102 protein-coding genes, 1 pseudogene and 1 riboswitch (2 of these 104 cut by a window edge) are annotated in these 115,343 nt (G+C 62.7%); of the genes and pseudogenes, 43 read left to right on the top strand and 60 right to left on the bottom strand.

Annotated elements, in window-relative coordinates:
* From ACFWAD_RS01950 to ACFWAD_RS01970, 5 genes are all read right to left on the bottom strand, one after another.
* Positions 1–1,170, bottom strand: the 5' portion of a protein-coding gene (locus tag ACFWAD_RS01950) for a putative bifunctional diguanylate cyclase/phosphodiesterase (protein WP_378540933.1). The gene continues 1,158 nt to the left of window position 1, outside the view; 1,170 of the gene's 2,328 nt are visible here — the first part of the coding sequence; it begins with the start codon at positions 1,168–1,170; the stop codon falls past the left edge of the window.
* A 206-nt stretch (positions 1,171–1,376) separates the two neighbouring features.
* On the bottom strand, positions 1,377–2,189 hold the full coding sequence (locus tag ACFWAD_RS01955) for a hypothetical protein (protein WP_378540935.1): 813 nt from the start codon (positions 2,187–2,189) through the stop codon (positions 1,377–1,379).
* Positions 2,182–3,969 carry a hypothetical protein gene (locus ACFWAD_RS01960; RefSeq protein ID WP_378540938.1) on the bottom strand — a complete coding sequence of 596 codons (1,788 nt, stop codon included), beginning with the start codon at positions 3,967–3,969 and terminating at the stop codon, positions 2,182–2,184. The genes ACFWAD_RS01955 and ACFWAD_RS01960 overlap by 8 nt, the downstream gene beginning before the upstream one ends.
* A 488-nt stretch (positions 3,970–4,457) precedes the next feature.
* Positions 4,458–4,862, bottom strand: a complete 405-nt coding sequence (locus ACFWAD_RS01965) for a hypothetical protein (RefSeq protein WP_378540941.1) — start codon at positions 4,860–4,862, stop codon at positions 4,458–4,460.
* A gap of 75 nt (positions 4,863–4,937) precedes the next feature.
* Positions 4,938–6,494, bottom strand: a complete 1,557-nt coding sequence (locus ACFWAD_RS01970; protein ID WP_378542889.1) for a TM0106 family RecB-like putative nuclease — start codon at positions 6,492–6,494, stop codon at positions 4,938–4,940.
* 124 nt (positions 6,495–6,618) lie between these two features.
* Between ACFWAD_RS01970 and ACFWAD_RS01975 the strand changes: the two genes are divergently transcribed.
* From ACFWAD_RS01975 to cysC, 8 genes are all read left to right on the top strand, one after another.
* Entirely contained in the window at positions 6,619–7,272 is a 654-nt protein-coding gene (locus ACFWAD_RS01975; RefSeq protein WP_378445457.1) for a DUF6474 family protein, read from the top strand.
* 14 nt (positions 7,273–7,286) lie between these two features.
* Positions 7,287–7,802 (top strand): hypothetical protein, encoded by a 516-nt coding sequence (locus tag ACFWAD_RS01980; RefSeq protein ID WP_003944165.1) that lies wholly within the window; start codon positions 7,287–7,289, stop codon positions 7,800–7,802.
* Positions 7,803–7,854: 52 nt separating this feature from the next.
* Positions 7,855–8,523 carry a YcnI family protein gene (locus ACFWAD_RS01985; protein WP_378536415.1) on the top strand — a complete coding sequence of 223 codons (669 nt, stop codon included), beginning with the start codon at positions 7,855–7,857 and terminating at the stop codon, positions 8,521–8,523.
* Positions 8,523–9,041, top strand: a complete 519-nt coding sequence (locus ACFWAD_RS01990) for a copper resistance protein CopC (protein ID WP_378540943.1) — start codon at positions 8,523–8,525, stop codon at positions 9,039–9,041. Before ACFWAD_RS01985 ends, ACFWAD_RS01990 begins: the two co-directional genes overlap by 1 nt.
* 4 nt (positions 9,042–9,045) lie before the next feature.
* A complete protein-coding gene (locus ACFWAD_RS01995) occupies positions 9,046–9,987 on the top strand; it encodes a copper resistance D family protein (protein ID WP_378540946.1) in 942 nt (313 codons plus the stop codon).
* A 122-nt stretch (positions 9,988–10,109) separates the two neighbouring features.
* Positions 10,110–10,919: a Stf0 family sulfotransferase gene (locus tag ACFWAD_RS02000; protein WP_378540949.1), complete on the top strand. Its 810-nt coding sequence runs from the start codon at positions 10,110–10,112 to the stop codon at positions 10,917–10,919.
* Positions 10,916–11,830: a sulfate adenylyltransferase subunit CysD gene (cysD, locus tag ACFWAD_RS02005; RefSeq protein ID WP_378540952.1), complete on the top strand. Its 915-nt coding sequence runs from the start codon at positions 10,916–10,918 to the stop codon at positions 11,828–11,830. The genes ACFWAD_RS02000 and cysD overlap by 4 nt, the downstream gene beginning before the upstream one ends.
* Entirely contained in the window at positions 11,830–13,710 is a 1,881-nt protein-coding gene (cysC, locus tag ACFWAD_RS02010; protein ID WP_378540954.1) for an adenylyl-sulfate kinase, read from the top strand. Before cysD ends, cysC begins: the two co-directional genes overlap by 1 nt.
* On the opposite strand, the gene ACFWAD_RS02015 is transcribed toward cysC, so the two are convergent.
* From ACFWAD_RS02015 to ACFWAD_RS02030, 4 genes are read right to left on the bottom strand one after another with little or no spacing between them, the layout of a single operon-like run.
* Positions 13,707–15,077: a sulfatase gene (locus tag ACFWAD_RS02015; RefSeq protein ID WP_378540957.1), complete on the bottom strand. Its 1,371-nt coding sequence runs from the start codon at positions 15,075–15,077 to the stop codon at positions 13,707–13,709. The genes cysC and ACFWAD_RS02015 overlap by 4 nt on opposite strands.
* 56 nt (positions 15,078–15,133) lie before the next feature.
* Entirely contained in the window at positions 15,134–18,331 is a 3,198-nt protein-coding gene (locus ACFWAD_RS02020) for a carboxyl transferase domain-containing protein (protein WP_378540959.1), read from the bottom strand.
* Positions 18,328–20,055 carry an AMP-binding protein gene (locus ACFWAD_RS02025; protein WP_378540962.1) on the bottom strand — a complete coding sequence of 576 codons (1,728 nt, stop codon included), beginning with the start codon at positions 20,053–20,055 and terminating at the stop codon, positions 18,328–18,330. The genes ACFWAD_RS02020 and ACFWAD_RS02025 overlap by 4 nt, the downstream gene beginning before the upstream one ends.
* 25 nt (positions 20,056–20,080) lie before the next feature.
* Positions 20,081–20,716 (bottom strand): TetR/AcrR family transcriptional regulator, encoded by a 636-nt coding sequence (locus ACFWAD_RS02030; protein WP_214887201.1) that lies wholly within the window; start codon positions 20,714–20,716, stop codon positions 20,081–20,083.
* Positions 20,717–20,866: 150 nt separating this feature from the next.
* Between ACFWAD_RS02030 and ACFWAD_RS02035 the strand changes: the two genes are divergently transcribed.
* Both ACFWAD_RS02035 and ACFWAD_RS02040 read left to right on the top strand, forming a co-directional pair.
* Positions 20,867–22,243, top strand: a complete 1,377-nt coding sequence (locus ACFWAD_RS02035) for a M20/M25/M40 family metallo-hydrolase (protein ID WP_378540964.1) — start codon at positions 20,867–20,869, stop codon at positions 22,241–22,243.
* Positions 22,240–23,799 carry a YfcC family protein gene (locus tag ACFWAD_RS02040; RefSeq protein WP_378540966.1) on the top strand — a complete coding sequence of 520 codons (1,560 nt, stop codon included), beginning with the start codon at positions 22,240–22,242 and terminating at the stop codon, positions 23,797–23,799. The genes ACFWAD_RS02035 and ACFWAD_RS02040 overlap by 4 nt, the downstream gene beginning before the upstream one ends.
* A 1-nt stretch (position 23,800) precedes the next feature.
* Here ACFWAD_RS02040 and ACFWAD_RS02045 read toward each other — a convergent pair whose 3' ends face one another.
* Positions 23,801–24,388 carry a DinB family protein gene (locus ACFWAD_RS02045; protein WP_378540969.1) on the bottom strand — a complete coding sequence of 196 codons (588 nt, stop codon included), beginning with the start codon at positions 24,386–24,388 and terminating at the stop codon, positions 23,801–23,803.
* Between the two features lie 28 nt (positions 24,389–24,416).
* On the opposite strand from ACFWAD_RS02045, the gene ACFWAD_RS02050 reads away from it, so the two are divergent.
* The 4 genes from ACFWAD_RS02050 to ACFWAD_RS02065 all read left to right on the top strand — a co-directional run bounded on the left by ACFWAD_RS02050 (position 24,417) and on the right by ACFWAD_RS02065 (position 28,089).
* Positions 24,417–25,652 (top strand): hypothetical protein, encoded by a 1,236-nt coding sequence (locus ACFWAD_RS02050; protein ID WP_378540971.1) that lies wholly within the window; start codon positions 24,417–24,419, stop codon positions 25,650–25,652.
* 68 nt (positions 25,653–25,720) lie between these two features.
* Positions 25,721–27,367 carry an MFS transporter gene (locus ACFWAD_RS02055; protein ID WP_378540974.1) on the top strand — a complete coding sequence of 549 codons (1,647 nt, stop codon included), beginning with the start codon at positions 25,721–25,723 and terminating at the stop codon, positions 27,365–27,367.
* 3 nt (positions 27,368–27,370) lie between these two features.
* Complete coding sequence (locus tag ACFWAD_RS02060; protein WP_378540977.1) at positions 27,371–27,808, top strand: DUF6325 family protein; 438 nt, start codon at positions 27,371–27,373, stop codon at positions 27,806–27,808.
* On the top strand, positions 27,805–28,089 hold the full coding sequence (locus ACFWAD_RS02065; RefSeq protein WP_378540979.1) for an SHOCT domain-containing protein: 285 nt from the start codon (positions 27,805–27,807) through the stop codon (positions 28,087–28,089). Before ACFWAD_RS02060 ends, ACFWAD_RS02065 begins: the two co-directional genes overlap by 4 nt.
* A gap of 1 nt (position 28,090) precedes the next feature.
* On the opposite strand, the gene ACFWAD_RS02070 is transcribed toward ACFWAD_RS02065, so the two are convergent.
* The 5 genes from ACFWAD_RS02070 to ACFWAD_RS02090 all read right to left on the bottom strand — a co-directional run bounded on the left by ACFWAD_RS02070 (position 28,091) and on the right by ACFWAD_RS02090 (position 32,950).
* Positions 28,091–28,774, bottom strand: coding sequence for a SagB family peptide dehydrogenase (locus ACFWAD_RS02070; RefSeq protein ID WP_378540981.1), 684 nt, complete (start codon positions 28,772–28,774; stop codon positions 28,091–28,093).
* A complete protein-coding gene (locus ACFWAD_RS02075; RefSeq protein ID WP_378540984.1) occupies positions 28,771–29,751 on the bottom strand; it encodes an ABC transporter substrate-binding protein in 981 nt (326 codons plus the stop codon). The genes ACFWAD_RS02070 and ACFWAD_RS02075 overlap by 4 nt, the downstream gene beginning before the upstream one ends.
* Positions 29,748–30,542, bottom strand: a complete 795-nt coding sequence (locus ACFWAD_RS02080; protein ID WP_378540987.1) for an ABC transporter ATP-binding protein — start codon at positions 30,540–30,542, stop codon at positions 29,748–29,750. The genes ACFWAD_RS02075 and ACFWAD_RS02080 overlap by 4 nt, the downstream gene beginning before the upstream one ends.
* On the bottom strand, positions 30,539–31,606 hold the full coding sequence (locus ACFWAD_RS02085) for a FecCD family ABC transporter permease (protein WP_378540989.1): 1,068 nt from the start codon (positions 31,604–31,606) through the stop codon (positions 30,539–30,541). The genes ACFWAD_RS02080 and ACFWAD_RS02085 overlap by 4 nt, the downstream gene beginning before the upstream one ends.
* A gap of 84 nt (positions 31,607–31,690) precedes the next feature.
* On the bottom strand, positions 31,691–32,950 hold the full coding sequence (locus tag ACFWAD_RS02090) for an MFS transporter (protein WP_378540991.1): 1,260 nt from the start codon (positions 32,948–32,950) through the stop codon (positions 31,691–31,693).
* A gap of 92 nt (positions 32,951–33,042) precedes the next feature.
* Here ACFWAD_RS02090 and ACFWAD_RS02095 point away from each other — a divergent pair, with 92 nt between their 5' ends.
* The 5 genes from ACFWAD_RS02095 to ACFWAD_RS02115 all read left to right on the top strand — a co-directional run bounded on the left by ACFWAD_RS02095 (position 33,043) and on the right by ACFWAD_RS02115 (position 38,187).
* Positions 33,043–33,231 (top strand): streptamidine-related RiPP repeat protein, encoded by a 189-nt coding sequence (locus tag ACFWAD_RS02095; protein ID WP_003943543.1) that lies wholly within the window; start codon positions 33,043–33,045, stop codon positions 33,229–33,231.
* Between the two features lie 94 nt (positions 33,232–33,325).
* Positions 33,326–34,138 (top strand): hypothetical protein, encoded by an 813-nt coding sequence (locus tag ACFWAD_RS02100; protein WP_378540993.1) that lies wholly within the window; start codon positions 33,326–33,328, stop codon positions 34,136–34,138.
* Complete coding sequence (locus ACFWAD_RS02105) at positions 34,135–35,565, top strand: CocE/NonD family hydrolase (RefSeq protein ID WP_378540995.1); 1,431 nt, start codon at positions 34,135–34,137, stop codon at positions 35,563–35,565. Before ACFWAD_RS02100 ends, ACFWAD_RS02105 begins: the two co-directional genes overlap by 4 nt.
* Positions 35,558–36,898 (top strand): YcaO-like family protein, encoded by a 1,341-nt coding sequence (locus ACFWAD_RS02110; RefSeq protein WP_378540997.1) that lies wholly within the window; start codon positions 35,558–35,560, stop codon positions 36,896–36,898. Before ACFWAD_RS02105 ends, ACFWAD_RS02110 begins: the two co-directional genes overlap by 8 nt.
* A gap of 11 nt (positions 36,899–36,909) precedes the next feature.
* Entirely contained in the window at positions 36,910–38,187 is a 1,278-nt protein-coding gene (locus tag ACFWAD_RS02115; RefSeq protein ID WP_378540999.1) for a YcaO-like family protein, read from the top strand.
* Here ACFWAD_RS02115 and ACFWAD_RS02120 read toward each other — a convergent pair.
* The 7 genes from ACFWAD_RS02120 to ACFWAD_RS02150 all read right to left on the bottom strand — a co-directional run bounded on the left by ACFWAD_RS02120 (position 38,134) and on the right by ACFWAD_RS02150 (position 46,344).
* The gene (locus tag ACFWAD_RS02120) at positions 38,134–39,216 is read right to left on the bottom strand and encodes a dipeptidase (RefSeq protein WP_378541002.1); all 1,083 of its coding nucleotides are present in this window, start codon (positions 39,214–39,216) and stop codon (positions 38,134–38,136) included. The two genes, ACFWAD_RS02115 and ACFWAD_RS02120, sit on opposite strands and share 54 nt — an antisense overlap.
* Complete coding sequence (locus ACFWAD_RS02125) at positions 39,213–40,844, bottom strand: dipeptide ABC transporter ATP-binding protein (protein ID WP_378541005.1); 1,632 nt, start codon at positions 40,842–40,844, stop codon at positions 39,213–39,215. The genes ACFWAD_RS02120 and ACFWAD_RS02125 overlap by 4 nt, the downstream gene beginning before the upstream one ends.
* Positions 40,841–41,704: an ABC transporter permease gene (locus ACFWAD_RS02130; protein WP_378536359.1), complete on the bottom strand. Its 864-nt coding sequence runs from the start codon at positions 41,702–41,704 to the stop codon at positions 40,841–40,843. Before ACFWAD_RS02130 ends, ACFWAD_RS02125 begins: the two co-directional genes overlap by 4 nt.
* A gap of 4 nt (positions 41,705–41,708) precedes the next feature.
* Entirely contained in the window at positions 41,709–42,671 is a 963-nt protein-coding gene (locus ACFWAD_RS02135) for an ABC transporter permease (RefSeq protein ID WP_378541008.1), read from the bottom strand.
* Positions 42,652–44,295 (bottom strand): ABC transporter substrate-binding protein, encoded by a 1,644-nt coding sequence (locus ACFWAD_RS02140; RefSeq protein ID WP_378541010.1) that lies wholly within the window; start codon positions 44,293–44,295, stop codon positions 42,652–42,654. Before ACFWAD_RS02140 ends, ACFWAD_RS02135 begins: the two co-directional genes overlap by 20 nt.
* Before the next feature lie 31 nt (positions 44,296–44,326).
* Positions 44,327–44,440, bottom strand: a riboswitch (SAM riboswitch).
* Between the two features lie 183 nt (positions 44,441–44,623).
* Positions 44,624–45,403, bottom strand: a complete 780-nt coding sequence (locus ACFWAD_RS02145; protein ID WP_378536353.1) for an SDR family NAD(P)-dependent oxidoreductase — start codon at positions 45,401–45,403, stop codon at positions 44,624–44,626.
* On the bottom strand, positions 45,400–46,344 hold the full coding sequence (locus ACFWAD_RS02150; RefSeq protein WP_378541012.1) for a hypothetical protein: 945 nt from the start codon (positions 46,342–46,344) through the stop codon (positions 45,400–45,402). Before ACFWAD_RS02150 ends, ACFWAD_RS02145 begins: the two co-directional genes overlap by 4 nt.
* Before the next feature lie 52 nt (positions 46,345–46,396).
* Here ACFWAD_RS02150 and ACFWAD_RS02155 point away from each other — a divergent pair, with 52 nt between their 5' ends.
* A complete protein-coding gene (locus tag ACFWAD_RS02155; RefSeq protein WP_283305739.1) occupies positions 46,397–47,023 on the top strand; it encodes a TetR/AcrR family transcriptional regulator in 627 nt (208 codons plus the stop codon).
* A gap of 6 nt (positions 47,024–47,029) precedes the next feature.
* Here the strand turns inward: ACFWAD_RS02155 and ACFWAD_RS02160 are convergent, their stop codons facing one another.
* The 3 genes from ACFWAD_RS02160 to ACFWAD_RS02170 form a co-directional block, all read right to left on the bottom strand.
* Positions 47,030–47,470: a PAS domain S-box protein gene (locus ACFWAD_RS02160; RefSeq protein ID WP_003943598.1), complete on the bottom strand. Its 441-nt coding sequence runs from the start codon at positions 47,468–47,470 to the stop codon at positions 47,030–47,032.
* 111 nt (positions 47,471–47,581) lie between these two features.
* Complete coding sequence (locus ACFWAD_RS02165; protein WP_378541014.1) at positions 47,582–48,322, bottom strand: ABC transporter ATP-binding protein; 741 nt, start codon at positions 48,320–48,322, stop codon at positions 47,582–47,584.
* Positions 48,319–49,365 (bottom strand): ABC transporter permease, encoded by a 1,047-nt coding sequence (locus ACFWAD_RS02170; protein ID WP_378541017.1) that lies wholly within the window; start codon positions 49,363–49,365, stop codon positions 48,319–48,321. The genes ACFWAD_RS02165 and ACFWAD_RS02170 overlap by 4 nt, the downstream gene beginning before the upstream one ends.
* Positions 49,366–49,479: 114 nt before the next feature.
* On the opposite strand from ACFWAD_RS02170, the gene ACFWAD_RS02175 reads away from it, so the two are divergent.
* From ACFWAD_RS02175 to ACFWAD_RS02190, 4 genes are all read left to right on the top strand, one after another.
* Positions 49,480–50,682 (top strand): sensor histidine kinase, encoded by a 1,203-nt coding sequence (locus ACFWAD_RS02175; RefSeq protein ID WP_378541020.1) that lies wholly within the window; start codon positions 49,480–49,482, stop codon positions 50,680–50,682.
* The gene (locus ACFWAD_RS02180; protein WP_003943536.1) at positions 50,679–51,296 is read left to right on the top strand and encodes a response regulator transcription factor; all 618 of its coding nucleotides are present in this window, start codon (positions 50,679–50,681) and stop codon (positions 51,294–51,296) included. Before ACFWAD_RS02175 ends, ACFWAD_RS02180 begins: the two co-directional genes overlap by 4 nt.
* 313 nt (positions 51,297–51,609) lie before the next feature.
* Positions 51,610–52,848 (top strand): DUF222 domain-containing protein, encoded by a 1,239-nt coding sequence (locus tag ACFWAD_RS02185; protein ID WP_378541023.1) that lies wholly within the window; start codon positions 51,610–51,612, stop codon positions 52,846–52,848.
* Between the two features lie 144 nt (positions 52,849–52,992).
* Complete coding sequence (locus ACFWAD_RS02190) at positions 52,993–53,808, top strand: siderophore-interacting protein (protein WP_283305732.1); 816 nt, start codon at positions 52,993–52,995, stop codon at positions 53,806–53,808.
* 9 nt (positions 53,809–53,817) lie between these two features.
* On the opposite strand, the gene ACFWAD_RS02195 is transcribed toward ACFWAD_RS02190, so the two are convergent.
* Both ACFWAD_RS02195 and ACFWAD_RS02200 read right to left on the bottom strand, forming a co-directional pair.
* A complete protein-coding gene (locus ACFWAD_RS02195; protein WP_378541026.1) occupies positions 53,818–54,012 on the bottom strand; it encodes a hypothetical protein in 195 nt (64 codons plus the stop codon).
* Positions 53,979–54,239 carry a hypothetical protein gene (locus ACFWAD_RS02200; RefSeq protein ID WP_378541028.1) on the bottom strand — a complete coding sequence of 87 codons (261 nt, stop codon included), beginning with the start codon at positions 54,237–54,239 and terminating at the stop codon, positions 53,979–53,981. The genes ACFWAD_RS02195 and ACFWAD_RS02200 overlap by 34 nt, the downstream gene beginning before the upstream one ends.
* 161 nt (positions 54,240–54,400) lie before the next feature.
* On the opposite strand from ACFWAD_RS02200, the gene ACFWAD_RS02205 reads away from it, so the two are divergent.
* Complete coding sequence (locus ACFWAD_RS02205; protein ID WP_378541032.1) at positions 54,401–55,357, top strand: proline dehydrogenase family protein; 957 nt, start codon at positions 54,401–54,403, stop codon at positions 55,355–55,357.
* 61 nt (positions 55,358–55,418) lie between these two features.
* Here ACFWAD_RS02205 and ACFWAD_RS02210 read toward each other — a convergent pair whose 3' ends face one another.
* The 3 genes from ACFWAD_RS02210 to ACFWAD_RS02220 form a co-directional block, all read right to left on the bottom strand.
* Positions 55,419–55,862, bottom strand: coding sequence for an SRPBCC family protein (locus ACFWAD_RS02210; RefSeq protein WP_019746286.1), 444 nt, complete (start codon positions 55,860–55,862; stop codon positions 55,419–55,421).
* A gap of 3 nt (positions 55,863–55,865) precedes the next feature.
* Entirely contained in the window at positions 55,866–57,419 is a 1,554-nt protein-coding gene (locus ACFWAD_RS02215; protein WP_003943578.1) for a succinic semialdehyde dehydrogenase, read from the bottom strand.
* A 78-nt stretch (positions 57,420–57,497) separates the two neighbouring features.
* Positions 57,498–58,814 carry an MFS transporter gene (locus ACFWAD_RS02220; protein ID WP_378541035.1) on the bottom strand — a complete coding sequence of 439 codons (1,317 nt, stop codon included), beginning with the start codon at positions 58,812–58,814 and terminating at the stop codon, positions 57,498–57,500.
* A gap of 71 nt (positions 58,815–58,885) precedes the next feature.
* On the opposite strand from ACFWAD_RS02220, the gene ACFWAD_RS02225 reads away from it, so the two are divergent.
* Positions 58,886–59,857 carry a GlxA family transcriptional regulator gene (locus ACFWAD_RS02225; RefSeq protein WP_378541038.1) on the top strand — a complete coding sequence of 324 codons (972 nt, stop codon included), beginning with the start codon at positions 58,886–58,888 and terminating at the stop codon, positions 59,855–59,857.
* A 30-nt stretch (positions 59,858–59,887) separates the two neighbouring features.
* The gene (locus ACFWAD_RS02230) at positions 59,888–60,265 is read left to right on the top strand and encodes a DUF5313 family protein (protein WP_003943558.1); all 378 of its coding nucleotides are present in this window, start codon (positions 59,888–59,890) and stop codon (positions 60,263–60,265) included.
* 7 nt (positions 60,266–60,272) lie between these two features.
* On the opposite strand, the gene ACFWAD_RS02235 is transcribed toward ACFWAD_RS02230, so the two are convergent.
* Together ACFWAD_RS02235 and ACFWAD_RS02240 are read right to left on the bottom strand one after the other, a co-directional pair.
* Complete coding sequence (locus ACFWAD_RS02235) at positions 60,273–61,952, bottom strand: oleate hydratase (protein ID WP_378541040.1); 1,680 nt, start codon at positions 61,950–61,952, stop codon at positions 60,273–60,275.
* Between the two features lie 94 nt (positions 61,953–62,046).
* A complete protein-coding gene (locus ACFWAD_RS02240; RefSeq protein WP_378541042.1) occupies positions 62,047–62,973 on the bottom strand; it encodes a TetR family transcriptional regulator in 927 nt (308 codons plus the stop codon).
* A 115-nt stretch (positions 62,974–63,088) separates the two neighbouring features.
* Between ACFWAD_RS02240 and ACFWAD_RS02245 the strand changes: the two genes are divergently transcribed.
* The 3 genes from ACFWAD_RS02245 (at position 63,089) to ACFWAD_RS02255 (ending at position 67,515) form a co-directional block, all read left to right on the top strand.
* A complete protein-coding gene (locus ACFWAD_RS02245) occupies positions 63,089–64,042 on the top strand; it encodes a cyclase family protein (protein ID WP_378541044.1) in 954 nt (317 codons plus the stop codon).
* The gene (locus tag ACFWAD_RS02250) at positions 64,039–65,688 is read left to right on the top strand and encodes a class I adenylate-forming enzyme family protein (protein ID WP_378541046.1); all 1,650 of its coding nucleotides are present in this window, start codon (positions 64,039–64,041) and stop codon (positions 65,686–65,688) included. The genes ACFWAD_RS02245 and ACFWAD_RS02250 overlap by 4 nt, the downstream gene beginning before the upstream one ends.
* A gap of 378 nt (positions 65,689–66,066) precedes the next feature.
* Positions 66,067–67,515, top strand: coding sequence for a histidine-type phosphatase (locus ACFWAD_RS02255; protein ID WP_378541049.1), 1,449 nt, complete (start codon positions 66,067–66,069; stop codon positions 67,513–67,515).
* Here ACFWAD_RS02255 and ACFWAD_RS02260 read toward each other — a convergent pair.
* Positions 67,461–67,844 carry a helix-turn-helix domain-containing protein gene (locus ACFWAD_RS02260; protein WP_378541052.1) on the bottom strand — a complete coding sequence of 128 codons (384 nt, stop codon included), beginning with the start codon at positions 67,842–67,844 and terminating at the stop codon, positions 67,461–67,463. The two genes, ACFWAD_RS02255 and ACFWAD_RS02260, sit on opposite strands and share 55 nt — an antisense overlap.
* A 149-nt stretch (positions 67,845–67,993) precedes the next feature.
* Positions 67,994–68,452 carry a hypothetical protein gene (locus ACFWAD_RS02265; protein ID WP_378541054.1) on the bottom strand — a complete coding sequence of 153 codons (459 nt, stop codon included), beginning with the start codon at positions 68,450–68,452 and terminating at the stop codon, positions 67,994–67,996.
* A 171-nt stretch (positions 68,453–68,623) separates the two neighbouring features.
* Between ACFWAD_RS02265 and ACFWAD_RS02270 the strand changes: the two genes are divergently transcribed.
* Positions 68,624–69,520, top strand: coding sequence for an oxygenase MpaB family protein (locus tag ACFWAD_RS02270; protein ID WP_378536312.1), 897 nt, complete (start codon positions 68,624–68,626; stop codon positions 69,518–69,520).
* 24 nt (positions 69,521–69,544) lie between these two features.
* Here the strand turns inward: ACFWAD_RS02270 and ACFWAD_RS02275 are convergent, their stop codons facing one another.
* From ACFWAD_RS02275 to ACFWAD_RS02300, 6 genes are all read right to left on the bottom strand, one after another.
* Positions 69,545–70,009 carry a GNAT family N-acetyltransferase gene (locus ACFWAD_RS02275; protein WP_378541057.1) on the bottom strand — a complete coding sequence of 155 codons (465 nt, stop codon included), beginning with the start codon at positions 70,007–70,009 and terminating at the stop codon, positions 69,545–69,547.
* Between the two features lie 233 nt (positions 70,010–70,242).
* The gene (locus ACFWAD_RS02280) at positions 70,243–70,524 is read right to left on the bottom strand and encodes a type II toxin-antitoxin system RelE/ParE family toxin (protein WP_378536308.1); all 282 of its coding nucleotides are present in this window, start codon (positions 70,522–70,524) and stop codon (positions 70,243–70,245) included.
* Positions 70,521–70,796, bottom strand: coding sequence for a type II toxin-antitoxin system Phd/YefM family antitoxin (locus ACFWAD_RS02285; RefSeq protein ID WP_374105663.1), 276 nt, complete (start codon positions 70,794–70,796; stop codon positions 70,521–70,523). The genes ACFWAD_RS02280 and ACFWAD_RS02285 overlap by 4 nt, the downstream gene beginning before the upstream one ends.
* Before the next feature lie 129 nt (positions 70,797–70,925).
* Positions 70,926–71,870 (bottom strand): tyrosine-protein phosphatase, encoded by a 945-nt coding sequence (locus tag ACFWAD_RS02290; protein WP_378541059.1) that lies wholly within the window; start codon positions 71,868–71,870, stop codon positions 70,926–70,928.
* Positions 71,871–71,922: 52 nt separating this feature from the next.
* The gene (locus tag ACFWAD_RS02295) at positions 71,923–73,086 is read right to left on the bottom strand and encodes a hypothetical protein (RefSeq protein WP_378541061.1); all 1,164 of its coding nucleotides are present in this window, start codon (positions 73,084–73,086) and stop codon (positions 71,923–71,925) included.
* Positions 73,083–74,306, bottom strand: a complete 1,224-nt coding sequence (locus ACFWAD_RS02300; RefSeq protein ID WP_378541063.1) for a phosphotransferase family protein — start codon at positions 74,304–74,306, stop codon at positions 73,083–73,085. The genes ACFWAD_RS02295 and ACFWAD_RS02300 overlap by 4 nt, the downstream gene beginning before the upstream one ends.
* A gap of 124 nt (positions 74,307–74,430) precedes the next feature.
* Here ACFWAD_RS02300 and ACFWAD_RS02305 point away from each other — a divergent pair, with 124 nt between their 5' ends.
* Positions 74,431–75,054: a TetR/AcrR family transcriptional regulator gene (locus tag ACFWAD_RS02305; RefSeq protein WP_378541066.1), complete on the top strand. Its 624-nt coding sequence runs from the start codon at positions 74,431–74,433 to the stop codon at positions 75,052–75,054.
* A 97-nt stretch (positions 75,055–75,151) separates the two neighbouring features.
* Here ACFWAD_RS02305 and ACFWAD_RS02310 read toward each other — a convergent pair whose 3' ends face one another.
* From ACFWAD_RS02310 to ACFWAD_RS02325, 4 genes are all read right to left on the bottom strand, one after another.
* Positions 75,152–75,532, bottom strand: coding sequence for a MerR family transcriptional regulator (locus ACFWAD_RS02310; RefSeq protein WP_007735825.1), 381 nt, complete (start codon positions 75,530–75,532; stop codon positions 75,152–75,154).
* A complete protein-coding gene (locus tag ACFWAD_RS02315) occupies positions 75,529–76,758 on the bottom strand; it encodes an LLM class flavin-dependent oxidoreductase (RefSeq protein WP_378541069.1) in 1,230 nt (409 codons plus the stop codon). Before ACFWAD_RS02315 ends, ACFWAD_RS02310 begins: the two co-directional genes overlap by 4 nt.
* On the bottom strand, positions 76,755–78,011 hold the full coding sequence (locus ACFWAD_RS02320; protein ID WP_378541071.1) for an MFS transporter: 1,257 nt from the start codon (positions 78,009–78,011) through the stop codon (positions 76,755–76,757). The genes ACFWAD_RS02315 and ACFWAD_RS02320 overlap by 4 nt, the downstream gene beginning before the upstream one ends.
* Before the next feature lie 83 nt (positions 78,012–78,094).
* On the bottom strand, positions 78,095–79,063 hold the full coding sequence (locus ACFWAD_RS02325) for a DUF2332 domain-containing protein (protein WP_378541073.1): 969 nt from the start codon (positions 79,061–79,063) through the stop codon (positions 78,095–78,097).
* 148 nt (positions 79,064–79,211) lie between these two features.
* Here ACFWAD_RS02325 and rraA point away from each other — a divergent pair, with 148 nt between their 5' ends.
* A complete protein-coding gene (gene rraA / locus ACFWAD_RS02330; RefSeq protein ID WP_003943552.1) occupies positions 79,212–79,688 on the top strand; it encodes a ribonuclease E activity regulator RraA in 477 nt (158 codons plus the stop codon).
* 15 nt (positions 79,689–79,703) lie between these two features.
* Here the strand turns inward: rraA and ACFWAD_RS02335 are convergent, their stop codons facing one another.
* Positions 79,704–79,931, bottom strand: a complete 228-nt coding sequence (locus ACFWAD_RS02335; RefSeq protein ID WP_003943569.1) for an RNA-binding S4 domain-containing protein — start codon at positions 79,929–79,931, stop codon at positions 79,704–79,706.
* A gap of 88 nt (positions 79,932–80,019) precedes the next feature.
* Here ACFWAD_RS02335 and lysX point away from each other — a divergent pair, with 88 nt between their 5' ends.
* The 4 genes from lysX (at position 80,020) to ACFWAD_RS02355 (ending at position 86,373) form a co-directional block, all read left to right on the top strand.
* Positions 80,020–83,376 carry a bifunctional lysylphosphatidylglycerol synthetase/lysine--tRNA ligase LysX gene (gene lysX, locus ACFWAD_RS02340; protein ID WP_378541074.1) on the top strand — a complete coding sequence of 1,119 codons (3,357 nt, stop codon included), beginning with the start codon at positions 80,020–80,022 and terminating at the stop codon, positions 83,374–83,376.
* A 13-nt stretch (positions 83,377–83,389) separates the two neighbouring features.
* Entirely contained in the window at positions 83,390–84,280 is an 891-nt protein-coding gene (locus ACFWAD_RS02345; RefSeq protein WP_378541075.1) for an alpha/beta fold hydrolase, read from the top strand.
* A 120-nt stretch (positions 84,281–84,400) separates the two neighbouring features.
* Complete coding sequence (locus ACFWAD_RS02350; protein WP_378541076.1) at positions 84,401–85,768, top strand: diguanylate cyclase; 1,368 nt, start codon at positions 84,401–84,403, stop codon at positions 85,766–85,768.
* 5 nt (positions 85,769–85,773) lie between these two features.
* On the top strand, positions 85,774–86,373 hold the full coding sequence (locus ACFWAD_RS02355) for a histidine phosphatase family protein (protein WP_378536281.1): 600 nt from the start codon (positions 85,774–85,776) through the stop codon (positions 86,371–86,373).
* A gap of 6 nt (positions 86,374–86,379) precedes the next feature.
* Here ACFWAD_RS02355 and ACFWAD_RS02360 read toward each other — a convergent pair whose 3' ends face one another.
* The 7 genes and pseudogenes from ACFWAD_RS02360 to ACFWAD_RS02390 all read right to left on the bottom strand — a co-directional run bounded on the left by ACFWAD_RS02360 (position 86,380) and on the right by ACFWAD_RS02390 (position 94,868).
* On the bottom strand, positions 86,380–87,369 hold the full coding sequence (locus ACFWAD_RS02360) for an ABC transporter ATP-binding protein (protein WP_378541077.1): 990 nt from the start codon (positions 87,367–87,369) through the stop codon (positions 86,380–86,382).
* Entirely contained in the window at positions 87,369–88,466 is a 1,098-nt protein-coding gene (locus ACFWAD_RS02365) for an ABC transporter ATP-binding protein (RefSeq protein WP_378445346.1), read from the bottom strand. The genes ACFWAD_RS02360 and ACFWAD_RS02365 overlap by 1 nt, the downstream gene beginning before the upstream one ends.
* On the bottom strand, positions 88,463–89,557 hold the full coding sequence (locus ACFWAD_RS02370) for an ABC transporter permease (protein ID WP_378445764.1): 1,095 nt from the start codon (positions 89,555–89,557) through the stop codon (positions 88,463–88,465). The genes ACFWAD_RS02365 and ACFWAD_RS02370 overlap by 4 nt, the downstream gene beginning before the upstream one ends.
* Positions 89,550–90,506, bottom strand: coding sequence for an ABC transporter permease (locus ACFWAD_RS02375; protein ID WP_003943571.1), 957 nt, complete (start codon positions 90,504–90,506; stop codon positions 89,550–89,552). Before ACFWAD_RS02375 ends, ACFWAD_RS02370 begins: the two co-directional genes overlap by 8 nt.
* Before the next feature lie 145 nt (positions 90,507–90,651).
* Positions 90,652–92,271: an ABC transporter substrate-binding protein gene (locus tag ACFWAD_RS02380; RefSeq protein WP_378541078.1), complete on the bottom strand. Its 1,620-nt coding sequence runs from the start codon at positions 92,269–92,271 to the stop codon at positions 90,652–90,654.
* 193 nt (positions 92,272–92,464) lie between these two features.
* Positions 92,465–93,256, bottom strand: a pseudogene (locus ACFWAD_RS02385) (cation:proton antiporter); the annotation flags it as partial.
* Positions 93,257–93,272: 16 nt separating this feature from the next.
* Positions 93,273–94,868 carry a Na+/H+ antiporter gene (locus tag ACFWAD_RS02390; RefSeq protein WP_378541080.1) on the bottom strand — a complete coding sequence of 532 codons (1,596 nt, stop codon included), beginning with the start codon at positions 94,866–94,868 and terminating at the stop codon, positions 93,273–93,275.
* Positions 94,869–94,894: 26 nt separating this feature from the next.
* On the opposite strand from ACFWAD_RS02390, the gene ACFWAD_RS02395 reads away from it, so the two are divergent.
* Positions 94,895–95,215: a UBP-type zinc finger domain-containing protein gene (locus ACFWAD_RS02395; RefSeq protein ID WP_378541082.1), complete on the top strand. Its 321-nt coding sequence runs from the start codon at positions 94,895–94,897 to the stop codon at positions 95,213–95,215.
* Between the two features lie 292 nt (positions 95,216–95,507).
* A complete protein-coding gene (locus ACFWAD_RS02400) occupies positions 95,508–97,820 on the top strand; it encodes a pyruvate dehydrogenase (protein ID WP_378541084.1) in 2,313 nt (770 codons plus the stop codon).
* Between the two features lie 75 nt (positions 97,821–97,895).
* Here the strand turns inward: ACFWAD_RS02400 and ACFWAD_RS02405 are convergent, their stop codons facing one another.
* Together ACFWAD_RS02405 and ACFWAD_RS02410 are read right to left on the bottom strand one after the other, a co-directional pair.
* Positions 97,896–99,515, bottom strand: coding sequence for an ABC transporter substrate-binding protein (locus tag ACFWAD_RS02405; RefSeq protein ID WP_378541087.1), 1,620 nt, complete (start codon positions 99,513–99,515; stop codon positions 97,896–97,898).
* Positions 99,516–99,689: 174 nt separating this feature from the next.
* Positions 99,690–99,980 carry a putative quinol monooxygenase gene (locus ACFWAD_RS02410; RefSeq protein ID WP_003943546.1) on the bottom strand — a complete coding sequence of 97 codons (291 nt, stop codon included), beginning with the start codon at positions 99,978–99,980 and terminating at the stop codon, positions 99,690–99,692.
* Positions 99,981–100,051: 71 nt separating this feature from the next.
* Here ACFWAD_RS02410 and ACFWAD_RS02415 point away from each other — a divergent pair, with 71 nt between their 5' ends.
* A complete protein-coding gene (locus tag ACFWAD_RS02415) occupies positions 100,052–100,954 on the top strand; it encodes an SDR family NAD(P)-dependent oxidoreductase (protein ID WP_003943614.1) in 903 nt (300 codons plus the stop codon).
* A gap of 1 nt (position 100,955) precedes the next feature.
* Here the strand turns inward: ACFWAD_RS02415 and ACFWAD_RS02420 are convergent, their stop codons facing one another.
* On the bottom strand, positions 100,956–101,681 hold the full coding sequence (locus ACFWAD_RS02420; RefSeq protein WP_378541089.1) for a hypothetical protein: 726 nt from the start codon (positions 101,679–101,681) through the stop codon (positions 100,956–100,958).
* A gap of 149 nt (positions 101,682–101,830) precedes the next feature.
* Positions 101,831–102,703, bottom strand: coding sequence for a hypothetical protein (locus tag ACFWAD_RS02425; RefSeq protein WP_378541092.1), 873 nt, complete (start codon positions 102,701–102,703; stop codon positions 101,831–101,833).
* Positions 102,704–102,915: 212 nt separating this feature from the next.
* Between ACFWAD_RS02425 and ACFWAD_RS02430 the strand changes: the two genes are divergently transcribed.
* Positions 102,916–103,470: a DUF732 domain-containing protein gene (locus ACFWAD_RS02430; RefSeq protein WP_378541094.1), complete on the top strand. Its 555-nt coding sequence runs from the start codon at positions 102,916–102,918 to the stop codon at positions 103,468–103,470.
* Here the strand turns inward: ACFWAD_RS02430 and ACFWAD_RS02435 are convergent, their stop codons facing one another.
* The 3 genes from ACFWAD_RS02435 to gltB all read right to left on the bottom strand — a co-directional run bounded on the left by ACFWAD_RS02435 (position 103,471) and on the right by gltB (position 110,593).
* Positions 103,471–104,367 carry a cutinase family protein gene (locus ACFWAD_RS02435; protein ID WP_378541096.1) on the bottom strand — a complete coding sequence of 299 codons (897 nt, stop codon included), beginning with the start codon at positions 104,365–104,367 and terminating at the stop codon, positions 103,471–103,473. It lies immediately after the preceding gene.
* A gap of 183 nt (positions 104,368–104,550) precedes the next feature.
* Positions 104,551–106,002, bottom strand: coding sequence for a glutamate synthase subunit beta (locus ACFWAD_RS02440; RefSeq protein WP_378445324.1), 1,452 nt, complete (start codon positions 106,000–106,002; stop codon positions 104,551–104,553).
* A complete protein-coding gene (gene gltB, locus ACFWAD_RS02445) occupies positions 105,995–110,593 on the bottom strand; it encodes a glutamate synthase large subunit (protein ID WP_378541099.1) in 4,599 nt (1,532 codons plus the stop codon). Before gltB ends, ACFWAD_RS02440 begins: the two co-directional genes overlap by 8 nt.
* 556 nt (positions 110,594–111,149) lie before the next feature.
* Between gltB and ACFWAD_RS02450 the strand changes: the two genes are divergently transcribed.
* Together ACFWAD_RS02450 and ACFWAD_RS02455 are read left to right on the top strand one after the other, a co-directional pair.
* Positions 111,150–112,589, top strand: coding sequence for a phytoene desaturase family protein (locus tag ACFWAD_RS02450; protein WP_378541102.1), 1,440 nt, complete (start codon positions 111,150–111,152; stop codon positions 112,587–112,589).
* Between the two features lie 824 nt (positions 112,590–113,413).
* Complete coding sequence (locus ACFWAD_RS02455) at positions 113,414–114,244, top strand: HEPN domain-containing protein (RefSeq protein ID WP_143542653.1); 831 nt, start codon at positions 113,414–113,416, stop codon at positions 114,242–114,244.
* 199 nt (positions 114,245–114,443) lie between these two features.
* Here the strand turns inward: ACFWAD_RS02455 and ACFWAD_RS02460 are convergent, their stop codons facing one another.
* Positions 114,444–115,343: the final stretch of a Swt1 family HEPN domain-containing protein gene (locus tag ACFWAD_RS02460; RefSeq protein ID WP_378541106.1), read on the bottom strand. 2,505 nt of this gene lie beyond the right edge of the window; the window shows 900 of its 3,405 coding nt (coding positions 2,506–3,405); the start codon falls outside the window, past its right edge — the gene reads right to left on this strand; it ends in the stop codon at positions 114,444–114,446.

The raw sequence follows: 115,343 nt of genomic DNA on the forward strand, positions 1-115,343 counted from the left end.
GAGGTCGAGGATGCCGACAAGAACCTGCTCGCCTGTCCGGACGGATCCGAGCGCGTCGGACAGCTCCGTGCCGAACGTCCGGCGATTCGGAAGCCCGGTCAGTCCGTCGGTTGCAGCCAGCCACAGAATTCGCCGTTCGTAGCTGTACTTCTCGGTGACGTCCGAACCCACGCCGCGCCAACCCACGAACTCCATGACCTCGGAAAGCCTGGGATGACCCGACAGCGACCACCATCGGTCGACTCCCCCGACACGCACCGGAACAACTACCTCACGAAACGGCATCATGCGGGCCAGATGGTCTCCGATCACCTCGGACGCGGCTCGACCGCTCTTCGTCGAACCGACGTCGAGCCGATCCAACAATCCGCGCAGCGACAGGGTTCGCAGGTCGGAAACGGGCACGCCCGAAATCTCCGACAGCCGAGCGGAGGTGTGCGACAACGTCCCGGTGTTGTCGACTTCCCACAGCCAGTCCCGTGACCCGCCCTCGAAATCGTCGAGAAGCAAACTGACTGTCTGACGCTCGGCAGCAGCCTCGAACTCGGCAAGACAACGACTTCGGAACGACGCCCAGAGGTACACGACGCCGATAATCAGTGTCACCGAGTAAACGACCAACTGGAACGAGAGGACAGCGTATTCCGTGGTTCTCTTGGGCAGGATAACGACGAGCAATCCGATGCTGTGCACCAGAATCCACGCTACCGCTATCGAACGAACCGTCGACAATGCTACGGCGCCGGCGCCCATGACCCCGGCGAATGTCGCTATAAGCACAAGCTTTCGCGAGTTGTCCGTCACGGGAAGCATCGCGGCGGCGAGAACTACAAGCAGAAGCCCAAGCAGGATCACCTCGAGCATGAGCGCCCAGTAGTCGTACCTCGTCGTATGTTTGGGCGTGTACCGACCCTTCAGGACGACTCGCGGTATCCAGACACGCACCGAGTTGAGGACGACCAAGAAGGCCGCAGCACCCCATATCACCCGAAACTCGTTGTGACCGGGGGGTATGACATACGCAAGCAAAGCGCACACGCTGAGTACATTGACCATGTTGGCCAGTGGCGCGACCGTCGTCACCTGCAGTATCTGGCGTGCGAAGAGGTCGCGCCGCTCGACGTCAGACAGTTCGGCGTCGCTCGCACTCGAAGTCAGCCTGCTCAGCATTTAACACCCTCCATCGTGGAGCCGACCAGATGAAGGTAGCGCGTGCACGCAGGAGCGACACCCTATGGGAGATAATTGGGTAGCGAACCCCATTGCCAACTTGGGCATTTCATACTTTTAGGACATTGGAGGCGCTACGACGGACCGATCCACCCCGGAATTGCATAGCCATCGACAATGTTGACAGAACACGAACGGGCTGAAACTTATGACACATCAGCCGGACCGATCCACCCCGGATACTGCACACCCAACGGCATTACCGGAGCCACAAAGCCTTTTGGCTGGCGCCGCAACTGCGCAGTCGGAGTTTCATAGATCAGCTCCGGAAACTGCTGCAACCACCAATCCTGGCACCCTGGCGGAATACCGTTGCCGCCATTCGCAGGGGGATTCGACGACCCCGAGAGATAGACGTAGGGCTGAATCTTCCACGACCCGAACACATCCCAGGATGGCGTACGGTCCCCAGGCTCCCCTCGCTCGGGATCGGAATCGACAACGCCCGGCAAACCCGGACTCTCACCCCGATTCTTCAACACAATTCGATACGCGTGGTCCGGAAACTCTACCGACCAGTTTCGCCCCTCCGTCGTATTGATCATGTAGCTGCACACCGTGCCCGACACCTCGGCATCCGTTGCAGAGTAGTCGGTGATATGAGCAAATACGGTCTCCCCCAAAGGAGCCAGATACTCTGCCCGCTCAGCGAACCGTGTGCTCTGCCCCGGGCGCGGTTGTTCCACAAGAGCCGAGGTATAGCCAGGAAAGAAGTCGTCGACCTCACTGATCACAGGCCAGTAGCGTCTCGGCTCGAACGCTGCTCGCAGCAGTTCCGATCCACGCGAGAACAAATCGACGCCGGCATCTGCTGACCACACGTTCGGCACAAAGTTGTCGAAGGCCGGGACCACTTCGGTGGTCGCGCCACGACCCTCGGGATCCGATGTACCGCAGGCAGATACACCCAGAGCGACACATAGAGACAAACCCGCTAAGCTCCGAACGCGCTTATCCATCGGTCAGCACGACGATTTGATATGCATGCAAAATGCCATCCGCATCGGTACCACCCAAGACTTCGAACATTTCCGCGCAGTCCGCACCAAGCTTGATATCGTCGGGCTCAGTCTTCACCACCTCATTCCAGCTCATCAGTTGCCCCGATTCGTCGAAGTACTTCCCGTACTGATCCCGGATCTCCATGGGCATCTCGGGCACTGCCCTCAGAATGTTGTAGGTGTCACGCTGAAAATCAGGAGGGTTGAGGGCCGCCTGATCTGCTCCACCCGGAGGCTTCCCGATCATCGCACTCTGCAAAGAATTCCCCGAACTATCGATCATCAAGTTGACGAACTCGCCACCTGGAAGTTTATCGATGCCAAAGGAACCCATCGTCGACAGTGCGGTGAATGCAGCTTCTTTTCGATCGTAGATGACCTGAGCGTGCGCAGCCTTGTCATCGTATTGGTCTTGAACGGCCTCGAGCATCCCGCGATCGATCAAGCCGTGCAACCTACCGACCCTTTCCAACTCGGCCCTCGAGTCGCTACCGGTGGGATCTGCGGCATACCGGCCCTCCGATGCCAATTGTTCGGCAATGGCAGCCTGCGTGAGTATCCTTCCTGCCCCCTCATCAGTATTCATCAGCGCGAAAACATTGGCAGAGCCTTTGTACTGGTTGTTATCAGTGGGATCGGCCCATTCCCCGCGATCGAATCCAGCGACGTTCGGACCCGGACTGCCGGCAAGGTCCGAAACGTAGGGGCTCATGCTCCGTGAAACTGTTTGCAACAGATCTGGATTGAGCTGACCGGCCGATTGGCCGTCGGATTGAGGAACGTCGGACAGCAGTTTCCACGCTTCGTCGGTACTGACCGCCGCACCGACAGCCGACATGATGCTGCCGGTACGAGTTGCCGTAGCCACATCGGTGGGATCATTCGGGTTTTCGACTGTGGCATCACCACCCGAGAAATCGAAGAGCGTCGACGCAGCTTTACCGCCGTCAGTCCAGTTGTGCGACAGTACATCCTTCACAAATCCGCCGCCGGATTCCGGATTGTTCACGGCGGCATCCACGGCAATTTTGTCATCTCCTACAGCAGCGAAGATCTGCTCGGTGATCGCCATATCCTGGGTACCACGCCCATCGACCGTGAAGTACTCGAATTTATGTTCCGGGTTCTGTTCATGAGCTACCTGCGCATCCAGGTATTTCTGCCCCACATCGAGAAGCGCACTGTCGAGGGCACTGCCGCTCTTGTACTGATCGTCGCCCATCGAAACAATGTCGGCGATCGCCTGATTGTCGGCAACGCCGTTGAGTGCAATGCTGGGAAGGCCGGATCCGCCGACTACGTCAAAGCTGTTTACCACCAGGTCATCCCGAGTCAGAGACTCTCGCATCTTGTCGGGTAGAAGGTTCAGACCACCCTTGGTCGGAACGTCCGGATCACCCTCCACCGACGCGCTGACATTCTCGTTGGACAGTATCTGCAGCGAGTTTGCGACCGAAGCCTGCGCATCGGGCGGTAACTTCGAGAGCAGGTCTTCGATCTCCTGGGGCGATTTCCCGTCCAGTGATCTTCCCAGTTGATTGAGGTACTCCATCTGCGACGCCGAAATTGTCGCAGTTTCACCCCGCTCCAACGCCGTAGCCTGTTCCGATGTCAGGTGGCCGGTTTCCGTGATCCGCTGCAATTGCTCGAGTGTCAGCGACGTTGGGTCGGTCGCGAGAGCGTCAGAATCACTCTTACCCTGCTCCCCACCCGAGGTAACAGCGGATACGAATGTCACACGTAGCCCGTCACGAGCGCCGGCCAGGGAGCTTCGCACAGTGTTGTCCGCATTCTCGGTGGCATGTGCAGCGTCGGTCAGCTCACGTTGCCGTTCGACCATCAGGGCAACACGGGCGGTGTCCGGTTCGGCCGCGGTGTCCGTGAGCAGAAGCGCATCCGAGACCACAAATCGATCCGCTTCTGCTGCAAGAACTGCCATTCGGGCCCGCTGCAAGGGAGCGTCGATCTCGTGAAAGCCTTGCTGTGCGGTCTTTGCCAGAGATTCGAGAGCATCGACAACCTCGCCGGCAGTCTTCCTGTCTGCGGCGGCCCTGTCCTGAGCCGCTTCCGCGGTCTTCCCTTCCCAGTAAGCACCGTGCACGGTGGTAACACTGCTGAAATACCGTGAAAACAGATCTTCCACCTTGCTGCCCAGGGCAATCCAGGCGTCGGCAATGGCGGTGAGCGACGCTGGATCCCATGATTCGATCTGTGCACGCGTCGGGGTCATGCGGTGGGTTCCTGGGCGACCCAGGCGCCTGTGGCGTCGGTGTACGTGGTGGCAAGTTCGGCAGCAGACTGCTCGTCGCGACTGCGGAAATTTTCGGCGACGTTGGTCATGATGTCGCCGGTCTCGCCCAACCGTTCCTGCAGGGAGGGAACCAGCAAACCCTCGACAAGCTCGTGCGAGATCGCTGATGCTTCGAGAAAAGAGGTCAGCACCGTATTCGCTGGGGCAAAAGAAGAATTCCCGAGCAAGGGCCCAGGCGCCATGGGGACAAACGTGCCCCCAGCGGCCGGAGGAGCACCGGCCGACGGTCCCACGCTCAGCCGACCAGCTTCATCCGCGAGCCCGTGCAGCACCCCGCCCAAGCTTTTCAATTCAGCGATATCTGCCGCAAACGTACCCACGATTCCCCCTCGGACGCACGAGTCAGCCCCCCTGACTCGTGCAACGTCGGCCAAGTATACGTCGAGGCCGCCGACTTACAGGTCCGAGGCGAGCGGAATTTCCTTCTCCGCGCGGTCCGTCATCCACTCACGGAGGACCTTGGTGGCGATGACGTCGTCCTCGTTGTACTGCAGGATGCGTGTCCGCTGCGTCTCGTCCGGCTCACCGTCGTAGCCGACCGCCTCGCGGTACCACGCCATCGACGCTTCACCACCGGCTTCGGCGTCACGCCAGTTGAATCCGGCGACGGGGGCAATCTTCTTGAGTCCCTTGCCGTTCGGGCAGATGAACTGATCACTCACCGCTTGATAGATGTCGACCCACTGCGGACTGTCGATGAATTCGCGGATCTCGTCCTTGCTCGGAATCCCGGGTTCACCGGCAAACCTGCGCGCCGAGTCCAACAACCATTTGTCCTCGGCCGAACGCGAATAGCAGTACGCGGCAAAGGTTTTGCCCGAAGCAGCGGCTGCGGCACGTTCCGCCATCAGCCAGCCCCAGAACTCTGCGAACGACCGCGCCTCGTCACGCGTCGGCAACGGATCCCACGTCGCAAATCCTCGATACATCGAGAAGCCGCCGACATTGAGCAACGTCCCCCACAGGTAGGCGCCGTGCTCCTGATAGCTCTCCATGTCGACGTCGATCTCGATGTCCGCCCGAGTCACCGAGATCTTCTCGAACCGCCGCACCAACGGAGCATCCACCAACCACGCCTTGGCGATCACCACTGCGTCGTCGAAATTTCCGTGCGGCCAATCCTCTAGCGGCTCACCGTCCCAGGCGGCCAGCTGATCGATCGTGTTGCAGCCGACGTCGCGCAGAAGCTCCGCGCGCGATCCGACAGCCACCAGGCTGACATCACGGTTGCGAACCAACTCCTGCTTGCATTCGGTCCACCACGGGCACGACTTGCACTCGCTCACCTGTGACGGAGACGTCAGCACCTCACCGCGGGCAACAGCGATACGGTCGGCGAAACGCTCGTCGTAATCGTCGAGAATCGCGCTGAGGTCGTGGACGAGGATGCAGTCTCCGTTGTATCCGATCGCGCCTGCCGTCAGCGACGGGCTCGCCATCCCACGACGCTCGAGCATCCGGTAGACCTGCGCGACGCGCATCTGATCGCGGACCTGACTGCGGACCTTGCGCTTGGGATCGACTGCGGGCTCCCATTCGAAGAGCCCCGAGGTGATCGCGCCCTGACCCGGATCGGTCACCTTGTGATTGACGACAATGACGGGGATGTACCCGCCGCCCTCGTCGTCACGGATGAGCATTTCGCAGCGGCCCTTGCGGCCGGTATCGCGCTCGACCGGCAAGACCGCGCCCCAGATCCGGTCCGCGCCGGCCTCACAGGCAGCCAGAGTGTCGCGAGCCTGCGCCGACGCCGATTGATCGGGGTTGATCTTCACCCAACGCTCGGGAGCAGCGCCGATCACCAGGTCGGCGATCTCCGCGCGCTTCGCGATCGCGGCATCCTGGCGCTGCTTCACGCCGGTGTCGACGGGTTCCGAAGCCGATTTCCCGGGAAACAACCCGTCCAGACGCACCCGATGACGGCATCGGGTCAACGCCCCCGAATCGATGATCGGGAGCTGGGGCGCGGGGTTGTTAACGGAACACACGATGACGAAGATTATGTGCTCCCCTAGGCTGAAGCCGAAGCGCAGGTACCTGGCAACACACAAACACCTGGAAACGGGGTCCTTTTCGATGGGGTTGTTCAAGAAGCGAAAGTCTCGTGCCACCCGCAAGGCGGAGGCAAAGGCTCTCAAGCACAAGGCTGAGGTCGAGGCGAAGCTCAACGCCAAGAGCCAGCGTAAGCGCGACAAGGTCGAGACCAAGTCGCTCAAGAAGCTGGAGAAAGCCGAGATCGAGTCAGCGCACAAGATCGAGAAGGCGCAGATCGCGACCCTGAAGGCGCAGGAGAAGGCCGCTGCGAATCAGGGCCTGACCGTCGCCAAGGTGCGTAAGTACCTGGGTGTGGCACGTCTGCTTGCCCCCGTTCTCCTGCCGATCGCCTACCGTGCGGCCACGGCAGTGCGCGCCCAGCTCGACACCACGCGCGCACAGAAGATGGGCATCGCCGTCGACCAGCTCGGTGACTACACCGGTCACGGCGCGAAGTTGAGCGCTCGTATCGCCGGTGCCGAGAGCTCGGTCACCGAGATCCTCAGCCGCAAGCCCGACGACGCGGAGACGCAGCGTTTTGCCGCCGCCATCCGTGAGCGCCTCGGCGACCTCAGCACGGCAGTTCGCGCTGCGGAGCAGATGCCGCAGGCTCGCCGTAAGGCAGCTCATCAGGCAATTTCTTCCGAACTCGACGGCGTCGAAGCAGATCTGCTCGCACGTCTCGGCGTGCGCTAGACCTGAGTAAGCCAGTGAGAGCAGCCGAGCAGACCGCGACCCTCCGGGGGACAGCTGTCGGTTCCGCTTCGGCTGCTCTCGCTGTCGCTGCGCACGGAATCGGTGGAGGCGAGCTGCCACAGTCGTCGTCGCTGACCCTGCTGCTCGCGGTCTGCGCAACCGTCGGCGCGGTGACGGCCACCCTTCCCGCCCTCTCTCGGGGACCCGCGGCACTGATCGTGGCTCTCGGCCTGGGTCAGCTTGCCGCGCACACCACCATGACGCTCTCCGAGCACGCTCATTCGCCCGCTCCGGGATTGGTGATGCTCGGTGCTCACGCCGGTGCCACCGTCGCCTGTGCGGTGGCGGTCCTGGCCGCCGAGCGCCTCTACCGGGTTGTCACCCACGCTCTTCACGTCGTCCTGGCGTCCCTGGCGCCCGCCGCCGTCACTTCCCGCGGCCACACCGTCTCGACCGGAATCCATCACGGACCCGTCGACGCTCTACTGCGCGCCAGCATCTCGCGGCGCGGTCCTCCTGCCCTGGTCTGAAGATTCGTAGAACTCCCCACCCCTTCACCAGACCAAGAGGACACTTCCCGACATGAAGAACACCCTGATTTCGCGTGCGGTTGTCACGACCGTTGCTACCGGCAGCGCCGTGCTGCTGGCCGCCGGAATTGCTTCAGCACACGTCAGCGTCGTCGCACCAGGAGCTACGCAGGGCGGATACTCCGTTCTCACGTTCCGCGTGCCCACCGAATCCGACACCGCTTCGACCACCAAGCTGACGGTGGCGCTCCCCGACCTCAAGTCGGCACGTACCGAACCGTTGCCCGGCTGGACCGCCGTCGTGGAGAAGGACCCCACCACGTTGGTCGCCAAGTCCGTGACCTGGACCGCCGACCCCGGCGTCGGAATCGCGCCCGGCCAGTTCCAGCAGTTCGTTCTTTCGGCAGGCCCGCTGCCGGAGCAGGAAGAGGTCGAGTTCAAGGCCGTCCAGACGTACAGCGACGGGAACGTCGTCAACTGGGATCAGGAAGAGCTGGCCGACGGCAGTGAGCCGGACAAGCCCGCGCCGACGCTGACTCTCGCCGCATCCACCGGTGATGCCCACGGAGCCCCCTCTGCCGATAACACTGCCGAGACTTCCGCCGCATCCGAATCTTCTTCGTCGGACAACACCGCCCGTTGGCTCGGCGGCGTCGGCCTGGTGCTCGGCGCGTTGGGCGCTGCACTCGGTCTCGGCGCACTGGTCAGGAGCAAGCGCTGATGAGTACGCGGATCAAGGTCATCGCCGTCGGCATGCTCGCGATGCTGGCCACGATGCTCGGAATGGGCACTGCCAGTGCACACTCCGCGGTGGTCGGCTCCAACCCGGAAAACGGCGCGTCCGTTCAAGCTGCGCCTGACAAGGTTTCGGTCACGTTCAACGAGGCCCTGCAGGCGCAGTTCGCGGCACTGACCGTCACCGGCCCGGACGGCAACCTCTGGACCAAGAGCGATCCGTCCGTCGAAGGTCCCACTGTCAGTGCAGACCTCGGCGATCTCGGACCGACCGGCGTCTACACCATCGCGTACCGCGTCACCTCCGCTGACGGTCACCCCGTCAACGGAACCCTGACCTTCACCCTCACCGAGGCAGGGTCGGGAACTCCCGGCGCTGCAGCCGCGTCGAGCACGGGTGAGTCGGAGTCCGGCAGCATGCCGGTGTGGATCTTCATCGTCGCCGGCATCGTCGTATTCGGCGGTGCGCTGTTCTTCGTGCTCCGTAAGCCGAAGTCGAGCTGATCGCGTGACGGGTACGGCAAACAGGTGGTGGTTGCTGTTTGCCGTACCCACAGCTCTGCTGGGAGTCCTGATCGCCTGGGGCCTCGCCAGCCCGTCGGGACCCGAATCGTCCAGCACGGTCCGCGTTCTCGCGATCGGATGTGGTTCGTTGACGCTCGGCATCGCGACGCTCGCCTGGATGGGCCGCAGTGAACGCCGCCCGGCAACAACCCCCGCCGTCATGTGGACTCAGCTCACCGCGGTGGCAGCAGTGTGGCTCGTCGCCGAGATCACGCTCCTCGTGCTCAATGCCGCAGCGGCCGACGGCGCCCCGGTCACCTCGCTGACCATCGGGCACTTCGGCGCATTCGTCTCCGAGGTCAACGTCGGCCGCGTCGGCGTCGCGATCATCGCGTGCGCGTTTGCCGTCGTCTGCTACGGCGTCTACGGATTCACCAATCCCGAGACCGTTCCCGTCGCACCGGCATTGGTCGTCTCCGCGTTGGCCCTCGCTGCCCGCCCGATCACCGGGCACATGGCGCAGCAGAGCTTCGGATCGATCCTCGACGCCGTTCACGTCCTCGCTGCGGCCTTGTGGTTCGGCGTGCTCGCCGCACTCGCGCTTGCCGTACCGTCGCGCGGTGCCTGGGCGATCTGGTTGCCAAAGTACTCCGCCCTCGCCTGGCGATGCGTCCTCGCGTTGGTCGTCACCGGTATCGTCAACGCCGTCGTGCGACTCGACTCGCTCTCCGCCTTCTACGACACCGCTTACGGCCGGGTGATCCTCGCCAAGATCGTGGCGATCGCCCTGCTCGTCGCACTGGGTTGGTGGTGGCGCCGGACGTGGGTGGTCGCAAGTGCCGCACACCGCATCAGTGCGGACGGATCCCTTCGCCGCGCCGTCGGTGAAGTTGTCTTCATGGCCATCGCTTTCGGGCTTGCCGCGGCCCTTGCGACAACTGCGTAAGACGTGCCTCAGCGCGACATTTCGTGACCCGCACATTTAACGTTTCACGTCGAGATTTAACCTCTACGTGAGTTTATTTTCCCAGCTTGCGGCGGTTTCCGGCCCCCCTTAGCGTTGCTCGCATGACGGAGGCCCAACGCTCGTTTCTCGTCTGCGCTTCGCAGCGCAGCGGCAGTACTTTGCTGGTCGAATCCCTGCGAGCAACCGGGGTTGCGGGTGAGCCGGAAGAGTTCTTCCAGTACCTCCCCGAGACCTCGCGATCGCCGCAACCGAGGCAGTGGTTCGAAGACGTCACGGACGAGTCCGTCCTGGGTCTGCTCGCCCCGTTCCACCCGGGCACGCCGGACACTCGCACCTCCGAACAGTGGCGCACACAACTTCTCGAACTCGGCCGAACCCCCAACGGAGTCTGGGGTGGCAAGCTGATGTGGAACCAGACGCCGCTTCTACTCGATCGCGCGGCCGGATTGCCCTGGCGCAGTGGGACGGACCTACGTTCCGCACTCCACGACACCCTCGATCACGACCTGCAGTTCATCCACGTCTATCGAGAAGATGTCGTCGCTCAGGCCGTGTCGATGTGGCGCGCCGTGCAGACACAGGTCTGGCGCGACGACGCGACCCCACCGAATCTCTCGGACGGTGCGCAGTACAACGCGCTCGGAATCGCACACCTGGTGACGATTCTCGGTGAGCAGGAACGCCAGTGGAAGCGCTGGTTCGAAGAGGAGGACATCTCCCCCATCGAGATCGGGTTTCGCGATCTCACCGAAGACCCGCAGTCCGTGGTCGCAAAAACCCTCATCTCCCTCGGCCTCGACGGACAACTGGCCCCGCCACCGCCGCTGCGTCGTCAGAGCGACGGACGATCCCGCGAATGGGTGCAGCGTTATCGCATCGACGCCAAACAGAACGGATACCCCGTCACATGAGCACCGTCACCGATGTTGTCGACGAACTCCGAGTTCTCGAATCCGAAGCGGTTCACATCATTCGAGAGGTGGTGGCAGAACTCGAAAGACCGGTACTGCTCTTCTCGGCCGGCAAGGACTCGATAGTCCTGCTTCGACTCGCCGAGAAGGCGTTTCGACCCTCCCCACTCCCTTTCCCGGTCCTGCACGTCGACACCGGCCACAATTTCCAGGAAGTCATCGAATTTCGCGACCGCCGAATCAAGGAGGGCGGGCACACACTTCTGGTTGCTTCCGTTCAGGATTCGATCGACCAGGGTCGAGTGCAGGAGTCGACCGAGTCCAGCGGATCGCGAAACCGCCTGCAGACCAGAACTCTGCTCGACGCTCTCGAAGGCGGGCGATTCGACGCCGCATTCGGCGGCGCCCGCCGGGACGAGGAACGCGCGCGAGCCAAGGAACGTGTCCTCAGCTTCCGTGACGAGTTCGGCCAGTGGGATCCTCGGGCGCAACGGGCCGAACCGTGGTCGCTCTACAACGGTCGGATCAGACGCGGAGAGTCCGTTCGTGTCTTCCCGCTGAGCAACTGGACAGAACTCGACATCTGGCGCTACATAGCCCAGGAGGAACTGGAACTGCCGTCCATCTATTTCGCGCACGAACGGCGGGTATTCGAGCGCGACGGAATGCTCCTCGCTGCTTCGGAATTCAGCACCGAAACCGAGAACGCCGCGGCAACGACCGAGTGGGTGCGATACCGAACCGTCGGCGATCTGACCATTACCGGCGCCGTTCGATCGCACGCCACCACCATCGACGACGTCGTCACCGAGATCTCGGCCGCGACGGTTTCCGAACGAGGCGAGACTCGCGCAGACGACCGAACCTCGGTCGCCGCGATGGAAGACCGAAAGCGTGAGGGCTACTTCTGATGACCACCACCATCACTCGCCAACTCCTGCGACTGGCAACGGCGGGTAGCGTCGACGACGGCAAGAGCACCCTGATCGGCCGACTGTTGCACGACACCGGCAGCCTGCCCACCGATCACCTCGATTCCGTGACCGACGAGGATGGTGTCGCTGATCTGGCCGCACTCTCCGACGGGCTGCGCGCCGAGCGCGAACAGGGAATCACGATCGACGTTGCCTACCGATTCTTCTCCACTCCCACAAGAAGTTACGTCCTCGCCGATACTCCGGGGCACGAGCGCTACACGCGCAACATGTTCACCGGCGCATCCAACGCGCACGTTGCCGTCCTGTTGGTCGACGCGAGAACCGGAGTACTGCGTCAGACGCGTCGGCACGCCAGAATCGCTGCGCTGCTCGGTGTTCCGAACCTTGTCGCGGTAGTGAACAAGATCGATCTGGTGGACTTCGACGAAGCGCGATTCGCTCAGGTGCAGGAAGAATTGCGGGCCTTGGCACGGCAAGTCGGACGTGAGGACGTACTCGCCATCCCGGTTTCCGCGAAAGCCGGCGACAACGTCGTGACCCGTTCGGAGAACACCGCGTGGTACGACGGTCCGACGCTCCTCGAGTACCTCGAAGGCGTCGAACTCCATGCGCCTGCGACCCGCACCGAAGAGCTCCGGCTTCCCGTGCAGTGGGTTTCGCGCCCCGATCCGCAGAACCGTCGCCGATACACCGGCCGAATTTCGGCAGGCACGCTGAGCGTCGGAGACGAAGTGGTGGTTCTGCCGTCCGGATCGAAGAGCACCGTGATCGGATTGGATACTCTCGACGAAGGTCGCATCACTGCCGTTGCACCACTGTCGGTTTCAGTGGAGCTTGCGGACGACATCGACGTCGGACGTGGCGATGTTCTGGTCAGTGGCGGCGCGCAGGCTCATTTGCCCGTGCTGGCCCGAGAACTGGACGCCACGATCTGCTGGTTGTCCAACACCCCGTTGCGCGCCGGTGACCGCATAGCACTCAAACACACGTCCCGGACCGTGCGAGCGACGGTTCAAGAACTCCACACCCGTCTCGATCCTGAAACGCTCGACGAGCAGGACAGCCCAGTCGAACTGGGACTCAACGACATCGGAACGGTCACGCTCCGAACCAGTTCCGTGGTGGTCGCCGACACCTACGACCACAACCGGGACTCGGGCGCTTTCATCCTGATCGACGAGCAGAGTAACGACACCGTCGGCGCCGGCACCATTCTCGAACCACGCGTTGTCGTTCCCGGTGAGCAGACCCGCAACGACATCAAATGGCACCCGTCCTCACTCGAACGTCAACGACGGTGGGCGTCGACCACCCAGAAGGGCGCGACGATCTGGCTGACCGGCCTGCCTGCCTCCGGAAAGTCCACCGTCGCCGTGGCTGTCGAACGTGCGCTGGTCGAGGCCGGGCGCACGGCGTATCTTCTGGACGGCGACAACGTCCGCCACGGTATCTCCGACGATCTCGGGTTCTCGCCGGGAGACCGAGCCGAGAACATCCGACGCGTCGGGCATCTCACGCGACTGTTCGCCGACGCCGGCGTGGTGGCCATCGCGTCGATGGTCTCGCCGCTGCGTTCGGATCGAGCGATTGCGCGTGCTCTCAACGAAGCTGCCGGCCTCACCTTCCTGGAAGTTGCCGTCACGACTCCCGTCGAAGAATGCGAACGTCGAGATCCCAAAGGCTTGTATGCACGTGCGCGGGCCGGTGAACTGAAGGGACTCACCGGAATCGACGCACCGTACGAAACCCCGGAAGCTCCGGATCTGGCTTTCGACACGACCGGCGCTGACATCAGTGAACTGGTCGAGCGGGTCATCGCATTGTTGGAGGAGCGAGAGACCGCTCAAACCTAGGGGTTTTCGGTGTCCGACTCGAGATAGCCGCGGTCCGCGCTGTAGGCGGACCGCACGTTGGGCCGGACACCGATCTTCTCGAGGTACGCCGCCATGCGGTGCACGGCCATCGCGCTACCCAATGCCTCGTCGGGCAGACGGTCATCGGTTTCGGCGCGCCAGTTGTGAAGCTGCGAAGACAATTCCGCCTGTACAGCCGAGACTTCCGGTCGATCGATCAGATTGATCTTCTCGTCCGGATCGGTTCGTAGGTCGTACAGCTCCCGGGGTGCTCGTACCGCCAGATGCTCGGTGCCCAGGGCTTTTCCGGAAAGACTGTCCTCGATGTCGAGCGGTAGATCCAGAGCCGGGCGGACGGCGTAGTTCTCGATGTAGCTGTAGTCCTTGGTTCGCACGGCGCGAATGGGATCGAAGCTGTCGTGAAAGGTCTTCTCCGTGAACAGGGAGGTCCGGACGGGTTCGGACGGCTCGGTTCCACGATCGACGAGGGCATCGGCGTGCGAGCGTCCTTCCACCTCGGTGGGCACGTCGATACCGAGGAGATCGAGAATGGTCGGAACAAGGTCCACACCGCTGAACAGTGTCTCGTATTCCTTTCCGCCACTGCGATACCGCGCGGGAGGCCGAGCGATCAAGGCAATGCCGGTGCCGGGTGCATAGAGCGTCGATTTGGCGCGCGGGAACGCCGCGCCGTGATCGGTGAGGAAGAAGACCCACGTGTTCTCATCGAGCCCCTCTTCCTCGAGGGTCGCGAGCAGATCACCCACTGCGGCGTCCGCTACCTCTACGCTGCCGTGGAACTCGGCCAGATCCTCGCGCACCTGCGGCACGTCCGGAAGGTATCCGGGAACCTCGAGCGCTGCGGTGTCCGCCGGGGTGTAGCGATCCGCCGGGTACGGCCGATGCGTTTCGAAGAATCCCGTGGTGAGCAGGAACGGCTCGGGCGGGAAGCGTCGTAGCCAGTTCTGGGCACGCGGAACCACGTAGTCGCAGAACGAGTTCGTGACGTCGTACTCGTGATAGCCCAGTCGCTTCGGATACGCAGTCTCGTGCTGCATGCCGAAGAGCGAGGTGTACCAACCGTTGTCGGAGAGGATCTGCGGAAGCGTCTGCACCTCCGCGTGGTACTCCCAGCCGTGGTGCGCCAACCCGATCAGACCGTTGTTGTGCGGATACCTGCCCGAGAAGAGCGAACCGCGCGAAGGCGAGCACAGCGGCGCCGTCGCGTGTGCGTCGGTGAACCGGATGCCTTCTGCCGCCAGACGGTCGAGATGGGGGCTGTTGACCCCGGCGACACCGTAACTCGCGAGGTGTCGCCCCAGGTCGTGCCAATGAATGATCAGGACGTTATCTCGCGCAGCCGACACGTGGGCAAGGCTAGTTGCCCTGCCCACGTGCGGCAACAGCTCGAATCAGCAGGATCTCAACTGTTTCTGCCGAGCTGTCTGATCCATCCGCGGGTATCGGCCGGATCGATGACGTCGTCCAATTCGAACGTGGTCGCCGCCATCAGTGCCTTGCCCTGTGCGTAGGCCAGTTCCACGAACTGACCGAACAATGTTTCCCGAGCCACCGGATCTTCGACGGACTCGAGTTCCTTGCGGAAACCGAGACGCACGGCGCCTTCCAGACCCATCGGCCCGATCTCGCCGGTCGGCCACGCCACCGTGAACTCGGGGGCGTGGAAGGAACCACCGGCCATCGCCATGGCGCCCAACCCGTAACCCTTGCGCAGGATGACCGTTCCGAACGGCACGGTGAGTCGAGCACCGGCAACGAAGAACCTGCCGAACCTTCGGACCGTCGCCTCCTCCTCCGAATCCGGGCCCACCATGAAACCCGGTGTGTCGCAGAGGGTCACCAGCGGGATGCGGTGTGCTTCGAGGAGTTCCAGGAAATCCGAGGCCTTGTCCGACGCTTCCGCGTCGATCGCGCCGCCGAGATGCTCGCTGCTGTTGGCCAGCACACCGTACGGAACTCCTTCGACGCGAACGAGTGCGGTGACTACACCGCGTCCGTAGTCTCGACGCAGTTCCAGGACGCTGTCGACGTCCGCGATTGCATCGATTGCTCCACGAACGTCGTACGAGCGCAGGCGATTCTCCGGCACCACATGCCGCGAGAGCCGCGGATCCGGAGCCGTCCACTCTCCGCTCGCACCCTGGAAGTAGCCGAGGTACTGCTTGGCCAGGGCCACCGCATGAGCGTCGTCGTCAGCGACCAGGTGTACGACGCCGTTACGGCGCTGCACGTCGATGGGGCCGATGTCCTCGGGGCGGAAGTTTCCGAGCCCGCCGCCCTCGACCATGGCAGGACCACCCATCCCGATATTGGCGTCCGGTGTCGCGATCAGGACGTCGCACGCGCCGGCCAGGGCCGCGTTGCCCGCGAAACAGCGCCCGGACACGACGGCGACCATGGGCACCCGCCCGCTCAGCGCCGCCATGGCGCGGAAGGTTCCCAGCTCGAGGCCCGCCCCGGCGCCTGCATCGGTGTCACCGGGCCGACCGCCGCCACCTTCCGCGAACAGCACCACCGGAACTCGCTTGCGGTCGGCGATCTCGAGCAGGCGGTCGGTCTTGGCGTGATTGCGCATGCCCTGGGTACCGGCGAGCACCGAGTAGTCGTACGAGATCACGACGCTCTCGCCGCCGCTGATGGTCGCCACTCCGCCGATCAAACCGTCAGCCGGAGTGTTGGCGATCAGGTCTTCCTCGCTGCGTCGACTGCGCTGCGCCGCCAGCGCGAGAGCGCCGTACTCGACCAGACTGTCGTCGTCGACCAGGTCGTAGACGTTCTCGCGAGCAGTCCGGCGTCCCAGCTTGTGACGCTTCGCCACTGCCGCGGGCCGGGCCGCGTCCAGGGTCACCTCGTGGCGAGCGATGATCTCCGCGAGATCGGGACGCACGTCGTCGAGGTTCACCTCGTCGACCTCTGCGAGCTTCGATCCCGCGCTTGCACTACGGACGACGAGCAACGGTTCGCCCGCACCCACCGACCTCCCCGGTGACGACAGGACCCGGACCACTTCGAGATCACCGGGCGCCGAGAGAACATGCTGCATCTTCATCGCCTCGAGGACGGCAACCTGGCCACCCGCATGGACGCCGTCACCGACGGCGGCGAGTTCGACGACGATGCCCGCCATCTGCGCACGGACCACATCCTCGTCCGGTGCCACGTCCACAGACGAGGAGGGCGTTTGTGGGCCCACTTCGGGAACGAGGTCCGTCAACCGCGAACCCAACCAGTCGACGTCGACCAAACCGTCACGGAAGTCCTTGTCGGACAGAATTGCCTGCAGGAAATCGATGTTGGTCGCTACACCGTCGATGGCGAACTCACTCAAAGCAGCAATCGACTTACGCACCGCGGCAGGGAAATCCGATCGACGCGTATGGGTGATCACCTTCGCCAGCAGGGAATCGTAACGTGCACTCGGCGACATCCCGACCGCGCCGAAGGTGTCCACTCGCACACCGGGCCCGCTCGGAGGAGTGAAGTTGTCGAGCGTGCCCGACGACGGCAACGCATTGCCGTCCGGCGTCATGGTTTCCATGTTGACGCGGGCCTGGATCGCGATTCCCGATGCGACTGCCACGGATCCGACTGTCTCCGAGTCCTTCTCGAGAGCGGTGATTCCGGTTGGTAGGTCCAGGTTTTCGAACGGAACTCCGTCCGCGATCGCGAGCTGCACGGCGACGAGATCTACCCCGGTGACCTCCTCGGTTACCGTGTGCTCCACCTGAATTCGCGGGTTGACTTCGAGGAAGACGAAGCCGCGTTCCTCGACGAGGAACTCGACCGTCGCGATTCCGCGGTAGCCGACCTCGGCACACAGCCTCGCGGCCGCGGCGTGCAGACGCTCGCGCAGGGCCCCCGACAGCCCCTGCGCGGGCGCTACCTCGATCAACTTCTGATGCCGACGTTGGACGCTGCAATCACGGTCACCCAGAGCGAGCGCATGGGTTCCACCTTGCCCCGGTGCCGCCACGATCTGCACTTCGATGTGCCGAGCGTGCTCACTGAGTACCTCGGCGAACAGTGCCGAACTGCCGAATCCCGACTGGGCTTCGGCCGCACACACACGGTACGCGTCGTCGAGCGCTTTCGGGTCACGGACCGCGCGCATGCCGCGGCCACCGCCGCCACTGAGCGCCTTGATCATGATGCCGCGGGGGTTGCGCTCGAAGAATTCGCGCACCTCGTCGAGGGCGGCGTTCGCCGATGTCGACGGCAGGACCGGCACTCCTGAGTCGACAGCCGCGGTGCGGGCACTGGCCTTGTCGCCGAAAGTCCGGAGAACCTGGGCGTCCGGGCCGACGAAGACCATGCCCGCGTCGGCGCACGCCTGCGCGAATTCGGCGTTTTCACTGAGGAATCCGTAGCCGGGGTGCACGTGTGTGGCGCCCGTTTCGGCCGCGATCTTCAGCAAGCCGCCCTGATCGAGATAGGCGGAAGCGCCCGAAGCTCCGAGCGGCACCGACTCCGTGGCCGCCGCGACGTGCGGACTGGACGCGTCGTCCTCGGCGTAGACCGACACCGTCTCGATGCCGAGTTCACGGGCAGTTCGAATGATCCGCAGCGCAATTTCGCCGCGGTTCGCAATCAGCAGTCTCATTTGTCCCCCTGAGTGGCCGGGGCCGCACATGAAGACTTCGTAGTGCGCTCGAACAGATCGCCCTTGCGCACCTTTCCTGTCGCAGTCATCGGAAGCGCCTCGAGCACTTCCACTTCGGGCACCTTGTACGTGGCCATGTTCTCCTTCGCCCACGAGACGATCTCGTCGGCCGTGGCTACCGAACCCTCGACCAGTTGGACAAAGGCAAAAGCCACCTGCCCCTTGTCCTGGTCCGGTTTCGGCACCACCGCAGCCTTTTCGATCGCCGGGTGCAGCATGAGCAGCGCTTCCACCTCGGACGGGAAGACGCTCATGCCGTTGGTCTTGATCATTTCCTTGTTCCGCGCCAGGTAGTGCAAACCACCACGCTCACTGAACTTTCCGACGTCGCCGGTCTGCAACCAGCCGTCACGGATGGCGTCGGCCGTCGCAGCGTCGTTGCGGTAGTACGCGGAAAGGATCGACGGACTGCGCACGATGATCTGTCCGTGCTCGCCGACGGGAACCGGCCTGCCGTCGTGATCGACGATCAGAACGTCGGTGCCGGGCACCGGTATTCCGCAGAACACCGGCTCGCTTTTCAGGTCGTAGTCACCGTCCTGGAAGCCGAGGGTGATCGTGTCCGCGGTATGGGTTTCGGTCATGCCGTAGCTCGCTTCGCGCAGAACACCGCCGGTGGCCTCGCGCCACCGCTGGCGTGTGGCCGGATCGAGTTTGAGGACAAACGAGACTGCCATGGCGTTCTGGAGTGTCGAGAGATTTCGCTCCGCGAATCCTGGTGTGTCCATCAGTTCGACGTAATTGTCGACGGTTCCGACCAGTGAGGTCACGCCGTACGTCTCGACCGCGTCGAGCGTGGTTTCCGCATCCCAACGATTCAGCAAGACAACGGTTCCGCCGTTGACGAGCGGAACCAGGATGCCGAAGTCCTCACCCGCGATCCAGAAGATCGGCAGAAACACCAGGGACACCGGCGGATTGGCGCCCACCTGGTCACCGCCGGCAAGTGTCGCCGTGGCCGCGGTGTAGACCATGTGGCGCTGAGTGTGCTCACAGCCCTTGGGCATTCCCGTCGTTCCGCCCGTGTAGTTCAGAGCAGCAAGGGAATCGAGATCGGTGGCAACCGGAGTCGCCCGCTCACTGGTGATGATCGACTGCCAGTCGCTCAGGCGCGGATCGTCCACTTCGAAGGGCAGTTCGACGGTCGGGATCGCGGTCAGCATGTCCGACACTGCGGTCTTCGCGACGTGTTCGAGCGGAGTCTGTGAGCGAACCTTCTTCACCAACTTCGAAAAAGTGTTCTGCGTCAGAAGAACCGTGACGCCCGCATCGTTGAGCTCGTGAATCAATTCGTGTTCACGGAAGAGCGGATTGATCGGTACGTGAACCGCGCCGACCTTCAGAATGCCGAGCATCGCGATATGGAACTGCGGGCAATTGACCAGGTGAACGCCGACGCGATCGCCACGTTCGACGCCGAGCGAAAGCAGCCATCCGGCAAAACGATCCGAAAGCTCGTCGTATTCGGAATACGTGATGACCCGGCCGTAGAAGACGATTGCGGGAGTATCCGGCCGCTCTGCCGCCCAATGCCGCAAGTAGTCGACAAGCCCCCCGCCTTCGAGCGGATACTCGACGGCGCGGGGAATGCCGGCGGGCCAATGCGCTTGTTGCAGCGCGGAGATTTCCGCCAGAGCCGCTTCGAGCACGTCTTGTTCTGCCACCGATCACTCCATTCGTAAAAGAAATCTATTTCGACTCTTCGAACCCGATCAACCGCTCGGACATCGTCGTCATATCTGCGATGAACTGGTTCTGCTCGTCGGCACTCGCTTTGCTCAATCGTGCTCCACCGGCCATCTGCGCGTCCGAGATCATCTGCACGAGCACCGGAGGCGAAACGCAGGGATCTACGTCGTGAACCTGTCGAATACGTTCGACGAAGCGCACGTAGCGGCTCACGAGCTTTTCGCGTACCGCCGACCAACTGCGCTCGACCTCGGAATCCACCCGCGCCCGGTGCTCGATGACCGCGAGCAGGTCCCCATAGGTGTACACGGCCGTGATGAACGCCGATGTGGTCGTTCGGAGAACTTCGCGTAGATCCTCGGCCGCCGGCCCCTCCATGTGCTGGGCGTCGAGAAACCGTCGGCACATCATTTCGGCGACGGCGCGGAAGACCTCGTCCTTGGACGAGAAGTACGCGTAGAAGGTCGCCCGGGACACATCGGCCCTGGTCGTGATCGTCTCGACCGTCACGGCGTCGTATCCGAGTTCGCCGAAACAGAGCGCCGCAGTGTCGAGCAAGCCGGCACGGCGTGGACCGTCCCCGAGCTTGCGGGCTGTCCGCGCTCGCTCCTGCGTTTCGCTGGTGGTCACCGTCACAGTGTGTGTTGACGTTGACGTCAATGTCAAGAATCGCAGCCCCGACGACCGACTTCGGCCTTTTGTTCGGGTTGCCCTTTCACAGCCCATATATCGGGTGTAAGACTCTGCCTCTAATGCTTTTCGCCTTTTCCAGAAGGAGTCAGTTCCGTGCCGGAAGAATCCGCGTCACCCTCCTATTCCACGATCAAGGAAACAGTTGCCGGTTTGATGCCGACTCTGGAGTCGGAACTAGTCGAACTTGTTCGCATCCCGTCGATAGCGACCGAGGGTTTCCCCAGCGAACCCCTCTTCGAGGCTCACGATCTGATCGTTTCTCTACTGGAAAAATCCGGAGTCACGAAGATTGAGAAACTCGACATAACAGGTAAAACCGCGCCCGTCATCATTGCGACAGTTCCCGGCCCCACCGGATCCCCGACGGTATTGATGTATTCGCATTACGACGTCGTTCCCGCCGACGACGTCGAACTCTGGGATTCTCCGCCTTTCGAACCGACCAAGCGTGACGGCGCGATCTACGGCCGCGGTACGGCAGATTCGAAGGCAAACGTCATCGGTATGATCGGCGCGCTTCGCGTCTTCGACGGAAAGCCGCCGGTGACGGTCAAGCTCGTCATCGAGGGCCAGGAAGAATTCGGCAGCCCCTTCGACAACTATCCGCCGGAAGCCCCCGAATTGTTCGCGGCCGACGCAATGGTCATCGCCGACGTCGGCAGCGTTCGCCCCGGATCACCGACCCTGACCGTCGCACTGCGCGGATCCGCCCAGGTGATCGTCGAACTCACCACTCTCGGCGCCGACAAGCACAACGGCCTCTACGGCGGCGCCGCACCGGACGCCCGCCTCGCGCTCATCCGCGCACTGGCGTCGCTGCACGACGACAACGGGGACGTGGCAGTCGACGGCCTCCTACGCGAACCGTGGACCGGTAGCTCGTACACCGAGGAAGAGTTCCGCACCCTCGCCGAGATCCGCGACGGACTCCCCCTGCTCGGAACCGGCGGCATCGGCGAACGCATCTGGTCGGGCCCGGCAATCACCGTGACCGGTATCGACGCGCCCCCGGTGGACGGTGCGGTCAACGCCGTCGCAAGCACCGCCCGCGCCGTGATCAATCTGCGCGTGCATCCGCGTCAGCCGGCAGTGGAGGCACAAGCTGCCCTGATACGGCACCTGGAAGCCCTGCGCCCCTTCGGTTTGCAACTGACGATCACCGCAGGAGAAACCGGCGACGGATTCGCGGCGGCCGAAGGTGGACCGGCCTTCGACGCGGCACTGTCTGCACTATCGCAGTCCTGGGGTGAGCCGGCCGGGCTGATGGCAGGCGGCGGCTCGATCCCCCTCGTGATGGCCTTGGATACAGCAGTGCCCACCGCCGAGAAGCTGTTGTTCGGCGCCACCGACGGTTACGCAAACATCCACGGCCCCAACGAACGTGTACTGCTCGACGAGCTCGAGAAGGCCGTCGTCGCCAAAGCACTGTTCTTCCAGGAGTACGCCGACACCTTCGAGGGGAAGAAATGAGCACCGAGACCGACACGGGATCCCCGCAAACGCCGGCCAAGAAGAAGTTCGAGTTTCCCGGTGCGGTCACGATGCTCGCGATCGTCACCATTTTGGTCTGGATTGCGGCACTGTTCATTCCGGCCGGACGCTTCGGCGTCGACGTGGACGGCTCACCCGTTCCCGGCAGCTTCGAAACAGTCACGTCTCCGCTCTCGTTCTGGGAACGAATCCAGCAACTGATCCTCTCTCCCGTCAACGGCCTGTACGGCGTACAGGATTCGATCACCGGGTTCGTCGACACCGACAACATCGGACGGCTCTTCGGTTCGGTCGGCGTAGTCCTCTTCATCATGGCGCTCGGTGCGTTCATCTCGGTCAGCTTTGCCACCCGCAGCCTGGAAACTGCTGTCTCCCAACTCGCTACCAAGCTCAGCGACAAGGGCTGGTTGCTCATCACCGTCATCATGGTGCTGTTCTCGCTGCTCGGTTCGACGATGGGCTTCTCGGTCGAGACGTTCGGCTTCTACGCCCTGCTCATACCGCTGATGACGGCACTGGGTTACGACCGCATGGTCGCGGCGACGATGATCATCCTCGGCGCTCTGGTCGGAAACATGGCGTCGACGGTCAACCCGTTCTCGATCGGCGTCGCCTCCGGTGAGGCAGGCGTCTCCATCGGTGACGGCATCGTGTTGCGCGTGATCTTGTGGATCGTATTGACCGCGGTGGCAGTGGCATTCGTTCTCCGCTACGCCGCGAAGGTGAAGAAGGACCCCACGAAATCGCTCGTCGGTTTCGAGATCGAGGACGACGACGAAGAACCGGCCGAGCCGGTGGACATCGACGGCAAGCTCACCGGAACTCAGAAGCTGGTGCTGCTCATCACCGGGCTCACGTTCGGATTGATGATCTTCTCCGTCATCCCGTGGTCGAGCATCTTCGGCGCCACGACCGGGCCGGCCGAGTACGACGCGTACCACGTCACGGCAACCGAGCCCTACTGGTTCGAGTTGAACTGGTGGTTCCCGCAATTGGCGATGCTGTTCGTCCTCGCCGCCGTTCTCGTCGGCGTGGTCGCGAAGATGGGTGAGAAGAAGATCGTCTCCCTGATCACGCGTGGAGCCGGCGACATGGTCGGCCCGGCGATCGTCATCCTGCTCGCTCGCGGTGTCTCGGTGATCATGACGAACACCGAAACCCTCGACACCATCCTCAACGCGATGGAGCAGTTGGTCAGCGGTGCTTCGGCAGGAGTCTTCGCGATTCTCGTGATGCTCGTCAACATCCCGTTGGCGTTCCTGATCCCGTCCAGTTCCGGTCACGCCACCCTGGCGATGCCGCTGCTCGCCCCGCTGGGCGACTTCGCCGGAGTCAGCCGAGCACTCGTCATCACCGCCTTCCAAATGGGCCACGGCCTGATGCTGATGGTCGCCCCGACCAACGTCGTCGTCGTCGGCGGGTTGGCCATGGCGAAGGTCGGCTACGACAAGTTCCTGCGCTTCGTCTGGCCACTGCTACTGATCAACTTCGTGATCGTTGTCGTGGTGATCGGCGCGGCAGCGGTATTCGAGTAGTTCAGGCGTGGTGGGCCTCGCGTGCCGCCGTCTCGAGACGGTCGTTGTACTCTGCCCACCACGCCTGATCACCGGGAGCCAGATTGTTGTCGCCCGCCTTCATCCCAGCGGCGCCGTCGATCAGCTCCCGCACGATGTCCGCGTGGCCGGCGTGCCGATGGATCTCGGTGACAACGTGAACGAGAATCCGGTGCAGCGTGACGTCGCGGCGGTCCTCCGGCCAGTGCTTCACGAAACCAGGTGCATCCAGATCGTGCTCCTCGATCGTGGCGTCGGCGAAAGCCCACGTCCGGCGGTAGGTTTCGACGATGTCGGCACTGGACTCGTCGGCGCGGGCCCACATGTCGACGTTGAGTTCCTCCGAACGCAACCACGCAGGCAGATCGGGAACCCGGCGGCCGAACGTCGGGCCGAAATACCCGAGCTCGACGCCGATCATATGTTTGACCAGACCCAGCAGGTTTGTCCCTGTCTGGGTCATCGGACGCCGAATGTCGTACTCCGACAGCCCGTCGAGCTTCCAGACGAGTGCGTCGCGCGCGGCCTGCAGGTAGCGCTGGAGATCTTCCTTTTCCGAGTTGGTGGCCATGAACCAACCTAAACCGAGTGGAGTAAAAGTGACAGCGGTGGAGGATCTGACCGAGCTTGCCTCCCTGGCCGTCGCCGCCGAGCGTGACGCCAGGTCGGTGCGCTGGCACAACCCGGCAGCCGTCCGCAAGGCTGCCGCGTCCGTCCGTGATTCGCTCGACGACGAACGGTCAGCGCTGAGCCGACCGTCGTACAGCGGGTTGTCGCCGTCACCGCACATGGCTCGCCAACTCGAACTGATCACGACATTGCAGCCGCCACTGCCCACCGACGCCGGCATCAGCACCGCCGCGCAGGCCGAGGCCGACGCCGTCGCCGCGGTGACCACCGCACGGATAGCCTTGCGCGCCGCCCACCTTGCGGTTCTCGAAGCGCGCGTCGCCGCTCTCGACGCCGGTGACACGGATACCGTCGCCGCTGCGATCCGTGGTTACGTCCCGCTGAATTCGGGCAACCCCGTCGTCCGGCATGTGCAGGATCTTGGCTCCCGGATCCGTGAGGAAACCCGGCACGTCGTGAGTGGTAAGCCTCGGTCGATCGCTTTTCGGCTGGGGCTGAGCCTCGGAATGGGCTTGGCGTACCTGGCATTCATTCGCCTCTTCCAGTGGGACGCCAAAGAAGATCGACTGCCTTACCTTGCGCTGTATGCACTCTCGGGGGTCGTCGGAAGCGTCGTGTGCACCAATGCGCTCAGCTTCGACGCCGGCCGCGTGCGCGCTGCGCTGTCCGGTGGAACGAGGCTCTGGCACGTGCTCGTCGCGAAGAACGCGGTGATGCTGCTCCTCGTCGGCAGCGCCGGGTTCCTGCTCAGCGTCATCCTCGCGTGGCGATCCGGAAGCAGTACAGATCTGGTCAAGGCCTGCGGCCAGGTGCTGACCATGATCCTGCTCTGGTTGGGAGTCGCCAACGTGATGTCGGTGAGCCTGCCGCTGCGGGCCGAACCGATGACGGCACGGCGCCACGACGGCACGTGGAAGCAGTTCCTGCTGTCCTTCGTCATCTCGTACGGTGTCGGACTGATCGTCAATCTGATGCTCTACTGGCGAGTCTGGGCAAAGACGACGCTGCTCGAGCAGATGGGTGGGCCGTGGATTCCGGTCCTGTTGCTCCTCGCGAGCGCGGCGGCGACCTGGCTGTTGCTGACCGTCCTGGCGGTACTGCTGGCCGACCAACCACGCTTCCGACGCGCCTTGCAACGGGAGATGGTGGTCTACCGCGAAGAAACCAACCGCCCGCAGGCGACCATTCAGCACAATTCCGGCTAATGTAACCGTGCGTGGCTGATCCGGGCACGTCGCGAGTACACGCAGTGTCGAGGAAGGCGTGACCCATCATGTCCGTAAAGCCTGGCGCGGCCGCTACATCGGCCGCCGTGAGCACCGCCTCCTGGCTACCACTCATCGTGGTAGTCCTCACCCAGATTCAAGCGTCGTTCGCCGTCAATGCTCTGACCGTCTCGATGGCCGGCATCACCACCGATCTCGACACGCCCGCAACAAGTGTCGGCACCGCGATCACCGCGGGCACCTTCGCCATGGCGGCCTTCATTCTGCTGGGAGCCAAGATCGGCGCCCGCTACGGAACGCGTTTGGTCTTCCAGATTGCCGTCGCGATTCACGGCCTCGCGATGGCCGCGGTCGCTTTGAGCCAGAGCCCGGCCATGCTGTTCGTGGCGCAAGCTGCGTCCGGCGCTGTGATCGCCCTCATTGCTCCCGCGTTGACTGTCTTCATCGCCACGAACTTCAGCGGCGATCAGCAGGCAAAGGCCATTGGTTACCTGGCAGCAGCAATCCCCGCGGCCGGAGTGCTGGCGCTGCTGATCGCCGGTTCCTTCGCGACGACGATCGGGTGGCGCTACTCGTTCGCCCTCGTCGTGGCTCTCGCTGTGGTCAACCTAATCCTGAGCTTCCGGGTCAAACCTGTCCCCCCGCAGAAGGACATCACCATCGACTGGGCCGGCGCCGCCATTGCTGCCATTGCCGTCATCCTGCTCAGCTTCGGTTTCAGCGGCCTCAACTCGTGGGGCGTCATCCTCGCCACCGACGCTGCGCCGTTCTCGGTCATCGGTGTTTCACCCGCGGCCATCCTGATCGTCCTCGGCGCAATCTGCGCGCAGGGCTTCTTCCAGTGGACGCGAAACCGCAAGGCTCAGAATAAGCCTCAGCTCTTCAACCTCGACGTTCTCAAGACCGGCGCCGAGCGCGCCACCACGATCTGCATGGCCACGATGATGTTCGTCGGAACCGCGGCCAACTTCCTCATCCCGCTGTACATGCAGATCATCCAGGGCCGCAACAGCTTGCAGACGTCGTTCTCGATCATCCCGTACACACTCTCGATCTTCATCGCGAGCACCGTCGTCGCACGTCTCTACAAGACGTACTCCCCGCGTCTGATCGCACGAGCCGGGTTTGTCGTCGTGGCCGCCGGACTCATTCTGTTGGCCTTCACCATCCGCGGCGATTGGCATCAGATCTTTGTCGTCATCGGCCTGATCACACTCGGCCTCGGACAGGGCGCCATCGTCGCATTGGTGTTCAACACCCTCCTCACCGCAGCTCCCAAGGAACTCGCCGGTGACGTCGGCGCCTGGCGAGGACTGGTACACAACATGTCCGGCAGCGTCGGCATCGCGGTGGCCAGCGTGTTCGCCGTCGGAATACTCGGTTCCCTCGTCAGCTCGCAGCTGATCGACAACCCCACCATCCCGGCGTCACTCAAGGTCGAGTCCGGGATCAACCTCGATCAGGTCAACTTCGTCCCCAACGATCAACTCGTCGTGACGCTCGAAAACACGTCGGCAACACAGGCACAGATCGACGAAGCCATCCGGATCAACACCGAAGCACGCCTGCGTGCGCTGCGGACCTCGCTACTCGTCCTCGCCGGACTCTCCCTGCTCGCCATCATTCCCGCCGGCCGCATGCCCAACGAAGTACCTGCTCTGGAAGAACCGAAACTCACGAAGGGCAAGAAGTAACCGATGTCCAACCAAGACCAATTCGGCCCGATCGAATACGTAGCCGTCGAGTTTACCGGCGGTGCACCGACTTCGGCAGGATTCGAACAGCTGCTCACTCTCGTCGACACCGGCGTGATCCGCATCCTCGACCTCGAGTTCGTCACCAAAGCCGCCGATGGATCAGTGGCCGTCGTACCAGCGTCGACCTTCGAGCTTGCGGATTTCGACTTGGCGCAGTTCGACGGCGCTGCCTCCGGACTGCTCGATGCCGGAGACATCACCGCCGTTGGTGAAGAGTTGGCCGCCGGAAGTGTTGCCGCCGTGCTCGTTTACGAGGAACTGGCGATACTGCCGGTGATCGACGCCTGGACCCGCAGCGGCGCAAAGATTGTCACCGAAGGCCACCTGACCTTGGACGAACTTGCTGTTGCACTGGACAATACGGAGAAGGACGCATGAGTTTCTTGAGGCGAGCCGGCCGGGTAGCCGTCGCAAGCTCCATTCACGGAAATGTTCAGCGCCGTCAGCGCACGCGTTGGGCGGCCGAAGATCAGGCCCGCGCAGCACAGGCCCAGCCAGTGCCACCGATTCCCGATCTACCACCCCTGCCGCCGCAGGCAGCTCCGACAGCATCGATGGACGCAAAGCTCGAACAGCTCACCAAGCTCGGCGAACTCAAAAACGCCGGCGTGCTGACGGATGCCGAGTTCGAGATCCAGAAGGCGCGCATCCTCGCCTGAACTAGCTGGGCCGCCCCAATGCAAAAGCCATGACGGGAAGCTGCGTCGTCGCGAGATTCAACAGAGATGCCACGCGCCCATCCGTGAATCCCGCGATGGCGCAGCCCGCAAGTCCCATCGCCTCGGTCACGAGGTACAGATTCTGAACCAGCACACCGGCATCCACGTGCATCGTGCGGTAGTGCCGCGTCGCGTACTTCTCGAGCGGCCCCTCCACGTTCGCGACGACGAACAGGAGAACCGGGAACACGTCGGCGAACTCGGGCTGGAGAAGGCTCGCACGAAGGTGGTCTCGCACGCCGCCGAGTCGGACAACCTCGGCTCGGCCTCGGGCATACCGGTACACCCCGGCTCCGAGCTCGTCTCCGGGGCGGCTGAGAACAAACGACAGCGTCAGTTCGCGCATTCCGCCCGCCGTCGGGCTGCTGACAAGACTGTGGTGCAGCACATTTGACAGTTCGTCGGCTCCCAACGCATCTGCCGCCGGGTTGCAGCGGCTCCGTCGCGCCTGCAAGACCTCCGGGAACCCGCAGGCGGGCAGTGGCATCGGGGCCGGCAGTTCCACGGATTCACACGTCAGCGGCGGCAGTGCGTTCGCGTCGAACGGTAGCTCCGACGAACTCACCGTCCGGTCCAGCGCGGCATGCAGCGATACGACGGCCTCGATCCGCTCGAGTGCGGTCACGAACCCGGGTGCAGCAGGCGAGACACCTCGCCGGCTCCGTCGATCGAGACCAACTCGCCGGCGAACCACGCCTCCGGAACGGCAAAGATCGCATTCGACGCCGCGGCGGGGGTTCCGGCAAATGCCGTGCGCGCAGCCTCGAGCGTGGATTCCCGAGCCGACTCGGTGGAGTAGACGACGAGGATTGCCTTCGGCGACTTCGCGAGCACCGATTCGGTGGCTACCTGGCCGAAGTACTTTCCGTCGGGAAGGTCGTTCTCGAAAAGATTGCTTCCCCCGGCGGCCTCGAGCACACTGCTGTAGAGGCCCCTGGCCAGAGCATAGGACTGTCCCTCCGAAACCTGAACCATCACAGTGGGAACCGGCTCTTTCCCGGCGACAGATGCCTCGGTTGCGGCGAACGACTTCTTGCCGTCTGCCAGGAGAGTTGCTGCCTCCTCACGTGTTCCGGTCAGGGTACCGAGACCGTCGATGTCGGACCAGACGTCGTCGATCCGTCCCTCGGTGACTGCCTTGTGGCAATACCCGCTGTTCACGAAGATCGGGATGCCGAGGTCGCGCAATTCGTCCATGGTCTGCAATCGGTCACCGTCGAACCAGTATTCCCCGTCGGAGACGATCAGATCCGGTCGGGCGTCGAGCAAGGCTTCTTTCGCGGGAACTCCGGTGCTCAGTACCGGCACGGCCGCGAACTGATCAGCGAGTTCGGGACTGGGAGGAGAGAGGTCGGTGTTCGATTGTCCGACAATGCGGTCGGCAGCACCGAGCTGAATGAGAAGCTCCGTCATCGACGGATACAGCGAGACTATCCTTTCGGCAGTCTTGGGCAACGTGATGTCGCGATCACAATTGGTGACGGTGATTTTCTCGGACGAGGCTGCCGCCGAATCGGCAGTGGAGTTCCCGCACGCGGTCAGTACGGCGGTGGTGGCCACGGCCGAGCAGAACAGAGCGGCAGTACGTATCGAGGTTTTCAAGAGACTGCTTCTTTCGTAGGTAGGAGAGGAGGGGCGAACGAGAGCAGGGGGCGCCCGGTCAACGGATGAGTGCCGAGATGCACCTGAACCCCGAAAACTTCGGACAGCAGATCCTCGGCCAGGACCTCGGCGGTCGGTCCCGATGCGACAACTGCACCCTCTGAAAGCAGGCACACGTAGTCGCAATACGCTGCGGCCAAGGCGAGTTCATGGATCGCGACAATCGCCGTGGTACCGAGTTCGGCGACCAATTCCATCAATTCGAGCTGAGCACGGATGTCGAGGTGGTTGGTGGGCTCGTCCAGGACCAGCACCGACGGCTGCTGAGCGATCGCCCTGGCCAACATCACACGCTGCTTCTCACCGCCGGACAGTTCGGCGAAGAGTCGTGATCCAAAGCCCTGCATGCCGGTTCGCACCAGTGCTGCGCTGACGATGTCTCGGTCGATCTCACCGAGTCGAGAGAACGCGCTGTGATGCGGCGTCCGACCCGTTGCAACCACCTCGCGGACGCTGAACGAGAAATCGGATGAATGCTCCTGCCCCACAACACCGATGATGCGTGCCGCCGACCGAGGCGAGAGATCGTCCCAAACATTCACCTCGTCGACCTTCACGATTCCGCTTCTCGGCTTCATCGAGCGATACAACGCACGCAGGAGGGAGGACTTTCCACTGCCGTTCGGTCCGACGAGTCCGACCACGCTTCCCTCGGGCGCTTCGAGATCTACACCCGAAACCACCAGGCGCCCACCCCGAACGACGTGAATCCCGCTGGCCGACAATCTCATGACTGCGCACCGCCGTCCCGTCGAAGCAACCAGAGGAAGAACGGGGCACCCAATCCGGCGGTGATGATCCCGAGTGGTAATTCGTTGGGCGCATCCAACATCCGAGCCGCAAGATCGACGATCACCAGGAAGGTGGCACCAACCAACGCGGTCGCGGGGAGCAGCTTGCCGTGATCGGAACCGACCAGAAGTCGTACGGCGTGCGGCACGAGCAGCCCCACGAAACCGATTCCCCCGGCGACGGATACGACAACCGCGGTCAGCAACGACGCGATCACCAGTAGTAGCAACCTGGTACGGCGCACGTCCACGCCGACCGATTGCGCGCTCTCGTCTCCCATGGCCAACGCGTTGAGTTGGCGCGATTGTGTCAACAGAATTGCCGCACAGACGGTGATCACCGCGGCGGGCACACCGAGATCCGACCAACTGGCCCCGCTCACCGAGCCCAGCAACCAGAAGAGCACTCCCGAAAGCTGACTCGGATCGGCGCGCAACTGCACAAAACTTGTTGCAGCCGAGAGCAGATAGCCGATGGCAACTCCGGCCAGGACCATGCGCAGCGGGACGAGCATTCCCTCTCGCCTACCCAGGACGAGAACCGCGATCAGGGAGACCATGGCCCCCAGGAAGGCTGCCACCGGGACGCCGATCGACAGGCCGGTGCCGATGCCGGTCGTCATGATCAGTACTGCACCGAAGGATGCTCCGGAACCCACGCCCAGAATGTATGGATCGGCAATCGGGTTGCGCACCAACGCTTGCAGCACGGCGCCGGCCAGCGACAGCCCGGCGCCCGCCAATGCCGCAATCAGAATGCGCGGTACCCGCAATCCCCACACGATCCGATCGAGCAGCGGGTCGACCGGTGGACCGCCGACGTGCGCGTACAGCACCGCGAATACGTCGGCAAAGGAGACCGACGCGGCACCCGACCACACCGCGACTGTGGAGACCGCGACGAGTACAACCGTCGTGGCCAACAGAAACGGGACGTACCCGCGCTCGCCGACGGGGTGTGCACGCGACGGCACTCGTGGTGCTGCCTCGCTGGTCAGCGTCATCGCACTCCTGAGTAGGTGGGGTTCGCAGTCATGAACAGGTGGATCTAACCATAACGACAGTCGTTTTCATTAATAGTCACATGCTCATCTGTGCGGGTAAGGGTCGGTCCGCAGCGCACTCGCCCACGCGAAGAGCGCCCCGACCAGCGCAAAGATGCACGCAACGAGGTAGGCGGTGCCGATGTCCCAGCGTCCTGCGATTGCCCCGGCAATCAAGGCGCCGACCGGCGAACCACCCCAGGCGACCATCCTCGCCGTGGTGTTCACCCGGCCCTGAAGACGATCCGGAGTCAGCCGCTGACGTGCACCGATGCCGTTGAGGATGGTGACGGTCGTACAGCCGGAGTAGACAGCGAGCGCCGTGATCGCGGCGGCGGTGTTGCCGGTTGTCGCAACGACGAACAGCACCATCGGGGCGATCGTCAGCGCACCAATCGTGATCGCCCCGACCGGCCACTGCGCCGGTAGCCGTGGAAGCACGAGGGCGCCGACCACTCCACCCACGGAGACGGCCGTCCACACGGCGCCGATCATCGGACTCGACGTCGAAATCCCCAGCCTCTCGGACGCGTACACCACGAGGAGAGCCGTAACTGCACCCTGCGTCAGCGAATTCACGAAGCCGACGCCGGTCAAGGCTCGCAGAAGGGGTGAGCGCCAAAGGAAGCTGAGGCCCTCGCGTATGTCCCGCGCAATTCCAGGTTCCGACCTCTGCGCCGCAGCAGGGGCAACCGAGAACGAGGCTCCGATCGACGCCATGGCCAGTCCGGCCAAGACGTAGGCCAGCGCATCAGCGCCTAATGCGTAGGCCGGGCCGATCGAGGCCACAAGCACTCCCGCGATCGCCGGAAACGCAACATCGATCAACGTGCTGGAGGTCCACAGCGCACTGTTGGCGGCCGGTATCGCGCGCCTTCCGACAAGCGCGGGCAGCGCTCCGAAAGCGGCGGCGTCAAACCACACGAAACACGTTCCGATGCACATCGATACGCCGACGGCATGCCAAGCAGTCAATACGCCTAGTGCCTGCGCCGCCGGAATACTCGCCAAGGCAAGAGCAGCGACGGCCTGCGCACACAGGATGACCGTCCGCCGGTTGACTCGGTCTGCCACGGCGCCGGCGAACAAGCCGAACACGAGGTACGGCAGAACCGTACCCGCAGCCGCGAGCGAGGTGAGAAACGGAGACCGACTGATGTCGAACACCAGAATCGGCATGGCCACGCCGGTGACCGCCGCACCGGCCACGGCAATGGTACGAGCCGTGAAGAACAATCGAAACGATCTGTCCCGAAACACATGTGGTTGCGTTTCGGCGGATCCCGTCGTCGGGGTCTCGCTCATGTATGCACTCTCTTGTACCTGTTGCTCTCCGTCGCGATCTTTCGTACGGTGGCATCGTAATGGAAATGGTTTCCATTACGGAAGGGATGACAATGAGCAACATTTCGTTCGACAGCGTCTCCAACTCGGCTCCGGCCAATGCACTCCAGGGCGTCGGCACCAACGCTCTCGTCGACAACCCGTTCACCTTCGAGCCGGTTGCCGAGGCAACGTCCGCACACGCTCTGCAGGGTGTGGGCACCAACGCCCTCGTCGACAACCCGTTCAGCTTCCAGAGCTGAAACCTTCCCTGATCCAGACTGTTTCGACAGTCTGATCTGCCGATGACCCCGCCCGCATCCGACTCGTCGGGTGCGGGCACCGACAAGGAGATCCGTGTACGCCCTCGCCGACGGACACCAGCTGTATCCGACACCGGACGGTACTTGGCATTACCTGACACCGGACGAGAACGCAGTCACGATCGGTGCTCCTGCCGAAGATCTCGCAGAACTCGACGACTTCCTCCGGCGGTCGAGTTCGCTGCTCGGTGCCGGCGCGAGCGAGATCGCCGACGCTCTCGTCGCTCACGGCGTGCTGGTTGTTCCAGGCGAAGTGCTGGAGATTCCGGGTCCACAGCGTGTGCTGATGGACGGGATCGGCCCCGTAGCCGATGCCTGCATCGCTCTGCTCTCCAGGGCTCTTCCGGATCTCGACGTCGTATCCACCACTGCGCCTGACGAAACCGACGTGGCATCGTCGGACCTCGTATTCTCGGTTGCTGACGCTCCTCCTCACGACGAGTGGTCGGAACTCGATACCTGGTGCCGCCGAAACCAAACACCTTGGCAACGCGTCCATACAGAGTTGGGTGAGATCTGCATCGGCCCGTTCTTCGACGGTATCGAAAGCGCAAGCTACCGGGACGTCTGCGGTCGACGGCTTGCCGCGTCGCGTGTCCCGGAACATCTGCAGGCGCTGTGGAATCACCTCGCCGGCAGCGAACTTCGCCCGCTTGAACTTTCACCCACCGCAGCCGCGATGGCCAGTGCGCTTGCATGTTCGGACGTCGTGGCTGGTGCCCAAGGCACACCGCCATCACACCTTCACCACCAGATCCGGATGAATCCGCGAACCCTCATGATGACTCGCCATCCCGTGCTACCACTGCCAGGCGGCGTTCTCGAACTCTCGCCGACGCTCCGGTGATCTCACTCGGCGTGAAGATCCCGGCAGCAGACGGTTCTTCGCTGGCTACGGATGTGCTTCTCCCACCAGAGTCTTCACCTCGCGGGCTGATCGTGATCCGCACCCCGTACGGGCGCGGGTGGCATCTGGCCGAAGGAATCGAATGGCGATCGCGAGGGATTGCCTTCATCTGTCAGGACGTGCGTGGACGGCACGATTCCGCCGGCTCTTGGGAACCGTACGTCCACGAGCGCGAGGACGGCGCCGCCCTCGCCGAGTGGCTGCAGGATCAGCCATGGACTCCGAAGTGCGTCATCGCAAGCGGGGCTTCATACGCGGCAGGAACTGCCTGGGCGTTTGCCGCCGAGACCAACAGCGCCGATCGGTCATTTCGCGTTGGCGGCGTCGTCTCCAAAGTGCCGACCATCGGAAGTGATCGCGTCAAACGTGATCCCTCGGGGATACTTCTCCTCGCCGAGCATCTGGCGTGGTGGGGCGAGCACGGAGATTCGTCTTCCTCTCGTGAGGGTTTCATCCCTGCTCTGATGCGTTCGGATTCAGCTTTGCTGGAACATCTCCCGGTGCAGTCGATGATCGAAAAGGTTGGCCTCACTTCCGATTCACCAGGTTGGTGGACGCCGATCAGCCGGGCTCGTGAACGCGAACCGTACGGCAGCGACGATCTCGTCTCCGCAGGCGAATTGTCTGAGCTCGATGTTGCCGGTCTGCACATCGGCGGCTGGGACGATGCGATGATTCGGGAGACGCTGCGACACTTCGCATCCGTGGGGCGCGGGCCACAAAGTTTGATCGTGGGCCCCTGGGCGCATGATCTCCGCCCCGGCATGGTCGGCGAGACAAGTTTCGGGCGCCTTCAGGTCGAGTGGATGGAATCGGTATTCTCGGCGCGGCCCCTGACCGTCAATCGGGTGTTCGACCGAGGCGCCGGCAATTGGTCGATCGCGCCGTATGTCACGGGTGCGAATTGCGTTCGTCTCGAACCAGATCTGAGGACGGCGCCCTTCAGCTTCACGCACCACGTGGAAGAGGGCCGAAACGACTGTGTTGTCTGGACTTTCGACATGGAGATCGAGTGTGTGCTGTCCGGAGCACCTTCGGTGGAGCTGAAAGTGCACTCGCCCGAGGGCGAAGCCGATTGGATCGTCGAGCTGAGCGTCGTAGATGCCGCTGGAGTCACCAGGTCGATCGCACGCGGCGCGGGCGTCAGCCTTCGATCCGGCACGCTGACCATCGATCTCGATCCTGTGCTCCACACCGTGCACCCCGGTGACGTTCTGTCCTTGCGGATCGCCGGTTCGGACTTCCCACGACTAGCACGCAATCTCGGAGACGGTGATCGCTATCGAGGAACACACAGTACGGCACTGCACCAATCATTTTCCGGGTCGCTGACCCTGCCGATACTCGGAGGAACCGACCGTGGATGACTTGCTGGTCGACGCTCGGAGCGGCGTACTGACCTCACTGGAACCACACATTCGCTCGGACATGCCGACTGGCTGGGTCGGGTGGGCCGCGAAGGTGGCCGACACCCGCAACTTCGGCGGGAGCGGTTCGCGGTTTCGCGCCGACCCCTACGGATTCGGGGCTTCGATACGCGACGATGCAGCAGCTCGCGGGGCGGCAACCGGTGAGGCCGTCGAAAGATACTGCGGCAACGTGGTCCCCGAAGATCTGGTCCGCAGCAGTGCCTCGGCGCTGGCACTGGCCGGCTCACAGGTCGTCGGCCCGGCGAGATTCGCACTGTACAGCGAGGACCAGTACCGCCTTCCCGGATTCCCCTTTGTTCCCTTCACCTCTGATCTCGACATTCGCTGGGCGTTGGGTCACACCATGGACGAAAAGGTGCCCACCTACGTGCCTGCGGCCCTGACCTATCTCGGGTACTACACGGGCACCCGTCGCGGCGAATCACCAATCGCGTCATTGCAGTACGCCGGAATTGCCGCGGGACGCTCCCCCGCCGAAGCCGAGATGTCAGCTCTGCTGGAGCTTCTCGAACGCGATGCCACCGCGCTGTGGTGGTGCGGGGACCGGTCACAGCCGGCAATCGAACTTTCCGACTGGGAGCGGTTGCCCGCGCACCGCCAGCTCGGGGACCTGGAGAGCGAGACCCGGAGCGTTCGAGTGCTGTTGCTTCCCTCCCCCTTCGGCGTTCCCGTCGCCGCAGTCTGGATCCGGGATGATCGACGTGGACTGGTCGCGCTGGGCACGGCTTGTCGACCAACGGTGGAAGCTGCGGTGTCGAAGGCTCTTGTCGAGGCGTACGCCGTACTGGCCATCACGATCGACCTCGCCGACCCCGACGGACCGACCTGGCGCAGCGTGGCGGACGGAACCCTACCGGCGCACCTGTACAAACCCTTTCGAGCCGACCGTCGTTACCGAGACGAGTTCGATCCGCAATGGAAGGACGTCGTCGATCTGCCGACCGTCGCCCAGCTGTATCTTGATCCCACGATGGCGCTAGCCGCAGAGGAACATCTCTTCGACTACACCGAAACACGCTCGGTATCAGAGATTTCCGACGAGGCGCCGCTGAATCTGACTTCCCTGGTGGCGCTTCTGACATCTCGAGGGCACCGGCCGATTTCCGTCGATCTCACCACCCGCGACATCTCGATTGCCGGGTTGCACGTCGTCCGTGTCCTGACACCCGGCCTGTACAACAATGCCCCGGCCGCCTTTCCCCTTCTTGGAGGTAGCAGATTGACCAGCGCATCGACCACCCGTCTGCACCTGCCGGTCCCCCTCGCATGAGGTCTTCGCTCGTGGATCGCCGGACCGGGATCATTCGAGAGCTCGTCGACGCCGTTGTTCCCCAGCACTTTCCGCCCGAGTTCAAGCTGATTCACTCGTATGTCTGCGATTCGGCACGCTTTTCATCCTGGTCCAGTGACTCTGCCGGTGCCGGATACTGTTTCGACCTCGGCAACCGTGCTCGACCCACCGCTGCCGCAATAGGCGAAGCGGTGGAACGATATTGCGGCAACATCGTCGCCAAACCGATCGTCCGCGGGTCTGCTGCCGCGTTGATCGGAGCAAGCATCGACCTTTCTCAGCTCGCGCGTTTCGACGCTGCCCAGTACGCGCGGCCTGCGTTCCCGTTTGTAGAACCAACTGAGAATCTCGCGATGGACTGGACTCGCGGAATCGACCTGATCACGGATTCGGATATCTGGGTACCGGCCGAACTCGTCTGGGGTTCGTATCCGCACTACGTCGCCCGGACCGGACACGTGATCTCGCCAGTGGCACAGGCGGGTCTGGCCGCCGGGCCCTCGGTGAAGTTCGCAATCGACAATGCATTGCGCGAGATAGTCGAACGAGACGCGATGACGCTGTCCTGGACCGGAAAACGCGGCGTTCGGATTGTCACCGGCATGCCCGAGGCGCTGCTTCGACTGGGCAATCACGACAGCCTCTCGACCAGGTGGCTTTCATTCGAGAGTGATTTCGGGATCCCCGTCCTGGGCGCCCTGGTTTGCGACCGACTGACCGGATACTCGACGATGGGTACCGCTTGCCACGAAGACGCGCAGACCGCTGCGTTCAAATCACTCGGCGAAGCGCTTCAGCTGCAACTCCTTTCCGCCGACTACGACGACCCCGACAGCGGCATCGGCCGGGCCGCGGCCTCCCCTACCAGCCCGCTTGCGCCTTGGCGGTCGGACCGTAGCTATTCGGAGGACTACCGATCGGACTTCGCCGACGTCATGGATTACGGGTGTCACTTGCAGCTCCACCTGGACCCGGAGATCCAAGAACGATTCGAGAGTGAGCTGGCAGATGCCGTCGTCGGCGAGGTGGAACTCGACTCTCTGACTTCATCCACCGACACCGAAAGCGCACTGACTGCCGCCGGTTTCAGGCCGGCGTGGGTCGAGCTCACCACAACTGATGTTCTCCGCGCCGGCCTGCATGTCGTCCGCGTCGTAGTTCCCGGTTGTCTCACCAATGCGGCCGCCGGATTGCCGTTTCTCGGCTCGTCCCGACTAGTAAACAGCCTTGCCGGACGTCCGGCTCGCACCATCCCATTGCCGCACTGACGCGTCGGCCGCGTCGAGTACCCGAAGTATGTTTGCTCCGTTCAGTTTGACCAGTTCGTCTAGGGTCCACCCGCGGCGAACCAGTTCGTCGAGTAGGCGCGGGTATCCCGACACGTCTTCCAGGCCGTCCGCTAGGGCAGGGTAGCCGTCGTAGTCGCCGCCCAGCCCGATGTGGTCGATCCCGACGACCTTGCGGGCGTACTCGATGTGATCGGCAACCTCGGTGATCCCCGCGGGCGGCGACGTTCCCTCTCTTCCGCCGTCGAACCAGCGAGCGTACTCGGCGGAGACAAATGTCGGTACGAAGGTGAGCATGAGGACACCACCGTTGCCGGGCAGTCTGCGCAGTACGTCGTCGGGAACGTTACGAGGATGATCTGTGACTCCGCGAACCCCCGAGTGCGAGAAGATCACCGGTGCGGTCGAGACGTCCAGGGCGGCGTGCATGGTTTCAGGTGAGGTGTGCGAGAGGTCGACAAGCACGCCGGCGGCGTTGAGTTCGCGAATGAAATTGCGGCCCAGTTCGTTCAGACCATGATGGCGTGGGTTGTCGGTTCCCGAATCGGCCCACGCGGTGTTCGAGTTGTGAGTCAGGGTCACGTATCTGACGCCAAGTTCGGCGAAGATCCGAAGGATCGCCGGCGAACTTCCGAGTGAGTAGCCTCCCTCGATGCCGAGCAGCGAGGCAATCTTGCCGTCGGCGATCGCGCTGCGGACCTGTGCGGAGGTTCGGGCAAGCACGAACGCAGTCGGGTAGCGCGCGACGAGACGGTGGACGAAATCGATCTGCTCGAACGTCGCTTGGACCGCTTCGGCTTCACTGGTGTTCGACGGAACGAACAGCGACCAGAACTGCGCGCCGACGCCGCCCGCCCGCAGACGGGGAATGTCCGTGTGCAGATCGGGAACTCCGGTGTCCAACCCTTCCACCGAATAGTCCCGCTTGTACTTCGACGCGATCGGAAGATCGTTGTGCCCGTCCACGATCGGCTGAATGGAAAGTGCTTGTTCGGTGACGGTCTCTGTCATCGTGCTACCGCTTCCAGGCTGGGGATGGAATCGAGAAGTTCTCGGGTGTACGGGTGGGTGGGTCGGGCGAAGATGTCTTCCGCCGATCCGCTTTCGACTATTCGACCGTCCTTCATGACATGAACGTGGTCGCTGATATGGCTGATGACGCCGAGATCGTGGGAGATGAACAACAGCGCGAGCTTTCGGGTGGAGCGCAGTTCCAGGAGTAGGTCGAGAACTTGCGCCTGGATCGAGACATCGAGGGCAGAGACGGGTTCGTCGCAGATCAGGATCTCCGGATCGGTGGCGAGTGCTCGTGCGATTGCAACGCGTTGACGTTGACCGCCCGAGAGTTGGCGCGGATACCGGCTCAGATGTGCGGACTCCAAGCCGACCTGCTCGAGTAATTCGACCGTCCGATCCCGGTGATCGCCGTCGACACCGGACTCGGTCAACGCGCGAGAAATCAGGCGCGCCACGTCCAACCGTGGATCGAACGAGCCGAGGGGATCCTGCGAGATGGGTTGAATCCGGCGGCGGTGCGGACGACGATCCTTCTCTCGGACAGCACCGGACGAGGAGTTCCAGAGCGTTCCATCCAAGGTGACGTTTCCGGAATCCGGAACGAGAAGCCCTAGGGCGATTCGGGAGACGGTGGTCTTGCCCGACCCAGATTCGCCGACAATGCCGACGACCTCGCCGCGCCTCAACGTCAGCGACACGTCGTCGACCGCTGTCCTGGTCTCACCGCGGCGACCGTGAAAGATCTTGCTCACTCCCGAGACGCTCAGCACCGGTTCGGCAGAGAGATCTTCGCGTGTGAACGCCCCGTTGCCGGTGAGGCGTCGACCACGCGTGTGAGAGCTGGGACTGGCCGCGAGCAAGGTCCGGGTGTAGGGGTGCGCAGGTGCCGTCAAGATCTGTCGTGACGGCCCCTGCTCGACGATGCGCCCGTGTTGCATGACGGCAATCCGATCAGCCAGTGCCGCCACCACGGCGAGGTCGTGGCTGATGAGCAGTAGTGCCGTACCTTCTTGTCGCAGTCGGTCCAGAAGTGTGAGGATGCGCGCCTGAACTGTGACGTCGAGGGCTGTCGTCGGCTCGTCGGCGATCAGAACCTTCGGCCTCGCGGCCAGCGCCGATGCGATGAGTGCGCGCTGCCGGAGGCCACCGGACAGTTCGTGTGGGGACGACGACATGCGAGAAGCAGCATCGGGAATGCCGACCCCGGACAGCAGTTCCACTGCGGCATCGACACGTTCGTGCCGGGGGTGGGTGCGGTGGATCGACATGGGTTCGATCACCTCACGGCCGACGGTGCGAAGTGGATCCAACGAGACCAGCGCATCCTGTAGAACGAGGCCGATCTTCCTGCCACGCAACGCTTTGAACTGTTTGTCTCCGTACCGCGAGACGTCGTCGCCGTCGATCGTGAACTTGTCGGCACTGACCCGGGCGTCGCTGCCGACCAGGCCCAACAGAGAGCGTCCGGTGACGGATTTTCCGGAACCGGACTCGCCGACGAGAGCCAGGCATTCACCGGCCGCGAGATGGAAGTCGATGCCGGCAACTGCGGTCACTTCAGGGTTGTCGTGCCTCGCAGGAAAGGTCACCTGCAGATTCGTGACGGAGACTATGTCGTTCACGCGAGTCCTCGTTCGGCCAGGCGTCGCTGCGCGCGACGACCCAGAGTTGTTATGGAGACCACGGTCAGCACGACCGCGAGACCGGGAAACAGGGATGCCCACCAGGCCAGCCGTAAGAACTCTCGGCCCTGGGCGAGCATGACACCCCACTCGGCGTCGGGCGGTCTGACTCCCAGACCGAGGAAGCTGAGCGACGCGACCGAGATGATGGCCGTTCCGACGCTGATGGTGGCAACTGCGACGAGGGGAAGCAGTGCGTTGGGCAGAATGTGCAGGCCGACGATCCGGCGACGGGGGGTGCCCAGTGCTACGGCCGATTCCACGTATCCCGAAGCGGCGATCGGAAGTGTCTGAGCACGAATAACTCTCGCGAAACGCGGCACCATGCCCAGTGCAACGGCGATCAGTGTGTTGCGCGGGCCCGGCCCGAGGACGGCGATGACGAGCAGGGTCAGGAGCAGATCGGGAAATGCCATCGTGATGTCCACCATTCGTAGCAGACCGGCTCGCACCCAGCGTGGTCCGAGCACCGCCGATATTCCGACGAGAGTGCCGAGTAGCACCGCGACAGCGGTGGCACCCAGTCCGATGAGCAACGAGAACCGGGCGCCGTGCACGACTCTGGAGAAGATGTCGCGGCCCAGGTTGTCGGTACCGAACCAGTGCGCCGATCCCGGGCCGGCAAAGGGCGCGGCCGGGTTGGTGGCGTTCGGATCGACACCGGTGAGCAGTGACGGTGCCGCGACCGCCACGAGAGCGATCGCAGTGAAGAGCAGAGCGAGCGTCGTACCGAGGCTCGGGCCCTGCTTGTTTCGGAAGACGAACGACGGACGCCGCAGTACAGCGGTGAGAGTGGCCACGGAATCAGCCCTTTCGCAGGCGCGGATCGATTACCACGTACAACAGATCGAGAAGCGTGTTGACCACGATGAACACCAGTGCAGAGAGGACAACGATCCCCAACACGACCGGCATGTCCTTCGCTCCGATCGCCTGGAGTGTGACACGTCCCAGACCTGGTCGTGCGAAGACGGTTTCGGTCAGCACGGCACCACCCAGTGTCGCCCCGACGAAATAGGCGGCGAGGGTGGTGGCGGGCAGCAGAGCGTGCCGGAAGGCGTGTCTGAGCAGGACCGTGGCACGGGAGGCCCCGCGAGCGCGGGAAGTCACGACAAACGGCTGCGCAAGTGCATCCTCCACCCCGTCCCGGAGAACTTGCGACAACAAACCGGCGATGGGCAGAGCCAGAGTGATGATCGGCAGAACGAGAGAGATGTCGGTCTTGGCGCTCGAGGCCGGGAACCAGTCGAGGGCGAAAGCGAAGATCCAGAGCAGGAGAATACCGATCCAGAACGTGGGCACCGACACGGACAGCAACTCGAACCCCGACGCGACAGTCCGCAGACGCGGTCGGCCGGCGGTCAGCAGTGCGAGCGCCGAGGCGATCACGATTGCAAGCACGACGGCAGGTACGGCGAGCGCGACGGTAGGCCAGAGTTGTTCTCCCAGAACCTCCGTCACCGGCCTTTGCAGCTGGTACGAGTTTCCGAGGTCGCCGGTGAACACCCGCTTCAGATAGGTGAGGTACTGGACGACGATCGGCCGGTCCAGTCCATACGAGACGCGAATTGCTTCGCGGTCGCTCGGACGGACCACCGAATCGCCGCCGAGAATGATGTTCACCGGATCACCCTTGATGGTGTGCAGAGCGATGAAGGTGAGAGTGCCCGCGCCCCACACCACCAGAACCGCGGCACCGATCTTGGCGACGATCAGCCGCGACAGGGTTGCCGCGCGTCGACGCTGCTCAGTTGGTGAGGAAAGCATCGTAGAAGAGCGGTGAGGCGTTGGTGGCAAACGAGATTCCGTGAATATTGTTGTTCGTGCCGAGGCGGTACGCCTGGACGTAGACGGGAACGACGTACGCCGAGTCGATGACGTGATGCTGAATCGACGAGTAGATCGCCTCGCGCTCCGGGCCGTTGGGAACGGAAGCGGCCCGGGTGAGATTGGCGTCGAGTTCCGGGTCGACGGCGCGTGCATATGCACCACCGTTCGGCGGTACGTATGCGCTGGAGAATACGGTGCGGAGAATATCGGGTTCCGGTCGCACGAAGAACAATGCTGCCGCCTCGTAGTCACCCTTCGCCGCACGATCGGACAGCGTTCCGGTGTCCACGGGCTCGATGACCAAGTCGAATCCCACATCCTTCTTGACCTGATCCTGGAAAGCCTCGAGCAGGGGCGCGTTCTCGGCGAAGTAGCTGGACGAATCGTAGGGGAATCGGATGCTCAGACGTTTACCGTCCTTGGTCCGGTACCCGTCGGAATCGCGTGATGTCCAACCTGCTTCGTCGAGAAGCGAATTCGCCTTGTCGGCGTCGTATCCCCAGTTGCCGGCGACGGTAGCGTCGTAGTACGGCGTCTTCGGTCCGAGGATGTTGTCGGCAGGTCGCAACTGGTCGAAGTAGACGCTCTTGACCAGGTCGGTGGAGTTGAGCGAACTCTGGAAAGCCTGTCGCACACGAATATCCGTGAACGGTGCGGCTTGGGTGTTGAGGAAGATGCTGTAGTTGATACCTGGGTTCTCGTACTTGATCAGACGGAGGTTCGGATCCTTGTCCACTTGCGGCGCATTCGCCGACGGAACGGCCGCGATGGCATCGACCTCGCCGTTCTCCAGAGAGCCGAGACGCGTGGCGTTTTCGGGCAAGATGCGGAAATTCAGCTTCTCCAAATAGGCTGCACCTTGATGTTTGGCGTATCCGGGGCCCCAGTTGTAGTCGTCTCGGCGATTCAACTCGAATCCCACGCCCTTGGTGTAGTTGCCCAAGGTGAAGGCCCCCGACCCGACCAGAGTGGTGCAGTTCGCGTTGTCGGTCGAGCGCAGATGCGTCGGCGACTGAATGCCGAGGAACGGCAGTGAAGCACCCTGCAGGAACGACGGGTACGGCGCGGTGAACGCCACGCTGACTGTATTCGCGTCTACCACCGTAACCGTATCGAGCGGTCCGAGAAGCGATCTGGCGTACGCCGACTTGGTCGCCGGGTTGGAAACACGATCGAAGTTGAATTTCACGGCCTCCGCGTCGACCGGAGTTCCGTCGGAGAACGTGACGCCGTCACGCAGGGTGAAGGTGTACAGCTTCGCGTCCTCGGATTCGGTCCAGGAACTAGCCAACCACGGTGTGAACTCGTTGTTCTCGCCGTGTGCGACGAGGGAATCCACCACGTTTCGTGAGACCAGCGCCGCCACGGAGCTGCCGGTTTGTTGCGGATCGACGCAATCGACGTCGGAGTTGAGACCGAACGTGGACGTGCCGCCTGAAACCGGCGTCGCATTCTCGTCGAACGGCGTGCTGTCTGCCTTGGACGAGCAGGAGGTCAACAGTATCGCGAAGGTAACCGCCACAGCTCCGGTCGCACCAACGCGTCGAAGAACACGAGTCAAGGTATTCGCTCTCTACAAAGGGCTCTTTCAAAGCCAGCGCTGACCGAACGGGGGTGCCCGTCGGCCTGGTCGTCATCCGGGGCACCCCGTCGCATCGAAGGGTTGCCGACCAGCGAGCCGGAGCTTGTCACTGATTCTCATGACCGATTAAAAGTCTAAGGCGGCACATAAGAGTAAACACGAATTAAACTCAGCGTGAGTGAGAGAGCTGTTCCATGCTCGCGCCAAATCTCCGACATGTCAGCAATTTTGGCTTGCCCACCCCTGAACCCGTCAATTACCCGCGGCTGGTCGTCGATCTGGTCCGGTCGTCACGGAACGGCCAGGTTCAGAGCGATTGGCCCGGCAACGGAAGGATGCCGAGATTGGCATCGAGGCCCCCGTCGACGACGAGTGTCGTGCCGGTGATGTAACTCGCCGCGGGGGACGAGAGGAACCAGATCGCCTCTGCCTGTTCCACAGGTTCAGCGAAGCGGCCCAGAGGGATTCGTCGCTCGATAGCGGAAAGCACCGCCGGATCGGAGGTAACGTTCGCAGTGATACCGGTCCTGGTCAGACCGGGCGCGAGGGCGTTGATCCGAACGCCGACGCCGGCGTAGTCGATTGCGAAGGCGCGCACCAGATTCACGAGTGCGCCCTTGGTGGCGTTGTATGCCCAGTTGCCTGGATCGCCCCGCAGGCCGGCGACGGAGGCCGTGAAAACGGCAGAACCCTTGCTTGCGCGCAGGGCCGGAATCGCGGCCCGTAGTCCGTGGATGGGACCCCGAAGGTTGACGCCGATGATGCGGTCGGCATTCTCGACGGCATCGGGAGACTCCAGCGGAGGTGTGCCTCCGGTCCCGGCGTTGAAGACGGCAGCGTCGAGTCGGCCGAAACGTTCGAGTGCGGTATCGACGGCCGCCTTGTTGACCTGCTCCTCGGTGACGCTACCGACCACCGTGACGACGCCGTCGAGTCGATTCAGAGATTCCAGTCCGCGTTCGGAGACATCGACGGCCACAACTGCATGCCCGCGTGAGACGAACAGTTCGACGGTGGCCCTACCGATTCCCGAGGCGGCTCCGGTGACCAGAGCGACCCGACGTGTGTCGGCGGACGATGTATTCATGGTGCGCCCTTCTGCAGGTGGAATGGACCGGGAACAGCCGCTTGCAACGACTCTGCCGTCTCCACCGAGTGATACCACGTCGGCTTCGAGATTGTTCGGTCTCGAATCAATTGCACGGCGCGCGCGGCGACAGCTGCCGTCGCTGCCGACTGGCTCCGCCCCGAAACCCACAGCGCCGGACCGTTATCCGTTCGGGCCATCGCGACCCAACGATCCGAGCCCCACAGCTTCTTCGGTACTACCTTCCGGAGCGCGGGTACCCACGTCATGACGGCGAGCCCGAGCGTCGCAGCGGACGTATCCAATCGCAGGTACGTCCTGACCGGCACGCCGAGGTCGCGCGTCAACGCATGCTGGTCCGAAAAATCTGCCCGCACAGCAGGACCGGTGCGGTACCCGGTCGCGTCGGCCGGCATCCGAAACGTCTTCATCCCGGTGTAGTTCCGGATCGATCGACCGTCAGCGTCGGGAAAGCGGGTGCCCAACATCCCGTAGGTCCACGCCGTCGCGGCCGGCCCGTGTAGTTCTCCGCCGCCAAGTCCGATCACGATGTCCACTGGCCCGTCGCCGAGTCGGTGCGCCGCTGCTGCGAGGACACTCGTCAACCCCGGCGCCAAGCCGACGCCGATCAGAACGGGTCCGTCGACCGCTTCCAATTCTTCGCAGTAGCTCGAGGTCGCCGTGACGTCGACAAATGCTGCCCCACTACGCACCGCTTCTTCGGCCAGGCGAACGTCCTCGAAACCCGACGCGTTCACCACGACATCGAAGTCTCGAACCACTGCCGAAAACGCGCCTGGTTCTTTAAGATCAACGACGACGTCCGCGCGGACAGGATCACGGCCGGCAGAGAACGCGGAGATTTCGGGGACCTTCGCGAGTTGTTTCATCAGGGGAATCCCGACGGCACCGTAGCCACCGAGTACAAGAACCTTCGTCATTTTCTTCGCCTCCCGAGTCGCTAGAGTTCGACTCTAGAGTTAAACTCTAATCATGACTGAGGTTCTTCGGGAAGACACGTCGGCGCGGCGCAAGATCATCGAGGCAGCGCGCGAAGTTTTTGTCGATCCCGGCTACGCGGCCGCCACGATCAAACAACTTGCCGCAGCGGCGGGCGTGTCGGTGCAGAGTGTCTATTTCGTGTTCGGCAACAAGCCGAGCGTGCTGTCAGCACTGCTCGACGTGGCCGTAGCGGGCGATGAGGAAAAGACTGCAACTCTGGACCGACCGTGGGTGGCGGCGGCACTCGGCGCCCCACATCCCCTCGGGCAACTCCGGATTCAGGTTCACCACGGACGGCTGATTCTGGAGCGCACCGCGGACATCCTGTTGGCACTACGCGCCGCTGCTTCCGCGGACGACGATGCCGCCCGCTTGTGGCAAATCAACCGCACGCAGCGACGCACGGTGCAGGAACATCTGATGGTCGGCATCGTCGAAAAGGCGCCGACCGTCGACCTCGAAACAGCCGTGAACGTGGCACTCACACTGCTCAGCCCCGAGACGTACACAGACCTCGTGGTCGGCGCGGGTTGGACCGGCCAACAGTACGAAGAATGGGTGGTCAACACCCTTGCTGCAACCCTCGGCCTGGACCGAACCGTCAAATCCAGGAAGTAACTCGAACTACTTGGTGGGCTTGTCGTCGATGTGCCGTGGGTTGTTCCACAGGCGTTCTGTCAGATCGTGGAGGACGGCAAGGGTGATCGTGTCGTCGTCGCGGCGAAGCAGCGACTGGCTGACCGTCGCCCGCACCAAAGTGCTGTCCGAGTGCACGAACTCCTTGACCGAGCCCGGTTCGGAACTCAGTTCACGATGGGCCTGCTCGGCACTGACGTCGTCGGCATCCTTGTCGTAAAGAATGTCCTGCAAACGCAACGCCGAGACGGCCTTCTTGGGGTATCCCAGCATGTCAGCGAAGGACGGGTTGGCAAAAACGATGCTGCCGTCGCGGTGAACGGCCATGACCGGCACCGGAAGCCTGTCGAGGAGAATCAGGGCAGGCATCTGCTCCAGATCCGCAATCGGCGATTGTGGCGGCTGCGCAACGTTGCGGCGGCGTTCCATAACACGTCCTCTCAAGTTGCCCGAGTCGACAACAGTCTAACTGCCCAGCAAATCGCGGGTTGACTTCCCGCCCGGATGCAGTGACGAATGCCCGAATCGTGCCCGCCTGAGTTACGCCGCGAGCGCCTCCTGGTCCTCCGCCAAGGAACCGTCAACAACACGATAGACAGTATCCATCCGAGACAGGTGACTTCGGTCGTGTGTCACGAGAAGGGTTGCCGCCTCGTGTTCCCGCACCACCCCGATGATCAGATCCATGACGGCAGCACCGCGCTCCTGATCGAGCGCGCTGGTGGGCTCGTCGACCACCAGAAGCTGGGGATCGTTCATCAATGCCCGCGCGAGATTGACCCGCTGCCGCTGCCCGCCCGACAGCTGAGACGGCCGTTTTCCGCTCTGATCCGCCAGTCCGACAGCATCCAGCAAATCCATCGCTTTTGATCTCACGGCTTTGCGACGGGCCCGCGACGTGAACACGGACTGCCCCAGATGCGCCATCACCTCGAGCTGCTCCAGTGCCGTCAACGACGACACCAGGTTGGACTGCTGGAAGACGATCCCGATGGACGAGCGTCGCAGCTCCGACGCCGCCCGCCGACTCAGCGCCGCGATGTCGGTGCTGCCCTCCGGCGTCCGGAGGTAGACGTGCCCGGAATCCGGACGGATCAGGGTCGACGCCACCGCCAACAGGCTGGACTTACCCGAACCCGAGGGCCCGGTGATCGCGGCGATCTCGCCGCGGTGCAGCCGCAGGGACACGTCGTCCAACGCTGTCACCCGCGATTGCCCGTCGGGAAACGTCAGGTCGACATTCTGGATGTCGAGAACTGTGGTGCCGGTAGTCATGGTCATCGTGCGCTCCCCAATGCTGTGAGTGGATCGGTGGTCGAGAGGAATCGAAGTACAAAGGCCGCGCCGAGCAGACCGAGTCCGATCAAAGCCACGGCAGGTACGACGGTGGTGGATGCGTCCAGGACAAACGGCATGGCATCACCGATCAGCGAACCGGCAACCGCTGTCAGCCCGATCCCGACGGTGACTCCGGCGATCAGCACGATGAGTGCCTGACCCAAAGCGTCGCGCACCAGAGAACCGGTAGTCGCGCCGAGTGCTTTCAAGGTTGCGATGTCCGGGGTTCGCTGGATCGTCCACACCGTGAAGAACGCACCGATCACCAGGGCCGAGATCGCGAACAACATGAGCGTCATCAACGTCAACGATCCGTTCTCCGACTTGTACGAACCGATCGCGTCGAGCGAACCGGTGACCGTAGTCGACGTCGTCGCTGCCGACTTGTCAGTTGCGGAAGCGTCAGAGGCTCCGGTGACAGCCAGCACCGTCGCAACTCCGCCGCGCGGATTGGCCGCCTGCCAGTCGTCAAGCGTCATCCAGACGACGGGCGAATGGCTGTACCAGTCGTCACCGCGAACGGCGCTGACGGTGAACTGCTGCGTACCGACACCCACCTGATCGCCGGCGCCCGCCCCCAGATCGCGGGCGGCACCTTCGCTCAACACCACCGTGCCTGACGCCGACGGCGTTACGTCCCCGAAACCGCCGTCGGCACCGAACAGGGCGACCGACTTCTGATTTCCGTCGGCCAATCCTGCTTTCCCGCGACCGATTCCGATGGGATCGACGTCCTTCGACGTGGAGGTCCAGGCGTTGATCTGGTCCTGCGTGAGCGCCGATTCGTCGAACGACGCTCCTGCTCCGGTGTCGGCGAACACGACCGTGTCGGCATTCATGGCCTCGATCGCCGACACGTTCTGATGGCGAAGTCCCGCAGTCAATCCGCTGAGAAAACTGACCAGTAGTGCGACCAACAGAACCACCACGGAAATCAACGCGAATCGACCTCGCGCTGCCCGTAAGTCCCTCATTGCGACAAACACTGTGAATTCCTTTCCTGTGCTTGCCTCTACGCTCCCGCGGATGCAGACTCTTTCCATCGCACCTCGGATCGACATTCCAGCGCTCGAAAGAACCATCCCGGTTTACAACTTTTGATGGATGATCCGAGGCCGAACCTCGCTAAGCTGGGCGAGATGCACAGATCTCCGCTCACGCCTGTCTTCGCCGGCCTACAACTGGGCCTGCATGTCCTTGTCATGGCGTTGGCCGGTGTCGTGTTTCTCCGAGCGCTGATCGACGAATCCGACCTGACCGCAACCATCACCGCGCTGTCCGTGATCTTTGTTGCCGTCTATCTGTTCGGGGTCGCCAAGAGGCTGCGCGGCAACGCTGCCCGCTGGTGGCTGGGCGTGCTGACCCTCGTCTGGATCGCGACGATGGCGGTATCCGCCGACGCCGCCTACCTCGCGTTCGGACTCTTCTTCCTCTATCTCCATCTTCTGCGACGCCCCTGGAGTCTTCTCGCCGTCACCGCGGCTACGGCTGTCGCCGTGATCGGCACCGGCCTGCATCGTGGATGGACGATTGCCGGCGCCGTCGGTCCGATCATCGGCGCTGCCGTAGCCGTGGCAATCGGCCTCGGATATCAAGCGCTGTACCGCGAGGCAGCTGAGCGCGGACGTCTCATCGACGAATTGATGAATACCCGTGAAGAATTGGCGTCGACGTCCCGCGATGCGGGAAAGTTCGCAGAACGTGAAAGGCTCGCGGCCGAGATTCACGACACCGTGGCGCAGGGACTTTCGAGCATTCAGATGCTCCTTCACGCTGCCGAGCGCGCCGATCCGGACAGCCCGGCCATCCGGCAGATCAGCCTCGCGCGCGAAACTGCCGCAGACAGTCTTGCCGAAACACGCCAACTCATAGCCGAATTGACGCCGGCAGCCCTCGACGGTCAGTCGCTCGCCGACGCACTTCGTCGAATCTGCGAACGCGCGAGCAGCCCGGAACTGGAAGCGCGCTCCGTGGTCGAAGGCGAGGCCGTCCGGCTGCCGATGCCCCTCGAAGCAACATTGGTACGCATCGCTCAGGGCGCGGTGTCCAATGTTCTCCGCCATGCGGATGCAACCAGAATGGCTGTGACACTGACCTATTCCGACGATACCGTCAGCCTCGACGTGGTCGACAATGGTCGCGGCTTCGACGTGGCGGTTCTCGAACGTGGTCCGGCGGAATCTTTTGGTCTCAATGCAATTCGCCGACGCGTCGAACTGCAGGGCGGGACTTTCTCCATCGAGTCCGAGCCGGGACACACGGCCGTCGCAGTGACGTTTCCCCTCGAAGTCGGTGAACAGTGATCCGCCTGCTACTCGCCGACGATCACGCGATCGTGCGCGCCGGGCTACGAGCGCTGCTCGAAAGCGAAGCCGACATCGAGGTAGTCGGCGAAGCGGGCACCGCCGAGGAAGCCATAGCCTTCTGCGCCACGACGCCGGTCGACCTCGTGCTGATGGACCTGCGATTCGGCCCCGGGAAGACGGGCGTCGACGCCACCCGCGCGGTGTGCGCGTTGCCGAATCCGCCGCACGTACTCGTCGTGACCAACTACGACACGGACGCGGATATCTTGAGCGCCGTCGAGGCAGGGGCCAGCGGATACCTGCTCAAGGACACACCACCGGTCGAGTTGCTGTCGGCCGTCCGCGCCGCTGCGAGCGGGGACAGCGTTCTCTCCCCCGCTATCGCGTCAAAGCTCATGACTCGCGTACGTAAGCCCGAAACCAGCCTCAGCCCAAGGGAAATCGAAGTTCTGAAGCTAGTGGCGGCGGGTCGGTCCAACCGAGAGATCGGCAAAGAACTGTTCCTCAGCGAGACCACGGTCAAATCGCATCTGGTCCACATCTTCGGCAAGTTGGGAGTGAAGTCGAGGACGTCGGCCGTCGCCCGCGCGCGCGAGTTAGGTTCGATCTGACCTGGCTAACCGACCGATGGGCGGGACTTACCCGATATCGTCGGCCAACCTGATTGGCGCCAGGCAGACACAGGACAGGTCAACGTCTTCAACGGATCTACCTTCCGATCGAGTAGGTGAGGCCCCACGCACCTACCGGATCCGCCATTCGGTCAACCATGCCGAATCCCAACCTTTCAGAAGGGAACACGCACGCCCTGGCGAGAGGCACTCGAATAGCTATGCATTTCAACGACTCTCGAGAGCTGAGCGTTATTGAAGTTGTCCGTTATGTCTCTAGTATTCGAAACTTTGTTCGATTATGCTTTTGAGCATGGACAGTCGGGAAGCGTGGCAGCTGGATGGTGAGGGCCTCAAGAGTGAGGTTCTGGATCTGGTGCGTGTCCGGCATGAGTTGCAGTCGCGGATGGTGTTGTTGATCGTTGAGATGTTTTCCCGGGAGACTGTGGTCGGGAAGGGTTTTCGGGCGATCGCGCAGTGGTTGCATGGTTCGACGAATTTGGAGATCGGTGAGTGCAGTCTGCTGGTCAGTTTGGCGCGGTTGCTGTTGCTCGAACCTGTTGTGGCGGATGCATTCCATCGCGGGGATGTGGATGCGTTGAAGGCGCGTCAGGTGGCGTCGTTTTGTCAGCATCCGCCCAAGAACATGACCCCGGCGGATGTGGACAAGGCCCGCAGGATCCTGCTCGACCTGGCGTCGAAGAACATTGCCGATTGTGATGCGGTGCGGGCAGCGATCCGGCGGATCGAAAAGCAGTACGGCAAACGCGAAGGCGGCGTCCCTGTCGGGGAGGATTCGGAGCGCAACGAGTTCTACGCCTCGAAAGGCCTGTACGGGCGCGTGTCGGTGAAGGGCGATTTGGATGCGGTCAACGGGGCGCGTCTGATCACGTTGTTGTCGAGCCTGTCGGCGCCGACGCCGGAGAAGGACGGAGTCAAAGACGCCCGCACTCCGGCGCTACGGCGCGCGGATGGGTTTTGCGAGTTGTTGCGCCGGTACGAGCGGGCGGGGTTGGGTCCGATCGAGGGCGGGGTGAAACCGCACATCACGGTGACTGCGTCGGCGAAAGACATGACCGACCTCAAAGCCTTGAAGGATCTACTGCCGTCGACCGATGAACTCGGGTTCGCCTGGACGGATTGGGTGGGCCCGATCAGTATCGACACCGCACGAATGTTGGCGTGCGACTGCACCGTAACGCGGATTTTGTTGGATGAGAACGGTGTTCCGCTCGACTGCGGCAAGGAAGCAAGAACCGCGACGGTACCCCAGCGGCGGGCGTTGGCCGTCCGTGATGGTGGGTGCGCGTTTCCAGGGTGCGGAACTCCATCAGGGTGGTGCGATGCTCACCATATTGTTCACTGGAACGATGGTGGCCCAACGGATCTCGACAACCTGATTCTGTTGTGCGGTCATCATCATCGGACACTGCACCACACCGAATGGAGGGTCGAGATCGGCCCGGATCGGAAGGCGGTGTTCTATCCGCCGATGTCGATCGATCCGTTCCAGCATCCGATCGGCGGGAACAGTCCACCGACAGCGGCGTGAACCGACATAACTGAAAAGGCCAGCGTGTGCACCGGGGAAGAATCATGCCCCGGGGCATACGCTGGCCTTTTCGGCTGCGCTCGATGTCCGTCTTGCGACAGCATCTGTCTCCACTTCGACACGCCGGACCCATAGGGTCGAGGCATGTCTTTCTGTGAACCCGCCCGCGTTGTCACCGTCACGTCTCTGACCCCGCACATGCGGCGAATCAGCATCGAGGCAGAAGGCGACTGGCATTGGCCGACCGGCGGACAGGGCGACGAGCGCATCGACCTCGCATTCCCGAAACCCGGTGAAACAGAAGCAGAATACGACTACTTCAACAATCCCGACTACGGCAAAGCCGACCTCGGAACCGAGCCACCATGGCGGCATTACACCGTGCGCAAGGTGCACGACGGCGGCCGACGTCTGGACATCGACTTCGTCGTACACCCTGGCGGTATTGCAGCAGATTGGGCCCTGCGGGCCGAACCAGGTCACCTACTCGGCGTCTTCTGGTCGGACAGTTCGCGTTCCCATTACCAAGCTCCGGCGGGTCCTCGCTGGCAGCTGCTGGTCGCAGATGCCACGGGTCTCCCCGGACTGGGCAGGATTGTCGAAGAACTTCGTGAAGGCGATGTCGCACAGGCGATCATCGAGGTCGAAACCGAAGAGGATCGACAGGAACTTGTCACTCGCGGCGATGTCACGTACACGTGGCTCGTGGGGAGTGGCCTCGGAAAGGCGCCGAGCGCGCTCTTCGAAGCTGTGGAGAAGGTCGAGTTTCCCGAATCCGAAACGGCCGACGTCTACGCGTGGGTGGCGTGCGAAAGCGCAACCAGCCGTCGTATTCGTAAGCATCTGAGGGAAGTTCGAGGAATTGCTCGCGACAAGCACAATGTTGTCGGGTACTGGCGAGAGGGCGCCGACGGCCACGTTTCCGGCATGAACAGCGAGGAAGTCACCGTCGGCGCCTGAGCGCCGTGATCACTCTGCCGGCAGTGTGTCGGCAGATTCTGCGGCTGTAGCTTCGGCGTCAGCCGGTTCTCCATCGGCCGGCTTTTCCGCCAGCATCTCGAACAGTGCTCGGCGTGCCTCGGCAAGGATTGCCTCTGCCTTGGCTACCTGCTCAGCGGTCCCACCTGCGGCTACCGCGACAGCGGCACCTCGGAGTAGGCCCATCGCGGGGCGGAGAGTTGCGCCGGCTTCACCGAAGTGAGGGCGGCCGTGTCCGCGCTGGTCGGGTCGACCGAATCCGCGCTGGTCGGGCCGGCCGAATCCACGCTGACCGCCGCGGCTGCGTCGGCCTTCGGGGCGTCCTTCTTCTCGGTCTTCGAAGCGACCCTCGGGTCGCTCTCCCTCGAATCCTCGACGGAAACCGTGTCCACGATGCGGGCCTCGGCGGCCATGCTCGCGACGTTCTTGCATTTCTGGGTTGTTGTGTGGGGCGTACATGTTGTCCTCCTGGACTGTCTGTGTTTGTTTGACGTATCGACGATATATCGACAATAGATCGAACGCAAGGGTCCGGAGAATAATTCCCGCATCCTTGTCCGGATACGCTCAAGCCGTGAACACGGATCTACAAGCCCAGGCCGCAGACGTCCTACGCCGCCTCGCACTCGACGAATCCCTGAAAGAACGCACCATGGCGGACGCTGCGACGGCAGCACTCGCACGGAAAGTCGCCGCTCGCTACATCGGCGGCGAAACCATCGACGACGCTTTCGGCCGCCTCCCCTCGATCTTCGCGCGAGGACACAAGGCAAGCATCGAATACACGGGGGAAAGCGTCCGGGATCCCGAACTCGCGAACGCCGAAACCGATGTGTTCGTGGAATTGGCGGAACGGATCGGAACGTCAGGCGTCGACAGCACCGTGTCGTTCGACCTCTCGCACATCGGCTTGGTCATCGATCCGGAGCAGTGCTTTCGCAATGTCGTGCGCCTGGCCGAGACCACGGAACGCGCCGGTGCCGAACTGATCATCTCCGCCGAAGCGTCCGACCGCACCGACCTGGTCCTCGACATGCACGCGCGACTGGCCGAGCGGTTCACTCACGTGGGGATCACCGTTCAGGCCCGACTGCACCGCACCGCAAAGGATCTCGCCGCGCTGCTCGACCGGCCCGGTCGCATCCGGCTGGTGAAGGGCGCCTTCCTCGAAGCCGAGTCCGTCGCCTACCCGCGCGGTAGTGCCGAACTGCGCGACGCGTATCTCGACTACGCAGCCCGGATCGTCGACTCGGGACACCAAGTTTCCATCGCGACGCATGACCGCGACATCCTCGAAGCACTACGCGCCGAGCATGATTCGAAGCTCAGAGACGAGCACGTCGAGTTCGAGATGCTGCTCGGCCTCGGCACCGAGCAGCTGGACGCCCTCCGAGCAGCGGGCTTCACCACACGCGAATACGTCATCTTCGGAACACAGTGGTGGCTGTACGTACTCAATCGCATCGCCGAAGAACCGGAGCGTGTCTACACCGCGCTCATCGACGCTGCGCTCATCAGCACTGCAAACTAGATCTCCAACAACAGAAGTGGGGCCGCACTCGAATCGAGTGCAGCCCCACTTGTGTCAGTTTCTAGCTCTCCAGAAACGCCTTGATGCGCGCCAGAGTGGTTTCCATTCCGGTCTGCATCAGCTGATCTCGACCCCGACCGAGCAGGCCGCTACCCGACATCATGCGCACGTAAAGCGCAGGCGTCGCGTAGATCTCACGAGTCTCGGTGAGCACAGTGCCCGTTCCCGAAGGTTCGAGCACGTAGGTCCACCGCGCTTTCGGCTCGTCCGATTCGAAGGAGAACTTCCGGCAGTCGACCACGTCGACCACCGTGCAGTGAGTGCTCCAACGAATCAGACCATGTTTGTTGGTGCCCTTGAACTTTGCACCAACAGTGCCCGGAGTTCCGGAAGTCCACGTGCCGCCGGTGTTTTCAGGACTGAAGCGGCCCATACCCTCGATGTCGCTGACAACCTTCCACACCGATACCGGCGTCGCCTCGATGTAGGCACTGGCGGTCTCCACCCGTTACCGGCCCGGAACCCAGGACATGATCTTGATGGCGTGAGGCATGAGCTTTGCCCATACCTTGGCCGGAAGTCCGCGCGGTCCACCGAGATTCATAACGCGAGTGGTGGCAACGGTCTGCGGTTCGGTGTACTTGATCAGACCCTCGGCGCCGTGACGACGACCGACGCCCGAGACACCCATGCCGCCCATCGGTGCTGCGGTGCTGCCCCAGGTGGGAGCGTAACCCTCGTCGACGTTGACGGTGCCGGCGTGGATGCGCGCTGCGATAGCTTCACCGGCAGCCTTGCTTCCCGCCCACACACTGGCGTTGAGGCCGTATTCGGTGTCGTTGGCCGCAGCGATGGCCTCTTCGACGTCCTTGACCGGGTAGATCGAGACGAGCGGTCCGAAGGTTTCGTCGCGGTAGCACTCTGCGTCCTCGGGAACCCCGGTGAGCAGCGTGGGCTCGTAGAACAGCGGTCCGATGTCCGGGCGGGCCTTGCCGCCGGCAATGACGGTGGCGCCCTTGACGACTGCGTCGTCGACATGAGCGGAGATTGCCTTGACCTGCGCCTCGGAGACGAGGCTGCCCATCTCGATTCCGAATTCGTAACCGGCGGCGAGGTTCATCTTCTTGACGCGATCACCGAACATGCGGATGAACTCGGGTGCGATGGACTCTTCGACGTAGATGCGCTCGATGGAGATGCACAGCTGACCGGAGTTGGAGAAGCACGCACGTACAGCGGCGTCGGTGACCTCGCGCAGGTCTGCGCCGGCGGCGACGATCATGGGGTTCTTGCCACCGAGTTCGGCGGAGAAGCCGATCAGTCGACGGCCGGCCTGCTCGGCGAGGAGCTGACCGGTCGCGGTGGAACCGGTGAACATGAGGTAGTCGGTGTTCTCGACCAGCGCGGTGCCGACGACGGAGCCCGGTCCGGGAACCACGGCGAAGAGGTCGCGGGGCAGACCCGCCTTGTAGAGCAGTTCGACGCAGGCGAGCGCGCAGTACGGCGTCTGGCTGTCCGGCTTGAGGACAACGGCGTTACCGGCGAGCAGCGCGGCGATGGCGTCGGACACGGCCAGCGTCATCGGGTAGTTCCACGGCGAGATGACGCCGACGACACCCTTGGGCTGGTAGCGGACGACGGTCTTCGTCAGGCCCGGGAGCATGCCGGAGACGCGACGCGGACGCAGCAGCTTCGGCGCCACGCGTGCGTAGTGACGCGACGTCATCGAGATGTCGAGGACTTCTTCCTGAGCTGCGGTACGCGACTTTCCGGTCTCGGCCTGAGCCATGTCCATGAGTGCGTCGCGGTTTTCGAGGATGAGGTCGCGGTAGCGGTGGAAGACGGCAGCGCGATCGAGGACTGAGCGCTTGGCCCATTCCTTCTGGGCGACGCGCGCACGGGCGATGGCCGCAAGTGCGTCGTCGGCGGTGCCGACGGGGATGGTCGCCAGCTCCTTGCCGGTGAACACCTCGGTGATGGACTTCGTCGGGCGATCGGCAACATTGTCGATGGCGATCAGATCGGCGAGCCGCGAGAAGGTCGCAGCGGACGGAGCAGGCATTTCAGTACCCCTACTGGTGAGTAGTTCTTGGAGTTACACACAACTTACCCCGTCGGTGGTACCGATCACAGTGCCGAATCAGACAGAGTCAACCAATACTGCCTCTTTCGGACGTTTTGCGATCAACAACGACATGACTGCAGCGATCGCACACAGCGCGCCGGCCACGAAGAACGCGGCGTCGTACGAGCCGATCTGATCGCGAACGAGGCCGGCCAAGAAGGCCACCAGACCCGCACCGATCTGGTGCGATGCCAGCACCCAACCGAACACGATGGGAGCGTCGGCACCGAAGTGCTGACGGCACAGCGCGACGGTCGGCGGAACCGTCGCCACCCAATCGAGCCCGTAGAAGATGACAAACGCGATCATCGGTGGATTCACAGTGTTGGCGAGCAACAACGGCAGAAAGAGCAGCGAGATTCCGCGGAACAGGTAATAGATGCCGAGAAGTTTTCGCGAGTCCATCCGGTCGGTGAACCAACCCGAAGCAATGGTGCCGACCATGTCGAGGATTCCGATCAACGCCAAGAGGGACGCGGCCGTCGTGATCGGCATTCCGTGGTCGTGCGACGCCGGAACGAAGTGCGTTCCGATCAGGCCGTTGGTGCTTGCGCCGCAGATCGCGAAGGTGCCGGCGAGAAGCCAGAACACCTTGGTCTTCGACGCCATGACCAGCACCGAGATCGCGCGGGCTCCGGCACCCCCACGCTGGTAAACAGGCTTGGCCGGTGGGGTGTAGTCGGCGGGCGCACCGTAGGGCGTCGTACCCACGTCGGACGGGTAGTTGCGCAGGAACAGCAGAACGAACGGCACGACGGCCAGTGCGGCGAACGAGACAGTGAATGCGACGCTCTTCCAGTCGTAGGTTTCGGCGATCTTCGCCAGGACCGGCAGGAACACCAACTGACCGGCCGCACCACCGGCGGTGAGGATGCCGGTCACAAGACCGCGCTTCTCGACGAACCACCGATCGACGATGGTGGCAACAAACGCCAGCGCCATCGAACCCGTACCGAGGCCGACAAAGACACCCCACAGCAGGATGAGCTGCCAACTCGAGGTCATGAATATCGTGAGACCGCTGCCGAGTGAAATGAGCGCCAACGCCGAGGTGACGACCGCCCGGATACCGAACCTCTCCATCAAGGCAGCGGCGAACGGAGAGGTCAGCCCGTACAGAATCAGGTTGACCGAGACTGCGGCGGAGATGCTGGCGCGCGACCAACCGAAATCCTCGTGCAGCGGATCGATCAGCACCGAAGGCGCGGCGCGGAAGCTCGCCGCACCGACCAACGCCAGGAACGCCACGATCGCGACGGACCAGGCGCGGTGAAAGCGCGGCGGGCTCACCTGCTGTTGGCCTGATTCGGGGAGAGCGGTCTCAGAAGTCACAGAGAAGATTCTGCAGTTCGGATTCGATCGAGAACAGTGGCCAGATTGCCAATATATGAAAGAATCAAGCCATGTCTGGTCCGCATCGCGTCGTCGTACTGGCTCTGAATGGAGTCATACCCTTCGAACTCGGCATCCCGGCGCGCATCTTCGGGCGCGCCCTCGACGTCGAGGATCGACCGCTGTACGAGATCCTGACGTGCACCGTCGACGGCAATCCCGTGCAGACCGATGCGGACTTCAGCATCTCGGTCGACCATGGGAGCGAGTTGCTCGCCACCGCCGACACCGTCGTCATACCCGCGTCGTACGAGTTGGGTCCGGCCTACGAAGACGGTTACCTCTCCCCCGAGTTGGCCGCAGCTTTCCAACACATCCGGCCGGGCACTCGGCTGGTCTCGATCTGCACCGGGTCGTACATCCTCGCCGCGGCAGGTTTGCTCGACGGACTCCGCGCCACGACGCACTGGCGCAACACCGACCATTTCCAGCGTGTCTATCCCAAGGTGAACGTGGATCCGGACGTGCTGTTCGTCGACGAAGGCCACATCCTGACCTCGGCCGGGGTGGCGTCGGGAGTCGACCTCTGCCTGCACATCGTCAGGCGTGACCACGGCATGGAAGTGGCGAACACCGTCGCGAGGCGTTGCGTCGTACCGCCGTGGCGCGACGGCGGCCAAGCGCAGTACATCCGGCGCCCCCTGGCCGACAAGCCTTCGGAATCGACTGCCGACGCTCGGCACTGGGCCCTCGAACATCTAGGCGAGCCGATCACCCTGGCGGACCTGGCGACGCGCGCCAACATGAGCGTCCGCACGTTCAGTCGTCGATTCCGCGACGAAGTCGGAACCACACCGAACCGCTGGTTGACCAGCAGACGTGTCGATCGAGCACGGGAACTTTTGGAGGAATCCGATCTGTCGATCGATGCAATTGCCGCTCGAACCGGCTTCGGGACTGCGACATCGATGCGTCAACACATGAACGAGGCCCTCGGCGTTTCACCGAGCGCGTACCGCCGCACGTTCAAGGCACCGGTGTAAGCGGCAGTACCAGGCACTATCCTGGAGGCCATGGCCGAACAGACTCGCCCGAACTTTCCTCAGTACTGCGGATACCTCCTGGGGAAGACGCTCCCCGACCGGTATCAGGACTGGGTTCGGAACGATCTGGTGGGCCCGGGCGCCCAGGCGCGCTACATCATTCGTTTCACCGTGCCGGCGACGCTGATTCTCCTGCTGTTCCTCTTGATTCCCGGACCGATCTGGATCCCCCTGGCCATGATGGCCTTGCTGCTCATCCCGCTCGCGTACTTCGTTGTGGCGCTCGGCACCATCTACCGCCGTCACCGCCTACTGAGCCACGGCCTCGATCCTGAATTGCTCGACGAGAAGGCCCAGCGCCGCGCCGATCGCACTCGCGAGGACTACGAGAAGCGGCACGGTCGCTGAGCACTCCTCAGCGGAACATCGTCACTGCGGCCTTGGCGAGGACCTTCGGATCCTTCTCGTAGTGATGCATCTTGGTGAGCTTGTCTTCCGGAATCCCCAGGAACTTGTAGACGGCTACCTGAGCACAGCGCACCGAGTACTGCTCGGTGAACACCATGTCGAACGGCAACTCCGCGAACTGACTGATGAACGCCAGGTTCTTGGAGTGCTTCGGCACCACCAGCGGCCGGTCGCCGACGGCGCGCCGATTGAACAGCGCACTGGCGTAAGGCATATGGCTGGGAATCGAATTCACGACGCTGTCCATGATCTCTTGTCGACGCGCGGCGAGCGCACCGCTCTCGTCGAGCGCCTCGAGGTGTCCGAGCGTCTCTTCCAGCATTTCCCGGCCGGTCATCTCGATGAACGGCTTCTTCACGTAGTCACCGTTCTTGCGCGGGAACAGACAGTAACCCCAGAAAACCCCTTCGTTCTCCTTCTGCGCGTGATAGTGCGGCTGATGGTGAACCACGATCGATAGAAGCACGTTCGAATCCACGAACGTGTTGAGCGCATTTCCGGGGAGCTGCTTGGTGATACGGGAAATCTCGTTGATGAGTTCGTGTGACGACGTGGTGACGGTGAAGCTGGTCCACTCACTCTGCTCCCGATCCCCGAAGAACTTGTCGGGATTCCCGAGGTCGTAGAAATGCTCGGTAGCCTGCTTCCACAGCAGTGCACTCGGCGCGTACCTCGTGTCTTCCACGATCGGGGTATCCAGATCGCCGATCGACGAGCTGTCGGTGATGCTGCCGTTGGTGTCGAAGACGAAATCGCCCTCCGCTACGTCGATTCGGCCCTTCTCACCGGTGCGAACGTTCTCGTAATCGAGTCCCGTTACGACGATCTCGTCTCGAAGCGGGGTGTCCTTGAACACGAACTCCGTGATCTTCAGTTCGTTGACGAACTTCACGCCCTTGCCTTCGAGGAAGGTCCGCATCGGCAAGATGATGCTCTCGTACTGGTTGTACGGCGACCTGGTGACACCGGCGAGCGTCTGAATGCGACTGAACTCGAGAATCATTCGGTTCATGTACCGGCGAAGCTCCATCGCCGAACTCACCCGCTTGAAAGCAAATGTGGTCTCCCACATGTACCAGAAGTTGGTGGTGAAGAAGTGCGGAGTGTCCTCGAACCACTGCTCGATGCTGATATCGTCCAACTTTGCCTCGTCCGACTCCGGCAACGTCATCAGCTTCGTCAACAAGTAGCGATCCTTGTTGTCGAATTGCATGTGCTTGTAGTCGTTCTCACCCTTGTTGCGGATGCCGTCTCGGTCGATCAACCGTGCAACGTCGTGCGTCGGATGTGCGTGGTCGAAATCGAGGATGTCATCCGTTACCGATTTTCCCGGGTTGTCCAGCGACGGAACCGCACTCAGCACGTCCCAGAGGTTCTCGTAGGTCTCCTCGTTGAGCATGCGCCCGCCACGGTTGATGAAACCCGCGTCGTTTCCGAGCTCGCGATGACCGTACTGGTGCTGGAAGGTAGCGGCAGATTCGCCGTCGTTCGCTCCGTGCATGTCCAGACCCATGATGGTGATGTCCGCACCATCCCACTCACCGTCTCGAATCAAATAGATCGCCGCCGAAAGGTTTCCGATGCCGGCGCCGATCATGTAGGCCTTGTGAGACAGCTTGGAAGACATTAGGTTTCGTTCCTTACTCGAGTCGCGGTACGGATACCTTCCAAGCATGGACCCGTTTGCGCGCAGGCGCATCACCCGAACCGGATGACGTCCGTCACGGTCGTCGGTAGCGCACCAGATCGAGCGCAAAACGCGCATAGTCGCGTGCGATTTCCTCGGGCGTTTGTGGTCCGCTCGGCCGATACCATTGCGCGACAGAGACACACATCACGACGATTGCACGCGCAGCCTGTCGCGGTCGATCCGTCCCGAACACACCGGCGGCGATTCCGTCGTCGACTTGCTTCGTCGTCAACCATTGCTGGTAGTTGCGTGATTCCGTGATGCGCAACCTGTTCTCGTCTGTGAGACTGCGCATTTCGCTGGCACCCAGGAAACCTTGATCACGCCGATAGATATGGAACAAGGTCACACATTCGACGAGCAGAGCCAGCCTTTCAGAGGGACTTTCGCCCTCGTCGATTGCGGCCAACGATCTCGTGTTGAGTTCGACCATGGTGAGGTCGAGAATTTCGGCCAACATCTGTTGCTTGCTGGAATAGTGGTGGTACAGACCTGGAACACTCATCTGCGCGCGCTTAGCGATCTCACGCATCGCAGCGCCGTGATATCCGGTCTTCACCATCTCCGCGAGCGCGGCCGCCAACACCGGATCGAACGGACTCGGGCCGAACCTTCGCCACTCGTTCGGGCGAAAATGTGCGTCCTGGTCGGCGTCGTCGCCTCCCCATCGCGGCTGTTCCGGCGGACGCACTATCGCGGCCGGGAGCAGAGCGTCGAAACGCACTCCGAGGAGCCCCCCGATTGCCGCCAACCTGTCGACGCTGACTCTGGTCTTTCCGGTCTCGACGGCGCTGAGGGTAGCCGCGCTGACATCGAGACGCCTGGCCAATTCGCGCAGCGAGAGCCCGCTGTGACGCCGTGCCTGCCGGATCGACGCTCCGATCAGGACGGCATTCTCGGTTTCGGTCACGTTGTTCAGTATTGCCGAACATTGGATTTCCAACAATGCGATGACCACGGCAATCGTTGAACATGTTGACTACTGATTATCGGCCTGAACATGATGTGGATCACAGAGAACCAGGTCCGCCCGAGCGATCGTTCGGTGTCGGTAGCGAGAGGATCGAATCACCATGACCGAGGCGCCATATCTTGGAGAACTCCTGCGCGACGCACCCAGCAACTGGGGCAAGTGGGGAGAGTCCGACGAGGTCGGTTCACTGAACTACCTCGACGCCGGACAGGTGCTTCGTGGCGTCGGAACCATCAAGCAGGGTTCCGTGTTCACACTCCAACGTCTTATCGGCGATCCCAAGGGTGATCCCGTCTGGCCGGGACGGAGCCCCGCCGAGCGCACACAGATCTTCGACGAGAGCAGCTGGGACGGCGACGACGCCCCCAACTTCCCCGGCGGCCTGCATTACGCGGACGACAAGATCGACGCGTTCCTGCAGGGTTCGACGCAGTACGACGCGCTCGGCCACGTCTGGTACGACGGCGCCCTGTGGAACGGATACTCCGCTGACACGACTGTCGGCGGCCTGGAGAAGGCCAGCGTCGAACCGATTGCCGACCGTGGCGTCGTCGGACGCGCAGTACTTCTCGACATGGCAAAGTTCCGCGGCAAGGAAAACCTCGGCAAGGCCGAAACATTCACGCACCATGATCTTTTGGCCTGTGCCGAAGCGCAGGGCGTCACCATCGAGAAGCGTGACATCCTCGTCATCCGCACCAACTTCCTCAAGCTGTTCTTCGACCAGGGCGAAGCCTTCTACGAGGGCTTCTGCGAGCCCGGCCTGATCTACAGCCCCGAACTCGTCCAGTGGTTCCAGGACATGGAGATCCCCAACCTTGTCACCGACACCATCGCCAACGAGGTCACCACCGACCCCGAAAACGGTGTGGCACTGGTTCTCCACAACGCTCTCATGCGCAACCTCGGTGTCGTGTTCACCGAGATCTGCGATCTGGAGAAGCTGGCCGCAGACTGCGCGGCCGACGGCCAGTACACATTCTTGTACGTCGCCGCACCACTCAAGGTTGCCAAGGCCAGCGGCTCTCCCGTGAATCCGGTTGCCATCAAATGACATACGAAGAGCGCCCTTGGTTGGCGTTGTACCGCAACGACGTTCCCCCCGACATCGAGGTCGAGCACCCCACGATGCTCGAAATGTTGGCAGCGGCGGTCCGCTCTGATCCGGACGGCACGGCTGTGAAGTATTTCGACGGTCAACTCAGTTACGCCGAACTGGATCAGCAGAGTGACGCGCTGGCCCGAGCACTCCGAGCCGGTGGACTGGTGAAGGGTGACCGCGTCGCCCTGTTCCTCCAGAATGTTCCGCAGTTCGTGCTCGCCCTCGCCGGAATCTGGAAAGCCGGCGGTGTCGCCGTATCGATCAATCCCATGAGCCGCGAACGGGAACTCGGATACCAACTCGAAGACTCCGGAGCTGTGGTTCTCATCGCTCTCGAGGGGCTCTACGAGTCCGTCGGCCGCAATGTCGTCTCCGACTCGCCGGTCAGGCGAGTTATCACCACCTCGGAACTCGAGTACCAAAGTCGCAACGATCCAAGGATTTTCGACGGAATCGTCAAGAAGGATCTCGGTACCGACGATCTTTCGACCCTGATCGACGAACATCGGCTCGGCGATCCGGTCACCACTGACGTCGCACCGGAAGACATCGCGGTACTGACCTATACGTCGGGAACCACCGGTCCGCCGAAGGGGGCGATGACCTCTCACGCGAACATGACCTTCAACGCCCAGGTCTACCGTGACTGGATGGGGCTCACCCCGAAAGACACGGTTCTCGGCGTCGCACCGCTCTTCCACATCACGGGGTTGATCGGTCACATCGCGGTGTCCGTCCTGGCGAGAATGCCGCTGGTGCTGACCTATCGCTTCCAGCCCGAGGTGATGCTCGACGCGATTCGTGAGCACCAACCGACTTTCACAGTCGGCGCCATCACTGCTTTTACGGCACTGCTCAACACTCCGGGATGCGCGCCGGAAGACTTCTCCTCCATGCGGTTGCTCTACTCCGGCGGCGCACCCATCTCGCCGACTGCCGCCGAGGCCGTCCGCGCCATGACCGGTGCTGCGCTGCACAACATCTACGGGCTGACCGAGACCACGTCGCCCACTCACGCCGTTCCCGTCGGGGCGGATACGCCCGTCGACCCCACGTCCGGGGCACTGTCCGTCGGCGTTCCAGTACCCAACACCGTGGTCCGCATCGAAGACGAGGGCGGTGCGGTCCTGCCGATCGGAGAGATCGGCGAATTGGTCGTCCGTGGTCCACAGGTGGTGCGCGGTTACTGGAACAAGCCGGAGGAGAGTGCGTCGGCCATTCGCGACGGGTGGTTCCACACCGGCGACGTGGGGTTCATGGACGAAGCCGGCTGGTTCTACGTCGTAGACCGTAAAAAGGACATGATCATCGCTTCCGGCTACAAGGTGTGGCCACGCGAGGTCGAGGACGTTCTTGCCGAGCACCCCGCAGTCCGTGAGGCGGCAGTCGTCGGTATCGCCGACGAATACCGCGGTGAGACGGTGAAGGCGTTCGTCAGCCTCGTCGCGGGGGCGTCGGTGACGCCGGACGAACTGATCGATCACTGCAAGCAGCGGATGGCGGCGTACAAATACCCACGATCTGTGGTGCTCGTGGAGGAACTGCCGAAGACCGTCACCGGCAAGATACTGCGACGGGAACTGCGCACGATCTCTTGATCACAGGGCAGCGGGCGGACTTCGCGGTCCGCCTGCTGTCTGATCGCGCACAGTTTCCGGTCGACCGCGCCATTGGGGTAATGGAACAGTAATATGTGCTGAGTACCCACGGACAAACGGGAGACATCAGTGAGCAAGTTCGGACGCAAGAAGCAGCCCACACCCAAGAGCTACCAGTGGCTGGCCATGACCCTCATAGCGTTGTCGCTCTCCGTGTCGATCGGGATTGCCGCCAAACCCTCCTGAGCTCTCCGAATCCGAAACTTGTAACCCCGCGTCCATCTGCACATGGGCAAATAGGTGCAATTCGGACGCTTAGCTGTTCTAACTTTCCTTCCGTCGTGTCACCTCGGCACCGACGGAGAGGATCAACTCACCATGCGAAGCTCACGCTTCGGCGTGCTGGCCGCTGCCGGCGCTGTCGGACTAGTGCTTGTCACCAGCAGCGTCCAGTCCATCGCCACGGCGTCACCGTTCGGTTCGCTCGACGCTGGTTCGAGTTCCGGTTCGGCCGAGACCCCGGCGTCGACCGACGGCGGTTTCACCTCCAAGACGCCCTACACTCCCGGCCAGCGCATCGCCGACTATCAGGCGCCGCCGACGGGATACTCCCCGGTGTACACGGAAAGCGTTGCGCGCCATGGTTCCAGAGCGCTGTCGAGCCTGAAGTACGACGACCTGAGCCTGCAGCTGTGGGAAATCGCCGAAGCCGAGAACGCATTGACTCCCGTAGGCAAGGAATTCGGCCCGGCCCTTCGTGATCTCATGGCCGCCAACAAGAAGCTGGGGTACGGCAACCTCAGCGGACTCGGGATCACCGAACACAGGCAGCTCGGCGCGCGGGTCACCGAACGCCTTCCCCAACTGTTCGACGCCATCGCAGCGCAACAGGGAACCATCACGTTGACCTCGTCGGGTGTCGACCGTGCCGTGGACAGCGCTGACAACTTCGCTCAGGGCCTGACCGGTGCGTTTCCAGCCGTCGCCGGCGATGTTGCACCGGTGACGACGGATGCCGATCTCCTCTACTTCCACGACTCCGATGCAAATGCCGACTACAAGGACTACGAAGAGTCCGATCCTCGACTGAAAGCCGTCGACGACCAGATCGCCGATCTTCCCCGCACCCGCGAGGTCTCACGGCACATGATGCTCAAGCTCTACTCGGAGAATTTCGTCAACCGCCTGAGCGCGGGCGAGTACTCACTCGTCGACCGCGGCAAGGGTTCCAGCACGATCGACAACGAGGTCGACGCTGCATACATGCTGTACAACACGTACATCATCACTCCGGGCATGGCCGAAGAAGGCAAGTGGAATTTCGAGCGATTCATCGAACCTGCCGACGCACAATGGCTCGCGTACACGAACGATGCCGAGGACTTCTACGCCAAGGGTCCGGGCTTCACCGGTGAAGACGTCACCTACCGGATGGCTACCGTGCTCCGCGACGAGTTCCTGCGCGGCTTGCAGGAACACAACGGCGACGACGCCGTACCGGGAGCGGATTTCCGGTTCGCACACGCAGAAACGATCATCCCCTTCGCGGCGCTCCTGAAACTGCCGGGAAGCACCGTCTCGCAGGCGGAGGGCGACCTCTACACCTATGCGAACAACCCCTGGCGCGGAGCGCAGGTCAGCCCGATGGCTGCCAACGTGCAGTGGGACGTCTACGCCGGGCCGGACGGCAAGCGTCTGGTCCGAATGCTCTACAACGAGCGTGAGACAGCCTTTGCGGCCCCGTGCGCTCCGGTGAGCGCCGGAAGTTTCTACTACACGCCGGACGAACTGGCCCGCTGCCTACCGGAGATTTCATCGGCGGCCTGAGATCCGGCAACTCGGGATCCGGGCCGAGGTCGACGAGGGCGCGCCCATGCCTGATGCAATGCCAGCATGCGCGCCTTCTCGTCGTCCTCCATCAACAAGGCGTCGCAGATCCTCACGATGACCGGAGCCGAAACACCCACGGACGTACCCTGTTCCAACCGTTGGTAGTGATTGAAACTGATGTCGGCAATCTGTGCGACATCACGCCGACTGAGGCCGTGCATGCGGCGAGCACCCTCGCATCGCATGCCGACCTTTTCGGGTGCAAGGCTGTTTCGTTTCTCGACGAGCATCTGGCTCATCAACTGACGCGCGCTCGACCCGTTCACGTCGCCACCTTTTCCATCCCTGAAATATGCTTTCACCTAACATGTTTCAGAATATGGGATGGGACGGACCCGGCGGTATCTCCGAGATGACAGATAATCACGCGATACCGCCAACTCTGTGCCTGTTCAGGCTGTGAACCCTGTGATGATCAGGCTATGAACCTGCCGATCGTCGGATTCGACTGGCAGATGGGACTACTGCCCCAGTTGATCGAACCGAACGCCGTCGCAACGACATTGCCGACGCCGGTATTGACCGTCGCGGAGAGATACGGGTAAGTCCCTACCAGGTCGACGATTCCGGACTTGCCGGTGTCTGTATTGACCCACGCAACGGTGACCTGTCCGGCCGCCGGGAGTGGCGCAGCTGCCGGGAACGAATCGAAGCGAATATCACCCTTGGCGATGGGCGGATTGGCCTCTGGTCCGGACTGGCCGGTGAGACCGGTCAACGAAGCCAGCGACCCCTGATTCGGACACCCGATGGTGACGGCGGCGCCGCCGAAAGGGTGGGGCGGATCAGCCGAGGCGACTCCGGCGAACATGACGCTCGCGGCAATCGGTAGTCCGATGGCCGCAAAAACCCCGGCCGTGCGTGTGACGCTCATAGCTGCTCCTCGGGTCGACAACACTTTCCGGATACCCCTGGTACAACGCCCGAAACGAAGGAAAGTCGACTATTCACACCCCCTAGACAACGCGTGTTGTCAGAACTACAGTCGGTGGTGCAGCTCACACCTACCTCTGCCGCATGCAGACCAGCCCCATGGAGTGTTCAGATGAAGCGCTACGACCTCCGCAGTCGCACGGATCGACTCGATCCCGAAACCGATTACGAAGAGATGTCGCGCATTCTCGCGGCACAGGAGTTTCCCTGGGACATCAATCAAGCGCTCAGCTTCGCGCTGTTTCGCACGTACGCAGTCCCCTCCATCGGCAAGCTCCTCTTCTCCACGGGCGAGTTCACCGACAAGGTTCAGAAACGCTACGACGACACCAGCCTGATCCTCGACGCGATCCTCGAGCACGGCCTCAGCAGCACCGAAGGCCGCAAGAGCGTGCGTCGAATGAATCAGATGCACGGCTCGTACGACATCTCCAACGCCGACATGCTCTACGTCCTGGCCACCTTCGTCGTCACGCCGGTCAGATGGCTCGACGCGTACGGCTGGCGAAAGATGACCGAGAACGAGATCGTCGGGTCGACGAACTACTACCGCCACCTGGGTCGGTACATGAACATCAAGGACACGCCTGACACCTACGAGGGGTTCGTCAAACTTCTCGACGACTATGAGCGCGAACACTTTTCATTTGATCCGGGTGCGCGGGCCGTCGCCGATTCCACCCTCGAACTGATGTGCACCTTCCCGCCCAACAACCTGGCGCCGAAGGCTCTGGTCAAGGGATTCGCGTTCGCCCTCATGGACGATCACCTACTCGACGCCTTCCACTACAAGCACCCGAGCACCGCGATGCGCGTCGTCTCACGCGGAGCGCTGAAAGTCCGCGCGCGTCTGCTGCGGTTCTTCCCGGTGCGCACGAAGCGGAAATTCGCCCGCGAACTGCCCAACATCCGCAGCTACCCGAACGGTTACAAGGTCGAAGACCTCGGCACCTTCCCCGCCGGATGTCCGGTCAAGCACCTCCAGGCGGACCAGCAGGCCCAAGCGTAATAACGCTGTGCTGAATAGCCTCTGTCATGCCTGAATTATGGAGGCGTCGCGACCAGTACGACGCAGGGTGATCAATTCATGGTTTGTCTCGGCGTCGTGTCGACGCCCCTCTTCTTCGAAGTCCATCAACTCGTAGAATCTGCGGGCGCGTTCGTTGAGGGTGTAAACCTCGAGTGTCACCTCGCCGTGCATGGTGGCGGCATGTTCGACCAACGCCCGCCCGACGCCCAACCCTTGTGATGCCGGCGCGACGAACAGTCCCCCGATTTCGGAGCCGATCATTCCCAACAGGCCAACAACTTCGGAGCCGTGCTCAGCCACCCAATTGTCGGCCTGAATCAGATAAACCTCTCGCATCTTCTGCTCCCGTTCACCGGTCCCCTCACCCGCAAGAAACGGGTGGGCTTCGCGGGCTGCACGAGACCACAGGTCGACGACCACGTCCTCATCCGAGGGCTGGTAGCGGCGAATGATCAGATCCTGGTTCACAATCCGACAATACCCTCCGGCATCAGACCATTTGCTGGTGCCGAACTGACCAATCTCGGATTTACCCAGACCGCGGAAGTCAGCACACTTCAAAAGATTTCGCATCTTTGTACAGGAAACTGGATGTCACGCAAAACGATGTGGCCGGTTGGCACGAGCGCGGATCCTGCAGCAAGCCGTAATCGCAATCCCGGTGTCAAGTCTCCGGGCAGTTGTTCACTTTAAGACGCTTTTCAGGTGCGGTAAGCATCGGAGCGGTGCGCGATCGAGGTGACCGTCACCCGGCGGGCGTCATCGTCGATCAAGTACAGCACCCGATACGTACCGCGCCGCGCCGAATACGCCGGAGCCAGCGGCGGATCGAGCCGCTTTCCGACCCGGTGAGGGTTCTCGAGCAACGGACCGGTGATGAACGCGTAGACCGCGACCGCAACCTTCTCGGGCAAGCCCGCTTTCAGCGATCGAGCCGCAGAACGCGCCACCGCCAGGACATAGGGTTCGTCAAAGCCGCTCACTCCTCGCTCTTACCCAGGAACGCAGCCAAACCGGCAGCATCGAGGGTGTCCCCGGCCTGCGCCTCAGCCACTCCCGCCAGATGTCCGGCCAGTAGCGATTCATCGGCCAGCACGGCGATCGTCTCGCGCAACGCGTCATAGTCGTCGGCGCCGAGCAGCACGGCGGCACGATGCCCGTTGCGGGTGATCTCGAACCGTTCGTGTGTGCGCTCGGCCTCGTCGACGAGACGAGAGAGCTGCGCTCGGGCGTCGGCCACCGGGAGAGTTGTCATGTACATAATTCTAGCGCACATAGGCTAAGGTGCGCTCGCCGCGTCGCAGGGCAACCTCCGGGATCGAGGCCCACCAGGAGTTCGATGGAGACCGGTACACCTTCGTTCAAGCGTTTAAGCAGCGTGAAACTAGCCGACGAGCTTTGACTTCAGAAGCGCGATCGTGTCCGGAGCGAGTCCGAGACCTGCGGTGAGATAACCATCGACGGTTCCGTAGTCGCTGACGATCTGCGCGAGACCTGCCTCCAGATACGAAGCGTCGACACCGAGAGCGGGCTCGAGATTGGTCGCCACCTGCGGGCTCAGGGCCTGAGAGATCTGCGCGAGAATCTTCTGGTTGGTCGCCTGAAGGTAGGTGTTGCTCAACAAATAGTCGTCCATGATCGTCTGGGCGGGAACACCGGCGATGGACTGCAGCAACATCGCGGTCCAACCCGTGCGGTCCTTGCCTGAGGTGCAATGGAACAACTGCACCCCGTCACTCGCAGCGATGTTCGAGAGAACCTGCTTGAAGCCGGCGCGCCGCACGGGGTCGGTGACAAAACTGCGGTTGGTGTCGACCAAGAACTGCTTGGCCTCTTCCGGCGACTTGATGGTTGTGGCGAGCTGGGTGAGATCCTTGAACTCGATCGGGATGTTCGTGTACGTCACGCCGTCCGGAAGCTTGTCTGCGCCACCGATGAACGGGTTGGAGATCTCGGTTGCACCGCGCAGGTCATAGGCGTCGGCAAGTCCGAGACCGGTGAGCGTCGCCTTGTCGGCGTCGCTGGTCGCGGTCAACGCATTGGACCGGTAGATGACGCCGCGCTTAAGGTGCGAGCCATCTGCGGTGGCGTATCCCGTCCCGTCGTTTCCTGCGATGTCGCGAAAGTTGGCCACGGAGGCCAAGTTCGGTGTCGGCGCGAGCACCGGATCGAGTGAGCCGAGATCGACCGAACCGAGTGATCCCGTGCCCAGGGAACCCAGGTCAAGCGGGATTGCCGTAGCGGGAGCGGCAAACAACAGACCTCCGGTGACAACAAGTGCGGCGGCCTTCGCGGTGCGAGCGAACAACATTCGTGTGCGTGTGGACATGTGGCAGTGCCTTTCTCTGTGTGAGGTGATCTGGAGTTACGGTGATCTGTAGTTAAGGTGCGACGTCACCGATGCCGGTAAATCCGTATCGCTGATGGGGTCCGATGACTGCTACCTCGAACAGGCCTGTCCCGATGCGGGTTACGCCGTCCTCGACGAGGGTGAACCGGGCAAGGTTGTCGACCGGGCACAGCATCTTCTTCCACGGTTCGATGTCCGAAACCTTTTCTCGCAGGCCTTGAACCACCAGTTCGCCCTGCCACATCCCGTGGCGCCAATCCTGCTCGAGTCCGTAGCCCGTGCCGACACCGATGTAGTTGGGCAGTATCGGTTCGCAGGTGATCTCCATAATATGGTCGGGCTCGCCTGGTGCACCGGGGCGCCGGAAGTACAGAGTTCCGCTCTTCACCTCGCGTGTACCGGAGATGAAGGTGAGTTGGTGGTCCGGTCGACCCAACCACTCCGGCTCCCGCGAGCGGTCCGCCCAGACGCGAGTGGCATCCTCGAGGATTCGGCGGCCCTGCTGATCTTCTTGAACGATCGTGACGACGGTGAAGTCGCCGAATTGCATGATCGAGTAAATCCAGAAGAAGTTCTGACTGCCTGCTATCGCCGGATCCGCCTTGCGCCCAGGTGGTTCCGCTTCACCGACCGGTCGAACACCCCAAGACCGATCGCGATTACCCCGCCACGTCTCCGGCGTGACGGGAATGACGTCGCCGTCCACGGTCAGAGATCCGGACCACGTGCCTGTCTGGACGAATCGTTGGGTGTCGAAGGTGACTCGTTCCAGCTGACGGTGGAAATGCCTGGCCTCGAGATTGGCCGGACCGTCGGACTCGAAGGTGAGGTCGAAGCTCAGATCCGGCGCCTCGGGGCTCGGTTCCAACACCACACGCAGTCGGTGCAGACCCTCGATGATGTCGATTCGCAGCGGGCCTACTGACAGGTCCATTCGATCGTCACCCAAGGCTCGCGATGCCCGGAAGACTATATGGTCTTCGCCGCGCCGAAGAACCGCAAAGCCGTCGCATACACCAAGATTGGGGTACTGACCGAGACCGATGATGAGAAACAGCGGCTCGGTGTCGCCGTCGACGCCGGCATGAGCGTTGAAGTAGTAGCGATCGTAGAAGTTTCGATCCGAGGTGCCCACGTGGCGGATGGTCTCCGCGATCTGATGTACCGGGTAGTCGTCGAGCGGGGACAGTGTCATCGCGATTCTCCTGTCGTGACGGGGGCTGTTGCGAGCGGTGCTGTTGCAAGCGATGCCCAATACGTGCCGTCGAGCATGGCTTCGAGTGTCTTGTGGTGCAGGATCATCTCGTCCGGGTTGTCGGGGAACTCGGCCTGACCGAAAGCCACTGCGCGGCTTTGAACTCGGAACATGATCACCGCATGCCGCAACGCGGCGTACACGATGTAGAAATCGAGATCCGCTACCTGGTGGCCGGACAGCGAGCGGTAGGCATCGGCCACGTCCTCACGGCGCAGGAAGTCCGGCATTCCGGGGAGGCCGGCCATGGCCGCAAGATCCTCGAAGAACCTGTGCTGGAAGATCATCCAGCCGAGGTCCAGCTCACGTGGCCCCAGCGTAGCCATCTCCCAATCGAGGACCGCCGCCGGTTCGAAGTCGCGGTAGATGATGTTTCCGATCCGCGAGTCACCCCAACTGAGCACGGCTGCACCGGCATCGACGGGAAAGTTCGTCTCGATCCAGTCGAAACCGCGCTCGATCAAAGGAGATCCTGGTCCGTCGGCTGTTGCCCACTCGTAATAGCTTCGCTGCTCCTCGAGGTGGGCGCGAAGTGCCTCTGTGCCAGTCGGTTCGGCACCGCCGCGGCACAACTCGGGGAGAGCCAGGTGCGGATCGGCCATCGCGTGCAACTCCGCGAGTACACGGACCGATGACTGCTGGAGTCGAGAACAGTCGTCGGCCGAAGCTGCCGAGAGCCAGGATCCGAACGTGTACGGCATGACATCGGGCGGAATTTCGCCGTCGCGGCGCTCCATCACGAAGAACTCGCCGCCGAGTGCGTCCGGATTGCTCTCGGACCAGTACACCCGCGGGACCGGCACCGAGGTGTGTGCGGCGACGGCGCTCATCACCTGAAACTGCTGGTCCAGGTTGTACGACGGAAAGATCGGCACCGCGCTGTCTCGCGGTGCGATTCGGGCGACAAGGCGGTGCTCGGCACGGACACCGTCCTCGATCCACGTCGCGTCGAAAAGCACGGTTTCGTTGGACATGCCGTTCGCGGCCGGCACCTCGACCGAGGTCACGGAAGGTTTCGAGCCTCGCCACAGCACGGTAGCGAGCCAGCTTTCGAGGTTGCGCCGCATCTCGGTCGGGTCGTTTCGGGATTCGCCGGGTCTGGCGAATTCGGCGTAGTCGGGATTCTCGCCTGAGGTTTCTGTTTCGGTTCGAAGGTTCATCACCACTCCTCGTGGTTCGGTGGCGCCGATGCGCACGTGCCGATTGTCGATACAATATGTATCGACTAAAGCCGTGACAGAATGTAACGGCCATCACAGCGATACCGCAAGGGATTTGCCGAAAATGTCCAAAGATTCCGAAACTCAGCACCGCCTGGGCCCGCAGCGAAACCCTGCAATCGACGACGCAGTACTGGACGCGACCAGGCAACTGTTGGAAGAAAAGGGGTATGCGGGCACGTCCATCGACGCCATCGCCACCCGTGCGGGAGTGGGGCGCCCGGCGATCTACCGTCGGTGGCCGTCGAAGGCGCACATCGTCAACGACGCGATTTACCCGGTGCTCGACGTCGAACAGGGCGCCGACATCGACACCGAACTCGGCACCGAGGGCACGATCACGGATCAGATCCGCGCGCTGGTGCACGGCGCGGTTGCACTGTTCGCAGCTCCCGCCACGCGAGCCGCTGCACCCGGGCTGATGAGCGAAGTGCGAACAAACGCGGAATTGCGTGAGGTTCTGGTGGTGCGGCAACTGGCCGGAGTCCGCGTCGAGCTGAACCGTCGACTGGAAGCGGCGAGGGAACGAGGCGACATCCGAAGTGGCGTCGACGCCGACGCTCTTCTCGACATCATGGCAGGTGCGGCCATCTTCGCGATGTCGGTTCGGGACGTCCCAGACCCGGGACCGTTCGCCGACTCACTCGCCGACATAGTGCTGAACGGCATCCTTCCCGACGACCGCTGAACCCTGAACCGTTGGTTTGCGCTGCCACGCGCGAAACGATGGACATAGGCATGGTCCGGACCAACTGACAGCACGCTCAGTGTTCATCCATCGACGTTCACCCATCGAGTGGGACCGTCTGTCGCTGCCTAACTTCTGCGATGTATTCACGGATGGCGTCGCGATTTTTCACCAGAAAGCTGATCTTCTCGTCAAGTCCCGACGCCTCCGCCTCGAGCATCGACAGCATCTCCGGTGTCACATCGCTCATGTGAATGACGCGTTCTTGGTCCAGGCAAGGAAGGATCTGCCGGATCACTCGCGTCGGGAAACCCATGTCCAACAACCCGCGTATCTGAAAAACCCGGTCAACCATTCGTTCGTCGTAGTCGCGGTAACTGTTTTCGGATCGTCTCGGAGCAATCAGGCTTTGCTCCTCGTAATACCGCAAGAGACGGCGGGATACCCGTGTCGCTTCCGACAGCTCGCCGATCTTCATGTGGTCGCCGATGTTTCGAGCGACGCTGTCTGGAGACGCTCTCGCAACGTGCGCACCCGGGTGCTCGCCCCGAAGGCAGCGGGAAACTGTTCGAGGAGAAGTGGGATGTCCCGGCCGTTCACCGCTGGCCGCAGTCGCACGCCATGCGCGCCAGCCGATACGAGTTCGTCGATCCGGTGCATCAGTTCACCCACCGAACCGACAAAAATGTCGGTGTCGGATGAATACGGTGCGCCTGACAACTTGTCGAGGGCACGCTTCTGCTGCACCGCCTCAGAATGGGTCGCGCCGAGGAAGACCACGAGATCCACCAGGATCGCCAGCGGCTCATCGATCAAATTTCGCTGCACTGCAACACATTCAGCATTGACAGCGTCGAGAACATCACCGATGGTGACACCATTGACACTCGGAGTTGGCGTCACCAGGATGACATCAGCCGAGGCAGCGGCCAACCGATAAGGAACTTGGGCGTGATGCGCCAGCGCGACAACGACAGGTCTCAAGCCTTCTGCAACAGGGACGGCGAGTGGCCCGGAAACCTCGAAATTCGTTGTCACAATTGACTTGTCAGAGATCTTGTCGATATCGACGAATCGGCCATCGGCGCCTTCTTGGAGTGCGCCTTCGGTCCATGTCGACCACAATGCTCGGAGTATTTCGATCGACTCGGTCGCTCTCGAGAAGACCTGCTCCAGTCGGGTTCCAATCAATTCGGGGAAGTAGATGTCGGACTCTCTCAACTCCGGCACGGGTTGCGGACGAACGAAATGACGTCTGTCGATGCTTCGCGAAGTGATCTGGGCACGGAGGCCGACTCGGCCCCCGCTCAAGAGATTGAGCGATGCGATTTCGGTGGCGATACTGTATGGCTCACTGTGAGTCAGGTTTCTCGCGGCGATCACGCCGACTCTCTGCGTCCCGAAAACAGCCAGTGCCGTCAACGCTACCGGCGACAACCGACCACGAACCTGGTCTTCCTTGTCGTCGATTCTCCTGAAGTCCGACGACTGCAAACCGATCGATTCTTCGAAAGTGACAAAATCGAGGACCGATGCATCTATGTCGCGCAACAACTCCGACCAGTAGTGAGCAGTGAAGAGTTCGGCAGGGGCATGCCCCTGCAATCGCCATGCCGCCGGATGCCAGCCAGCTGGTTCCAGCGCGATACCGATGACCGGTGACCGATGGATCGGCGGCCTTTGAATCGACGGCGTTGCGTTCATGCGTGTGCCTGACCTTCCTGATGGATTTGTGCAGGTGACCGGAACCCGTCTCCGCGTGCGGCCCACATGATCACCACGCAGAGCAGGGCTAGTGCGACCGTCCACCACGGGAGGGATCGAGCACCGTTGAGAGACAACAGAACTCCACCCATCACCGCACCTGCTGCCATCGCACCGTTCCACAGCGTCGTGAGAACCGCTTGAGCCTCGTCTGCGTGTGAGCCCGCAGCAACCGCTGCCGAAGTTTGCAGCAGAGTCGGAATTCCACCCCACCCCAATCCCCATACGGCAGCTGCCAAGTAGACGAGCAGCGCATCCCCCGTGGTCATTGCCAGTATGGTTGCGGCGACCGCAATCAGGATGGCACCGACAAAGGCAAAGGTCCGTAGTCGCGTGTAGATTTGTTTGCCCACAACAACAATGCTGATCAGGCATGCCACTCCGAAGGTCAATAGAACGAGGTCATTGTCATCTCCCATTCCGATCGACTCGAGGAACGGAGCGATGTACGCATACAGGATGGTGTGGCCCAACACCACCGTGAACGTCACGATCAGAACTGCGTCGACACCGGGAATGCGTGCCGCCTCGAACATGCTTCGCCGTCTACGGTCGCGGGGCCGACCTGGACGATCGGGAACCGACACCGCGATTGCAACGAGTAGCGCAACAGCCAGTATCGACATGAGATAGAACGGTGCCCGCCACCCGGTAGCGTTGCCCAAGTATGTCCCGAACGGAACGCCGAGCGCGAGAGCGAGCGGAATTCCGGCCATCGCGAACGCGATGGCGCGACCCTCGAGATGTTTCGGGGCAAGACTTCTGGCGTATCCGGCGAGCAATGCCCAGGCGATACCTGCAGCAACTCCCGCAATGAACCGGGCGGTCATCGTCAGAAAATAGTCGGAAGAAAATGCAGTAACCGTGTTGGCGAACGCAAACCCGAGAATCGAGTTCAGCAGTAACACCTTTCGTGACCAAGACGCCGTCGCTGCAACCAGGGGAATTGTCGTCAGCGCCGTCCCCAGCGCGTAGATCATGATCGTCTGCCCGGCGGCCGATTCACTGACATCGAGACCTTCGCTCATTGCCGGCAACACTCCCGCTGGGAGCGTTTCCGTCAGGCTGGTGATGAAGACGGACGCGAACAACGCCAGCAGGGGAACGAGCGGAAGTGCTTCCCCGCGATCATGTTCCGCAAGAAACTGTTTCGCTCCTGATGTGTGGTGCTTTGAATCGATGTCGTCTGCCATGAAACGATTGTCAACCTTCACATCAATGTGAAGGTCAAGCTCTCCGCGAAGATCGGACCGCGAATCAATCAATCTGATGCCGTTCAAGTTTGGTCTATCCAGTCGAGGAACTGCCCGTGTCCACCGGCTAGCCCGTGAGGTGTGCCGTCAAGAGAAACAACAAACTTCCCACGGCGCGCCTCTGGTGATGCCGTCAACTTGGCATCGACTTCGGGCAGAACCCCGAGACCTTCGTTCGCTATCCAGCGACATGGCAAAGCGCGAACAGCTTCTGCGAATTCATCTCTGGCAGTTGGGGTCAGGTAGTTGAGTACCGCACTGTGAAAGACCACGATCGTTGTTTCCCGTGGCGCACACTCGACGAGATCGGCAACAGCCGACGTGAGATCTCCGCGAACCAGATGAGGCGGATCCGCACGAGCGAGTGCCGCTGCGTCGCGCAGTCGCCGCCGGCGGTGGTCCTGTTCCGGCCACACAAGACTCTCCAACCATCTCATGTCGTCGGTGTCGCCTACATCGAGTGGGTTCAGGTCGATGCCCGCCCGGTACAACACGTCTGGGACTCTCTCCGGAATCGGCGGACTGCCGGTCGTCGCACACTCCAGCAGAACGGTGGACGGACCATCTACTGGATGCAGATACCTTTCGCCGTCGTAGAGAAAGCTGTAGCGGTCCGGATAAAGGCACAGGCCTGCCGAAGCACCGACTTCGATGAGGGAGAGCGGGCCCTTCAACAACCCGAGAACGGGAAGCAACACAGCAACGCGGCCTGCTTCATTGGTCTGTGTAGTCCGGATCCGCGCAAGTTGTTCCACCTCTGACCAGTTCTCGCTCAACCACCGGCGGAACGACGCGTACGGCTCAACCGGGGCACCGAGGTGACGGCTCGCCCCGAACACCAGGTTGGGTTGCCTGCGGGGTTCTGGAAGCCGATCGACCAGAGCGAGGACTGCTGGATCCTCCGATACGCCGATGCCCCATTCCTCGTAGATCGCTGAGTTCCCTCGAGCCTCCACTTCCGCGAACGATCGGTACCAGCGCGATGTGTCCACCGTCGATGTCTACCGGATGGCGCGTGGTGCGGAAAGGTTTTCGATCACGCCGACGTAACTCGAAGACGTCCCCGACGTCAGGCGTACTGGCCTGAGAACCCTCCCCGACGACAACCAGGCGCGAACCCCGCCGACTATCCTGTGGGGCATGACCGAGCCTGTAGCGACCGCTGACCTTGCCGACGAGATCGGACCCGACATCCGCAGCTGCGACACGCAGTTCACCCAGTTCGGTGGACGTGAAGTTTTTGCCGGCCCCATCACCACCATCAAGTGCTTCCAGGACAACCTGCTCGTGAAGCAGACCCTCAGCGAACCGGGCAACGGTGGAGTCCTCGTCGTCGACGGTGACGCAAGCATCCACACCGCCCTGGTCGGCGACATCATCGCCGGCCGCGGCGTCGACAACGGCTGGGCCGGCGTCATCGTCAACGGAGCCGTCCGCGACTCGGCGATCCTGCGCACCCTCGACATCGGCGTCAAGGCTTTGGGTACCAACCCGCGCAAGAGCACTCAGACCGGTTCGGGTGAGAAGAACGTGCCGATCGAAATCGGCGGCGTCACCTTCAACCCCGGCGAGATCGTCTACAGCGACCAGGACGGCGTCGTAGTTCGCGAAAGCTAGTCAGAAGTCGCGGGGTCAGGCGGGGGCTTCCACTTTGGCGGCCATCCCGCCGATCTCGACGACATCGCCGTCACGAAGCTGACGGCCACGGCGATCTTCGACCTCACCGTTGACCGAAACCATGCCGTCGGCGATCACTTCCTTGGCCTCCGCGCCCGATTCGATGAGGTTCGCGAGCTTGAGAAACTGACCGAGCCGAATCATTTCGTCGCGGATGGGTACTGCTGGAATGTTGTCGGTCATGTCAATCATCTTCCTCCTCCCACAAAACTGGACACGACAGACCACACTTAGCGTGAGGATCTGATCGACCGGTAGGAGAGGAAGCTCGATGGCACCATTGACCGAGGTATCGGACACCACTGCAGAGTTGGTGGAATCGCCACCCGAAAATCCGCGCCAGGCGCGTCGATTCCGCAAAGGGCGGTTCAGCCAGGTTCCCCATATCTCGGGACTGATCCTCGGAGTCTTCTCCGTACTGGTGTTCCTGTGGAGCATCTCGCCGGTACTGCGGCACATCCTCCGCGTCCCACGCGAATACATCGACAGCTACTACTTCGACGCACCCGATACGAGCCTGTCGTGGGCGCTCGTCGTCGCCCTGCTCGCCGCTGCCCTCGCGAGCCGCAAGCGCATCGCCTGGTGGCTGCTGACGATCTACCTGGCGCTGATCACCCTCACGAACATCGCCTCCGCGATCGTCGACAAGAACCCGAACAACGCCGTGGCAGTTGTGGTTCTGCTGATCGTGATCGGAATCCTGATCGCTGCGAGGCCCGAGTTCTACACACGCGTACGACGCGGTGCCGGCTGGAAAGCTCTCGGCGTACTGGTCGGCGGTATGGCTGTCGCGACCGTGATCGGTTGGGGTCTGGTCGAACTCTTCCCGGGCGACCTGCCGCAGAACCAACGATTCCTGTGGGCTCTGAACCGCGTCACCGCTGCGGCTTCGGTCGACAACGAGGTGTTCGACGGTCACCCGCGCGTCTTCGTCAACACGGTCCTCGGTCTCCTCGGTGCCATCGCGCTACTCGCAGCCGTCATGACGCTCTTCCGCGCGCAACGCTCCAACAACGCCCTCACCGGAAACGACGAGTCCGCGATCCGCGGGTTGATCCAGAACTTCGGTGCCGACGACTCTCTCGCTTACTTCGCCACCCGCCGCGACAAGGCGGTCATCTTCGCGCCGAGCGGCAAGGCGGCCATCACGTACCGCGTCGAGATCGGCGTCTGCCTCGCCAGCGGTGATCCCATCGGCGATCCCGAAGCGTGGCCGCACGCCATCGAAGCGTGGCAGGGGCTCGCGTCGCAGTACGGCTGGGCGACGGCAGTCATGGGCGCCAGCGAAACCGGAGCGACGGCGTACAAGAAGGCGGGCCTGAGCGTCCTGCAACTCGGTGACGAAGCGATCCTGCGCACCCGCGAGTTCAATCTCAACGGACGCGACATGCGCCCCGTCCGTCAGGCCGTCACCCGCGTGAGGCGCCACGGCGTCACTGTCCGGATGCGACGCCATCGCGACGTCCCGCCGGAGGACATGTCGGCCGTCATCATCCGCGCCGACGACTGGCGCGACACCGACACCGAGCGCGGCTTCTCCATGGCGCTCGGCCGACTGGGCGATCACCTCGACGGCGACTGCCTCCTCGTCGAAGCCGTCATGGGTGAAGGCACCGAGGACGAAAGCGTCGTCGGCATGCTCTCGCTCGTGCCGTGGGGACCGAACGGCGTTTCGCTCGATCTGATGCGTCGCAAGCCGACTGCGCCCAACGGAGTCATCGAATTGATGGTCGCGGAGTTGGCCACACGCTCGGACGAGATCGGCGTCGTACGGGTCTCGCTCAACTTCGCCGTGTTCCGCTCGGTATTCGAGGAAGGTTCGCGCATCGGCGCCGGCCCGATCCTCCGCATTTGGCGCTCGGTGCTCGTCTTCTTCTCGCGCTGGTGGCAACTCGAAGCCCTGTACCGCTCGAATGTGAAGTACCAGCCTGATTGGGAGCCACGCTTCCTCTGCTTCGAGGACAACCGCGAACTGCCGCGCGTCGGATTCGCGTCGGCCATCGCCGAAGGCTTTGTGGTGCTGCCCAGTTTCGGGCGCAAGTCGAGCCAGGTCGTCAAGCACACCGGCACGCATGTGGCGGTGCCCGCCGCTCTGGTGACGTCCGAAGGACTGCACGCCGACGGCAGCCCGCCGGACTCGGCGCCGTCGTTCACGACCAACGGTCCGCGTCGACCCGAGCAGGTCCGCGTGCGCATGAACAAACTCGCGCAACTGGCCGACGAAGGAATCGCCGCCTACCCCGTCGCCTACCCGCCGACGCATACGATCGCGGCCGCAGCGAAGTCGCCGGAGGGCACCCGTGTACGAATCGCGGGACGCCTGCTGAGGGTTCGCGACTACGGCGGAGTCGTGTTCACGGACGTGCGCGACTGGTCCGGCGACATTCAGGTTCTGGTCGACCAGGACAACGTCGGCCGCGAGAAGTTGGCGGAGTTCGCCGCCGAGTTCGATCTCGGTGACCTGATCGAAGTCAGTGGAACCATCGGACGCAGCCGCAAGGGCGAGCTGTCGCTCATCGCCGTCGAGTGGCGCATGAACGGCAAGTGCCTGCACCCGCTGCCGGACAAGTGGAAGGGCCTCTCGGATCCAGAGACCCGCGTCCGCCAGCGGTACCTCGACATCGCCCTCAACCCGAAGGCCCGCGAACTGCTCGAGGCCCGAAGCGCCGTCGTGAAGTCGCTGCGCGATTCACTCGGTGGTCGCGGATACCTCGAAGTCGAGACCCCGATTCTGCAGCAGGTGCACGGCGGCGCGAATGCCGCTCCGTTCCTGACACACATCAACGCGTACAACCTCGACCTCTATCTCCGCATCGCACCCGAGCTGTACCTGAAGCGCCTGTGCGTCGCCGGTATGGAGAAGGTGTTCGAGATCGGCCGCGTGTTCCGCAACGAGGGCGTCGACTTCAAACACAATCCCGAGTTCACGATCCTCGAGGCGTACGAGGCGCACAGCGACTACGAGGGCATGATGCGGATGTGCCGCGAGTTGATCCAGGCGGCGGCCGTCGCAGCGTTCGGTCGCGAGATCATCATGCGACCCGGCCCGGACGGCGAACTGGTCGAGGTCGACATCTCCGGTGAGTGGCCGGTGAAGACGATGCACGGCGCCGTCGCCGAAAAACTTGGTGTCGACGTCTCCCCCGAGACGAGTCTCGAAGACCTGCAGAAGCTGTGCGACGCCAACGAGATCCCGTACCAGTCCAGCTGGGACACCGGCGCCATTGCGCAGGAAATGTACGAGCACCTGGTAGAGGACTACACGGAGTTCCCGACGTTCTACACCAACTTCCCCACCTCGATGTCGCCGCTCACCCGGCCTCATCGCAGCATCCCCGGCGTCGCCGAGAAGTGGGACCTGGTGGCGTGGGGTGTCGAACTCGGAACCGCGTACAGCGAGCTGACGGACCCCGTGGATCAGCGCAACAGGCTCACCGAGCAGTCGATGCTGGCGGCCGGCGGTGACCCCGAAGCAATGGAATTGGACGAGGATTTCCTCCAGGCTCTCGAACACGCGATGCCGCCGACGGGTGGTCTCGGGATGGGCGTCGACCGAATCGTCATGCTGATCACGGGTGGCAGCATCCGCGAGACGCTGGCCTTCCCCCTCGCGAAACCGCGTCAGTAGTCCGGATTCTCGCGTGCCGGAATTGTTCCACGTGAAACCACCGGGCGAGATCTTGCAGGTCGGCGAGAGCCGACTGCATGTTCTTGCCGAAGGCGACGGCCCCGTCGTCGTCCTGTGCGGCGGGCTGGCGGGCAACTGGTTCGACTGGGATGACTGCGCACGTCATCTCCAGTCGGACCACACCGTTGTCCGGTTCGATCGCCCGGGTTTCGGACTCAGTGAGCCGTCGTCCGAAGTGCCGACAGTGCACGGTGAAGCTCAGCGGATCCGCGATGTTTTCGACGCTCTGGGGTTGGCGCGGCCGGCCGTCGTGGTCGGCCACTCCATCGCCGGCTTCTACGTCGAAGGCTTCGCGCGCCTGTTCCCCGATCGCGCAGCGGGCATGCTCCTCCTCGATTCCAGTGCCGAGAAAGAGCCGAAACGTCTTTTCCCCCGCGACCTGCTGCTGATCGCCTCCCGAGCCGCCGCGGCTTCGTTCAGCACTACCGGGCTGCAACGCCTCCTCGGCACCACGACGCGCAAGATCCTCAACCAGTCCGTGCCGCCGAGCGGCTCCTCGGACGCGACGCTCGAATGGGTCCGGAAAATCTACCGCGAACCTCATTATCTGGAAGCGGCGATGGTCGAATACGTCGCATACACCGATATGGCGTTGGAGCTCACCGCTTTACGACGCTCGAGCAAGCATCCACTGCCCGACATCGACCTCAGCGTCGTTGCCGCACACACTGGCCACACCACTCCCTGGTCCATCGCCTGGATGGCAAAGCAGCAGAAACTCGCCACCTACCTCGGCGGGAGTTTTCACGTCCTGCGTCCGGCGCATCACCACGCCATGATCGATCAGCCCGAGGAGTTGGCGAACTTGATTCGGCGTCTCACGCAGCCGAACCGTCGAGGATGATGCTTCAACCTACAACTCGGACAGTAGCCGGATCATTGCTAGTCTCGGACAGCTTCTGCTTTCTACGACAGGCTGACCATGGACCGTTCGACACGTCGGGTGCGCTCCTGCCTTATTTTCGTGGCGATCCTCGTTGTCGCCCTGGCGGGCATCGCCGCCCGTCCACCCGGGTTTCTGTCGACCTTCTGGCCCGCCAACGCGATCCTTCTGGGCATTCTCCTCCGTAACTCTCGCTCGTTTGCGCCGATCGGACTCGCCGTCGGCGGCGCCGCGCTGCTGACGGCGGATCTTTCGACCGGAAGTTCGGTGCAGCGGGCATTCGAATTGAACGGCATCAATCTGGTCGGGGTGACGACGGGATTGATCGCCGCGAACTTGCTCGGCTGCTTTCCGAGGCGGATCCCCGAGACCAAGTACACAACCAGAATCTTCCTCGTCTCCGTTCTGGCGTCGTTCACGGCCGGGTCCGCGAGCGCGCTACGCACTCAACTTCACGAAGGAAGCGGTGCGGCAACGGAATTGGTGGGGTGGTTCTTCGCCGACCTGTGTACGTATCTGATCGTGCTGCCGATCGTCCTTTCTGCACCGACGCTCGAACACATTCGTAGGACTTTCGGGCCGTCCGTGCGGCAGAGTCTGCGCTTGCGGCGGCTCGCACAGATCCTGGCACCTCTGGCCGCTCTACTGGCCTGTCTGCCACTCGCCCTGGAGGTTCAGGGAGCCCTTGCGCTGCTGCTGCCGATGCCGGCGCTCCTGTGGTGCGCAATGCGTGTCTCACTGTTCAGCACTTCGCTCCTGGCAGCCGGATGGGGCGCGTGGGCACTGGTCATGGCAGGCCAGGGGCGACTGGCACTCGCAGATCCGGTTCATCTGCTCAGCGAGGGTGTGACCACCCGGATCTCCGTCATTCTGATGGCACTCTCCCCCATCGCCGTAGCCGTCGCCACGGGCGCACAGCGACGCGCTGAACGTGAACTCCAACGCATCGCCGAATGCGACGCCCTGACCGGAACACTGAGTCGCCACGCGTTCTTGACCCAATCGCAGGAACTCCTCGACGCCCAGCACGCGGCGCAACGACCCATCGCCGTCATGATGCTCGATCTCGACCACTTCAAATCGATCAACGACAACCTCGGCCACCTCGTCGGCGATTCCGTCCTCGAACAGTTCGGTAACACCCTCCTCGCCACTACCGAAGGCCTGGGACTTTCCGGCCGCCTGGGTGGTGAAGAATTTGCCGTCGCGATAGCCGACTGCACCTTCGAGGAAGCAATCCAGCTCGCGGAGAAGATTCGGCTGACTCAGGAGTCCCACGCGCGATCCATTCGCGGTTTCGCGGGGACGGTCAGTATCGGCGTCGCCTGGGTCGACCGGGCGATGCCGGGGATGGAGACTCTGCTCGACATCGCAGACAACGCGATGTACCAGGCAAAACGCGAAGGGCGAAACCTCGTGGTGGCGTTCGATCTCTACATGGCAAGGTGACGTAGGTGCAACTACTCCTGATCCGACACGCGCTCCCCGAACTGGCCGAGGTCACCGAAGGCCGCGCCGATCCCTCGCTGACCGACGAAGGCCGTGCCCAGGCACTTCGTCTTCCCGCAGCACTGGCGCCGTACCGGATCACCGGGCTCTTCAGCAGCCCGCAGAAGCGCGCACTCGAGACCGCGGCCCCGGTAGCGCAGGTAGTGGACCTTCCGGTCACTCAGCTCGAGGGTCTGGCGGAATACGACTACGAGCAGCCCCACTACATCCCGATGCACGAGGTCCTGGAGCGGGCACCGGAAACCTATGCGCGTATCAAAGCCGGCTGGCTCCCGGAGTCGGTGGACGGCGACGCATTTCGTGCGCGAGTCCTCGGTGCGATCGACGAGATAGTCGCGGCGACCGACAACGACGCCACCGTGGCGATCTTCTGCCACGGCGGCGTCGTCAACATCGTTTTGCAGGAACTGCTCGGGCTGGAGCGCCCGTTGACCTTCCCGATCGAGTACGTCTCCGTCACGCGAATTCTTGTTTCCCGCAGTGGAAGCCGAAGGGTCGGGTCCATCAACGAAACCGGTCACGTGCGCAACATGTTGCGCGTCTAGCTCAACTCACACGTGATGGCACGCCACCTGATGGCCGCCCTCGACGAGACGAAGTTCGGGAACTTCCTCGGCGCAGAGATCAGTGGCCAGCGGGCACCGCGTGCGGAAGCGGCATCCACTGGGCGGATTGAGCGGCGACGGCAGTTCGATGACCTTCTGCTCGACGTTCTGCGCCGCGGTGACGGTGGCGTCGGGATCGGGAATCGACGCCAGCAGTAGCTGCGTGTACGGATGCAGCGCGCGGTTCTGCATGTCTTCTGCGGGAACGATTTCGCACACGCGGCCCAGGTACATGATCATCACGCGGTCGCTGATGTTCTTCACGACGGCCATGTTGTGCGCGATGAACAGCAGAGACAGCCCGTGGCGCTTCTTCGCGTCCTCGAGCAGGTTCAGAATCTGCGCCTGCACGGACACGTCGAGGCTCGAGACCGGCTCGTCACAGATCAGGACCTTGGGGTCGAGCATCAACGCGCGGGCGATGCACACACGCTGGCACTGTCCACCCGAGAGCTCGCGCGGCGTCCGGTCCCACACCATGTCCGGGTCCAACCCGACCTCGGCAAGAACCTCGCGCGCCCGAGCTTCGATGGCGGCCTTGTCTTTTCCGCCCCAGATCGACGGACCCTCGGTGATGAGAGCCTTGACCTTGCGTCGCGGGTTCAGCGAGGAGATCGGATCCTGAAAGATCATCTGCAACTGAGTGCGGCTGCGACGCAACTCCTCCGCCCCGAGTGCCGTCATCTCCGTCTCTCCCAGGCGGATGGAGCCCGACGTCGGCGAAGGCAACTGCATGATCGCCCGGCCTGCCGTCGACTTGCCGCAGCCGGATTCACCGACCACACCCAAGGTTTCACCCGGAGCGACGGTGAAGCTGATCCCGGACACGGCGTGAACCGTCTGACCCTTGCCGACGTTGAATTCGACGACCAGGTCCTCGACCGTCAAGGCCGCGTCCACCGTCTCGGGCGTTCTGGTATCCACTGATGCAGTCATCAGACCATCTCCTTCACCGCGAGCGTCAGGCCCGCTGCGGTAGTGCCGGCCTTCTCGTTGGCGACCAATGCCGTTGTGCCTTCCGGGGTATCGACCGGGTAGTGGCACGCGAACGTATGACTTTCGGTTGTGTTGTCCCCAGGGCCGCCGGGGGCCAGAGCCGGGTCGCCGGTCAGGCAGTCGTCCTGGGCATAGCGGCAGCGAGCAGCGAAGCGGCAACCGGTGATCGGCTTCGTCATGTCCGGGAGCCCACCCGGAATTGTCTGCAGCACTGTGTGCGTCGGCGATTCGAGTCGCGGAATCGCGGCCATCAACGCTTCGGTGTACGGATGACGCGGACGAGTGAACAGCTCTTCGGTTGCCGACGTCTCCACGACGGAACCGGCGTACATGACAGCGACGCGATCCGATCGACCCGACACCACACCGAGGTCGTGGCTGATCAGGATGACGGCCATGTTGAGCTTGTCGTTGAGCGAGGCGAGCAGATCGAGGATCTGCTTTTGGACCGTCACGTCGAGAGCGGTGGTCGGCTCGTCGGCGATCAGCAGTTTCGGCTCGCAGGCCAGAGCCATGGCGATGACCACACGCTGTCGCATACCGCCCGAAAGTTCGTGGGGGTACTGATCGAGCCGACGCTTGGGCTCGGGGATACCCACCATCGACAGGAGTTCCGCAGCGCGATCACGGGCAGCGTCCTTCTTCAGACCAAGGTGAAACTTCAAGGATTCGGTGATGTGCGTACCGATGCGCTTGAACGGATTGAGCGAGGTCATCGGATCCTGGAAGACCATGGCAATCTCCGGTCCCCAGAAGTGCTTCATCTCCGACTTCTTCATCGTCGACATGTCGCGGCCGGCAAACGTCACCGTTCCGGTGATGTCGAGGGCGGGACCCTTCTGGAGCAGACCCATGATGGTGCGCCCGAGAACCGACTTGCCGGAACCGGATTCGCCCACGATGCCGAGAGTCTCACCAGCGGAGACGTGGATCGAGACACCGTCGACTGCTCGCAACTGGCCACGCGGAGTGGCGAATACGGTTCTGATGTTGTCCGCCTGCAGCAGCGGAACGCCGTTCTGAGATGAAGTGGTCACAGCTTACTCCGATACTTCTCACCGATGAGGTTGAAGGAGAACACCGTCAGGAAGAGGAAGACGCCTGGCACCAGGACGATGAACGGATGCTTCTCCACGATCCCGCCCTGGCCTTCGGCAATCATGTTGCCCCAGGTCGGATCGGGTTGTGCGATACCGAGTCCGAGGAAGCTCAGTGAGGCTTCCGCGACGATCAGACCGGAGACGGCCACCAAGCCGAGCGCGGCGACGGGAACGAGGACGTTGGGAACCAACTCGCGCCAGATGACACGCCATTTGGTGGCGCCCATGGCACGGGCGGCCAGCACGAACTCCCGTTGGGCGACAACGATGGTGTTGGCCCTCGCGATTCGAACCATGCTGGGAATGCAGAGAATCGAGAGTGCAAGCGTGATGTTGCGCAGGTTCGACGTCAGCACCGCAGCCAGTGCAATGAGCAGAACCAGGGAAGGAATGGCCAGCAGCGAGTTGGTCAGAATTCCGACGACGGCATCGACCTTGCCGCGGAAATAGCCGGCCATGACGCCGATGGTGCCACCGATGATCATGCCGATCAGTACGGCGCAGATGGCGACGGTCAAGGAGGCGCGAGCACCGAACAGGGCGCGGGCGAGGAGGTCGAGACCGAAGTTGTTGGTACCCAACGGGTGCTCGGACAACAGGCTCGGCGAGGCGAAGCCCGGCTCGGCCAAGGTCTTGACCGTGTCCTTGTACTCACCGAGCGGCAACAGCGGTGCGAAGATCGCGGCCAGGATCAGGGCGACCAGCCAGATGCATGCCAACCAGTACGAGAGATCGAACTGACTGCCCCACTTGGACGTACCGAGTTTGCCGAGACCCTTGAAGAGGAAAACCAGGGCAACGAGCGCGAGCACGATCCGGACGGTCATCATGATGGCCGAACCGAAGAGCGCGGTGCCGAGCAGCGCAAAGCCGACCACCGTGAGAATCGACCCGATCAGGACCAGGTTCTTCGGCTGTTCCAGCGTTTCGACGGGACCGGGAGCCAGCAGGACTGTCTGCTGCCGGTATGTCATCACCTCGGACGGGGCCGGCGACGGGGCCGCTCCGTCTGGCGTCACTTCAGACATGGACACGACGACTCCTCGGGTCAAGATAGGTGTACAGAACATCGATCGCGCTGTTGACGAGGACGTAGATGACGGCGATCACGACCACCGCGCCCAGCAGCATCGGCGAATCACCTTGCTGCGCTGCGCGGACGATGAGCGTGCCCATTCCGGGCAGTGAGAACAGCGTCTCGACGATCACGGTGCTGCCGATCATGCCGCCGAGAGCCAGACCCATCATCGTGATGAGCGAGAACGACGACGGGCGAAGCGCGTCACTGAAAAGCACTCGCAGCGTGGGCATTCCCTTGGCCTTCGACGCGAGGATGTAATCCTCACGGAGCGTCGTCACCAGGTCGGAGCGGAGAACGCGAGTGAACATTGCCATCTCGAGGAGGCTGATGGTGATCGCGGGAAGTATTGCGTGTGAAAGGTTTCCGGAGAGGCTGTCGCCGATGCGCACCCACTGTGATCGCGGGAACCAGCCGAGCCAGTTGACGGTGACCATGATCAGCAACAGACCGGCAAGGAAGCTCGGGACGGAAAGAACACCGAACGTCGCGGCGCTGATGACGCGGTCGATGACGCCGCCTTCGTGGTGTGCCGACCAGAGTGCCAGCGGAACGGCGACGACGAGGGCGATGACCAGACCCATCACTGCCAACTGAACGCTGACGGGGAGAGCGGAACTGATCGCCGTGAGGACGTCCTGCTGCGGGGGAACGAGCGAGTTACCGAGGTCGCCCTGCAGAGCACTGGTCAACCAGTCCCAATAACGAACCAGGAGTGGATCGTTGAGGCCGAGCTGCTGGCGAACTTCCTCGTACTCGGCGGGCGTGCGCCCCTCACCGAGGACGGAGACAGCGGGATCGCCGGGGATCAGTGATGCCAGCACGAAGGTTCCGAAGCTGACGATCAGGATCACAATGACGAGCTGGCCCAATTTCTTACCTATTGCGCCGATGTTCATCGATTTCGTCTCCTTCGGACAGCGAGCTCGCAATACACAGCAGTTCCTCTGATTTCACTTCTTCGTTCGCAACCGGCCCCGATCCGCTGCAATATGGGCGCGGGGCCGGCTGTGAACTTCAGGCTCTCCAGGACTTCCAGGCTCTCTAGGACTTCCAAGCTCCGTCGAAGAGCACGATTCCGTCGAGGCTCTGCTCGAGTCCGTGAACGTTCTGGTTCCACACGTCGAGTGCGGCGACGTTGCCCCACACCTGCCACGGCACCGTCTCGTTGGCGCGTTCCTGGATCTGCGCCAGGACTGCCTTCTTGTCCTCGTCGGTGGTTGCAACGCCCAACTTGTCCAGGAGAGCATCCATTTCGGCGTCGGAGTAACCGGTCGCGTTGTTGCGGCCACCGGACTTGATGCCCGTGTACAGACGCTCGTAGGGATCAGCCTCGGCGAGGCTCAGCGCTGCGGTGCTCATGTCGTAATCGTGATCGGCATACATCCGCTTGACCAGATCACCTGCACCGGTGACGTATTCGATCTGAGCGTCGAAGCCGACTGCGTTGAGCATCGCCTGGATGGCCAGAGCCGTTGCCTGCGCGGACGGTTCCTGGATGGACAGGAACGTGATCTTGCCGTCGTACCCGTCGGCCTTGGCCTGATCGAGCAGTTCCTTCGCCTTGGTGGGGTCGACGCCGATCGGTGCGACGTCGTTGTGCCAGCGCGAGGTGTCCTGGAAGATCTCCTGGCCGGGCAGTCCCTTGCCGTTGTTGACGCGCGTGTTGAGCGTCTCCGGATCGACGGCCAGCGCCATCGCCTGTCGGACACGGACATCCGATCCGGGGCGGCCCGGGGCCATGTTCACGTTCGCGATGTAGCCGAGCGAGGGGATGTCGACGAAGCCGGGGTAACCCGACTCGATCAGATCCAGGATCGGGGTGAGCGTACGCATGTAGGCGGCGTCGATGCCGCCGGTCTTGAGGGCTTCGGCAGTGGGCTGAGCGCCGACGATGCTGATCAGCTTGAGCTTGTCGATGTTCGGTGCGCCGCCGTAGTAGTCGGGGCGAGCAGCCAAGAGCAGTTCCTCGTTGGGAGCGAACTTCTCGAGGGTGAACGCGCCGGCACCGATCGGGGTGAACTGGTCACCCTGCTGGGCGCTCGGGGCGACGATCATGCCGGGTCCGGTGGCGAGCATCGACTGGATGCCCGTCCACGGATCAACGAGGTTGAAGACAACCGTCGTCGCGTCCGGGGTGTCGATCGAGGCAACCTTGGAAGCCCAGAGGCTCGATTGAGGTCCCTTGTTGGTGACGTAGCGGTTGATGCTGTCGGTGACGGCCTTGGAATCGAAAGCTGTTCCATCGCTGAACTTCACACCGTCACGCAACTTCAGCGTCCAGGTCTTGCTGTCCGCACTCGCCTCGAGCGACTGGGCGAGCTTGGGCTCGAACTTCTGCCCGATGGGGTCGTAGCGCATGAGCACGTCGTAGATGGCGCTGAGCTCGCTGCCACCGGTGGCACCGGCAACCTGAGCCTTCGCGGGATCGAGAGTCGTGACCGCGGAGTAGCCGCTGAAGGTCAGCGTGCCGCCCTTGGTGGGAGTGCCGGCGTCGGCCTGCTCGTTGACCATGCCGATCTTCAGCGAGGAACCGGAATCAGCGGATTCGCCGCCGCCGTTGCCCGTGCCGTTGTCGGCGCACGACGCCAGGAACATACTTGCGGTGATCGCCAGCGCAGCCGCAGCCAATCTGCGACTTCCGCGGCGGGAACTACGACTCATTCGAATGCCTCCAAGGCGGGGTAAGACCATGACGTGATGTTGAACACGAAACAGTCTGTGATGGGAGGCACAGAAAATTGGATCGAGTCTCGCTCAGTGGAATCGGTTAAGTTGCAGGCCTCAACGGTCGGGTAAACCGACCCTGGCCAGCGAATACCCTCACCGAGATCAGACCAGCCGGTCTAGTCCAGATCTAGTCGCGATCCAGCGTCGCTTCCTCGAGATCGAGCTCTCGAAGTACCTTTCGGAGCACTTCGTCGTCGATCCGGCCGGCATCGCGCTCGGCGATGAAGACACCTCGCTCGGCATCGATCATCTCGAGGCGCAGCGAGCGGAAGGCATTCGACGGGCTCTCCCCCAGATCCTCGTCGCTGCGTCCCAGTCGCTCCCAGGCCGAGTTCGCCCGGTGGGTGTTCCAGCTTCGCAAGATGTCTGCGGCCCGATTGCGGACCTGTGGAACGTCGTCGGCGTCGGCTCCGACCAACTCGTCCAGACGCGCCGCAGCAGCCCGCGCAGCCTTGTCCTGTGCTGCCGCCTCAGCGCGCGCGTCGGACTGCGCTTCGTTGCCCTGCACGCCGAGGACTCGGATGACCCACGGCAACGTCAGACCGTGCAGCAGTAGCGTGCCGACCACAACGACAAATGTCAGGAAGAGAATCAGCGAACGCCCGGGGAAGTCTTCGCCACTGTTGACCGTCAACGGAATCGCGAAGGCAGCCGCCAGTGACACGACCCCTCGCATACCGGCCCACGACACGACGAACACTGCCCGAGCCGAAATCTCCGGCTCCCTCGCTCGGATGCGAGGAGACAGCCAGCGCGGTAAATACGTGAACGGGAACACCCAGGCGATCCGCACCACCACCACGGTCACGAGCACGGCAACCGACGCCCAGACGACGATCGAGGTGCTGTACCCCTGCAATCCGTTGACGACGCTGGGCAATTGGAGACCGATCAACAGGAAGACGAACGACTCCAGAATCCGGTCTAGTCCAGATCTAGTCGCGATCCAGCGTCGCTTCCTCGAGATCGAGCTCTCGAAGTACCTTTCGGAGCACTTCGTCGTCGATCCGGCCGGCATCGCGCTCGGCGATGAAGACACCTCGCTCGGCATCGATCATCTCGAGGCGCAGCGAGCGGAAGGCATTCGACGGGCTCTCCCCCAGATCCTCGTCGCTGCGTCCCAGTCGCTCCCAGGCCGAGTTCGCCCGGTGGGTGTTCCAGCTTCGCAAGATGTCTGCGGCCCGATTGCGGACCTGTGGAACGTCGTCGGCGTCGGCTCCGACCAACTCGTCCAGACGCGCCGCAGCAGCCCGCGCAGCCTTGTCCTGTGCTGCCGCCTCAGCGCGCGCGTCGGACTGCGCTTCGTTGCCCTGCACGCCGAGGACTCGGATGACCCACGGCAACGTCAGACCGTGCAGCAGTAGCGTGCCGACCACAACGACAAATGTCAGGAAGAGAATCAGCGAACGCCCGGGGAAGTCTTCGCCACTGTTGACCGTCAACGGAATCGCGAAGGCAGCCGCCAGTGACACGACCCCTCGCATACCGGCCCACGACACGACGAACACTGCCCGAGCCGAAATCTCCGGCTCCCTCGCTCGGATGCGAGGAGACAGCCAGCGCGGTAAATACGTGAACGGGAACACCCAGGCGATCCGCACCACCACCACGGTCACGAGCACGGCAACCGACGCCCAGACGACGATCGAGGTGCTGTACCCCTGCAATCCGTTGACGACGCTGGGCAATTGGAGACCGATCAACAGGAAGACGAACGACTCCAGAATCAGGTCGACGGCCTTCCACACTGCCGTGTCCTGCAAACGCGTCGCATAGCTCGCACGGGTGGAGCGCTGGCCGAGGAACAATCCGGCCACGACGACGGCGATGACGCCCGACGCGTGGACCTCCTCCGCAGCCAGGTAGGTGAAGAAGGGCACCACCAGTCCGATTCCGCTCTCCATCACCGGATCCTGGAGCTTGCCGCGAACCTTCGAGATGACAAACCCCACCGCGAGGCCGATCACCGTTCCACCGACCGCCGCGACGAGGAAGGTCTCGAAACCGCCGATCAGCGTCGCACCCGTACCGACGGCGGCCGCGAGAGCGACCTTGTACGCCGTCAGAGCGGTGGCGTCGTTGAGCAGGCTCTCGCCGCCCAGCAGTGTCATGATTCGGCGCGGCAGGCCGAGCTTGCGTCCGATTGCGCTCGCGGACACCGCGTCCGGCGGCGCCACGATCGCGCCGAGAACCAGAGCAGCCGCTATCGAGAACTCCGGCACGATCAGGTAGGCGACAAAGCCCACCGCGGCCGTCGTCGCCAGGGGAAGCCCCACCGCGAGAAATCCGATCGGACGCAGATTCGAGCGCAAAGCCAGGTATGAACTGTCCAGTGCTGCCGAGTACAGAAGTGGAGGCAACACGACGAACAGGACGAGGTCGGGATCGAGTTCCAATTCCGGAACACCCGGTATCTGACAGGCGATCAAACCGACCAGGACAAGGATCAGCGGCGAAGACAGCCCGAACCTTCGCGCGACCGCCGCCACCAGCAACGCCGCTACTACAACCCCCAGTAATATGCCGTTCACCCTGGCAGCATGCAGTATGGAAGGCGATGAAGAAAATCCTGAAGCGAGCAGCAGCTCGCACACAGCAGCCCGCACCCGCTACGAGCGGTTGCGAGGAACTAACCAATGCGCCCGAAACGGACCCGGCGGCGCTGACGCCCGGCGTCTGCCAGGAGTGCGCCGAGTTGGGTGAGGATAACTGGTCTCACCTGCGCATGTGCCTGTCCTGCGGCCACGTCGGATGCTGCGATTCCAGCCCTCATCAGCACGCCACCAATCACTACCGCGAAACCGGGCACCCGGTCATGCGCTCGCACGAGCCCGGCGAATCCTGGCGCTGGTGCTACGTCCACGATCTGATGGATTGATCGCTCTCGACACGCAGTGCACTGCGCATTGTGCCCACCTGTTGCGGCACACAGCCCTCGGTGTTGCGCACATCGCTCAATCCAGTGGATAGCTATTGCCCAATCTGTATGCCGATGATGGACTTTGACGCAGAATCTGCACAACAGATCGACAGGTGCGGCTGGACTTTGCCGCACCGAACGGTTCGGCCTCAGGAAGTCCTGCCAAACATCACAACCACATCGTCGGCCCCACGATCTGGGGTACAGGCGGTGCGGTGATCGATGTCCACTACTGAAGGCAGGACCGGCCGTGAACAGCCCCAGCACCAACAAGAACGCTCCCGAGTCACTGGCGGAGATCGAGAAGCGCGTTCTGTGGTTGTCGACCGCGATGATCCATCACGCCAACCGTGTTCGGCCGAATCCCAGCGGGCTCAAGGTCGGCGGCCATCAGGCCTCGTGCGCGTCGATGGTCTCGATCATGACGTCGCTGTGGTTCGGCCAACTTCGTTCCGGCGACCGGGTTTCCGTCAAGCCGCACGCGGCTCCGGTGCTGCACGGCATCAATTATCTGCTCGGTGAACTCGACGAGTCCTACCTGACGACTCTGCGCGAGTTCGGGGGCCTGCAAAGCTACCCGAGTCGATCAAAAGATCCTGATCCGGTGGATTATTCGACCGGATCGGTGGGAATCGGTGCGACGGCTCCCATCTGGGGCGCCATTGCACGTCGGTACGTCGACGCCTCCCTCGGCGGCGCCGGAACCGGGCGCCAGTACTCCCTCGTCGGTGACGCCGAACTCGACGAGGGCGCTGTGTGGGAAGCAGTTCTCGATCATTCGGTTGCCGAACTGGGTGAGATCGTGTGGATAGTCGACCTCAACCGCCAATCACTCGACCGGGTGGTGCCGAACATCGCGGCAACTCGCCTGGAACGCATGTTCTCGGGTGCCGGCTGGCAGGTCATCACCGTGAAGTTCGGCGCTTTGCTGGAATCACTGTTCACCCGGCCCGGCGGCACCGCGCTGCGCGAACGAATCCTGGACATGCCGAATCCGGAGTACCAGCGTCTGCTGCGATGCACGGCCGACGAGGTACGTCTGAGACTGCCCGGCGACGCGGCGGACTCCGACGCGATCACGGCGCTGATCAACGACCTCGACGACGCCACGGTGCTCGAAGCCATCCGCAATCTCGGTGGCCACGACCTCGACGCTCTGCGAGAGGCCTACGCGCAGATCGACGACACCCGCCCCACCGTGATCATCGCGTACACGATCAAGGGCCGAGGCCTGCCGACGCAGGGCCACCCGCAGAACCATTCGTCGCTGCTCACCACCGAGCAGTACGAGCACCTGGCGGCGGAACTCGGCATGGATCCGTCGAAGCCGTGGGAACGGTTCGACGCCGACAGCCCATCGGGCCGTATCTGCGCCGAAACCGCTGGGCGCCTGGCCCGCCCGAAGGTGGAGCACCTGGTGCCGCCGGCAGTTCCGAAAGACATCGGCCGTACGCCCTCCGGCACGTCCACCACTCAGGCAGCACTCGGCCGGGTACTACTCGACCTCAGCCGCGAAGCGCCGGACGCCGCGAAACGTGTTGTCACACTGAGCCCGGACGTCAGTTCCACCACGAACCTGGCGGGGTGGCTGAACAAGGTCGGGGTGTGGTCCCCCAACGAGCGGCACAACTGGTTTGCCGACGACGCCGAAACGATCATGCACTGGCGTGAGAAGCCCACCGGTCAGCACATGGAACTCGGTATTGCCGAGACCAACCTGGTCGGACTGATGGGCGAACTCGGCGCGACGTGGAGTCGTTGGGGCCAGCCGCTCTTCCCCATCGGCGTGATGTACGACCCCTTCATCGAGCGGGCTCTCGAACCGTGGTCGTACGGCATCTACGCCGGCGGACAGTCGATCATGGTCGGCACTCCGTCGGGCGTCACCTTGGCTGCCGAAGGTGGTGCGCACCAGTCGATCAAGACCCCGTCCATCGGTCTCGAACAGCCGGGATGCGTCAGTTTCGAACCGGCGTTTGCCGTCGACGTCGAGTGGACGCTCCTCGACAGCATCGGACGCCTGGGCCGACCGGACGGCAGCTCGTCGTACCTGCGTCTGTCGACCCGTCCGGTCGATCAGGCCCTGGCCGCAGTACCGACCGATCCGGCTGCGCGAGAACGCCGTCGACGTCAGGTGGTCGCCGGGGCATACACACTGCGACACAATCCTGATCCTGCCGTCACTCTGGTCGGTATGGGTGCCACTGTCACCGAAACACTGGTTGCAGCCGAAAGACTCGGCGAGCAAGGCATTTCCGCCGACGTGGTGTGCGTGACCAGCCCGGGCTTGCTCTTCGAAGCACTCCAGTCTCGGCGTGGCCTCGCGGACGGCCCGTCGTGGATCCTGGATCAGGTCTTTCCGAGTAGCCGATCCGCGCCGATGGTGACCGTTCTCGACGGTCACCCGCACACCCTCGCGTTCCTGACGGGAATCAACAACGTCCCGGGCGCTGCGCTCGGGGTGAGCCGGTTCGGTCAGGTCGGTTCGCTCGAGGACGTCTACCGGTACCACGGCCTCGACTCCGACAGCATCGTCCGCGCCGCCCTCGATCTCACTTCTTGATCACTCTGTTGCCGAGAAGCGTCCCGGCGGGGACGCTTCTCGGGTCTGGTCAGTTCTTCAGTTCTTCAGAGGCCTTCAGTTCTTCCAGGCCTTGTCGAAGAACATGATTCCGTCGAGGCTCTGCTGAATGCCGTGGACGTTCTGTCCCCACACACCGAGCCAGGGGGTGTTGCCGTAAACCTGCCACGGCACAACCTCGTTGGCGCGCTCCTGAATCTTGGCGAGCACCTCGATCTTCGCGTCGTTCGACGTCGCGACACCCAACTGGTCGAGCAGCGTATCCATCTCGGGGTCGGAGAAGCTCGTGGCGTTGTTCCGTCCACCCGACTTGAGATTCGAGTACAGACGCTCGAACGGATCGGCTTCCGCGAGGCTGGCGGAACCTGTTGCCATGTCGAAGTCGCGGTCGGCGTACAAACGCTTGACGACGTCGGCAACCGAGTTGACGTACTCGATCTGGAAATCGAATCCGACGGCGTTGGCCATCGACTGCAGTGCGAGAGCCATCGCCTGCGCCGAATTCTCCTGCAGCGTCAGGTATGTGATCTTGCCGTCGTAACCGTCGGCCTTGGCCTCGTCGAGAAGCTGCTTCGCCTTGGCGGTGTCGACGCCGATCGGAGCGACGTCGTTGTGCCAGCGGGAGGTGTCCTGGAAGATGACCTGTCCGGGCAGACCCTTGCCCTCGTTGAGTCGGTTGTCGAGTGCGACGGGATCGGTTGCGAGTGCCAATGCCTGACGGATGCGCACGTCGGCACCGGGACGACCGGGTGCCGTGTTGACCAGCGACAGGTAGGACAGCGACGGAATGTCGACGAAGCCCGGGTAGCCGGAGTCGATCAGATCCAGCACGTTCGGTAGCGAACGCATGTACGCGACGTCCGTGCCGCCGCTCTTGAGCGATTCGGTGGTGGACTGCGAACCGACGATGCTGATCAACCGCAGCTTGTCCACGTTCGGGGCGCCGTCGAAGTAGTCCTCCCGAGCGTCGAGGATCAATTCCTCGTTGGGAGCGAACTTCTCGAGGGTGAACGCACCCGCGCCGATCGGGGTGAACTGATCACCTTGCTGGGCACTCGGCGCGACGATCATGCCGGGGCCCGTCGAGAGCAGTGACTCGATACCGGTCCACGGGTCGACGAGATTGAAGACGACCGTCGACGGATCCGGAGTGTCTACCGACGCGACCTTCGACGCGTACAGACTCGACTGCGGTCCCTTGTTGGTGACGTAGCGATTGAGGCTCGCCGAGACGGCCGCCGAATCCACCGGCGTCCCGTCGCTGAACTTCACACCGTCGCGCAGTTCGAGGGTCCACGTCTTGAAGTCCGAACTCGGCTCCATCGACGCTGCGAGCTTCGGAACGAATTCCTTGGATGCCGGGTCGTACCGCAGGAGCGTGTCGTAGATGGCGCCCAACTCCGAACCGGCGACCGAACCGGCGATCTGAGTCTTCGCCGGATCGAGATTGGTGACGGCTGAGTACCCGCTGAACGTGAGGGTGCCGCCCTTGACCGCGTCACCCTCGCCGGACTGCTCGTTGACCGGGCCGATGGACAACCCCGAACCGGAATCCGGTGCGTCGCCGCTCCCACCCCCGTTCCCGCTGTCAGCGCACGACGAGACGAACAGGCCGGCGGAGACTGCCAGCGCGACGGCGGCAACCTTGCGGTGACCGCGCCGAGAACTGCGACTCATTCAAAACCTCCAGGTCAGAAACTGTGATGTGAAGCATTGTTGAGACAGTTTGTGACTTAAGGCACAGGTATTAGTCGCAGGTCCCGCTCAGTGGAATGAAGCGCGACGATTGGTCAGTTTTCCAGCGACATTCGCAGGTCAGGCCCTTAGCGAAGGTCAGGAATTCATTCTGATTCAGGCGCCTTTCAACGGGTGGATCGCCGGAGCACCGTCGAGGAGCGGACCGGCAGCGGCCAGTGCAGCCTGCAGATGGGGGGACTGCATATGAGCGTCCAACTCCTCCTGCCCGCGCCAAGTTTCGATCGTGACGAAGGTACCGGGCGCAGCCGCTGACTCGAACAGTTCGTACGACACACAGCCGTCCTCGGACCGACTCGCCTCCGCGAGAGTGGTCAGAGCCGATCGGACGTCGTCCTCGGAACCGGACTTGGCCGGGATGGTTGCAACTACACGAAGCTCGCTCATCGGATACCTTTCGCAGAGGGGAAGTCAGCTAGAGACACACGCCACAAACGTACACACGAAAAGGGCAACCAATGGGGCTACTGAAGGACGTCACCGGCTGGCGACGCGGAACGAAGTTGCAGCGTCGACTGCGCGATCTCACCGGCACGCTGGTGGTGATCACCGGTGCGGGCAGCGGCATCGGGCGTGAAACGGCCCTCGCCTTCGCCGCCCAGGGAGCTATCGTCGTGGTCTCCGACATCAATCTCGAAAGCGCGCAGGACACTGCGGCACTTGTAAACATCCCTTCGCAAGCCGGCGGCGCCGAAGCAGTGTTCGGTGGCGGTGCCCACGCCTATCAGGTGGACGTGTCCGACGAACAGGCCGTGATTCGTTTCGCGGAGACGGTCGCAGCACATCACGGCGTACCGGACATCGTCGTCAACAACGCCGGAATCGGGTTCTCGGGAACTTTCGCCGACACCGAGCAGCGCCAGTTCGAACGCGTTATGGACATCAACTTCTGGGGAGTTGTCTACGGCTGCCGGGCATTCACCCCGATGATGATCGACCGGGGAACAGGTGGGCACGTCGTCAACCTGTCCTCGGCCGCCGCGTACACGCCGCAGAAGGCGCTCACTGCGTATTCGACCAGCAAGGCAGCGGTATTCATGCTCTCGGATTGCCTACGGGCAGAGCTGCTTCCACACGGCATCGGCGTCAGCACCATCTGCCCCGGCCTCGTTCACACGAACATCCTCAAGACCACCGAGTTCGCCGGGACCACCGCCGAGGAGCAGCTCGAGAACCAGACCAAGGTCGACAACTTCTACCGCAAACGAAACTTCACGCCTGATCGAGTCGCCAGCGCCATCGTGAAAGCAGTTCGTACGAACAAAGCCGTCGTACCCGTCACCGTCGAAGCCAAGCTCGGACGCACGATCAGCCGGTTGTCTCCCGGATCGATGCGCGTCGGAGCTCGGTTCGAGATCTAGCTCAGCTGCCGAAGCTCAGGCTGCCCGTGAAACCCTGCTGCACATCGGCTTCCGAACGGGGAAGAACCTCGTAGGTGCTGGCGTACTGACCACTGAAACCGGTGACGGTGATCGGGCGTCCCACCGCAATGGCGTCGACATCGATTCCGGTCTGGGTGTTGACGAAGATGACGGTGTTTCCCTCGATGCCCGAGACCAGGATCTTGTGGCCGTACGGCAGATCGTCGACGACGGGTCCGCTCACGATTCCGGACACCGTCACGAGGCGCCCTTCGCTGGCCTCACCGATTGCATTGAGTGGCAATCGCGCCGGGCTGATCTGGGTGGCTGTACCGATTACCTCGACGGCAGTGGGGCGGACGACGAGCAGGCCCTCCTGATCCGCGAGGACTCCGGTGACCCGAACCTGATCGCCGAGATCAATCCCGGAGTTGTTCGGATCACTGATGTAGATGCCGGAATTGCCGCTCTGGAGACCAAAGCCCTTGTCGTAGAAACTGGATTCGAACACTCCCGACGGTGTGGTTGCGGTTCCCACGACGGTGACCGTCGTTCCGATGGCCTGAGTGCGCGCCACCGCGATGGAGTCCGCGGACACCTCACCGACAACTGCCGCCGGCTCCGCTGTTGCTGCAGTGCCGACAAACATGGCGGCTGCGGCCGCCACTGCCAGTGCCGTCACACCCCGACGCAGGACCGGACTGGCAAGAACGCTGTCTCGAAACATGTTTGAGGACTCCCCTGTGATTTCGTGGCCGCGCAGGTCCTCCTGATGGAGTCCGCCTTCGCCCACCCTGAGGCACAGGTTATTACAGGTCGGACGCCGCAGCGGTGGTGACATTCCGTCACCACCGCTGCTTCAAGGCATCCAGGTTTTCAGGAACCGGAGCTTCCGGACGAACCGCTCGAGCCACTGGATCCGCTGGAACCTGTTCCGCCGCCGAGATCGTCGAGAGGATCGCTACCGGTGAGCCCACCCGGGTACAGGTAGGCGTCGGAGATCGTGCTGAGCGAGGTTCCGGACGTGGCCGGTACCTTTGCTCGCCAGTTGACGATCGGATTCAGCACTCCGAACGGTCCGCAGCCACTGGCGGCGGGGAGCGCGAAGCCGGTGGCCTCGTTCCCAACCGGGCTCACCTTCAGCGCAGTCGACGGCAGCACCGTGTAGGTCGGTACCACCGACGGGTCAGGCGCGAGACGGAGATTCACCGGCGCAGCCGCGGAGCCCAGGTAGCAGTTGTCACCGAGGAACGCGTTGTTGATCTTCATCCGCACCGGGATGCTCAGATCCATGTCGGTGATGATGCCGTTGAGGATCGGGGCAGCGGTCGCCTCCACCTCGGCGGTGACTGCGGCGAGGCCGAACAGATTGCCGAACGGCAGGTCGATTCCGAGAACTCCACCCGGAACGGTCAACGGCTTGGAGTAAACACCGTTATGTCCGTCGTCGCGAGGGAGTAGAACGGTGGACTCACCTTCACCGGAGCCGGCCTCGGCGGCGATAATCATGTCGCCTTTTCCGATCGGGAGGTTGAAGCCGTTGTTGTCGAAGGTTCCGCTCTGAACCACAACCGACACACAGGATTCGGCAGCAGCCGGACACACTGCGGCACCGGGTACCGAATTGTCGACCGGATCCTGAGCCGAGGCCATCGGCGCCGCGAACGCGAGGACCGCACCTGCGGTACCTGCAATAACGGCCACGCGCGTGCCGAGACGTCTGTTGCCGTTCTTGTGAGATTTCTGCACTGATTTCTCCCTGCCGTTTATGTGATGGGGGACGAAACTCGCAGTCATTGCTTGTGTTTCGACCGCCGCCGACAAGGTCTTGCGGTGTGCTCCTACTCACAAGTAACAACTGAACAGATGTATATCACAGGACTTCGACTTAAAAACAGGGCAAAAGGGAGTTTCCTTAAAACGGACAAACTAAGCGGTACGGTGTGTAACACTCACGGGTGATGAACACGAACAGACTGGTCCTCTGCGTCGCGGCAGCGGGCCTACTCCTCAGCGGCTGCAGCAGCCAATCCGACAGCGATGCAGCGGAATCCACATCTGCTGCTACCAGTACCACGGTGGCGGCGACGTCGAGTTCGACTGCTCCGAGTACGCTCTCCGAGCTGCCGACCAGCCCGCTCGCCGTTACTCCGGAAGCCGCGCCGAGCGTCGTCGAATCGACGCCGCCACCGGTAGCACCGCCGGCAAAAGTAGCGCCACCGGCAAACGCACCGATCGACGCCCGGTCACCGGAAGAGATCGTCGCGAACGCCGGTGAGAAGGGGCAGCGGTACATCGCCGCTCTGCGTCTGGCCGGGATCCCGCCCGCCGGAATGGATTCCGCAGAGATCCTTTACGCCGACGGCACCTGTAAGGCTCTTGCAGACGGCATGCCTCGGTCCGAGGTGCTGGCGGAGTTCAACTCCGTGGGCGAGGTGTACTCGCAGATCACGCCGATGTCCTCGCAGCGCATCGCCGAGATCTACGTCGACACCGCGCAGCAGACGTACTGCTGATCAGGCCTTGCCGGCCAACCAGCCGTGCAGCCAGGATGTAGCCGAATTGCCCGCGCCGTCAACGACGTAACGCGTGTAGTCGGTGTGGACTTGCGAGCCGTAGAAGTCGACCAACTGATCGACGCGTCGCGAATTCGCGCCCGGATCGAGCTGAGCGATCAGGGCGGGGAGACCGCCAGCGGTCACCAGATCATTGACGATCACGGCGGCCTCGTCGCGCAGCGCCAGCGCACTTGCGGGAGTGGGATCGGACGCCTGAGCCATGAATCCGGCCAGACGCATCACAAAATCGTCCTTGGGCGTCGAGCAGTACAGGTCACCGACGGCGCACAGCGTCACCGTTTTGCCTGATAGCCAACCGAATCCACCGATGCGCGGGCCACTGGCACCGTTACCGCCGACAGCGGGTCCGATCAGGACGTCGGACTCGGAACGGCGGGGATCGGACAGCAGGCCGACGCCCTCCACGCGAGTCGGGGGAACAACGCCGATGCCGGTTCCGATCTCGGCGGCGAGATCGCCTGCCGCGTCGGCACCCTGGCTGTATCCGACGATGGCGAAGCGAGTGTCACCGCACGAGGCGGCCATGGCGCCGATCATGCCGCGGGCATTGTCGACAGCCTGCTGCTTCGACCTGGCGTAGACGTTGGACTCCCAGGGGAACGCCGTCGCCGAGTAGGTGACGTAGTCGGTGCGCACCGAGTCCGGAAGCCCGTTGGTCACCGGGGCGAGCATGCCGGCGCCGGGCCTGGTGCCCGAGGGCTCCCACGTTCCTGGGATGGCCACGACGTAGAGGCTGGGGCAGGGATCAGCCGACGCCACGGGAGCACTGACAACCGGTACCACTACTGCCGCAGCAAGTGCCGACAACACCGCAACGAGACGCCTCGCACGCATGAAACTCCCCTGATTTACCTGAAACAACCCTTACACCACTGTCGATGCTCAGGAATCATACTGCCTGGGCGGTATGTCTGTCCGATGCACGATTGATGAAGGTTTGTTACAGATCGTACGAATTACGGGCAGAAACAAGTCCGCACCCCACCGTTGCGGTGGAGTGCGGACTTGTAAGAGCCTCTAGCGCTGCGGAGCCGCTGTCGGGTGGATCGGTGACGGAAGGGCCGTGACACCCTCGAGGTAGGTGTCCACAGCCGCTGCTGCGGAACGTCCCTCGGCGATGGCCCAGACGATCAGGGACTGACCGCGGCCCATGTCGCCGGCCACGAACACGCCGTCGACGTTGGTGTTCCACTTCGACGTGCGGGCGACGTTGCCACGCTCGTTCAAGTCGACACCGAGATCGGTGAGCAGACCCGGCTTCTCGGGACCGACGAAGCCCATGGCCAGGAGCACGAGATCGGCTTCGAGCTCGAAGTCCGAGCCCTCGACCTTCTCGAAGCGACCCGACTTCATCTCGACCTCGTGAGCCTTGAGTCCGGTGACCTTGCCGTTTTCACCGACGAAGTTCTCGGTGTTGACGGAGAACAGACGCTCGCCGCCCTCCTCGTGAGCCGAAGCCACGCGGAACATGAGCGGATACGTCGGCCACGGAGTCTGCTCGGCGCGAGTCTCCGGCGGACGCGGCATGATCTCGAACTGGTGGACGCTGGCTGCGCCCTGGCGGTGCGAGGTGCCGAGGCAGTCGGCTCCGGTGTCGCCGCCGCCGATGATGACAACCTTCTTGCCCTCAGCGGTGATGGTGGGAGCGTCGAGGTCACCCAACTGCACGCGGTTGGCGATCGGCAGGAACTCCATCGCCTGGTGGATGCCGTCCAGCTCGCGGCCCGGGATCGGCAGATCGCGAGCAGCGGTGGCGCCGCCGGCCAGAACCACTGCGTCGAACTGCTCGCGCAGCTCGTCCGCGGTGATGTCCACGCCGACATTGACGTTCGTCTTGAAGACGGTGCCTTCGGCTTCCATCTGCTCGAGACGGCGGTCGATGTGCCGCTTCTCCATCTTGAACTCGGGGATGCCGTAGCGCAGCAGGCCGCCGATGCGGTCTGCCCGCTCGAAGACCGTCACTGCGTGACCGGCGCGGGTCAGCTGCTGCGCTGCAGCCAGACCAGCCGGACCACTGCCGACAACTGCGACCCTCTTGTTGGTGGCGTGCGCGGCGCGAACCGGCTTGACCCACCCTTCGTCGAAGGCCTTGTCGATGATCTCGACCTCGACCTGCTTGATGGTGACCGGATCCTGGTTGATGCCCAGGACACAGGACGCCTCACAGGGTGCGGGGCACAGACGACCGGTGAACTCCGGGAAGTTGTTGGTCGCGTGCAGACGCTCGATGGCGTCGTGCCAGTGGTCCTTGTAGACCAGGTCGTTCCACTCGGGAATCAAGTTTCCGAGAGGGCAACCGTTGTGGCAGAAAGGAATTCCACAGTCCATGCAACGGCTGGCCTGGGTCTTGAGGGTTTCCTTCGGGAACTCCTCGTAGACCTCTTTCCAGTCGAGCAGGCGCAACGGCACCGGCCGGCGAACCGGAAGTTCGCGCGACGTGTGCTTCAGGAAGCCGCTTGGATCACCCACGAGCTGCCTCCATAACTGCCTCGTCCACGTTCTTGCCATCCTTCTCTGCGGCCGCGATGGCCAAAAGAACCTTCTTGTAGTCGCGGGGCATCACCTTTGCGAAGTGACCCACCTGCTGCGACCAGTCAGCGAGGATGCGTGTGGCAACCTCGGAGCCGGTTTCGTCGCGATGACGTTCGATAGCGCCCTTCAACCAGGTGAAGTCGTCGCCCGAAAGATCCTCGAGGTCCACCAGTTCGGTGTTGAGGTTCTTCTCGAATGCCTTGTCGGGGTTGTAGATGTACGCGACGCCACCGGACATGCCGGCGCCGAAGTTACGTCCGGTGGCTCCGAGGATGACCACCTTTCCACCCGTCATGTACTCGCAACCATGATCGCCCACACCCTCGACGACGGCAGTGGCGCCGGAGTTACGGACTGCGAAGCGTTCGCCGACGACACCGCGAAGCAGAGCCTCGCCACTGGTGGCGCCGAACAGGATGACGTTGCCACCGATGATGTTGTCCTCGGCGACAAAGCCTTCCGCTGCATCGAGCGGCGGGCGTACGACGATGCGTCCACCCGAGAGGCCCTTGCCGACGAAGTCGTTGGCGTCGCCGTGCAGGCGCAGGGTCATACCGCTGGGCACGAAAGCACCGAAGCTGTTACCGGCGGAACCGGTGAACGTGATGTCGATGGTGCCCTCGGGCAAGCCCTCTCCACCGAACGCCTTGGTGACCTCGTGGCCGAGCATGGTGCCGACGGTGCGGTTGACGTTGGTGATCGCGGACTCGAAGGAGACCGCCTCACCCTTGTCGAGTGCGTTGCGGGCCGAGACGATCAGCTGCTGATCGAGCGCCTTGTCGAGACCGTGATCCTGCGTGCCGGTGCAGTGGACGTCCTGGTCCATGAACGCGGACTCGACCTGGGTGAGGATCGGCGACAGATCGAGATTGCCTGCCTTGCTTCCCTTCCAGTGTTCGAGGGCGCGCTTGGTGTCCAGCATGTCGACCTGGCCGACCGCTTCGAGCAGCGTGCGGAAACCGAGTTCCGCGAGAAGCTCGCGAACCTCTTCGGCGATGAACATGAAGAAGTTCTCGACGAATTCCGGCTTGCCACTGAAACGCTGACGCAGCAACGGGTTCTGCGTCGCGACACCGACGGGGCAGGTGTCGAGATGGCAGACGCGCATCATGATGCAGCCCGAGACCACCAGCGGTGCGGTGGCGAAACCGAACTCCTCGCCGCCGAGCAGGGCAGCAACGACGACGTCGCGACCCGTCTTGAGCTGGCCGTCGACCTGCACGACGATGCGGTCACGAAGACCGTTGAGCAGCAACGTCTGCTGGGTCTCGGCGAGGCCGAGCTCCCACGGTGCGCCCGCGTGCTTGACGGAGGTCAGCGGGGTGGCACCGGTGCCACCGTCGTGACCGGAGATCAGAACGACGTCGGCATGTGCCTTGGAGACACCGGCAGCGACGGTTCCGACGCCGACCTCGGAGACCAGCTTCACGTGGATGCGGGCCTGCGGGTTGGCGTTCTTCAGGTCGTGGATCAGCTGAGCGAGATCCTCGATCGAGTAGATGTCGTGGTGCGGCGGCGGCGAAATCAGGCCGACGCCAGGTGTGGAGTGCCGAACCTCGGCCACCCACGGGTACACCTTGTGAGCCGGAAGCTGGCCGCCCTCACCGGGCTTGGCTCCCTGCGCCATCTTGATCTGAATGTCGGTGCAATTGCTCAGGTAGTGCGAGGTGACACCGAAGCGTCCCGACGCGACCTGCTTGATGGCACTGCGACGCAGATCGCCGTTCTCGTCCGGCGTGAAGCGCGACGGGTTCTCGCCGCCCTCACCGGAATTGGAGCGAGCGCCCAGACGGTTCATCGCGATCGCGAGAGTCTCGTGAGCCTCGGCCGAGATGGAGCCGTAGCTCATCGCACCCGTCGAGAAACGCTTGACGATCTCGCTCGCCGGCTCGACCTCGTCGATCGAGATCGACGGCCGCTTGCCGATGTTGAAGTCGAACAGACCACGCAGAGCGGCAAGGCGCTCCGACTGGTCGTTGACCAAGGTCGTGTACTCCTTGAACACCTCGTACTGGCCTGTGCGAGTTGCGTGCTGGAGCTTGAAGACCGTGTCCGGGTTGAACAGGTGGTACTCGCCTTCACGACGCCACTGGTACTCGCCGCCGACCTCGAGCTCGCGGTGAGCGCGCTCTTCGGGGCGATCGAGGTATGCAACGGCGTGACGTGCCTGGACGTCGGCTGCGATCTGGTCGAGGCCGATGCCACCGAGCTGCGACTGCAGACCGGTGAAGTACTCGTCCGTCAGCTCCTGTGAGAGACCGATGACCTGGAACAGCTGAGCACCGGTGTACGACGCGAGCGTCGAGATACCCATCTTGGACATCACCTTCAGGACACCCTTGCCGGCTGCCTTGATGTAGTTCGCGATGCCCTTCTCAAGGGTCAGACCCTCGAGCTCACCGTTCTGTAGGAACTCGTCAATGGTCTCGAAAGCCATGTACGGGTTGACCGCTGCGGCACCGAAGCCGATGAGGAGCGCCATGTGGTGCACCTCGCGGGCGTCGCCGGCCTCGACGATGAGGCCGACCTTGGTGCGCGACTTCTCACGAACCAGGTGGTGGTGCACAGCCGAGGTGAGGAGCAGCGACGGGATCGGCGCGTAGTCCTCGGTGGACTCACGGTCCGAGAGCACGATGATGCGTGCGCCACCCTCGATTGCCTGCGAGACCTGGTACTTGATGCCCTCGAGCGCACGACGGATACCGTCGCCGCCTTCCTTGACCGGGTACAGGCCGCGGATCACGACACTGCGGAAGCCAGGGAATTCGCCGTCGTCGTTGACGTGAACGAGCTTCGACAGATCGTCGTTGTGCAGGATCGGCTGCGGGAGCGCAATCTGCTTGCAGGAGTCCGCATTCGGGTGCAGCAGGTCGCCCTCGGGGCCGATGGTCGCGCCGAGGCTGGTGACAACCTCTTCACGAATCGCGTCGAGAGGCGGATTGGTGACCTGAGCGAAGAGCTGCGAGAAGTAGTCGAACAGCATCCGCGGACGTGACGAGAGCACGGCGATCGGAGTGTCGGTACCCATCGAGCCCAGTGCCTCGGCACCGGAGAGTGCCATCGGCTTGACCAGCAGGTTGACCTCTTCGCTGGTGAAACCGAAGAGCTGCTGACGCAGCACGACGCGCTCGTGCGACATGTACGTGTACGGGCGGTCCGGCAGGTCGTCCATGTGGATCAGACCTTCGTCGATCCACTGCTGGTACGGGTGCTCGGCAGCGAGTTCAGACTTCAGTTCGTCGTCGCTGATGACCCGGCCCTGCGCGGTGTCCACGAGGAACATGCGGCCCGGCTGGAGGCGGACCTTGCGGACCACGGTGGACGGATCGATCGGCAGGACGCCGACCTCCGACGCCATGACGACGAGGCCGTCTTCGGTGATCCACAGACGCGACGGACGCAGACCGTTGCGGTCCAGCACGGCGCCGATGACGGTGCCGTCGGTGAAGCACACCGACGCCGGTCCGTCCCAGGGCTCCATGAGAGCCGAGTGGTACTCGTAGAACGCCCGACGAGCGGGGTCCATGCTCTCGTGCTTCTCCCAGGCTTCCGGGATCATCATGAGAACTGCGTGGGGCAGGCTGCGGCCGGCGAGGTGCAGCATCTCGAGCACCTCGTCGAAACGAGCGGTGTCACTGGCGCCCTGGGTGCAGATCGGGAAGATCTTGTCCAGGTTCTCGCGGCCACCGAAGACGTCGCTGTCGATCAGGGACTCGCGAGCGCGCATCCAGTTCTCGTTGCCGGTGACGGTGTTGATCTCACCGTTGTGAGCGACCCGGCGGAACGGGTGCGCCAGCGGCCACGACGGGAACGTGTTGGTGGAGAAGCGCGAGTGGACCAGGCCCAGTGCGCTCTCGACACGATCGTCCTGCAGGTCGAGGTAGAAACCCTTGAGCTGCGGGGTGGTGAGCATGCCCTTGTAGACGAACGTCTGGCCGGACAGGCTGGGGAAGTACACGGTCTCGCTACCCGGGCCACCCTTGCCGGCGCCTTCGGAGCCGAGTTCGTGCTCGGTGCGCTTACGCACCACGTATGCACGACGCTCGAGATCCATGCCGGTGTACTTGTCACCCTCGGAGCCGATGAAGATCTGACGGAACGTCGGCATCGCGTCGCGCGCCAGTGCGCCCAGCGATGAGTCGTCGGTTCCGACCTCGCGCCAGCCGAGAACCTTCAGGCCCTCTTCGACGACGATCTTCTCGACTGCAGCAGCAGCCTCGTGTGCATCGGCGTCGCCCTGCGGGAGGAATGCGATACCGGTTGCGTACGCGCCTTCGGCGGGCAGCGCGAAGTCCACGACAGCTCGGAAGAACTTGTCGGGAACCTGCAGCAGAATGCCCGCACCGTCACCCGTGTTGGGTTCGGATCCGGCAGCGCCGCGATGCTCGAGGTTGACCAGAGCGGTGATCGCCTTTTCGACGATGTCCCTGCTGCGGCGACCATGCATGTCAACAACAAATGCGACTCCACAGGAGTCGTGCTCATTGGACGGGTGATAGAGGCCCTGGGGGCCTGGAAGTTGCTTCATACCCAGCCTTCGTATGCCATAAAGATGCACCGACGACCAGCAGCGCTGATGGCCATCAACTTGCAATGCAAGTCCTTCAAAGCACCGACACGACGATGTGTTCGGTACCACCGAAGTAGCCGCCCTGCGCAGACGCGATGGTGTGCGTTCTGGCACCCGGCGACGTGAGTCTTCGGTCGGTTGAAACTTTTGTGAGTCAACCGTGTAACGAAAACGATAATTCAGAACCCCGGCACGGGCGCAACTAAGGTAGCCCTATAATTGCTCTGAACTGCGGCGATGCAGGGAGCCAGAAGGCCCCTCGACAGATTTCGGAGCTGCGTCTGTGCAGAGAAGTTCCGATTCACAGGATACCGAATCCGCAGGAAACAGGCGCGACAGGCGATAAATGCAACAACTGGCCGCAGCGATAAGAATCAGCTGCGGCCAGTGCGCCTCGAACTGTAACAAAAGTTGATCGATCAACCAAGGTCTAGGCCTGAATTGTTTGCTCGCAGAATGCCATCGCTGTAATTTCCGTAGGCTCACCCTTGAGAAGACGGGCGGCGAAGAGCAAATGACAACAGCAGTAGTGGTGGGCAGTGGCCCCAACGGTCTCGCGGCGGCGATCGAACTCGCCCGCGCCGGAATCGACGTCCATGTCATCGAGGGTGCGGACAAGATCGGCGGCGGCACCCGCAGCAGCGAATACATAGTCGACGGACTCGTCCACGACGATTGCTCCGCCTTCCATCCCACAGCCTTGGCTTCTCCTTACTTCAAGGAACTCGACCGCGAATTCGGGCTCGCCGAGCATGGCCTGACGTGGCTGTGGCCCGAGATAGATCTGGTCCACCCACTCGACGGCGGCACCGCCGGGGTTCTGTGGCGCGATATCAACCGGACCGCTGAAGGATTGGGTGTCGACGGTAAGAGGTGGCTCGACGTCTTCGGATACCTGTCCGAGAACTTCGACGAGTTGGTGCAGGACGTTTTCAAGCCGATCGTGCACGTTCCGAAGCACCCGCTGATGCTCGCCCGTTTCGGGACGGGCGCTCTGCTTCCCGCGACGGGTTTCGCGCGGATGTTCAAGACCCCACAGGCGCGGGCGCTGTTCGGTGGCGTCGCGGCGCACATGTTCGGGCCGCTGAACCTCCCCCTGTCCAGTGCTGTCGCGTCGATGCTGACCGCGGCCGCCCACGCTAACGGTTGGCCTGTGGCGCAAGGTGGTTCAGGATCCATCGCCGCGGCGTTCGCGTCGATCCTGCGCAGCCTCGGTGGCACCATCGAAACCGGGAACTGGGTCACCAACTACTCCCAGATCGCCGACTACGACATCGTCATGCTCGACATCGCACCAGACGCGGCCGGTCGTCTGCTCGACGGTCGGCAGCCCGACCGCATTGCCCGGGCCTACCGCAAATTCCGCTACGGCACCGCCGCCTACAAGGTCGACTACGCCGTGCGTGGTGACTCCGACGGAAGCGTCGTGCCGTGGACGAATCCGCACGCCCGCAAGGCCGGCACCCTGCATCTGTCCGGCACGATTTCGGAAACTGCAGCTGTCGAACGCCAGACCGTGCAGGGTCAGATGCCGGACAAGCCCTTCATTCTGTTGGGCCAGCAGTTCTTGGCCGACCCTTCCCGTTCCGTCGGAGACATCCATCCCGTGTGGGCGTATGCGCATGTGCCGCATGGCTATCCGGGTGACGCCACCGATGCGGTCACGCGACAGATCGAGCGCTTTGCGCCGGGGTTCCGGGACCGGATCGTGGGCGTCCACGTGCGCAATGTGCCGCAGATGCAGGCGTACAACCCCAACTACGTGGGCGGCGATATCTCCGCGGGTGCGAACACTGCGCGGCAGATCATCGCGCGCCCCCGATTCGGACTCAACCCCTATGCCACCGGCGCCCCGGGCGTGTACCTCTGCTCGTCCGCGACTCCCCCGGGCGGCGGGGTCCACGGGATGGGTGGGTTCAATGCCGCGCGGGCGGCGCTGAAGGCGCGGGGTTGAGGCGTCCCCGATGGGGACGACATTTCGGACACACGTGGACCTTCGTCACTGTCCAAGGAAGACGGAGAACTTCTGTCGGATACGCCCGATACCCAATACGGGCCGTAATTCGAGCACGCCTGCGTTCCGGCCGCGCCTTTGAACAAGAGGTTGAACTGACCCTGTTGGCGCGCTGGCTGGGTCGCTCCGGATCGAGACCGGCGTAGCGACCGCTGGCGAGAAACTACTGGCATTGGCCCACATCGACGAATTGGAAACTCGCGATGCCATCGACATCAAGGTTTGTACGGAGCGAACTCCTGATCCTCGATGCGCTTCCCAGGTTCTCAGCTCGGTTCAACCCTGCCGTGTTTGCCGCCGAGTAATGGCTTCGCCGCGGTCCAGATGGATACGAAATTTCGCACCTTCACAATGATCGAATCGGATCAAGAAGTTAGAGCTGACCCTCCGACGCCATGGCCACTTGAATATTCAGGTGGAGGATGACCGCTCACCAACCGTGTCTGTCCATCTCTGCACGCTACCTCTGCGCGCTGACATGCGAACTGATCTGCAATCAACGGGGTTCGATCCTTCAATGCCGTCGGAAACCCCGGACGCCCCGCAGCAATTCGACGTTGATTGTCGACCCGGGTTTTCGACACACGACCCCTGCGCAATCGCCGCGGCTGACCAGATGCCGAATATCGATCTGTTTTCGACAAAAAGCATGCCTCTCGTATTGAGACCCACCCCTCCGAGACAAGTGGTTTGGAAGCGGAAAAAGGTACATCTAAGGCTGCATCCAGTCACCTGATTCCGTTCCAATCACCTAGAGTCTGACTGTGGAAAACGACCCCAACGCAGAAGCAGTATCTGACGAGCATTCAGCTCAATTCGACACCATCGTCATTAGCAATATGTTCGAGATATTCGTCGCACCTGAGGTACGTCGTCGTGGTCTCTCGATTGCTCCGCGAAGTGTCGATCAGTTTCTCGCCGAGTTGCCCTCGGGTGACCGGTCAGTGGAAGTACGACTAGGCGATGAGGCGCGCATGGCGGTGACCCTTGCTAAGGCCGAGGACGGACTTCAATATCTTGACCGCATCGAACCGATGGAGGGAGAGGTGCACTCTGATAGTGGATGGGTCTGTTATTTTCGAGCCGAGAACGGCGCAGGGATCCTCGGTTTCGATTTCCGGCGCAATCTCGAACAAGCCAGGAAACTACTGACCAAGGCCGAGGGTTTCCTAGCTGTCGCGGTGAGCAGCGGAAACGACACTCTCTCTCCTGCAATAGATCTCCTCTATTCATCTGCCGAACTCACCGTGCAGGCATTGATGTTGCTCCAGTCGGACACAAACCAAAGTCATAAGCACAGACGAGAGTGGCTTAGGCGGTGGACCGCAGCGCAAAACAGCCCGGCTGACCACGCCCAGGTACTCGACAATCTCGCATCTCTGAGGGCGCCGGCGCGATACGAACCGAATGAACCAAAGCTCAAGCCCGGGCGTTTTCAGCGTATCGTTTCAACGGTTCAGGAGATGATCGATGTCGCCCACGGCTACGCAGGAAATAGATCTCCGAGTGTAAACGTCGAGATTGCGCCCGATTTTATGCGACACGAATCACGGAACGGGTCCCATTCCATTGCGCCCAAGGTGCTGGACAGCTGATCACTCTTTGCGAGATCCTCCGCCGGCCAAGATCCCTGTTGTAGGTATCGCCCACCTTAATGTCAATCCTGCAAGGGTGTCTCGCCGCTCTGAGGATTCGAGACACCACCCGGCGGGACGCCCATTATCCCGGACCAGCAGTCGGGTACGCCCACACCGTCCTAACGAATCTATGGAACGGTGTGGTGATTGCTGTGGGTTATTCGGCCTCGAATCCTGCCTGATCGAATTTGAGAACAGTGGCGTTCTCGCTGACTGTTCGGATCTTGTTGTCATCGAACCCTGTAGGGGTCGTTGCAGTGATCTCGATTCTCACTTCGAGTTGCACTCCGTCTGCGGCAGCGAGGTGTTGAATGATCTCGTTGGTGATTTTGTTGAAGTCGCGGACGTAGAAGTCCGAGTTCAGTTCGGTCGAGCCGAAGAAGCGGTTCTTTCGCGCCACCACGACCGGTTTTTCGCCGTCTCTCTTTCTCCCTCCGCGAGATGCTGCGGATGTCCCGCTCGCTGTTTCACCAGATTCAGCTTCGGTATTTGTCTCGGGATCTGTGTCAGTTCCTGTGGTGCCCTCACCAGAGTCGTCGGGCGGTGTGATTGCTGCGATTTCTCGCTTACGCTGTGCCTCTGCTCGTTCCGGCTGTACCAGCAGCAGCGAATCCGTCATTTGCGGCGGTGTCACCTTGTCTGAGGGCAACACCAGGCCGACGTAGTCGGTGCCGTCCCAACTGTCGGCGAACGCGAAACCAGTTTGCTGCCAAATCAATTCGTCGAATACCGAGAGTGCGCCGTCCTCCAATACTGTGCGGTCGCGCAACCGAGCGAGATACGGGTACGTCGTGTAGAAACCGAACAACTGCCCGAAAGTGAGGTGGCCGTCGCGTTCCCAGGCCGCGCGTAGCCGGCCGTCGAGATCGTGTCGGATCAGCGCTGGACCACGCTGAATCGTCAACCATCCCTCGTTGCGCAGGCGCGCGGCAGCCCGGACAGCGAGCTGCTCACCGCTGGAATCTTTCTTCGCCTCGATCGTCAACGGACGGGTGGCGTCTGGCTGGGTGGGTACCAGCACCCACTGATAGGTCTCGAGCAGGCGGTCTCGCACAGT

Source organism: Rhodococcus sp. NPDC059969 (genome assembly GCF_042738325.1).
Taxonomy (GTDB): Bacteria; Actinomycetota; Actinomycetes; order Mycobacteriales; family Mycobacteriaceae; genus Rhodococcus_F.

Coding starts and splice junctions, on each gene's coding strand:
- ACFWAD_RS02000 (WP_378540949.1), top strand. CDS start 10,110: ATGACGGAGGCCCAACGCTCGTTTCTCGTCTGCGCTTCGCAGCGCAGC.
- ACFWAD_RS02265 (WP_378541054.1), bottom strand. CDS start 68,452: ATGAGCGTCACACGCACGGCCGGGGTTTTTGCGGCCATCGGACTACCG.
- ACFWAD_RS02200 (WP_378541028.1), bottom strand. CDS start 54,239: ATGGCCGCCGAGGCCCGCATCGTGGACACGGTTTCCGTCGAGGATTCG.
- ACFWAD_RS01955 (WP_378540935.1), bottom strand. CDS start 2,189: ATGGATAAGCGCGTTCGGAGCTTAGCGGGTTTGTCTCTATGTGTCGCT.
- ACFWAD_RS02360 (WP_378541077.1), bottom strand. CDS start 87,369: ATGACTGCATCAGTGGATACCAGAACGCCCGAGACGGTGGACGCGGCC.
- ACFWAD_RS02225 (WP_378541038.1), top strand. CDS start 58,886: ATGTCTGGTCCGCATCGCGTCGTCGTACTGGCTCTGAATGGAGTCATA.
- ACFWAD_RS02040 (WP_378540966.1), top strand. CDS start 22,240: ATGAGCACCGAGACCGACACGGGATCCCCGCAAACGCCGGCCAAGAAG.
- ACFWAD_RS01975 (WP_378445457.1), top strand. CDS start 6,619: ATGGGGTTGTTCAAGAAGCGAAAGTCTCGTGCCACCCGCAAGGCGGAG.
- ACFWAD_RS02145 (WP_378536353.1), bottom strand. CDS start 45,403: ATGAATACATCGTCCGCCGACACACGTCGGGTCGCTCTGGTCACCGGA.
- ACFWAD_RS02150 (WP_378541012.1), bottom strand. CDS start 46,344: ATGACGAAGGTTCTTGTACTCGGTGGCTACGGTGCCGTCGGGATTCCC.
- ACFWAD_RS02165 (WP_378541014.1), bottom strand. CDS start 48,322: ATGACCATGACTACCGGCACCACAGTTCTCGACATCCAGAATGTCGAC.
- ACFWAD_RS02090 (WP_378540991.1), bottom strand. CDS start 32,950: ATGAGCGAGACCCCGACGACGGGATCCGCCGAAACGCAACCACATGTG.
- ACFWAD_RS02085 (WP_378540989.1), bottom strand. CDS start 31,606: ATGACGCTGACCAGCGAGGCAGCACCACGAGTGCCGTCGCGTGCACAC.
- ACFWAD_RS02395 (WP_378541082.1), top strand. CDS start 94,895: ATGAAGAAAATCCTGAAGCGAGCAGCAGCTCGCACACAGCAGCCCGCA.
- ACFWAD_RS02245 (WP_378541044.1), top strand. CDS start 63,089: ATGACCGAGGCGCCATATCTTGGAGAACTCCTGCGCGACGCACCCAGC.
- lysX (WP_378541074.1), top strand. CDS start 80,020: ATGGCACCATTGACCGAGGTATCGGACACCACTGCAGAGTTGGTGGAA.
- cysD (WP_378540952.1), top strand. CDS start 10,916: ATGAGCACCGTCACCGATGTTGTCGACGAACTCCGAGTTCTCGAATCC.
- ACFWAD_RS02370 (WP_378445764.1), bottom strand. CDS start 89,557: ATGTCTGAAGTGACGCCAGACGGAGCGGCCCCGTCGCCGGCCCCGTCC.
- rraA (WP_003943552.1), top strand. CDS start 79,212: ATGACCGAGCCTGTAGCGACCGCTGACCTTGCCGACGAGATCGGACCC.
- ACFWAD_RS02320 (WP_378541071.1), bottom strand. CDS start 78,011: ATGGCAGACGACATCGATTCAAAGCACCACACATCAGGAGCGAAACAG.
- ACFWAD_RS02450 (WP_378541102.1), top strand. CDS start 111,150: ATGACAACAGCAGTAGTGGTGGGCAGTGGCCCCAACGGTCTCGCGGCG.
- ACFWAD_RS02300 (WP_378541063.1), bottom strand. CDS start 74,306: ATGAACCTTCGAACCGAAACAGAAACCTCAGGCGAGAATCCCGACTAC.
- ACFWAD_RS02285 (WP_374105663.1), bottom strand. CDS start 70,796: ATGACAACTCTCCCGGTGGCCGACGCCCGAGCGCAGCTCTCTCGTCTC.
- ACFWAD_RS02065 (WP_378540979.1), top strand. CDS start 27,805: ATGAGTTTCTTGAGGCGAGCCGGCCGGGTAGCCGTCGCAAGCTCCATT.
- ACFWAD_RS02380 (WP_378541078.1), bottom strand. CDS start 92,271: ATGAGTCGTAGTTCCCGCCGCGGAAGTCGCAGATTGGCTGCGGCTGCG.
- ACFWAD_RS02215 (WP_003943578.1), bottom strand. CDS start 57,419: ATGCCTGCTCCGTCCGCTGCGACCTTCTCGCGGCTCGCCGATCTGATC.
- ACFWAD_RS02160 (WP_003943598.1), bottom strand. CDS start 47,470: ATGGAACGCCGCCGCAACGTTGCGCAGCCGCCACAATCGCCGATTGCG.
- ACFWAD_RS02250 (WP_378541046.1), top strand. CDS start 64,039: ATGACATACGAAGAGCGCCCTTGGTTGGCGTTGTACCGCAACGACGTT.
- ACFWAD_RS02405 (WP_378541087.1), bottom strand. CDS start 99,515: ATGAGTCGCAGTTCTCGGCGCGGTCACCGCAAGGTTGCCGCCGTCGCG.
- ACFWAD_RS02120 (WP_378541002.1), bottom strand. CDS start 39,216: ATGACAGAGACCGTCACCGAACAAGCACTTTCCATTCAGCCGATCGTG.
- ACFWAD_RS02095 (WP_003943543.1), top strand. CDS start 33,043: ATGAGCAACATTTCGTTCGACAGCGTCTCCAACTCGGCTCCGGCCAAT.
- ACFWAD_RS02310 (WP_007735825.1), bottom strand. CDS start 75,532: ATGAAGATCGGCGAGCTGTCGGAAGCGACACGGGTATCCCGCCGTCTC.
- ACFWAD_RS02435 (WP_378541096.1), bottom strand. CDS start 104,367: ATGCGTGCGAGGCGTCTCGTTGCGGTGTTGTCGGCACTTGCTGCGGCA.
- gltB (WP_378541099.1), bottom strand. CDS start 110,593: ATGAAGCAACTTCCAGGCCCCCAGGGCCTCTATCACCCGTCCAATGAG.
- ACFWAD_RS02270 (WP_378536312.1), top strand. CDS start 68,624: ATGAAGCGCTACGACCTCCGCAGTCGCACGGATCGACTCGATCCCGAA.
- ACFWAD_RS02295 (WP_378541061.1), bottom strand. CDS start 73,086: ATGACACTGTCCCCGCTCGACGACTACCCGGTACATCAGATCGCGGAG.
- ACFWAD_RS02375 (WP_003943571.1), bottom strand. CDS start 90,506: ATGAACATCGGCGCAATAGGTAAGAAATTGGGCCAGCTCGTCATTGTG.
- ACFWAD_RS02080 (WP_378540987.1), bottom strand. CDS start 30,542: ATGAGATTGTCGGCCAGCGGGATTCACGTCGTTCGGGGTGGGCGCCTG.
- ACFWAD_RS02175 (WP_378541020.1), top strand. CDS start 49,480: ATGGATGATCCGAGGCCGAACCTCGCTAAGCTGGGCGAGATGCACAGA.
- ACFWAD_RS02415 (WP_003943614.1), top strand. CDS start 100,052: ATGGGGCTACTGAAGGACGTCACCGGCTGGCGACGCGGAACGAAGTTG.
- ACFWAD_RS02060 (WP_378540977.1), top strand. CDS start 27,371: ATGTCCAACCAAGACCAATTCGGCCCGATCGAATACGTAGCCGTCGAG.
- ACFWAD_RS02335 (WP_003943569.1), bottom strand. CDS start 79,931: ATGACCGACAACATTCCAGCAGTACCCATCCGCGACGAAATGATTCGG.
- ACFWAD_RS02305 (WP_378541066.1), top strand. CDS start 74,431: ATGTCCAAAGATTCCGAAACTCAGCACCGCCTGGGCCCGCAGCGAAAC.
- ACFWAD_RS02055 (WP_378540974.1), top strand. CDS start 25,721: ATGTCCGTAAAGCCTGGCGCGGCCGCTACATCGGCCGCCGTGAGCACC.
- ACFWAD_RS02135 (WP_378541008.1), bottom strand. CDS start 42,671: ATGCTTTCCTCACCAACTGAGCAGCGTCGACGCGCGGCAACCCTGTCG.
- ACFWAD_RS02235 (WP_378541040.1), bottom strand. CDS start 61,952: ATGTCTTCCAAGCTGTCTCACAAGGCCTACATGATCGGCGCCGGCATC.
- ACFWAD_RS02195 (WP_378541026.1), bottom strand. CDS start 54,012: ATGGGCCTACTCCGAGGTGCCGCTGTCGCGGTAGCCGCAGGTGGGACC.
- ACFWAD_RS01990 (WP_378540943.1), top strand. CDS start 8,523: ATGAGTACGCGGATCAAGGTCATCGCCGTCGGCATGCTCGCGATGCTG.
- ACFWAD_RS02190 (WP_283305732.1), top strand. CDS start 52,993: ATGTCTTTCTGTGAACCCGCCCGCGTTGTCACCGTCACGTCTCTGACC.
- ACFWAD_RS02020 (WP_378540959.1), bottom strand. CDS start 18,331: ATGAGACTGCTGATTGCGAACCGCGGCGAAATTGCGCTGCGGATCATT.
- ACFWAD_RS02155 (WP_283305739.1), top strand. CDS start 46,397: ATGACTGAGGTTCTTCGGGAAGACACGTCGGCGCGGCGCAAGATCATC.
- ACFWAD_RS02430 (WP_378541094.1), top strand. CDS start 102,916: ATGAACACGAACAGACTGGTCCTCTGCGTCGCGGCAGCGGGCCTACTC.
- ACFWAD_RS02290 (WP_378541059.1), bottom strand. CDS start 71,870: ATGTCCACACGCACACGAATGTTGTTCGCTCGCACCGCGAAGGCCGCC.
- ACFWAD_RS02185 (WP_378541023.1), top strand. CDS start 51,610: ATGGACAGTCGGGAAGCGTGGCAGCTGGATGGTGAGGGCCTCAAGAGT.
- ACFWAD_RS02315 (WP_378541069.1), bottom strand. CDS start 76,758: ATGAACGCAACGCCGTCGATTCAAAGGCCGCCGATCCATCGGTCACCG.
- ACFWAD_RS02045 (WP_378540969.1), bottom strand. CDS start 24,388: ATGGCCACCAACTCGGAAAAGGAAGATCTCCAGCGCTACCTGCAGGCC.
- ACFWAD_RS01985 (WP_378536415.1), top strand. CDS start 7,855: ATGAAGAACACCCTGATTTCGCGTGCGGTTGTCACGACCGTTGCTACC.
- ACFWAD_RS02230 (WP_003943558.1), top strand. CDS start 59,888: ATGGCCGAACAGACTCGCCCGAACTTTCCTCAGTACTGCGGATACCTC.
- ACFWAD_RS02255 (WP_378541049.1), top strand. CDS start 66,067: ATGCGAAGCTCACGCTTCGGCGTGCTGGCCGCTGCCGGCGCTGTCGGA.
- ACFWAD_RS02410 (WP_003943546.1), bottom strand. CDS start 99,980: ATGAGCGAGCTTCGTGTAGTTGCAACCATCCCGGCCAAGTCCGGTTCC.
- ACFWAD_RS02420 (WP_378541089.1), bottom strand. CDS start 101,681: ATGTTTCGAGACAGCGTTCTTGCCAGTCCGGTCCTGCGTCGGGGTGTG.
- cysC (WP_378540954.1), top strand. CDS start 11,830: ATGACCACCACCATCACTCGCCAACTCCTGCGACTGGCAACGGCGGGT.